We start from the raw sequence: 115343 nt of genomic DNA, 5'->3' as shown, positions 1-115343 counted from the left end.
CGCAGGCTGATGTAAACACAGCCACCCTGCAGGTAAATAAAGTAAAGCCGCTGGTTGAAAAAGATATTATCAGCCATTACGAGCTTGAATCGGCACAAAACACCTTACAAACCAAGCAGGCTGCATTGGCACAGGCCAAAGCAGCATTGGCGAATGCTAAAATTAATGTGGGCTATACCACAATTACCAGCCCGGTTGATGGGGTTATAGGCTCATTACCCTACAAGCTGGGCAGCCTGGTAAGCAGCACCACTACCGATCCGTTAACAACGGTTTACAATACGGCAACTGTTTATGCCTACTTTGCCATGAACGAAAAGCACCTGCTTGATTTTAGCCGCGACAGTACGGGCACCTCCATCAAATCGAAATTAAATAACATGCCCAAAGTTTCGCTGATCCTGTCTGACGGAACAACTTATGAGCACCCGGGCAAGGTAGAAACCGTGAATGGCCTCATTAACACCAATACAGGCTCTGCAAACTTCAGGGCAGCATTTGTTAACCCTAAAGGCTTGCTGCGGAGTGGCAGCAGCGCTACGGTTCGCGTTCCTGAATTAGTAAAGTCGGCTATTTTGGTTCCCCAAAGTATTACTTATGAATTGCAGGATAAGCGCTTTGTTTATTTGATAGATGCACAGAACAAGGTTAAGAACGCAGCCATAACAACCATGGAGAACACCCCGGGCCAGTTTTATATTGTTACCGGCGGTGTAAAAAGCGGCGATAAGGTTATTGCCGAAAGTGTAAATAATTTAAAGGACGGCACAGAGATAAAACCTGCCGAGGTTAATGCTGATGTTGTTTATAAGGATTTAAAATAAACCCGGCAATAAACTCGCAGGGGCGTAATGCTTACTCCCTCTGCTGTTACCAGATGGCCCTGAACACAATTATATCCATGAGACGCAAAGTATTGCGTCTCTACATAAAAATAATATGTTAAAAAAATTCATAGAGCGTCCTGTACTTTCAACGGTTATTTCGGTACTGCTGGTTATATTGGGTGTTATCGGGTTGATAAATCTTCCTATTTCACAATACCCTGATATTGCGCCGCCAACCGTATTCGTATCTGCTAATTACAGCGGCGCCAATGCCGATGTGGTGCTTAAAAGTGTTATTGTACCGCTTGAGGAGCAAATAAACGGTGTGGAGAACATGACCTACATGACCTCCAGCGCAGGTAACGATGGTTCGGCCCAGATAACTATTTTCTTTAAGGTAGGCACCAACCCTGATTTGGCTGCGGTAAACGTTCAAAACAGGGTATCAAGGGCAGTAAGTTTGTTGCCGCAAGTTGTTACCCAGGCAGGGGTTACCGTGGCAAAAAGCCAGAACAGCAACCTGCTGATATTTTCTTTGTACAGCGAAAACAAGGATTATGACGATACCTTTTTGCAGAACTATTGCCAGATAAACCTGGTGCCTGCCATACAGCGGGTTAACGGCGTTGGTAATACCCAGATCTTTACTTCAAAAGATTACTCTATGCGCATTTGGTTAAAGCCGGATGTGATGGCCAGCTACAGCCTTGTACCCGATGATATTACCAATGCGTTAAACGAACAGAACATTGAAGCTGCCCCCGGTAAGTTTGGCGAGAACAGTAACGAGTCTTTTCAATATGTAATAAAATATACGGGCCGTCTTAAAACCACTCAGCAATTTGGAGATATCATTATAAAGTCAGTTGGCAAGGGCCAGTTGTTGCATTTAAAAGATGTTGCACGCATTGAGCTTGGAGCCCTTGATTACTCTGCTGATTTAAAAACCAACGGCCTGCCATCAATAGGTGTTGGGATTACCCAGGCATCCGGCTCAAACGCCCGCGATGTGATCAACAATACGAAAAAGATCCTTGAAACTGCCGCTGAATCATTTCCAAAAGGAATTAAGCTTACTTACCTGGTTGATGCCAATGAATACCTGAATGCCTCTATCGAGAAAGTGATCAGCACCCTGATCGAAGCTTTTATACTGGTTTTTATTGTGGTGTTTGTTTTTCTGCAGGATTTTCGGTCAACGCTTATCCCGGCCATTGCGGTTCCGGTTGCAATTGTAGGTACCTTCTTCTTTTTAAACCTGTTTGGCTTTACCATAAACCTGTTAACCTTATTTGCCATGGTTTTGGCCATAGGTATTGTGGTTGATGACGCCATTGTGGTAGTGGAGGCTGTGCACGCCAAGCTCGATAAAGGTTATAAATCAGCCCGCAAAGCATCCGTTGATGCGATGAAGGAGATTTCAGGAGCTATTATTTCTATTACGCTGGTAATGTCGGCAGTGTTTTTACCGGTAACATTCATTTCGGGTTCAACCGGTGTATTTTACAAACAATTTGGTATTACACTGGCAGTGGCCATCCTGCTTTCGGCAGTAAACGCATTAACGCTTAGTCCGGCATTGTGTGCCATATTTCTAAAACCACATTCGGAGGAGCATAAAAAGAAACGGTTTTTCAACTGGTTTTATACCAGGTTTGACAAGGCTTTTTACACGGTAACCAAAAAATATGAAAAGTCGGTAACCTGGCTTGCGGCAAAAAAATGGATAGTGGTAGCTGCAATTGTGATATTTGGCGTATCGCTCACCATCCTAATAAAAACTACGCCATCCAGTTTTGTGCCAAGTGAAGACCAGGGTACTATATTTGTAAGCGTGAGCCTGCCCCCGGCATCAGGCATGCAGCGCACCAGCGCCATAACCAAACATATAGATAGTATTGCCCATACCTTCCCATCGGTAAGCAACACGCTGCAAATTATTGGGTTTAGCTTTACAGCCGGAAGCGGAAGCGCTTATAGTATGGATATCATCAAGCTGAAAAAATGGGATCAGCGCAAAAATGATGGCATCCAAAAAGTTATTCAGCAGCTTTATGGAAAAATTGGCAACATTCATGGAGCCAGCATCTTCATTTTTTCACCACCTACTATCCAGGGATTTGGATCGGGAAATGGTTTTTCGTTCGAGCTGCAGGATAAGGGAGGCCATACATCAGCCGAAATGTACAAAGTAAGCACCGACTTTTTAGAGGCGCTGAACAAACGCAAAGAAATTCAAAACGCAAATACGGCGTTTAACCCCAATTTTCCGCAATTCCAGGTTGATGTAAATGTTGCTAAATGTAAAGAAGCGGGGATTGAGGTAACCTCCGTTATCAATACCCTGCAAGGGTATTACGGTGGGTTGTATGCATCAAACTTCAACCAGTTTGGTAAACAATACCGGGTAATGGTACAGGCAGATTATGCATACCGCAACAACCCCGAAGGTTTGAATAAAATTTTTGTACGCAACAGCAGTGGTATCATGGCGCCTATAACTGAATTTATTACGCTTAGCAAAGTATTCGGTCCTGAATCTATCTCCCGCTTTAACTTATTTACATCAATATCTGTCCAGGGACAGCCAAATGCGGGGTATAGCTCTGGTGATGCTATTGCCGCTATAAAGGCTGTTGCTACCGAGAAGCTGCCAGCAGGTTATGGTTATGAATTTTCGGGGTTAACCCGCGAAGAGATCTCCAGCGGTACGCAATCCGTTTACATATTTTTGCTTTGCCTGGTATTTGTTTACTTTTTACTAAGCGCACAATATGAAAGCTACATTTTGCCATTTGCCGTACTACTTTCGTTGCCAATAGGCTTAACAGGCACTTACGTATTTGCAAGGATAGCAGGGATCGATAGCAATATTTATGTACAGATCTCGCTTATTATGCTCATCGGCCTGTTATCAAAAAATGCTATCCTGATAGTGGAATTTGCTCTCGAACGCAGACGTGCCGGAATGCCGCTTTTACAGGCTGCTATTGAAGGCGCCGAGGCCCGTTTAAGGCCGATATTAATGACCTCCTTTGCATTCATCTTTGGTATAATGCCATTGATGTTCTCAACAGGTGCAGGCGCCATAGGCAACCGTTCAATTGGTACGGGTGCTGTTGGCGGGATGTTTATTGGTACTTTACTGGGGGTATTCGCCATACCGGTGCTATTTATGATCTTCCAGCATTTGCAGGAAAAGATAAGTGGTCCGCGCCATTTACGAAACCTGGAAGAGGATGAGGACGATGATGCAGTTATACCGGCTAAATAATAATTAATAACTGTACTGCATCAAGAGGAGGCTGCTCAATGTTATTAAGTTAAGAGAATGTTGGCCATAAACCAGCCACATAGCAGCGTCCAATAGCCCCACCTAAATCCTCCCCGGTAGGGAGGACTTGAAAAAATAAACGCGGGCGAAGCTAAAGTCTCTCCGCTAACCAGCGGAGGAGATTTAGAGGGGGCTAAAAGGCTTTGGGAGAGAATCACGATTGTGTTATCCTTTAACTTGATGACACAGGCCATAGGTCACGATTCTATAAACAGGGTGCTCCTATGGAGCAAAACAAATAAATTAATCGTGTCAGCGACTCCATCGGAGCCTCCTGTTTATAGAAAGAATAAAAATAGTTTACGGACTCCAGCGGAGTCCCCTGAATGGAGACCAGTTAAGAGATTTAAACAATGAACAGAACCTATTTAAAATATACTTTTTTAACGTTCGCTTTGTTAAGCACGGCGCTGAGCTGTAAGATAACGAAAACTTACCAGCGGCCCGACCTTAATACTACGGACCTTTATCGGAACCAGCAAACCACTGATACCACAACCATTGCGTCTATGCCATGGGAAAGGATGTTTGCCGATACCGTTTTAAAAGCATTGATCCACGAAGGCCTTTATAATAATTTGAACTTAAAAGTAGCTGTTCAAAAGATCTACGAGGCACAGGCGGCATTAGTACAAAGCAAAGCTGCATTATTGCCAAACCTTAGCGCCAACGCAAATGCAACACGGTCAAAGCTATCGGCAGCAAGCCTGAATTATCCACCGGGTACTACCATTAGTACTTTGACCACCTCATACCAGCTGGGTCTAAGTACATCATGGGAAGCTGACGTTTGGGGTAAGCTAAGCAGCGCAAAAAGGGCTGCATTTAATACCCTTTTGCAAACCGACGCAGCTAAAAGAGCCGTGCAAACTCAGCTAATAGCCGATATTGCCAATAACTACTATACTTTACTTGCGCTTGATAAGGAACTTGAAATTACATCCCAAACCCTGCAAAACCGGATCAAGGATGTTGAAACTATGAAATCGCTTAAAGAGGGGGCAGTTGTAAACGGGGCCGCAGTTGTACAAAGCGAGGCCAACCGTTATGCTGCCGAAGTTGCCATCCCTGATATAAAAAGAAGCATCCGCGAAACGGAGAACGCTATTGATATACTGGTTGGCCGTTCTCCCGGTGCATTAAACAGGTCGAAGCTTGATGCACAGAAACAAATAGATAGCCTGCAAACGGGCATCCCATCCCAATTATTAAAAAATCGCCCGGATGTGCAGCAGGCGGAGTACGCTTTCCACAGTGCTTTTGAAAATACCAACCTGGCACGCACTTATTTTTATCCCTCGCTAACCATTACAGCCAGCGGCGGGTGGTCGAATTTGCAGTTGAAGGACTTTTTTGTAGGATCGGTATTTTACAACCTGGCGGCAGGTTTAACCCAGCCTATATTTAACCAGGGCATTAACAAAGCACGGTTAAAAACGGCACAAGCGCAGCAACTGGAAGCCTTATACAATTTTCAGCAAAGCCTGCTAGTGGCAGGACAGGAAGTTTCAAACGCTCTTTACTCTTATCAAACAGCTATAGAAAAAACCGATGCCCGTAGCAAACAGATAGCTGCCCTTATTAAAGCGGTTGATTATACCCAAGAACTGTTGCGCTACAGCTCGGCAACCAATTACACTGATGTCCTAACTTCCGAGCAAAACCTGTTAGCCGCCCAGCTTGACGGCGTTAATGACAGGTTACAGCAACTACAGGCTGTTGTTAATTTATACAGGGCCCTTGGCGGCGGGTGGAGGTAGTGTTAAGGCACATATGACAAGACACTGTTTTTTTAATTGCGATTACGCCTGTTTTACTTTATTACCCGTGCCTGTACACCTTCATTGGTGATCTTAACGGGTTTTATAAAACCATTGGCATCAAAATACATCTTATCAATGCAGGTTACACGGTGATTGCCATCAGTTTCGCCAAGCGGGCGGCGGTGATATACAATGTACCATTCATTAGTACCCGGCACATTTATAACCGAGTGGTGCCCGGCCCCCGTTGCAATATTTACATCCTGTTTTAATATGGTGGCTATCCGCTTAAACGGACCGACAGGCGTATTGCCGATGGCATAGGCCACGCGGTAATCGGGGCCGGTCCAGCCGCCTTCGCTCCACATTAAATAGTATTTGCCCTTGCGTTTAAACATAACCGGGCCTTCAACATAATCTTGGGGGGTAATTAGTTTAAAGGTCTCACCGTCTTTAAAAGGGATAAAGCCGGTAAAGTCCTGATTCAGCTTAGCTATGTTACATTGACCCCAGCCCCCGTAGATCATATAATATTGTCCGTCATCGTCTTTATAAACAAACTGATCAATAGGTTGTGCCTTATTGTAAATTTTACCGATGAGGGGTTTGCCTAAATAATCTTTAAATGGCCCTCCGGGATTATCAGCTACTGCAACGCCTATACCGCCAATTTCTTTTTGATCGTCATGAATGTCATTCGCACCGAAAAACAGGTAGTATTTGCCAGCCTTTTCGGTAACAGCCGGCGCCCATAAGGCTTTTTTAACCCATTTAACCGAGCTGCTGTCAATCACATGCCCGTGCTTTGTCCAGTGTACCAGGTCGGTTGATGAAAAGGCATCCATAAAAACCTGCTCGTTGTATTTGGCCGAGTAGGTAGGGTATACCCAATAAGTTTTATCAAAGATCTTTGCTTCAGGGTCGGCATACCAGCCTTTAAATATGGGGTTGCCGGAGGATTCTTTTTTTTGTGCTAACGCGATAGTACTCAGCGATACCAATGCAACTATAAAAATATTTTTAGCTACTCCCAGATACATGCTTTTCATCATGCTGTATAAAAAATGTTATTTACGTGGATTGCTTTTATTACCCCAGCGCCTTTGCTGTGGCCTTTTATTGGGCGAGTGCTCCTGCTTAACCATTTCGATGGATTTTAGCTCATCAGGCACATCAATCAGCCGGATAGGTTTTTCTATCAGTTGTTCAATGCTTTTCAGCTTGCGCTCATCGCGGTGGTTTACAAAGGTGATGGCTGTGCCGGTAGTTTCAGCACGGGCTGTACGGCCAATACGGTGGATGTAATCTTCCGGATCGCCGGGAACATCATAATTGATCACCAGGTCAATCCCCTCCACATCAATCCCGCGCGAAAGGGCGTCGGTACCGATTATAACGGGCAACTGTTTGTTTTTAAAGCTCAGCAAAATTTCTTCCCGTTCCTTTTGCTCCAGGTCCGAGTGAAAAGCGCTAACATTAACCCGGGCTTGTTTTAACTCTTTGGTTAATGATTTTACAATTTCCTTTCTTGAGCAAAAAATAATAACACTTGTGTACGATCCATTTTTTAGGATCAGTTGCAGCAGCGGTGTTTTTTGCTGATCGTGCACGCGGTAGATCTGTTGATCAATCCCTACTGCGGGTTGTGAAAGCGCAATATTGATCTGCTCGGGGTTGTTCAGGATCTTTTTTGCCAGCGCACGGATGCGACCCGGCATGGTAGCCGAAAACAACAGCGTTTGCCTGGTTTTAGGCAGGTAGCTGATGATCTTCATAATATCGTCCGAGAAACCCATGTCAAGCATGCGGTCGGCTTCATCAAGCACCAGGTGCGTTAAATGGTTAAGCTTTAATACGCCTGAGGTAAGGTGAGCGATCAGCCTGCCCGGAGTAGCAATAATAATGTTTACATTATTTTGAATCCCCCGGCGTTGCTGCTCGTACGCGCTGCCATCGCCACCGCCAAAAACGGCGATTGAGCTGATGCCCGTAAAATAAGCCAGCCCTTCTACCTGCTGATCAATCTGCTGGGCAAGCTCACGCGTTGGCGCTAAAATAAGCGTGCTGGTATGGTGCTTATTGGTCTTGCCAATATGGTCAAGCACGGGCAGCAGGTAAGCACCGGTTTTGCCGGTACCTGTTTGCGCACAGGCAATAATGTCTTGTCCGCCGGATATGATCGGGATGGCCATCTCCTGGATTGGGGTTGGCGTGGTGAACCCCATGCTCTCGATGCCTTCGAATAAATCGTTGTTAAAATTGAATTCCTTGAATGTCACTATACTTTGTAGGGTGATGAGGTATGCAAGGTAGCAAAAAATGTTGGGAGTAAGCAATCCATTAAAAATCAGCCCTCATCCATTGAATAAATTTCCTTAATAATGCAGCACTTCTTTCATTTGCCAAAAAGCTCATGAAAAGGATCTTATTTATCTTATTGTTACTAACCTATATCACAACCTATGCACAGGATGTTAAAACTATTACACTTAAGGATTCCGCACGGATCTTTGGCAAGGGTATCATCTCTACAGGTGATTTTGTTTTTAATGCTTCTTTTACACCTGATAGTAAAACTGTATATTTTAGCAAGGCTAGCATAAATTTCGGGTACATCGTCATTTTTAGCGCTACCCAGGCGGAGCATGGGTGGACTGCTCCCAAACCCGTAGGCTTTACCGGCACCTACCGCGATACCGACCCCTTTGTATCTGCTGATGGCAAGCGGCTGTATTTTGCATCAGACAGGCCATTTAAAGGCGCGCCTTTTAAAGATTACGCGTATCATTATTATTATGTGGAACTGGATGGTGACAAGGTAGTTTCAGATCCCATTCCGTTCATTTTGCCGGTACCGCCTGAGATTAAGCCCACTTACCTGTCGCTTGCTGATAATGGGAATGCTTATTTCTTTTCATCAGATGGCATTGCTGATGCGGATATTTATGTTTGTAAGCTTAAGGATGGGCAATACCTGCCGCCCGAAAAGCTGCCGTTCAACGATAAAAAGTATATTGATTTTGACCCGGTTATTGCCGGCGATGAAAGCTTTATCATCTTTTGCAGCCCCAACCGCAATGGAGGAGTAGGTTCAGGTGATTTGTGGGTATCCTTCAAGAAAGATACCACCTGGACAGCCCCCATCAACATGGGGTCGAAAATAAATACCCAGGGCAATGACGGCGCACCGGGATTATCACGCGATAATAAAACCCTGTATTTTACATCCTTTAGAGAAATTACTGACAGGCCAGTATATAAAGATGGTAAAGTAACAGCCGATGCAATTAACAAATTGATGCACTCCACCAAAAACGGGATGAGGAGTATTTATGAGATTGACATTTCGGATTTAAAAGCTTTTTGATTTTTACCGCGGAGGGGGCGCAAAGTACACGGAGGTTTGAGTGAATTTCTCTGCGGCCTCTGTGCTTCCTCTGTTAACTCTGTGGTTAACTTTTTCGCCTGCAAACGAAGCGGGATCACACCGTCATTCGCAATCCCGGCACTATCCTTATCAGCTTTGTTAACCCATAAGACAGGATAAGTACTGCTATAGCTTTTATCGGGATCACCCAAAGCAGGCTCAGGTTTTTAAAATCAATGTGGAGGTATAATTTATCAAACAACAGGCGCACAAACAGTACATGCACAATATAAATACCGTAGCTTTCTTTACTTATTTGGGTTACCAAGCCTTTAAACCAAGTTTGTTGCGGCGTGAAAACATGATTTTTTACTAAAAGGAACAGCCCTGCCAATGCAAAGGGAATATCGGGGGTAAAATCACTTTCAATAAGGTCGTTAAAGCCTTTTTCGTGGGCGGTTTGCAGCAGTATAATGCCGGCTATGGATGTAATAAATGCAGCTGCACATGCTATATAAATAAAATTTAACTGCCGCTTTGTAAAACTTTGGCTGTTTAAATAATAGCCTAACACAAAATAGCCAGCGTAGCCCGTAAAGCTATATAGTTCAATGCCAATGCTTAACCCGGAGACGAGCCCGATAGCTCCGCAAATACAGTTAACAATAAACCATACAGCAATAAAGTATTGCACCTTGCTTTTTGTTGCACCACGGATAAATGCATTTAATATGGGATATATGAGGTAGATGCCTATCATCATATATAAAAACCAAAAATGAAAAACCAGCGGACCCTGGTAAAAGGTTTTCAGCGCTGTAATAAGGTTAAAGTTGCCATAGCCTTTATCGGTATAAAATTGAAACAGCTCATAAATAACGCTCCACACCAACAGCGGAATTACTAACCGGGGCAAACGCTTGCTGAATAATTCTTTAATAGATACATCCTTGTTTTGCTTCAACAATAAAGATCCGCTCAGCAGCACAAACATGGGCACGCAAAAACGGGTTAGCCCGTTATAAAAGGCTGCCGAAAGCCAGTCGGAATTTGATATTTTGCCATATTGACCGGCCGCATCGGCAGAGTTATGCAGGATTATTACCGCAAAAATTGCCAGCGCCCTAAGAAGGTCGAAATAAAAAAAACGGTTGTTTAATTTGCCCTCGGTTAAATCAGCCATTATAGGTCAATAAAATATACTTTGATCCAGGGCTGATGGAACGGATATATTTATGATTGGATATAACTCTTCAATTGCTCAATAGTTTCCTCGTGCGAGAGGATGGTTTCTGTAACCACATCGCTGATGGAAATAATGCCGCACATCGTGTTATCCCTGAAAATAGGCAGGTAACGGAGGTTGTTCTCGCTCATTACATGCATACAGGTTTCCACCGAATTCTCGGGGATCATCTTTGGAAACTCCGTGCTCATAATTTCCCTTACCTGTGTTTCGAGCGATGATTTTCCCTGCAGTATTACCTTGCGGGCATAATCACGTTCGGTAAGCAGGCCGGCGTAGGCTCCGTCTTCCGTAATAACCACCGATCCTATATTTTTCTCGGCCATTAGCTTCAATGCGTCTAAAACAGTGGTGCCGCCATCAATGGCAATCACGCTGCTACCCTTACGGGCTAGGATGTTGGATACTTTTTTCATAACAATCTGGTAATCAATTGGCGAATAGGGCTTATCAAATATAATAAATGATATTAACAATAAGCATTAAAGAAAAATGAAATTATTTACCTGAATTAGTATGGCTTTGAATATAAAACCATTCGTTAGCGTTAAGGTGCTATCTGATAGGCAATTGTAAAAATTGCATTACTTATATATTTTTTTGGAGATTAAGTGTATTTTCGCGACCCTTTAAACTAATATTACTATAGCCCGTGCAATATAAATAAAGCCGATGCAAAAAAAGATACTAAGATGTTCTAAATGTTCAGCCCCCTATCATTTTGAAAAAAAACGTAATTGGATAGGGCGCAATTTTTTGTTCTTTCTTCCCATTAAAAGATATTTCTGCGCCAAGTGTTTGAAAGACCGTTATCGCTTAATAACCCAGGAGGAGTTAAAGGCCTACCAAAGAGTGTGATTATTTTTAGTCCGGAAGCCGGGAAAGTCAGTAAAGACCGAAAGAAAAATAAATGCCTGTAAATAAGCTTTTTAAAACAATTGTTTCGTAGGAAGAGGTTGAACTCAATGACTGTTTTTACATAAACAGGCCTCGCCGCAAATCTTCAACCAATCCATAACTCCTTCTTCCAGACCTTTCCTTCTTTCGGACTTTCCGGACTTCCGGACTTTTCCGACTCCTCTGTAACAATATTCCCGCTGTTTTTTCATCAAACAGAAAATTATTATAATTTTACTACCCATTGTAATACCTATCATTGTATTCCGTTTCTTTGGATAATAAATGTATGTATTACAGCAATACACCTAACAAAAACCAAACTAAATTAACAACATGAAAAAAGTTCTGTTAAGTATCCTGGCATTTACTGCTGTAAATTGTTCACTTATGGCGCAAACCACAAAATTATTTGATGGTAAAACCACTACCGGCTGGCACAGCTATTTAAAAACCGGGCCGGGTGCATGGAAAGTGGTTGACGGCGCCTTACAGCTTGATCCGAAAGCAGAAGGCCAGGGCGACCTTGTTACTGATAAGGAATATGAAAACTATGAACTTTCAGTAACCTGGAAAATTGCCGAAGGTGGCAACAGCGGGATAATTTTCGGCATTCATGAAGATCCGTCATTTAATGAAACTTATTTAACAGGCATTGAAATGCAGGTACTGGATGATAAAAAAGCTTCGGATAATAAAAAAGCAACCCACCTTGCCGGTTCATTATACGATCTGAAAGCTCCTTCAAGCGCCGCCAAACCTGCCGGCGAGTGGAATGCAATAAAGATCCGTAAGGATAATGGCCAGCTTACCTTTTGGATGAATGGCACAAAAACAGTTGATGTAAAAATTGGCAGCCCTGAGTGGCAGGAATTAATAAATAATAGTAAGTTTAAAACCTGGAAAAGCTTTGCCACCTATCCTAAAGGCCACATAGCCCTGCAGGATCATGGCGCAGTAGTTAGCTTTAAAGACATTTCGATCAAAGAACTTTAAAAAAGTCATTAGTCAATGGTCATTAGTCATTAGTAGGAATACCGATGCACCAATGCCCAATGACTAATGCCCAATGACTAATTGACTAAACAAAATGAATAACGATATACAAATAAAAAAGTCGTCAACCGTATATGATGCAATAGTTGTAGGTTCGGGTGCCGGCGGTGGCATGGCAGGTTATGTATTGGCTAATGCCGGTTTAAAGGTTTTGATGCTGGAAGCTGGCCCGTTCTTTGACCCGGCTAAAGATTCAGCACAGCTTAAATGGCCGTATGAGTCGGCCCGCAGAGGGGCAGGGACTACCCGCTACTTTGGCGATTTTGACGCTGCTTACGGTGGCTGGGAAATTGAAGGCGAACCTTATACTACTAAAGATAAAACAGAATTTCACTGGTTCCGCTCGCGCATGCTGGGTGGCCGCACCAATCACTGGGGGCGCATCTCGTTACGCATGGGGCCTGATGATTTTAAAGGCCATCATATTGACGGACTAACCGACGACTGGCCAATAACCTACGACGAGGTAAAACCTTATTACGATAAGGTAGACCGCATGATTGGGGTTTACGGCACTGTTGAAGGTTTGCCAAATGAGCCTGACGGGATCTTTCTTCCGCCGCCAAAGCCAAGGCTTAACGAGCTGTTTATTAAAAAAGGCGCGGCAAAAGCCGGTGTAAAGGTAATTGCAGGGCGTGGTTCAGTACTTACCGAGGCTTTGCCGGGTAATAAAGACCGTGGCGCTTGCTTTTTTTGCGGGCAATGCGGACGCAGCTGTAAAATTTATGGCGATTTCTCGTCATCATCATGCCTGGTTATCCCGGCTATAAAAACAGGCAACTTAAAAGTTATTCCTAATGCGATGGTGCGTGAAGTACTGACTGATGATAATGGCCTTGCAACAGGGGTATCATACATCAGCAAGGAGGATATGCAGGAGTACCAGGTAAAGGCAGGTATCGTAATTTTAGGTGCCAGTGCGGGCGAATCTGCACGGTTGCTGCTTAACTCAAAATCAGCCCGGCATCCCGGCGGGCTTGCAAACAGCAGCGGCGTGGTAGGCCGTTACCTGCATGACTCAACCGGATCAAGCGCAGGTGGTTGGCTGCCTGAACTGATGGACCGTAAACGCTACAATGAAGATGGCGTAGGCAGTGTGCACATTTACGGCCCATGGGTTTATGACAATAAAAAATTGAATTTCCCGCGCGGATACCATATTGAATTTGGCGGTGGCTTACACATGCCGGGTTATGGCTTTAGCGGCGGTATCCAGAACATGAACGGCGCTGTGCCGGGCAAAGATGGTAAAATGAAGGAAGCCGGTGGCTTTGGCGCTGATTTAAAGAATGATTACCGTCGTTTTTACGGAACAGGCTTTGGAATGGCTGGTCGTGGAACCGCTATTGCACGCTATGATAACTATTGCGAAATTGACCCGAATGTGGTGGATAAGTTCGGGATCCCGGTATTGCGTTTCAACTATAAATGGAGCGATTACGAGATCCAGCAGGCCAAGCACATGCAGGATACTTTCCAGGAGATAATGCATAATATGGGCGGTGCCATTTATGGTCCGCCGGCAGGTAAAGAAAGCAATTATGGCTTGGAGGCCCCGGGGATGATCATCCACGAGGTGGGTACTGTGCGGATGGGCGATGATCCAAAAAAATCAGCCTTGAACAAATGGTGCCAGGCGCATGATTGTAAAAATCTTTTTGTGGTTGATGCCGGTCCGTTTGTACAGCAGGGCGATAAAAACGCCACCTGGACAATCCTTGCCCTGAGCATGCGTACTGCCGAATACATTTTATCTCAACGTAAAAAAACAAACGTTTAATCAGTTATAACAACATGAACAGACGCGACACACTAAAGGCTATAGGCTTCGGCACCCTTTCAACAGGGATGTTATTAGAAGCCTGTAAGCCAAACAGCAATAAATTAGCCGAAGAAAATACCGATAAAGCTGCCCCTGCCGCCGATGAGGCCGGCCGCCAGCCATTTGAGGTTGAACGCGATAAAAAGCTTAATGCCGACAAGTTTTTTAACGACCATGAGATGGCTACCATTACCGTGCTTGGCGATATTATTATCCCCAAAGATGCCCGCTCAGGCAGTGCATCAGACGCCAAGGTGCCTGCTTTTATAGAGTTTATTGTAAAAGATATGCCTGAGCATCAAACGCCTATGCGTGGTGGCCTGCGCTGGCTTGACCTGCAATGCTTAAACCGTTACGGCAAAACATTTGTTGATGCAAGCAGTACCCAGCAGATAGAGATGGTAACGGCAATTGCCTATCCAAAAAAAGCAAAACCCGAAATGGCACAGGGCGTATCCTTTTTTAACCGCATGCGCGATTTAACCGCATCTGGCTTCTTCACCACCAAAATGGGCATCGAAGACCTGGGCTATGTAGGCAACGCCCCCGGCAAATGGGACGGCGTACCCGCCGATGTGCTTAAGCAATATAATATCCAGGACCCCTGGGGTAACAAGTGGTAAACAACTAAGATTTTTAAGATTGATAGGATTTTAGGATTCGTATCGTTTTAGAATTATAATTCAATGTCCCGCATAGTTTGTACTTAAGTATAAATTGTGCGGGATTTGTTGTTTTTGAACCTTGATTTGCTTGATTAAAGGATTATCTGATTTTCACTGTTACGCGTGTAATGATTGTAATGGGGGATTCCAGGCGTTACAAAGAATAATCAACGCAATCCCAAAATCAAACTAATCAGCGGTAACTTTTCGTTACATTTACCAAAACACGATGTTGCCACGTTGGCATGTAAAACAGATTTTGTAACAACGGTATGTGGTTTGTTATCTAAATTTGTAAATTCACACTACTAAATCCTAAAAAAGACAAAACATGAAGAATTTATTAATAGTATTAGGGATCATTATTGTGATCTGTTTGGTTGGGTCATGCAGTTATAACGGCATGGTAACCAAAGACGAAGTTGTAAAGGCAAAATGGGGTAATGTACAATCGCAATACCAACGCCGCAGCGATCTGATCCCTAACCTGGTTGCTACCGTAAAGGGCGCTGCCAACTTTGAGAAAAGCACATTGGTTGATGTTACCGAGGCCCGCGCAAAGGCTACCTCCATACAGGTTGACGCTTCAAAGCTGAACCCTGAAACTATTCAGAAATACCAGGCCGCACAGGGACAGTTAAGCCAGGCTTTGGGCCGCTTGCTGGTTGCATCGGAAAACTACCCAACCTTAAAATCAAACGAAAACTTTATAGGGCTGCAAACCCAGCTGGAAGGTACAGAGAACCGGATAAACGTTGCCCGGCTTGATTTTAACAGCGCCGTACAGGATTACAACACGTCTATCCGTTCATTCCCGGCTGTTATAACTGCCAAACTATTCGGCTTTAACGAAAAGGGAAGCTTTACCGCAGAAGCCGGAGCAGATAAGGCGCCTAAAGTAGCTTTTTAATGATTTTGTGATTACACCGATCAGGGAAATGATTACACCGATTGCGTAAATCAGTGTAATCATCCTAAAACCAGTGTAATCATATTACTATATCGGTGTAATCATTCTCAAAAAATCAGTGTAATCATAAACAGTATGGCAGTATTTACCGAAGAGGAGCAGCAACGCATCCGCACCGCAATTGAAAATGCCGAGAAGCATACTTCGGGGCAGATCCGCGTTTGTATTGAGAAAACCTGCAGTGAAGATGTGCTTGACCGTGCTGCCAAATACTTTCACCAGCTTGACATGCATAAAACCAAGCTGCGTAACGGCGTGCTTATTTATGTGGCCACTGTAGACCGTAAGTTTGCCATTATTGGCGATGCCGGTATAAATAAAGTGGTGCCCGCTAACTTTTGGGACGATACCAAAGAAAAGATGCTGGAAAATTTTAAGTATGGCAACCTGGTTGACGGCATTGTTACCGGGCTTGAAATATCCGGCGGGCATCTGCAAAAATTCTTTCCGCACCTGGCCGACAGCAATAATGAACTATCAGACGATGTAGCCTTTATGGATGGCGAATAAACATAAACCCATGTTAAAAAAACTCATTTTATTTATTAACCTGCTGCTGATGGGCTTTATAGCCTTTGGACAGGAGCTGCCGGCAAAATCAACCACGTTGGTTACCGACTATACCCAAACGCTTACTGATGAGCAAAGGGGCCTTCTGGAAGCCAAGCTGGCACAGTTTAATGATTCTACATCAACCCAGATTGCCATTGTTATTATTAAATCAGTTGGTGCTTATGATATTAATGAGTTTGGTCAGAAACTTGGCCGGGCATGGGGCATTGGCGAAAAGGGCAAAAATAACGGCATCCTGGTGCTGGTGGCTATAGGCGACCGTAAGGTAGCCATATCAACAGGTTATGGCGCTGAAGGCGCTGTACCGGATATTACTACACACCAAATAATTGAAAACGATATTACCCCGCGCTTTAAGCAAGGCGATTATTATGGCGGACTTGATGACGGTACCTCCAAGCTGATGCAATACATGAAGGGCGAGTATAAGGCAAGTAAAAAGCCTAAACAAACCAGTGATGATGGCAGCCCCATTGGGTTTATTGTAATTATTGTGGTGGTGATCCTCATTATCGTATTCAGCAGGCGCGGTGGTGGTGGCGGGCACATTATTGGTGGCCGTGGCGGTGCAAGTCCGTTCTGGTGGTTCCTTGGCGGCGCTATGCTTGGCCGGGGCAGCGGCGGATGGGGTGGTTTCTCTGATGGTGGCGGGGGCTTTGGCGGCGGTTCATCGGGCGGCGACAGCGGTGGTGGTTTCGGCGGATTTGGCGGCGGCGATTTTGGCGGCGGCGGATCAAGCGGGAGTTGGTGAAGAAGGGTTCATAGTTGATGGTTCATGGATCATAGTAGCTGCGGTTGCGGAAGGGTTCATGGTTGATGGCTCATAGATCAAGGTAGCTGCACTTTTCCTTCGGCTATCAACCATGAACTAATCACGATACCCTTTCCGGCCATGAACTATGAACCAATTGCTATGAACTAAAGGGGCTATTTCTTACATTCGCCCCGTTCTACAATGAACAATGAACAATGAACCATCAACTTACCTGGAAAAAACTTTCATCCCACTATATCCATAAAGGCCCCTGGGCCACACTGCGATCAGACCGTTGTGAAATGCCCGACGGCCGTATTGTTGAAGATTATTACGTTTTAGAATATCCTAACTGGGTAAATGCCGTTGCCCTTACTGACGACAATAAGATCTTAATGGTACACCAGTACCGCCATGCCGCCGGCATTGTTTCGCTCGAAATCCCTGGAGGGGTAATTGAAGAGGGAGAATCTGACGTAACCGCCTTGCGCCGTGAATTGCTGGAAGAAACCGGTTACCAGTTTGATGATTTTGAGCTGCTGTGCACCGTATATGCCAATCCATCAACCGCCAACAACCAAACATCGTGCTACCTTGCCCGCGGCGGCAAAAAAGTGCAGGACCAGCAATTTGACGAACATGAAGACCTTATTGTTGAAACCTTTACCATTGATGAAGTTAAGCAGCTGCTGGCCGATAATAAAATAGCCCAGGCACTGCATTGCACCGGGCTGTTTTATGCGCTGGCTAAGCTGAAAGGTTAAAGATAAAGGATGAAAGGTTAGAACGGTCAAACTTATTTTTAGGCTAACTTTTTGCTATTAATATAGTTAATTGTATATTAGTATTGATATGAAAAACGTACTCGACATACCTCGTACAGCGATGGAAGTATTCAATATGCTCCCTGAGGGAACTTTGTGCGAAGTAATTGATAATGTATTATATATGTCGCCCTCACCTACAACCGATCATCAAAGGATATTACTTAATATAACTTTTGAAATTAAATCATTAATTAACAAAAAACCAATAGGCGAAGTTTTTGTAGCCCCATGTGATGTTTATCTTGATAGTGAGCAGAGTGTAGTTGAACCGGATATTATTTTCATCAGCGCCGAAAAGTCTTCTATGATCCAAAGAAAAGGCATCTATGGCGCGCCTAATCTGCTTATTGAGATTTTATCAACAAATATCCAGCACGATAAAAAAAGAAAGCTGGAACTATATGAACGCAATGGCGTTGCGGAGTATATTATTATTGATCCGGATACAAAAGAAACCTGGCATTATTTGTTAAGCGACGGAGTTTATAAGCAACAGACTCGTCAACAAACGGGCAGCGTTTATATTCACCAGCTATCATTAACTATAAATTTCTGAAGAAAGAATTACGAAGTTTTAAAAACTTCCTCTCTTACGGTGTGAAGCTGAAAGACCAAAGCTTAAAAAGCCCCTGCTTTCACATCTCTCTTACTGTATGAAACAAAAAGACCAAAGCTTAAAAAGCTTTCTGCTTTGGTCTTTTTGCTTTCACCTCTGTTACGGTGTTTTCACAACCGTTAGCTTACGGATACAATTATTACCCTGGTCGGCAACGTAAATATTTCCTGATGCGTCAACGGTTATTGCCTGCGGGTTATTGAACAAGGCCGCTGTACCTGCCCCATTTACAAATCCGGGCGTATTTAAGCTTCCTGCTAAAATATACAGCACGTTGGTGGTGGTACATTCCATTATGCGGCCACCTTCATCAGCAATGTAAATATTGCCCTGCGCATCAAGCGCTATGCCTGCCGGGTAATTGATCAGGTCGGTTTGTGTTGGCCCACCGGCTATGGTTGTTACCACGCCTGCCGAAGTGATTTTTCGGATGGCAGAATTTCCCTGGTCGGCCACATAAACGTTGCCTGTAGCGTCTACAGCCACGCCATTCGGGTTATCAAATGCGGCTGCTGTTCCTGTAGCGTTTATATACCCTCCCGTTTTAAAGCCGGCAAGGGTGGTTACCACGCCTGCCGAAGTAATTTTGCGGATAGCGTTATTGCCATGGTCGGCCACATAGATATTTCCTGATGCATCAATAGCAATGCCTGCAGGGTTGTTAAACTCGCTTGATGTACCCGTGCCGTTTACAAATCCGGCAGTGCCGTTACCTGCAAAAGTGCTCACTATACCTCCCGCGGTGATCTTGCGGATAACATTGTTTCCCAAATCAGCTATATAAACATTTCCCTGTCCGTCAACCGCTATCCCGTTAGGGCCATAAAATTCAGCGCTTAAGGCACTGCCTTCATTATAACCAATTGTTCCGTTGCCTGCAAGGGTACTTGCCAAACCTGCGGCGGTAACTGTGCGGATGCGGTTATTGTAGGAATCAGACAAATAAATTTTCCCGGATGCATCAACCGTAATGCCCTGCGGGTTATTGAACTGGGCGCTTAAACCGGAGGCATCAGCATAGCCGGCTGTTCCGTTGCCTGCCAGCGTGCTTACTGCGGTTACTATGCCGCTAAGGCCTGTGCTTGTGGTAAACTGCACAACGCTGCCATATGCCGTGCCGTTGCTGTTACTGGCGTAAGCCCTTAGATAATAAGTAGTGCCGGCCGTTAAACCCGACAGGTTACTCGTAAATATAATGGGGAGTGAGCCGCTGGTGCTAAGCGTTTCGGTCGTTTTGCTGTCGGTTATGGTAGGTGTTTTATTGGTTGCGCTGTAGCACACACCGTTTGCCGTTAGCGAACTGCCGCCTTCGTCGGTAATTGTTCCGCCGCTTTGTGCCGTTGTTGATGTTAGGTTGATGATCAACCCTGCGGTGGTAATAGTTGGTGCAGCTCCGGCAGTAGTAGTGGTGGTATCGCTCTTTTTACAGCTATTAGCTAAAAATACAAGGGATAAAAATAGTGCAGGCAAAAAGATTTTGCGGAAATAGGGGGTTTTCATGCAAATAAATAGATAAGGATGTAAAGTTTAATTCATGCAGCTTGCGCTAATTGTTTTATTAATCAACTGCAATTATATCATTCATATTATAAATGGGGGAAAATTTAACAAATATTAACACGGAGATCTGTCCTAAATCGTACTGCACGATTTACTTCTTCCATGGAGAAACAAGCATGCTATCGATTTTTGGATATACAGCTCATTTTTTATAAAACCACCCTGCGTTCTTATTGTTGTACACATAGTCCCTAAAATATTAATATCATGAAATTATTATCCTTGTTTTTTGGCCTGCTGTTTTCCTTGTCCGCATTCGCACAAAAACAAACACCGCTGCCCCATGGGACGGTCTACGGCACAAAGCCCGATACCGGCGCTATGCTGGATGCTGCAAAGCTGGAAGCTTTTATGGGTAAAAAAACGCGGATCAGCACAACGGTTAAGGGGCGGGTATTAAATGTTACCAAACAAAAGGGCGGCTGGTTTACCATTGATGCAGGTAATGGAAAAGTTATAGCAGCCCATTTTAAAATTTATAACATTACCATCCCTGCCGCATTAAAAGGTAAATGTATAGTTGCCGAAGGCATAGCTGAAAAACAATTTATTGCCGATGACTTGCAGCACTTTGCAGGCGATACCACTTCCGGGAAAAAGCAGCACGCTGTTAAAACGAATCCTAAACGAAGACTTACTTTTGAGGTAAAAGGGCTGATGGTGGAATAAGGAGAGGGAAAGGTGAAAGCTGAAAGGCGAAAGGTGAAGGGTGAATGGGGTAAAAGGTTTTTAAGAAATAGCTAAATCAATAGGAGGGTTAACCGGCATGTCACAGAGATTTATTACTCTATGACATGCTTATTAAAATACTCTGCACTTGTCGTTAGTTGAACTTCGAGTCCCGGGTTAATACGGAAGGTTCAAGGTACAAATCATGTACAAAAAGTGCTTTTACCTTTTCGTTAACTTCAGTACGGTTTACGGTTGATGCGGTGCGGCGGCAGTTACGGTAATGTTCCCGGGCAATTTTTTCGGCAAGGTCGCCCAAGGTTTTTACGGGCATTTCTTTACCAAACTTGCCGGCCAGGATTAAGCCCGCGGCAGCTATTATAAGGCCGACGCCACTTATTGCCGGGTAAAAGAACAACCCGATGATTGATACACCCAGGATCAGTGAAAATGCGAATACCACAGACCCTTTTGGTTTTAACAGGTTCATTTTAAAGCCCATTTCCTTTTCAATTTCGGCAATAACCTGTAAACGGGTATCCCTCGGGAAAATGTCAGACAAGCGGGTTTGCGGCTTTATCAGCTCCTTATCGGCAGTAATTGTGGCGTTAATAGCATTCCTGAGCTTGTAAAACGCCTGCTGTGTGGTGCAGCCATCCCCGTTTTTATGCTTCACTTTTTCAACTATGGTATCGCAAAGGCTGCCAAATGTTTTAACCTCCCTGAGGTCTTCATTTACAAGCCTGATATCAAATGAATTCTGGATCTTCCTCAGCACATCATCCATATCTTCCGGATCAACAGTGTTTAAATTGAAGACCGGGTTGTTATTTTTAGAGTTAACTTTCAAAACTAATTCACTAAATGAAACCATAGCTTACCGGCGCCAAAACAACACCGGTAAACTTTAATCGAATAGCTTAATAAGCTGCTATCTGCTTAAGTACATTGATTTTTCTTTATACAGATGCCTGAAGTAGGGGTCCTGCAGGTTTGGTATAAAACGGATAGCCTCGCCGGTTGACTTCATTTCGGGGCCAAGCTCCTTATTTACTTCCGGGAATTTATCAAAGGAGAACACAGGTTCTTTTATGGCATAACCCCATAATTTGCGTTCTATCGTAAAGTCTTTTAATTTATTTACACCCAGCATCACTTTGGCGGCAATGTTTATGTAAGGCACATCGTATGCTTTTGCAATAAACGGTACCGTACGTGATGCACGCGGGTTAGCCTCTATCACATAGACCTTATCGTTTTTAACGGCAAACTGGATGTTAAGCAGACCTATCACATTAAGGGCGTTTGCTATTTTAATGGTGTATTCTTCTATCTGGGCTATTACATTGTCTGACAGGTCGAACGGTGGCAGCACGGCAAATGAATCGCCTGAGTGGATGCCTGCGGGTTCTATGTGCTCCATAATACCTACAATGTGCACATCATCACCATCGCTTATCGAGTCAGACTCTGCTTCGGCGGCACGGTCAAGGAAATGATCGATCAGCACACGGTTGCCGGGTAAATTCTTTAATAAACCAACCACCGCTTTTTCAAGGTCTTCATCATTAATAACAATGCTCATACCCTGCCCGCCTAATACATAGCTTGGGCGAACCAGTACCGGGTAACCTACCTCATGTGCGACTTCAATGGCTTCTTCAGCGCTTTCGGCAACACCATATTTAGGGTATGGAATATCAAGCTCTTTTAAAAGATCGCTGAAACGACCGCGGTCTTCGGCAATATCCATATTATTAAATGATGTGCCTATTATCCGGATGCCATGCTCATGCATTTTTTCAGCCATCTTTAAGGCTGTTTGTCCGCCAAGCTGAACAATTACCCCGTAAGGTTTTTCAAGCTCGATGATCTCGCGCACATGCTCCCAGTAAACCGGCTCAAAATATAGCTTGTCGGCCATGTTAAAGTCGGTTGATACTGTTTCAGGGTTACAGTTGATCATGATCGCTTCGAAGCCTGATTCTTTTGCGGCAAGCAAGCCATGCACGCAGCTGTAATCAAACTCAATACCCTGGCCTATGCGGTTAGGGCCCGAGCCTAATACAATTATCTTTTTCTTGTCTGATGCGATGGATTCGTTCTCGCCCTCGTAGGTTGAGTAGTAGTAAGGTGTTTTTGCGGGGAACTCAGCCGCGCAGGTATCCACCATTTTGTAAACCCGGTGCATCCCCAATGCTTTGCGGCGCTGGTAAACATCTTCCTCGGTTACGTTGCCCAATATATAAGCTATCTGGGTATCCGAAAATCCTTTTTGTTTCAGGGTGAAAAGAAACTCTTCAGGGATGTTATTTAATGAATATCTCCGAAGCTCGTTCTCTAAATTCACCACATCGGCAATCTGGTTTAAAAACCAGCGGTCAATTTTAGTAGCTTTTCTTACTGATTCAATCGGCACACCCAGGCTTAGCGCATCATAAATATGGAACAACCTATCCCAGCTTGGGTGCTCCAGGCTGTGCATAATTTCTTCCAGGTTGCGGCTCTGGCGGCCATCGGCACCAAGACCGGCGCGGCCGATCTCCAAACTCTGACAAGCCTTCTGTAAAGCCTCAATAAAGCTGCGGCCTATGCCCATTACCTCACCAACAGATTTCATCTGCAGGCCAAGCTCGCGGTTAGCGCCTTTAAATTTATCAAAGTTCCAGCGGGGGATCTTTACGATCACGTAATCAAGCGTTGGCTCAAAATAAGCCGAGGTTGTTTTGGTGATCTGGTTTTCTATTTCATCAAGGTTGTAACCTATGGCCAGCTTTGCAGCTATTTTAGCGATAGGGTAACCTGTAGCTTTTGATGCCAGGGCTGATGAACGTGATACCCGCGGATTAATTTCTATGGCGATGATTGCCTCGTCGGCGGGGTTTACCGAGAACTGTACGTTACAGCCGCCGGCAAAGTTACCAATGGCGCGCATCATGCGGATGGCCTGGTTACGCATATCCTGATAGCATCGGTCGCTCAGGGTCATTGCCGGGGCAACGGTGATTGAGTCGCCGGTATGGATGCCCATCGGATCGAAGTTCTCAATAGAACAGATGATGATCACATTATCATTGCTATCACGCAGCAATTCCAGCTCATATTCCTTCCAGCCCAACACGGCCTGCTCCACCAAAACCTCATGCGTTGGCGATGCCTGTAAACCACGACTTAGCGCCGCATCAAAATCTTCTTTTTTATGTACAAAGCCGGCGCCTTTACCACCCAGTGTATAGCTTGGGCGAATAACCAGCGGGAAACCAATTTCCTGCGCAGCTTCTTTACCTTCTAAAAACGAGTTGGCAATTTTCGAGGTCGCAACACCTACGCCAATATCAACCATCAACTGGCGGAAAGCCTCGCGGTTTTCGGTTTTTTCAATTGCGGCTAAATCAACGCCTACAATCTTTACCCCGTATTTTTCCCAGATGCCGCGTTCGGCAACCTCAATACAAAGGTTAAGCGCAGTTTGGCCGCCCATTGTTGGCAGCACGGCGTCAATCTGTTGTTCTTTAAGGATCTTTTCAATGCTGTCGCTGGTTAGGGGCAACAGGTAAACATGGTCGGCTATAACCTTGTCTGTCATTATGGTAGCAGGGTTGCTGTTAATGATAGATACGGTTATCCCTTCTTCTTTTAAGGAGAGGGCGGCTTGCGAACCGGCATAATCAAACTCGCAGGCCTGGCCTATAATAATAGGGCCTGAACCAATAATTAAAACGGATTTTATGGAGGTGTCTTTGGGCATGTTCTTTTTTTATTCAAGAAAACCGCCTGGTGCGAAATGCCAACTTAAAACTTCCGAAATTGTGTATCCTGCATTCCGCAATTCGGGTAATCTTCTTGTCGGGGTGCAAAGATACGTTTTGTAAGAACATGTTGTTATATTTTTTTGAATTAGTTGGTTTAGTTGATTGGGTTGAATGAGTTGAGTAGGTTTTGGGAGGGGGATTTGGGTGGTTTTTCCGTTGGTGATGGAAGCGAGGGCGCGCTTTCTGCTCATACGGCTGCAGGCATTAGGCTCAGGCCGGTATCCGTTTCTATCGCTAACGTAATTTTTTGGTAACCATAAACTATTAAGCTTTTGCGTACCCTAAGCATTTTGCTGCATAGTATGTGTGCTACCTAAACGCGGGCCACAAGGTAGGAGCCTTGCGGCAGCGGAAAACCGCTTGCGGTAACGGGGTTTATACGCCTGTGAGGCTTGTGCCGATCCCATCGTGGCATTAAGCGCGGAGGCTAATATCCACTGCCATCACTAATGTTAATCTTTTCGCTATAGGCTGTCGTAAAACCATAGTTATAACAAGCAATCAATTACTTAAATCTCGAGATTGTGCAATATTTAGAACCTCACTTAGTGAAACCTGGACGCCATTTACTTCAAAATGCAAAGGCTTAAAAATATTAGACGATAAAATTTTTAAGCTTCCGACTGCAAATTGGATTAATGAGGGATCATTTAAATCATTCTTCCAGGCGATATCACATGCTGTTCCCGTAGATGATAATTCGTTAAGCAATCTTGCAGCGTCGGGATTAGTGATATAGAAATAATTTTTATTCTTGGTTTTTCTATACTTTTCTAAGCCCAAAGGGGTAGTATACTGGTAGCCCCGAATTGAACCAATCTTTCCCGGAATCTCAATCAAGTGGCGTTCTGTTAAATTAAATATTATATATTTTGAATGATTTAATTGCCAGGTGACACCTTTTTGCTCTAGTTCAACATTCGTGCAGATTTCCCAATCTTTGATTTTACATAACTCCGCGGTTTGTGATATAGAATCATACAAAAGAATTGACTTAGATAAATACAGCCTTGAATTAGTATTTCTTACAAAAGGGATATGGTAAATATTTTTATCATTAATAAATGATCGCCTCTGTTCAATGTTTGTTTTGGGAATCGTTCCTATAGTAATCCATTCGTTCCATTTGCTTTGATTTTCTTCATATTCCGACCTATCCATTTCGATAAAATTTTCAAAATGTTCTTCGGGTAGTTTAGTTATCAGTTCATTTAACAAATTATTTACCAGTCCGGTTTTACTTGGCAAAAACGGCATGGCGCCAATATTTACTTCTTTTATGCTATGAAAATAATTATTTGTTAAAAAGGCCTCTTCTGAAAGCGGGTAAGGATATAAAATGATTCCGCCTAAGTTTTTGATGGCTTTCCTATACGGCGTTTCAGTAAGTTTACTATGTAAAATAGCGTCCCTGTACCGGTGTAACTGACCTATCGCATCTTGAGGTACGCTGTAGTTTTGATCTCCTCCTTCCGTCCTTTCATCAAAGCGATATTTTGCATCAAACAGGTACCAAAAAGAATTTTTGTATCCGTCTTTTTTAAATTCTATAGAATAATCTGGTCTTTGATTAAATGTAAAAACGTGTCTGCCTGCTTTGCCGAACTCTTTGTTAAAGTAAATAGATGTGACTGTTTTACTGTGTGGGTTTCTGAACTTCACTTTAGACTCGTCACCTTTTTTTAACTCTATAACAAATTTGTTAGCTTTTATTTGAATGAGGTTTTGGTATTCCATTTCTGAACCTGTTTGTTCTTTTAAAAGCTGAACCAATTTTAGAAAGCACCAATATTCATATAGTGTAGAAATATTTTTTTGCTCTATTTTAAAAATTTCGTTTTCGGCTATTTCCAAGCCTCGTAGCAATAATAAATAGACGTGCATTAAATCTCTATATCCCGCGCCATGAGTTAAAGAAGTTGAAAAATATGACCGTTTTTCGAATTCGGAGACTTCACTAAAAGGACTTTCATGAAGAAAAGATTGAAGCCTACTCTGATAGTAATTCATCCGCGTTATTAACGGGCTGTAATCTGATTTTTCTGAAGATTCCCCTATATGTTTTTTATATCGTCTTATCTGTTCAATAATATTCTTTACCGCCCATTTAATAAACCGATTTTCGTACGTGTCATAAGTCACATATTTTTTTGCAGATAAAGCTCGTGAATATGCGTTCTCAGAACTGATTTTAAATCCAACTCCTTTATCATTAGAGTGTTTTGCGTTCTTTCGAAACCACTCGACATTCTTTTTTGAAGCTTGCTTTATTTTTTCAATGGGCAACACAACTTCCCGTGTTCTTATTTCATGTTTTGGCTGCCGTTTTATTACGTAGATGTTTTGAACAATTTGTTCAAATAAGGCATCAAGTATATTCCACCATTCGTTTTTTGTGGCGACTCCAGTCACTCTCGCTCTGCTTCTCTTAAAAGTATCTTTCAAAGAATCGAAAGCCAAATTTTGGATAATCAGGGCGATTTCGGACATCATTGCCTTGTAGTCCGATTTATAATCCATCTTCTGCGGAAACACTTCGGCTTCCAGTCCGAAAATCAAGCGGTTTGCGGCATCCTTTATTTCAATCCTTGTATCGCCGACTTGATCATTAAAGGCAAATGTTCCTATTAACAAATGAAGGTTTTCTTTTTTTATGGATGTCTTTTCTCTCCGGCTATTTATAATTAATTCGAAAGGGGCTATAAAATTATGGCCTTCTTCGATAATATAGGTGTATTGAATTTTTTGCCATTCAAAAAAGCATAAAGAGTCTAAAGGTACTTGTGAATGAAGTCCCTCAATTTTATAAGATTTAAATTTTGGCAGCGAATCATTATATACCTGCTTATTGGGTTTATCTAATTGTAAATCCAATAGACCGCGACCATCGGCTGAAAAACTATATGTCAGGATATCGCTCAAAGCCAAAATGATGTAAAGCGGTCTTCATCAAAACGTTTTAACATGAATAAAATCTTTTTAATTGATCTTCTGTATTTTAAATCGCCATCATCAAAAGTCTTTTCAATTTCTAAATAACTAAAGGTCTCACTTTTAAACGCTTTACCTTCTAATAGGTTCAAAAGATCAATAAGTACTCTTTGAATTCTTTCCGAACTGCCATGAATTCTTGGTAATATTTTTTGAACGAGTTGAAAATCTAAAGCGGCGTTATCATTAATCAAGTTGTATTTTTTATTCAAAATCAAATAAAATGCTATTTCGTCCCGAACGCGATAAGCAAACTGCATATCTGCAGTTTGTAGTATTTTATTTACTTTTTTCAAAATATTAATTTCATCATCAATAGACTTTCTATCATCACCTGATAAATCTATTGACATCAAATACTCTGCTTCCAAGAAGGAATTAGTAACGTCGGATAGATTATTCACAACAGAAGATGACGGTATAATCCAGTCTAAATCGATATCGTTCATTTCAATAGAGTTAGCCCTATCCAACACTTTTCTTGAAAATGCATGAGTGGTTTCATCCATATTTACAGTTCCAATTAAATATAGGTTTTTAGGCCACCCCAATTTTTTAAAACCCTCGCTGTTCTTGCCGTTTTGGAAAACTTCTTCAGATAGTATAGAATCGGTTACAATATTAGAACCCTTTTTATCCGTCCATTCTCGAGTCTCAATAATGCTTAAAAAATCACTAAAATAATGTTCGACACGAGCCAAGTTCATTTCATCTAAGATGAAGAAGTGCGGTTCGTTAGGTTTTAAATTGGCTTTCTCTATTGCAATAGTCAAGTTCTTCGGAACAAATTTACCATCTAAAGAAGTGTAACCTAAAAGATCGCTGCCATCAGTCCAGTCTGGCCTTACCGGCACTTGAATTATATTAGCTTTCATCCCGATTGCTTGTGCAAACATTCGAGGAAGTTGTGTTTTTCCAGTTCCAGAAATACCAGCGAGAATAATAAACGGTTTGGTTTTCAAAGCCAAAAAGAAATTAGCGATTTCTTCGTAATGATATTTAAAGCCCCTGTTGTTTAAATATTCGTGTATATGATCAACAATTTCTTTTGGCGAAAAAGCAACTACCCTTGAAATGGGCTCTTTCATTAAAGACTTACTTCCTGTTTTCTTTTCTAAAAGAAGATTTTTAGCGGCATTTAACAACTCAAATGCCGGACCATTTGTGAACAATTTAATAAGGTCATCTATTTTACTGATCCGTTTGGCTGCATCTCCAACGCCATCTTCATAAAGGATATATGCCATTAATTGGGCGGAAAAAGTTCCAGTATCAGTATAGCTCCAACCGTCAATAATTTTTATTTTTTTTAGAATTTTAAATCTATAAAATACTTCAAACTGACTTTCGGTTTGTGCTTTCGCAAAAACATGATAGTCGCCGTCTATAACTAAATTTCTACCATCTTTGAAGGTTGGCACAACATCGGTTTTGTCGATCTCGGTATATAAAACCTCCTTGTCTAGTCGGTTTATCCAAAAAACGACGTCGCCGGGCAGGTAGTTGATAAATCGTTTATTATCCCAATAAAAATATTGCTCATCATCGGTAATAAGTGACTTATAATTTGAAGTCGCACTTACCCCATGAACGTCATACAGTTTAATTTTTTTCATCCCTCCGGTATTAGGTTTTCGGGCAATTTTAACCCCATTTTTTTTATAACTTAAATGTAGGGGTATTTAGGCCACCAGCAAATGAATCTCTATCTAAAGTTGTTCCATTTACAAATAAATTGCATAAGAAACTATTAGCTTTGACGGTACAAATCATCTTCGAATATAACATCATAGTATTGGGAGTCTGCTCCTTTCGGAACCCTCTCACTTTTTATTTTTTGGATTGCCTTGAGCAAATGTTGCTTGTTTATATTGTCAGGAATCCGCATGGTTTAAAAAGTGTTATATTTTTTAGCTGAACCCTTCGCTTTTTCAATCGGATATTTTTCCGCGTTTTTGGCTATTTTATTTTTTACTATCTCGTTAATATCAAGATTGTATTTTTCAGCAATTAATAGGGCATAACCTAACACATCGGCAAGTTCGTCTTTAATTTTTTCTACGTTTGCGTCGTCAGCATTTTTCCAGAGAAATAATTCATTCAACTCAGCAGCTTCTATAGATAACGCTAAGGCTAAATCTTTACCATTATGAAACTGCGCCCAGTCGCGCTCATCCCGGAAATTTTTTAGTTGCTCTTGTATTTTCTTCCAATCATCCATAAAACGTGGCTTTGCTAACAAAATGGACAGGTTTAACGAAAGGTGAAATTACTATTAATGGCGGGATTTTCAAATGTATTCTGCCCCTGCTACCACAAGCGTTTTTCCGCAGCCGCCCCGATTTATCAGGTGGCCCGCGTTTAAGTAGCCCCACTGCTATGGCGTGTTGCACTCTCGGGGGGGATATGGAATTTTGCAGCCCTAATACTTATCTGCGCGTTGCTTATCAGCGGGCCACCCTGATAAATCGGGGCGGCAGCGGGCGAGACCCGGCGGAGACAGAAATGACACAAAATCAACTTGTTTCTTATATGATTAATTAATCCAAATCATAATTTGTACAACCTACTGTAACAATCTTATTCTTCCAAACCCAAATTTGCAATCCTAGTGATTCAAAATCATAAACATCCTGTCTTTGTCCTTTATTATAAGCTGTCATTACATAAAGTTTTTCTTTTCTATCCGGTTCTATGCCTGACAATTTTATAAATTCATTTATTGGGAACCCGATCAAATTTTCACCCTTCCAAAAACACCCAACGTTACAAGTAATGGATGAAATTTTATTACTACTGTTTACAAAGACAATAATAGGTGGATCTATAAATTCATAATTATCTTCCATGTAAATATCATTTACATCCTTTTTAAAATAAGTGTGTTCATACTTTAAGTACTTCTTAATGCTTTCTCCAAATTTTAACTGTCCCACTGATACATTGGGTATCAAATCTATGTTACTCATCTTTTTCTTATTTTAGTGTATTCCCGTCCTTTCGCCCCCGCAGATCCCTGAAGAGGGCCCTGCGCCGCTTGCCTGGTATGCACAAGATCACACTCCATTCATGTATCGCTGCAAACCATCGCAGGGTCCTCTGCGAGAGACTCTGAGGAAACGCGAAGCAAATCGGCTATACGCAACCTCGCATATAATGAAAATTATATCTTTGGTGCTATCATTTACAATGCACGCTAATATGTCGAAGGAACAACAATTCTGGGATTGGTTTATAAAGAATGAAGGAAAATATTTTTTTCTCGGCCAGGTGAATGATGTTAACGAAAAAGAAAGGCTTTTAGATGATTTCCTGGAGCATTTACACAGCTATTGCGACAAACTGTTTTTTGAAATAGGCGGCCATCCGGATGAAAAACAAGATCTGATTATTACAGCCGAAGGTGATGTTGCTTTTTTTGATAAAGTTGAAGCTTTAGTAAACGAGGCTCCACAGATGGAACATTGGAACGTAATTGCCTTTAAACCCGTTATGACAGGTTTCGTTACCGAATATAACGGCATTAAGCTTAATCCGGAAGAAATGTATTTTATCCCACTCAGCAATAAAGCGTCAACGCAACTTGGGGTAAGAATATATGCAGAGGGATATGACCCCAACCTCAAAAAGGATTTTTTAACCGCTGCTTATTTAGCATTGGATTGCTTATTAGGAGAGCACTCGTGTGCGTTGGATATCGGCTATGTGGAGGTGGAAAGCCTACCTTCAATTCCCGAAAGAGATGAGTTAATAGCGTTTACCAAGCTGCGCCGGTATGTGGAGTGGCACAAAAACAAATACGGGACATAGTCGTATACATGCAAAATGAATATGAAATCATTTATATAGCCATTACCCAACGAAACACGATTATTTAATCCAAAAAGAAATCCAACAACGCTTTTTGCACTTGTGCGGTTTGTTCCTGTACAACCCAGTGACCCGAGCCTTTAATAATCACTTCCTTTACGTTTATCGCCACCAGGCGCGAGTGAGCCGCGAGGTATGAGCCAGCAGAGTGGTCAGCCCCCAATGAAAGCAAGGGCATCCGGAGTTTGGTTTTCATTAATTCCAGGTTGTCCTTTGCATCGTGGTTAAATTCGCCAAACCAGTGGAAAGCCCCGGTAGTAGCGCCGGGTACCGAATAGGCCCTGATGAATTCATTTTCCTCGGTTTTGGTAAAGGGATTTTTCACATAGCCAACTACAGGCCAAAATCCCTTCAAAAAAAGGCCGGCCTTCCCCGCCACAATTTCCCCGGAGTTAGGCATCGCGAAAAAGCCAAACCACCAGGCCTGCGCACGCACCTGGCTCCATACCGGCTCTACGCCCGGCAATAGGGCGTCCATCAGCGCGATCTTTTTTACATCACTCTGAAATTGTGCTGCATAAGCATAGGCAACCATTAAACCGATATCATGCCCGGCAAGGTTAATATGCTTGTAACCCAATTGCTTCATCAGGTCATGCAGGTCAACCGCCATGTTTTTTTTGTCGTATCCGCCCGTGGGTTTACCGGATTCGCCAACGCCCCTCATATCAGGTGCAATCACGGTAAAATGCTTTGAAAGCTCGGGCAATAGCCGGTTCCACATATACCAATTTTGTCCGAAGCCATGAACCAGTAATAGGGGCTCACCCTTCCCGCCAATAACATAGTGGATCCTAACCCCGTTAACCTGCGCGTATTGATGTTTAAATCCGGGTGAGGGCGAGGCTGGTTTAATATTTTCTATGCCCAGAGCAGATTTCGCAGATAGAATGAGCGTAAACAGAAGCATCAGGCCTGCCGATTTAATTATCGTTTTTTTCATGTCAAGGCTATTTTAAACGGTTAAGGATATGGAACATTTATTAAATATACTGATTATTAACAGTTTAGCGCACCTAATAAAAATCCGCAAGCATTTTCCTGCTGCCGCATTGTTCAGTTAAAGCAGGCAAAAGCATCAATTTCAATTAACTCAAAAACTGAAACACGCTGATTATGAGCAAATTACAAGCATCAAAAAACGCAATGGCCTTATAATCAACATGTTTCACAGTCTTCCGGGTGTTCCGTGTACAAAAATGGAACGCTTTGCCGGGTCTGCGGTCATAAATTGCATCTATATCGGTTAATTAAAGCATGAAAACCATCAAATTTCAATCAACCCAAAAGTGGAATATGCTGATTATGAATAGATTACAAAGACTAAAAAGCGTAACGCTCTTATAATCAACATGTTTCACAGCGTTCCGCTTGTTCCGTGTGGAAAAATGGAACGCTTGTCCCCGCAAGCTCTCCTGATCAAAGGCTTTTCAGCGCAGCAAAATCCCCGTTAAAAATATCCACATCCAAACCGCCGCCGCTTACGCCGGGGATGGCCAGGTTTTCTGAATATTGCCATATGGCGTATTTAGTCCAGCCCTGGGGCAGGCCGGGAGGCTGCTGCTGGTAAGCCGGGATCCACAGCGGGTTATTGCCAAACTGGGTGATCCCGCTAAAGTATTCGCTCCAAAAACCTTTCGCGGTATAAATCACAGGTGTGCGCCCGGTTTGTGCTGTTACTATACTCAGCCAGTCGGTTATTATTTGCACACAAGTATTCTTATTGTTGGTAATGTAAGCGTTAAGCTGGTTGGTTTCTGCGTCATCGCTGCCAACCTGCCACTCCACATCCAGCGCCGGCGGCAGTGCTCCCGGATCTGAAAAAGAAGGCCAGCAGGCTAAAAAATTATCCGCCTGGTCCTGCGCCGAATCCTGGAATGTGAGAAAATGATAGCCCCCGTATAAAAGTCCTTTTTGTTTGATGGAGGGGAGGTTGGTGCTAAACATAGGGTCTTTATAAGTGGCTCCCTGGCTGTATTTGCTGTAAACAAATTGGATGTGGGGCGATAAGCTGCTCCACCCGATAGTTCCGTTATTATGTGAAATATCCATCCCCTGCGGGGCCAGGTTATCCAGCGCACCCCATGTTGTAGGGCCGGCTACGCCATCGGCAGTGAAGCCCTGGGCGGTTTGAAATTGTTCTACAGCGGCTTGTGTCCCCGGGCCAAAGCTTCCGTCAACAGTGCAGTTATAACCTAATAGTGAAAGCGCGCGTTGCAGCATGGTTACTTCGCCGCCGCTTGATCCGTTTGAAAGTGTGTTCATGGTGAGGGTTTTAGGTTGATGAGAATTGGAATAAATGTAAAGCAATAAATTAATTGTTGCAAATTTTTTATTGGGTTACATATTAGGACTCCAAAAGATTGATTGAGTTGCAATATTGCCTTTCCTACTCCTTAAGGCCCTTGTTGGTGTTGTCACCACCAAGGGCGTGGAATTCTGATATGGCAAACGTATAGTCCAAACCATAAGCGCTTTCCGCTTGTTGGTGACAACACCAACAAGGGCGTGAAGAAATATCCTGAACATTATCAAAGATGGAATTTTAATGATCTTATGAAATTTTAATTGCTAATTTGTTGAAAATGCCAAATTTTAACTCAATATTACATTAAATTTACATACTGCTTCGCCATAACCTAAATAAACCAGGGAGAGATATAATTATGAGAAGGAACGTTTTATTTATTTCACTTATTTTGCCGTTGGTTTTCGGAAGCTGTGCTATGATGCAATCTATTGTAAAATCAACTTTCCCTTATACAACTACTGTTACCATCCCTCAATCGTCAAAAACGGGCGAGGAGCTTTCAGTAACGGGTATGGCCACCAGCTTTGATCAGGATTTTAAGAAGGGTGGAAATAATGGCTCCAAAATAAGCGAGGTGCGGATGATCTCGGCAAAACTGGAATCAAAAGACCCCTCCGATTTTAACCTGGGTAATTTATCATTAGTAAAAGTTTACATGGCAAAGGCGGATGGCAGCGAAGAGGTTTTGGTAGCCTCGCGCACAGATATTACCGCCGGGGTTGGCAACGGCCTGGTTTTGGATATTGATAATTCTACCTTTTTAGATCAGCGGATGCGTGAGTCGCAGGTAAGGATAAAAATGGTTTACAAGCTGCGCAACCACATTAGCACCGACGCCAGCCTGCACCTGGTATTGGGGGTTGGCGCTTATCCGTCGAATTAGTCCTTTAAAGAAAAATTCACCGGAACACTGTACACTACTCTTACCGGCCGGGTAAACATTGTCCCGGGTATCCAGTGCGGTGATTTTTTAACAACCCTCAGCGCTTCTTTATCCAGGCCTTTGCTCAACGACTCGTCTACCTTAACTTCCGTTACACTGCCATCCTTTTCAACTACAAAAGATAGAACCACCTCTCCCTGTATATTATTGCTGCGTTCATAGTCCGGGTATTGTATGTTATTGCCAAGGTATGCCACAAAACCCGCAATCCCGCCTTTAAACAGGGGCTCGGTACCTCTTGATTTGGTATAACTTGCAGTTGCTCCATCAGCAAACGTAGCCGTACCAGAAATAAGCTCGCCATTTTTATAGTTTTCTGTAAATGATGTTTGTGGCTTAGTGGAGCTACCCTTCCAAACGCCATCTCTTTTACCATCACTTACATTACCTTCTTCCTCAATATATTTAAAGTTACTGTCGTAGAGTTTGCAATGGCCTTTACCGTTTTCAACCAGCGGGGTACCTAAGGAGTCGTAATTAGCTGTTATAATGTAATTCCTGAAATAACTGTCAAGTTTGCCATCGGCAATATATTCTGTCACCAAATATGGTTTCCCGCTCGGGTAAAATTCATATTCAGGCCCAACTTTTACGCCGTCTTTATAATTGGTAATACTTTTTTTTGCCCCGTTTGCATAATAACCCAGGCATTGTCCTTCGAACGTTGGCGGATCGATAGATTTTGATTTTCCAACCAGCTTACGCTTGCCGCTAAGATAAAACTCAAATACGTTGTACATGACAGATGCGGAATCCGGCTCCCGTACAACCCGTATATAATCGGCGCTATCGCGCACGGCTACATATTTGCCGTTGTTTTTTAAAAAATAAACATTTTGTCGCTGGGCAAAGCAAAGAGTGGTAAAAAGAAGAGCAATTAAAGTTGATAAAAATTTCATTTAGCAAACCGGCTTTTGAGCTGCTCTAATTTACTTTAATAATTTATTATCGCTATCCGGGAAAATCAATATCGGTTCATATTTACGCGCCTCATCAACTTCCATATAGGCGTATGACATAATGATCACAATATCGCCCACTTGGGCCAGCCGGGCTGTTGCACCGTTTAAGCAAATAGTGCCTGTGCCACGTTCACCGCGGATAACGTAGGTTTCAAAACGGGCGCCGTTGTTATTATTTACAATCTGCACCTTTTCATTAGCTATAATATTAGCCGCATCCATCAAATCTTCATCAATAGTAATACTGCCTACATAGTTCAATTCGGCCTGTGTTACCTTTGCACGGTGAAGCTTGGATTTTAATACTTCAATTATCATGGGGCAAAGGTAGAGAAAAATATTAGTTCATAGTTGATGGTTCATAGTTCATGGCGGTGGGTTGACAAAGAGAAACAGTTCATGGCATTTTTAGCCTTATGCTAAATGATAAGATGTTATACAAGTCAATTCGTAAACTACCGCTACTTCCTTCTTGCCATGAACCATGAACTATGATCCATGAACGACATCAGCTATGAACTAAAAAATATTTGGATATTAAAACTTAAATCACTTATCTTCGTTTTATACAAAAAGCAAGACTATGTAGGCGTGGCCGATATAGTCTTGTTTGTTTTTTAAAAGAACGTCATTGCGTCCTTCTTAAAACAGAAGGGCGGTTTTTTTTGGCGACCATAGAACTTAATATTATTAAAAATTTAATTTGTGCGTTATGGCAGAGGTAGCATATTATACCAAAGAAGGTTTAGAAAATTTAAAGAACGAGTTACATCAGTTAAAAACTACGGGCCGAACCAACATCAGTAAAGCAATTGCAGAGGCCCGCGACAAAGGTGATCTGTCTGAAAATGCGGAATACGATGCTGCCAAAGAGGCGCAGGGATTGCATGAGGCAAAAATTTCAAAAATGGGCGAAATGCTTGCAAATGCCCGCCTGCTTGATGAGTCGAAATTGGATGCTTCAAAAGTACTGGCATTATCTATTGTTAAAATAAAGAATGTAAAGAACGGTGCTGTTATGAGCTATCAGCTGGTATCAGAAAATGAGGCCGACCTTAAATCGGGTAAAATTTCGGTAGCGTCGCCTATTGCCAAGGGCTTATTAGGCAAAAAGGTTGGCGAAACTATTGAAATAACCGTACCGGCCGGTAATATGGAATTTGAAATAATGGAGATTTCGAGGTAATTTCGGAAGTCGGAGTTTCGATATCGGATTTAAAAAATACAAGCAAACGCGGTGGCTGTGTCCTCACAGCCACCCTGCTAAAGAAAAAAGATGTCTGCGATAACTCAGGCAACGAGGGTAAAGGACTAACCTAATCAACTCAATCCAACTTAATTAACCCAATCAACTCAACATGACCATCTTTTCAAAAATAATATCAGGCGAGATCCCAGCTTATAAAGTAGCCGAAACTATTGATTTTTTGGCATTCCTGGATATTAACCCGCTTGCCGAAGGGCATGTGCTGGTGATCCCTAAGCAGGAAGTTGATTACCTCTTCGACATGGAGGATGACCTTTATGCCGGTTTGCAGATCTTTGCAAAAATTGTTGCCGGCGGTATTAAAAAAGCCATTCCCTGTATCAAGGTTGGGGTAGCAGTTATCGGCCTCGAAGTGCCGCATGCGCATATTCACCTGATCCCGATGAACAGGGTTGACGACATGAATTTCTCCCGTCCAAAACTCTCCTTTACCCCTGAGCAACTGGAAGCTACAATGGATAAGATAAGAGAAGCATTGAAGCAGGACTGAGTGCATACGTAATTGCAATGATGTGAGGGGAAATTACTTAGTCTCCTTAGCCCCGATAATAACCCACTGGTTAACCGTATTACCCGACCCTTCAATACAAACTTTGTAAAATGCTGATGATGACTTTAACAGATACCAGGGCATTTGCGTAAAAGCTTGGCGTAGCGTTGACTCACCCGACGACGCTGCGCTGGTCGACCTCTCTTCGTCTGCGACGGAAAGAGGTGGGGGGGGGAAGAAAAAATGAAAAGATTTTTTAGCCCTCTTTACCGCTCGCGGAAGAGAGGGCAGGTCGAGCGAAGCAATGACCGGGTGAGTAGCTCTGCGCGCGATATTAACGCCAATGCACAGCGCAGCGTTTACTCACTCTACGACGCTTCGCTGCTCGACCTCTTCTCCTGCGGCGGAAAGAGGTGGGGAAAGATTAAATTTTATTAATAATATCTGTAGTTCCCTACAAGCGGCTAAAATACACCGATGAACACCGCTAATCAATCTATAAAATCGTATTATTCACATTATTAGCGCTTTATAAGCATTTATAGAGCGTAATTCACCTTTGGTCTACTTGTAAAAGGTGCTGGTCTATTAAGTTTTTTTGGTGTTTAAAGTTGTTGTTCCTTTGAATTGTAAAACGATAACAAAAACATTCATATACATTAAAAAAATTAAGATCATGAAGAATTCAATCAAATTAACAGCACTATTTCTATTGGCAACAACAGGTTTGTTTGCGGCGGTTCCTGCTAAAGTTGTAAAGGTAACTGCACCTTCAGCAACCATTTCTACACTGCCATCAAATAAAGGAATTGCTGTAAAAGCCGCCGATGCAAAATCAATCGTAATGATTTACGACCAGGATAAAAATGTACTGCGTAAAGATGTATTGGCAAGCAACCATTCAAAAGGCTATATTTTAACCACCCTTGAAAACGGCGATTACACCATGGAAGTTACTTCAAACAAACAAATTGTTAAAAAGAGCATCCACGTTTATGACGAAGGTAAAACCAAAACATTTATTGTTCAGGAATAATTGATTAAACCCCTTATACTATAAAGCATCGCTTCTTTTTTGAGGCGATGCTTTTTTTACGTGTTTGCTATTCTTCAGGGCCTGCGAGGCAATTGATCCGTTTTTTGTTTTCCTACACGTCCCCCATTTGTGGGTCGCTAAAGCTTGATTTACCGGTTTCAACCCTGCCTGCATATCTTTTTTCAAAGGTTTGGGTGCCGTTTACTTTAACGCTGAAATCATACCAGCCATGGCTGTTGATGAGGTTAAGCGCCACTGACGATTTACCTGCAGGTTTAAGCGTTACTACATGGTTGTTGGTTTTGTAAGCATGATCGGTTATCTGAACGGTTTGCTGATGACTGTCGGCGTTGAGCAGGCTCAATTCAATATTACCGGTAAGCTTTTTGGCATCTATATGATCAAGCTGGTAATCGCATACAATATCCAATTCAGGGTCATTTGCGTTACCTTTAAATTCGCGGAAAAACCCGTTCGGTCCGTAAACCCGCAGGTGGTAATGGCTGTTTTCAAAATCACTTAAAGGCCATTCATCGGCAAGGGTGTCGCCAGCCCTAGTGGTGTAGGCCCAGGTCCGCAAATTCTCTTCAATATACTTGCCGGGTGCATAAACGTTAAATGGCGAACCCGATGCAGCGCTGCCAAAAACTTTGTTGCTTGCCGTAAACTTCACGCTAAATGATTTCTTATCAGCGCTTAATTTACCATCGGCATACAACTGATAGGGCAGGGCGCATGATGGTTTGATGCCTTTTTCCTGCTTCGGCATGTACGGCGATTTGTAAGGCGCTTTATTGATAAGCGCTATTTCATCGGCAGTTAACAGTTTATAATCATCCGGCAGTTTTTTAAACTGTGCTTTATGAATGCCTTCTACAAATGCATCTTTCGGCAAAAACTCCGGTTTAGGAATAACCTCACCGTTGTACGGGCGGAATACAGAGGTCAGATCACCACAAATGGTACGACGCCATTCACTGATGTTTGGCTCAATTATTTTTTTGCCGGTTTTTTTGCTCAGGAATGTTTCTAAAAACTGCAGGGTTGAGGTATGGTCAAACACCTCGGAGTTAACCCAGCCGCCTTTGCTCCATGGCGAGGCTATTACCAGCGGCACACGGAAGCCTAAGCCAATAGCGTTTTCCTTATCATATTTTTCAGGGAAATCTTTCCGGGCAAGCTCTTGCTCAAGCGTTATAAATTCAACGCGGGTATCAATCCCCTCAGATACCTTCCCGGTACCCGCTTTATGCGAATGTGGCGCGGTAAATGGCGGCACATGGTCAAAATAACCATCGTTTTCATCATAAGCTAATATGAAGATGGTTTTTTTCCATACTTCGGGGTTTTGAGTTAGGATATCCATCACCTCTGATACATACCAAGCCCCAAACCAGGCTGCACTTGGGTGATCGGAAAAATTCTCCGGAGCAGTTACCCATGATACGGTTGGCAGCTTGCCTGTTTTTACATCTTCCCTAAACTGGTGCAACACGTCGCCCTTTGGTACTTTCAGCTCACGCTGGGTACCGTCGTCATTGTATTTTAAGTCGACAAGCGTACGATAATCCGGGTCGTTTTTATTATTGCTGAAGGCTTTGTTATGCAGGCTTTTTTCTTTGTCTGACAGCTTATCAAACATGCCCAGCTTGTAAACTTCACGTTCTTTATTAACTGAATCAAGGTAGCCTTTCATCTCCCTTAATTGTTTTTTAAGATGGCTGATGTGTGCATCGCCGGCAGGAAGTGTATCAATTTTCTTTTGCAGGTCATTTATCATGGCGGGCAGTTCTTTCGCCCTTTTTTCCATGGCGATGATGTGCGGCTCGTGCAAGTGAATATTGTACTGCGCAAAAAACTCAAGCGGATTATCCTGGAAGTTTGATAACCACGGATCTTCCTCGCCTTCAAAACCGGTATCTATTGCAACTTCGTTCTGGTAGCAGTTCCATGAGATGCCGTTCTCTTCCAAACGCTCGGGAAAGGTAGCCCATTTAAGCGTACCATAATCCATGTCCTCGTTCCAAACGTGAGCCCGAGAATCCTCATTTTGCTCCTCGCGGATGGTGCCGCTCCAAAAGTAAAGCCTGTTAGGATTAGTGCCCGTTAATGCCGAGCAAAAGTTCTGATCGCAAACGGTAAAGGCATCAGCCAAAGCATAGTAAAAAGGGATATCCTGGCGGGTGTGGTAACCCAGGGTAAGCGGCATATCTGCATACTCTTTATTGCCGTTGCGCTTATTATCAAGCCACTTATCAAATTTGCCGTCGTTACGGGCATTTACCTGGTTGCGCCATGAATGCGGAAGCGAGCTCATCCAGGTTGATTTGGTGTTTTTTATATCTAAATGAAAAGGCGCATAAGTTTCCCCCTTTTTGTTTGATTGCAGCCATACTTTATTTTTATTTGGCAGATCAATAGCGCGCGGATCATTGTATCCCCTTACACCCTTAAGCGTTCCGTACACGTGATCAAACGAACGGTTTTCCTGCATCAGGATAACAATATGTTCTGCATCCATATAAGTGCTGCCCGGCGCCGGGTTAATGGCCATAGCCATTTGAATTGAAGCCGGTATTAAACCTGATAAGCCAGCCGCGCCAGTTAACATTGCAGCCTTTTTTATAAAATCTCTCCTGGTATCCATGTTGTTTTAGTTCATGGTTCATAGTTGATGGTTCATAGTAGCTGCAAAAAGCCACTCGTCATAACTACAAACAATTTATTAGTGTAATTTCAAATGTAATATTTTCTGTTAGTTCATGGGCATAGTTAATAGATCATGGCGACTGCAGACTATTCGCCATTTACAGTTAACTTTTCTTCCGGCTATGAACTATGAACCATCAACTATGAACCCCTCTTCCCAACAATCTCCTCGCATAAGCCAAACGATAAGGTCATCCCATTGCCACCCATCCCGTTTATTATGGTTACACCTGGTTCAATATCAACTATCAGCTCGGTTGCACCATTGGTCATTTTGGGGTAGATGCCGTGCCATGATTGTAGTAATTTCCAGTTCTTAAAGGTGGCAAAAGTTTGTAAGTATGAGGTTATCATTTCATTAATAAATCCCTTGTCGAAGGGATCGTGGACCAGGCCATATTCGTGCGAATCGCCAATGGTTAGCTCACCATTGTCGTTTTGCGATACCATAACGTGAATGCCCCATTTAAGGTATTCGGCATATTGTTCTTCATAACGTTTACGCAGAGCGGGTAAGGAAGCTGCGGCCTGGAAACCGGGGTAATGGATCATGGACAGGCCACCACATAATGACGGGCCAATGCGCCATTCGTTAGGCTGGGTAACCAGGCGCATCATTTGCAGCTTGCATTTGGTTATCTGTGTATCTAAAAACAAATCGGGATACAGGGTTTCAAAATCGGCCCCGCTGCAAATAAAGATCTCATCGGCTTCCCAGGAAAGGTTGCCGGAAGTAACTTTTGGATGATCAATGCTGCTGATTGCGGTATTCCAGTAAAACTCCACATCATACTTTTCAGTAAGGTATTTGGCTACCTGCCTGATGCCAACTCTTGATTCCACTATCATTTCTTCGCCGCTCCATAAGGCGCCTTTAAGGCCTTTGGGATTTACTGCCGGTGATTTTTGTAAGGTTTGCTTGGGCGATAATAAGCTGCAATCGCGAAAATGCTGGTTAGCTTCAACATATTCAGCTATTACCTGTAATTCATCATCATGATAAGCCAGGTGCAGGGACCCAACCTCATCATGCCAGATGCTGGCTTCGGTACAGATCTCTTTCCAGATCCTGCGCGACAGCATTGCCCGTTCAAACAGCGGCCCTGTTGCCTGCCCAATGGGCCAGATCATCCCAAAATTGCGGATAGATGCGCCTACTGCATGTTCATTGCGCTCAAATATGGTTACCTTATAACCCCGCAGGGCAAGCGCCCTCGCGGTAGCCAGCCCTACAATACCTGCCCCTATAATTATGGCAGAGCCCCCCATCCCCCTAAAGGAGGAGTTTGAAGATGTTTGCTTCATACAGCTTGTATGTTTAGTTCACTTTGTGATTCTTCGCTTTTATTGCTCTTGCGGGCGCTTTGTGAAAAATAAATAAGGGATAGTATAGCACATATACCGCCTACGATGCCCACAATTAAAACGCCCTCTTTAAAAAAGGCGGCCCAGCTGATAGATGGTCGGCCTAATTCCTTAACCATCAGTATAGTTACGCTACCCAAATATCCCATAGAATCTGAAACATAAATAAGGAAACCCACATTACTGCGGTAATTGAAGGTGGCTATCATCCGTTCAAAGAAAATAGCATTATAAGGAACATAGCCCATGTAAAGGCCCAGCCCGGCTACCGTCATCCATTCCATTGGGCCAATAATTTTTAGCTCATAAAGTATGGTGCCCGCAGCTATAAGTACACAGCCGCCTATTATCATCAAATGAATCACTCTGAAAGCTTTCAGGTTCTTTCTAACCAATATCAGCAGGCTCATGGCCACCAATACAATAACAGAGATAATGGTATCTATTTTAGTATAAATAGTGTTGTCTTTATTACCAAGACTGGCCCAGATCTCTACTTCAAAATTATCGCGGATATCACGCATTATGGTAAGCAGTACATAAATTATCAGCGTAAGGATAATGCCTGGTAAAAACCGTTTTAAAAACTGCTGGCGTTCTGCTGCATTCATGGGCGCACGTTTTGTACGCAGGCTGATATCTTCTTCAGATGGCGGGGGCATCAGCTCAAGGCAAAAAACAAAAAATATCAGCGGAACCACAAACAATGCCCCTGTAATAAACGGCATGGTATATTCGCTTATATGAAAAGTGCCGCGTATGGTACGTGCGATGGTTTTTACAAAACCGGAGGCAAAAATAAGGCTGATAGATAAAACAGCTGCCATAAACTCCGTTGATCTCCGGCCCTCCAGGTAACTAAAAACCAGTCCCCAGATCATCCCAAGGGGAAATCCGTTAAGAAAAAGGCAAATAATATTATAAGGTGCCGGGATAATGGCGAAGAGAAGTAAAGCACCCCAGGCGGCGCCTATTAAAACGAAAATGCTTTTTGCGCGTTGCCCCGGCTTTAACTCGGCAATAAATTTAATACCGTAAAATTTACTTAAAGTATACCCAATAACCTGTGCTATAACAAGCCATACCTTGTAATCAATATGAAAATATTGTTCGCCTGTAAAAGTACCTGCGGCAAAACCTTTGCGAAAGGCATACATAGAAGTATAGGTACCAAAAGCCGAAACTGCTGCTAATAAAGAGATCAGAGAATATGGCCATTTGGCAACCTTAGCACGCAGGCGATCCATTGCAATCATAGCTATTTGCTTATGATAGTTAATACCTCGGCTATATCATCAATAATGTGCGTAGGATTGTATGCCTCGAGTTCCTGGCGGGAAAAGGTGCCGGTAGTAACGCCAATAATATACTTACAGCCTGCATTCTGGCCTTCGCGTACATCAACTTCGGTATCGCCAACCTTAGCAACTTCCCTTGCCCTGTCAATTTTACCATCAATCATCATCTTTTGGATCATGTAAGGGTGGGGGCGACCAAGTTCTACCTCGTCTGAGCCAACTACATGGTCAATCAGTTCTTTTTCAACCCATTGCAAACGGTTAACAATGGTGTCGGCAATATCGCGCGAAAAACCTGTATTTATACCCACCTGCACACCCTTTGCACGTAATGCGGCAAAAGTTTCCTCAACGTTTGGTAAAGGCTCAATGCCGGGGGCTGTTTTATAATGAGCTATCATTTGCTGTACAAATTCCTTATGGATTCCGGTTACCAGCTCGGTAGTTATTTTGGCATCGTTATGCTCATGCAGGCGAAGGATCTGCTTGATGGCAAGGTTTTTTTCATAACCCATTAAAGGGTTGATAAGGTCGATGGGAACTTCATACCCGGATTTTAGTAAAGCAGCCTGGAATGCTTTACTTACGTCATGATCATCTTTAACCGTTGTGCCGGCTATATCAAATACTACTAATTTTATGGACATAATTGCTCAATAATTGTTGAGCAATACTAAACATAGTTCATTAAAACTAAACTAAATTAGTGTTAAGGTTTGATTAAGAGATTAGAGACCAGGGGTTAGGGATTAGTTTTGGGGAGAGTCCGAAAGAAGCTCCTTATATTTGCAATGGCAAGCTTTTTCTCCAATCTCTGGTCTCTAGACTCTGATCACTCACTTCCCCTTCTCTTCAAAAAAATAAATCACCAGCATGCTGGCGGGTGTTGTGCCAAGGTTTTTGGGGGTGTGGGGGATGCGTCCGTCAAACAGCATAGAATCGCCTTGTTTCAGGGTTATCTTTTTCTCGTTAATTTGGTATTCTATCTCGCCTGCTAATATATATTTATATTCAAAAGCATCGGTTTCAACCAGGGGCCGGCTAGCATCAGGCTCAAGCTCAAGAATAACAATATCAATGGTGCTGGGATTGATAGATTTTGTAAAGATGCGCTGGTAATGAAAACCTGTGGCATGCTCTTTTTCAAAATGCTCGTAGTCATTCTTTCTTTTTACCAGGATGGGAAGCTCATTACTTTTTGAGCGGATGTCTTTAAAAAACTCGTTAAGGTCAATCTCAAGGGCCTTGATGATCTCTATCAATACCATTAATGAGGGAATAGTGCGGCTGTTCTCAATCTGGGAGATTAGTCCTTTGCTTACATTTGCCCTAATGGCAAGTTCCTGCACCGTTATGTTTTTTTCGCGCCTCCGGTCTTTTATACGATTGCTGATCTGGATCAGGATGTCTTCTTCCATTAATGTTAAAAAGTTTGCAGCGCAAAGTAACTAATAAAGCAAATGCCGGGAAATAATGTTTTTGTTAAGAAAAGTTAAACTAGGGTTTTTAGGATTAAAAGATTGTAAGATAATTTTTGTCTGAATCAGAATTTTTAAATTACCAGGATAAGATTTAATAACTCCATCAAATTTACATTCTGTGAATTCTGATTCAGACAATAATCAACGCTTAACACAACCATAACATTCATTTATTTAATTTGCACTTAAAATTACCCAGATGAGATCCGCAGCAAATAATCACAAGGCCATAGTGAACGAAGTTTTTTCATTGTATGAAAAATTTGGGGATGAGGATTACATAGGCGAACCGGTTTCTCAGCTGGAACACATGTCGCAGGCAGCGGCGCTTGCTCAAGAGGAAGGTTATGATGATGAAGTGATCCTTGCTGCATTTTTTCATGACATTGGCCATTTATGTGCCGAAGAAGGTGAAGCTGAAAGTATGGATGGTATGGGTAATGTGGATCATGAAAAACTGGGTGCCGATTATTTGTTGGAGCGCGGTTTTTCTGAACGGGTGGCCAATTTGGTACAGGGCCATGTACTGGCTAAAAGATATCTTACTTATAAGTATCCTGAATATTATAATAAACTCTCGGAAGCGAGCAAGACAACGCTGGAATTCCAGGGTGGCAGAATGAGCAAAGAAGAAGCGGATGAATTTGAGCTGAATCCCGATGCCGATTTAATAATCAGGCTCCGCTATTGGGACGATATGGCAAAGGAAATGAATGTTCCGGTTGACAACGTAGTTCATTTGAAGGAGCTTGCCTTAGCGCACCTGGATGGTTAGTTATTAGAGACCAGTGGTTAGAGGTTAGAGATCAGTTTCCGGAAGGGTTCTCAATGAGGGCCGGCCTGGAAAATGAGCAGGCATAGTTACATACTTAGCAGGCGGCGCAGGGTCCTTTTTCAAAGAGACCCTGCGGGAACGGAAAATAAATAAACCGAGTTAAACTTTATAAATCTTTTCTACAATGCTCCTGTAAAACAAATCCATATTGCGGCCTGGAAAATGACCAGGCATAGTTGCATACTTAGCACGCGGCGCAGGGGTCCTTTTTTAAAGAGCCCCTGCGAGAACGGAAAGCCTCTGTTGAGTCTGGTACCATACGAACTCTTTCTTTCGGACTTACGGACTTTCCCGACTTTCGGACCCCAAAGAACTAATCTCTAAACCAAATATTTAATATTTGTCAATATTAAATATTTGTAAGCTATAAGTAACGTCCTTGTTACACAATTCCACCCATTTAACATTTTCTACATCTATTGTTAAGCATTGCTTAATACTAATTTAGTTTACTAATAATAAACAAAGTTTAGTATTGCTGCATGAAAACTTCATTCCCATCACTATTAAAACTTAACAGATGAAACAGATTTACATGCAATTTAAGACCATAATAACGGTCTTGTTATTCTGTCTTGCCCCGGTACTTTTATTCGGGCAATCAAAAATCGGTGGTACTGTAACCGATGACAAAAAACAGCCTTTGCCGGGTGTGAGCGTTGCGCTTAAAGGCACCACAAAAGGTACAGTAACAGACATTAACGGCAGTTTCCTGTTCACCGCTGAAAAAGGCCAGGTGCTTGTGTTTAAATTCCTGGGCTTTGTAACACAGGAAATAACCATAGGCGACCAGACCAATTACAACGTGACGATGGCTGATGATTCCAGAATATTAAATGAAGTTGTAGTAACAGCTTTAGGTATTAAAAGAGAAACCAAAAGATTAGGTTACTCAGTTCAGGAACTTAATGGAGCAGAAGTTACCAAAGCGCGTGAGCCTAACGCCATTAATGGTTTAACAGGTAAAATTTCCGGTTTAAACGTAGGTATCAACCAGGAGCTCTTAGCTGCCCCAACTGTATTACTCCGGGGATCACCTTTAAACTTTTATGTTGTTGATGGTATTCCAATCAATACCGATACGCAAAATATAAGCCCGGACGATATAGAAACCTATACCATACTAAAAGGCCCTACTGCTGCTGCAATTTATGGTAGCCGTGGCATTAACGGTGCTATTTTAATTACCACAAAAAGAGCCAAAAAAGACAGCAAGGGCTTTACAATTGAATTTAATTCGAGCACGCAATTAACTGCAGGTTTTCTTACCATCCCAAAGGTTCAAACCAATTACGGTGGTGGTGACTATGACAAGTATGCATTTGGCGATGGCGCCGGTGGTGGTGTTAACGATGGTGATTATGACGTTTGGGGCCCGCGGTTAAACTCCGGATTGTTACTTCCTCAATATAACAGCCCTTATGACCCAACCCAAACTTATACTACCACCTTCAAAGACGGGTCGAAATTTACTGGCCATTATAAGCCAATCCCGTGGATAACAAGAGGCGCAAACAACTTGCAAAACTTTTTGCAAACAGGTGTTTTAACCAGCAATAACGTCGCTTTTTCTGCGACAACCGATAAGTCGAATGTTCGGATGTCGATTACTGATGGCCATCAAACAGGTATCACACCAAATACAAAATTAAATACTGTTAACTTTAACATTCTTGCCAGCTATAACTTCAGCAAAAAGTTTAAAGTTGAAGGTAACCTGAATTATAACCGTCAGTTTACCGACAATATTCCCGATGTTGTTTACGGCCCGAACAGTATTATCTATAACATTGATATCTGGACCGGCGCCGATTGGGGGCTAAACGATGTGCGGAACTACTGGCAGCCCGGAAAAGAAGGCATTCAATCCTACTTCGTGGAATACAAGCGTTACCATAACCCGTTTTTCCAAAGCTACGAGTGGCTGAGAGGTCATTATAAAAACGATGTGTATGGCTGGGCAGCTTTTACTTATAGCCCAAACAAAGATTTTGATATAACCATCCGTTCAAACGTTAGTACTTACAATGTTTTAAGGACTGAAAAAGAACCATTTTCTGCGCACCCTTACGGAGATGAGCATAACCATGGGAACTACCGGGAAGACCGCAGAGACCTGTTTGATAATAACACAGACCTGTTGTTAAAATATAACTTTAATAACATTGCAAAAAGTGGATTTAGCATCTATGCATTAGCAGGTTCTACCTTGCGCAACTTGAAATACACTTCATTGTACACTTCAACCGACCAGTTATTGATCCATGACGTTTATACTTTCCAAAACTCAATAAACCCGTTAAAGGTCTATAATTTTGACTCGAATATGATTACGCTGAGCGAGTATGCCTCTGCCGACATTACGTTCAAAAAATATTTTACTATTACTGCTACAGCCCGTAACGAAAAATCGTCGGCGTTGCAAAACCAGTCATATTTTTATCCATCTGTAAGCGCAAGCACACCGATATCTGATTACGTTAAACTTCCTGAAGCTGTATCTTTCTTAAAAGTAAGGGCAAGTTATGCTAACGTAAAAGAAGGCGGTACTTCTGCATATATCGGCCAGGCAGGTAACGCTGCCGGTTACGGAACTGACTACCAGACTAACTATGGTGGCCCTGCTTATGTTTCATCCCCTCCTGCATATAACTTAGGCAAGTCGAGCAATAACGTCACCATTGCTACCGCCCCTACTTATGCAATTGACCCAAGTTTGAAACCATCTACCCGTTCAAACTACGAAGCTGGTTTTGATATACGCTTCCTGAGAGATCGTATTGGTTTATCAAGTACTTATTTCATCTATAAAGACGGTCCGAAAATATTTACGGCCTCAAGTTCTGAAACTAACGGTAGTGCACAAAGCTTTGTAACCAACGGGTTTGCTACAAAAAGAACAGGTTTCGAGTTTTCTGTAAGCGGTAATCCAGTCCTTTCTACTGATTTTAGGTGGGATGTGTTAGTGAACGTAGGAACTTATAAAGAAGTATACGATCAATTTCCAAGCCAGTTAAATGGTACATATGCCCAATTCTTCCATATCGGCGACCGTGTAGATAAATTATATGGTGCGCAAGAAGCAAAATCTCCTGATGGCAGGGTTATTCATGATTCATCAGGTTTGCCAATGTATTTACCTGTTGCCCAATACTTAGGGAATGCCGACCCTGATTTTAGCTGGGGTATTAACAACAAATTTAAATATAAGCAATTTAGCCTTTCCTTCCAGTTTGACGGTGCAGTAGGTGGTAAAATTCAGGACCGTGTATATCGTAAACTGGTTGAAGGTGGCCGTGGCGCAAATACCGATGAAGGTGTAATAGGCGCTGCCCGTTTGTACGAGTCGCAGCATTGGGGTGATCCCGGATTTAGAGGTGCGGTTTATGCCGATGGTACACCAATTTTAGGTCATGATGGTGTTACGCTTTCTGCAGGCAGCACGGCTATTAAATATGATCCTACTACCGGTGTTATAACAAACTTAGGTCAGTTGCAATTTTCTCCGAATACTACCCCTGTTAAATATGTTCAGGATTATGTAAGCAGCTTTTATAACGACCCTGAACATACAGTAATCAGCAGGACTTATGCTAAATTAAGAGAAGTTGTGATCGGCTATTCACTGCCAAAATCTATGGTGCAAAAATTACACCTCGCAAAAATAGATTTTTCCTTAGTTGGACGTAACCTGCTTTATTTCTTCCACTCAGGATATAAAGATATTGATGTTGATCAGTATCCCGGCCGCGATCAACTAGGTAACGCTCACCTTGAATATAACCTGCAAAGCCCTACAACCAGGAGTGTTGGCTTTAACATAAACGTTGTTTATTAAGCGGTTTAAATATTTTTTAACGACTAAAAAAACATTAAAATGAAAACATTAAAATTAACCATAGCTTCCTTAGCATTCCTGGTAGCAGTATCGGGTTGTAAAAAGGAATTCGATGCGGATGTTGTGAACAAAAACCTGCCAATAACGGGTATTTCACCAAGCTTATTATTACCGAATATAGAACAGGATATGTTTGTAGCCCCGTTTGGCGACGAAGAAAAAGCGAGCCAGTTCACAGCAATTAACTATACCTATTACGGTAGCAACCAATATTGGACAGGCAGCGCGGGTTTTAATTACACTACATTGAATAATGTTGTTGCGATGGAAACTGAAGCGGGCAAACTAAGTGCTACCCTTTCAAAACCATACCAGGCCTTGGCTAAATTTTTCAGGGCCTATTATTTTGTAAGCATGAGCCTTAAGGTTGGCGATGTGCCGATGACCGAGGCATTGCAAGGTTTAAAAAACCCAACGCCTGCATATGATAAGCAGAAACAAATATTCATAAACGCTTTGGCATTGCTTGAATCAGCAAACACTGATTTTGGGGATATGAATTCAGTTAATGCATTAACCAGCGGTACTTACTCGATTCCTGCTACTTACGACATCTACTTCGCAGGCGACTTAACAAAATGGCAAAAAGCAGTTAACGCATTCAGGTTAAGGGTACTAATTGCTTTAAGCAAAAAGGTTAGCACCGATGCTGATTTGAATGTTGCTTCGCAGTTTTCCGCAATATTGTCAAATCCTTCTAAATATCCTCTGATGTCATCGATGGGTGACAACTTGCAGCATGTTTACGACGGCGTGTTCTCTATCTATCCAAATAGCCCCAGGAACTATGGTAATGATGCAACACGCGATAACATGGCTGCAACTTACCTGAACACCCTGGCTTCGCTGAACGATTTGCGTGCGCTGGAAGTTGCTGAACCTGCCCGCGGTTTGGGTTTTGCCGATACTTCTTATAGCTCATTTGTTGGTGGTGCGTCAGGCCAGGCATTGAGTGCTATGGCTCAATTAATACAGCAGCAAAAAATTTCATTGATAGGCCGCCATCGTTATTATGAAACCCTAACCGGCGAAAATACGTTCATCATAAGTTATCCTGAAATGTGCTTCAATATTGCTGAAGGTTTAAACCGTGGCTGGGCAGCAGGCGATGCTGAAGCATGGTATAAAAACGGTATCAATGCCGATCTAGGTTTCTATGGTGTTAAAGACGGCGCCAATTCCATTACTTTCCAGAAAAGTTATTTTGGAATTTTATATGATGATATTACCTATACAGTGCACTTTAGTTATAATGGATATTATAATCAGTCGGTCGTTAAATATGCCGGAAATAATGCTGCTGGTTTAAACCAAATATTAATACAAAAATATCTTGCTTTTGCCCGTAACTCAGGTTTGGAGGCGTACTATCAGTGGCGCCGTACCGGTGTGCCAGCGTTTGATATTGGCCCTGGTAACACCGTAAATGGTAAGATACCTTTAAGATACCAGTACCCTGTAAATGAAAGATCTGCAAATTCGAAAAATTATAATGCAGCAGTAACAAGCCAATACGGTGGTTCTGACGATATTTACCAATCAATGTGGTTGATAAAATAATTGCACTTTTACAGGAAGCCATCCGCCAAAACCGGGTGGCTTCTTTGTTTACAAACTTTTTATATACTTCTATGAAAAAATTAAGCCTGCTTATAATCGCAATTGGTATGTTTCTGCAGCTAAACGCACAAAACACCAAAACTCAAAATATAGTAATTGTTACACTTGACGCCTTCCGCTGGCAGGAACTTTACAGGGGGGCTGACTCTACTCTCATCAACTCAAAGTTTAACAGCGATAAAGAAGGGATAACCTACATCACACTAAAATAAATCATGAAATTAATAACCATAGTTTTAGCCCTGTTATTCCTGGTAATTAAAGCTGATTGCCAATCCAACCCTGTACCAAAAGCAAGGCATAAATATATTGTTGTTGCTCACCGGGGCGATCATACTGTTTATCCTGAAAACACGCTGGAAGGCTATACCGCAACCATTAAAGACGGCGCCGACTATATTGAAATAGACCTTCGAACCACCAGCGATGGAAAGCTCATCAGCCTTCATGATGCCAGCATAAACCGGATGACGGATAACAAAGGGTTGATCAAAGACCTTACCCTGCAGCAGGTAAAGGAGCTTAAAATAAGGGTTAAAAGCAAGCCAGATACGGCTACTTACCGTATTCCCACTTTTGAGCATATCCTGGAGCTATGCAAGGATAAAATTTATATCTATATAGATTTTAAGGACGCTGATGCAACGGCAACCCTTAACTTATTAAAACAATACCATATGGAAAAACAGGTGCTGGTTTATATCAATAAGGCTTCGCAGATTACCGACTGGCGTAAAACCGACCCAACCATGCCGTTGATGCTGAGCACACCCGATAGTGTTAAGGATGCCGGAGCCATGAAAAAGTTTATTGATGCATATCACCCGGATGTGCTCGACGGAAATTATAATACCTACACAAGCGATATGCTTGCGTTTGCGGCCTCGGTTAATCTACCTGTTTGGCCCGATGCCCAAGGTCCGATGGAAGGGCCAGCGGTTTGGGATAAGGCAATTGCCATAGGCTTAAAGGGTTTGCAAACAGATAACCCACCCGCTTTAATAAAATACCTGGAAGGGAAGGGGCTGAGGTAAATTGCTTTATTAGCAGAGAGTAACACCTGTTTCAAATTCATGGATTAGCTTAAACCCGCAAGGGACCTGCTGGGTATAAATCCGTTATTAAGCGCCAATATTTACAGCAATAAATATTGGCGCTTAATAGTTTAAAAATTTTACGATATTTAGGTTACACTTAACTATTCAGCCATGAAAAATATATTGTACCTCATTACCGGGTTAGTAATTTGTTTTATTGCATTTACGTCGATATCAAAAATCAGGAAGCCGGTTCAGGACAGCTTAACCAGCCGGCTTATTGGCGAATGGCGGAATGTGTATGTAAAAATCATCATCCATAACAAAAACAAACCTGCTGCAACCATGGAAGCCGATAGTACCAATTGGGAAGCCAGGCTTGGCATTAAACCAATCCGCACGCATTTTATGGAGGATGGCACTTATTATTCGGAATACAGGAACAAGAAGGACAGCCTGGTTAGGCGGCCATCGGGAACATGGAACATAAAAGGAGATTCCCTTACGATGACACAGTTAAAACCCGACAAAAACATATTAAAAGTGCAGGTAAAGATCAGCAATGACCATGCTACCTTTAATGGCCTGATTGATTTTGACGGCGAGGGAGTCCTGAACGATGAATACTTCGGGATCCAGAAGAAATTTAAATAGGTTTTGGACTTTTAAGTTAAATCCTGTTCTACCGGGATCTCGAAAAAGAAAGTGGAACCTTTGCCCTTTCCGCTCTCTATCCACAGCCTCCCTTTATGCCTGCTGATGATCTCTTTGCTGATGAATAAGCCAATTCCAAGGCCTGAGATATGATTAGCCATGTCTTCAACGCGGTAAAACCTCGTAAAGATCCGTTCCTGCTGCTCCTTACTTATCCCAAGCCCAAAATCCTGCACTGCAACAACCGCTTTATTTTCAGCCATTGATACGGAGATGTTAACAAGGTCAGCCCCCGGTGAGTATTTGACAGCGTTCGACAACAGGTTGATGATCACCTGTTCAATTCTTTGCTTATCCGCCGTAACCATTATTTTATCAAGCTCCGAAGTTAATACCAGCCTGTGTGTTTTGGTTGAATACTGCATTATCTCGGTAGCTTCGTGCAACAGTTGCAACAGGTCGAACCCGGTGAAAGAAAAGGGGAGCTGCCCGGTTTCAATTTTTGATACATCCAGCAGGTCTGAAATCAGGTCCGATAGTTTATTTATCTGCGCCAGGGCTTTTTCAATAAAACTTTTATTTACATCGTCAACGGCCAGGCGCCGGTTTATGATCTGCAAATAGCCGCTCAGGCTGGTTACCGGGGTTTTTAACTCATGGCTGGCAAGGCCTATAAACTCATCCTTTTTATCATTAAGCTTTTTAATCTCTTCGTATAGCTTTGCGTTTTCTAACGCAATAGCTGCCTGGGTTGCCACGCTTTCAATAATAACCTCATGATGGCTGGTAAACTTCCCGGCTTCGGGGTGCCCATAAAATAAGCCGCCTATTACCGGCCCTGCTTTTGAAATTACGGGCACAGCCAGGTAGCTTACCACCGGTAAATGCCCTTTGGGCATCCCAAAATACGGGCTGTTTTTGCCGTAACGCGGGTCCTTTGTTATATCATCAACCCTTACTGTACCCTCACCATTAAAAGTAGGGCTAAAAACAGCGGTATTGCGGGGCATCCCAAATTTTTCAAAAGCTTCCCTGGGTGCTCCCGATAAGGTATACAGCATGTACGATTCACCGTGTTCATCAAACTTATTATAGAAGAAAGCTCCGAAAGCAGCACCGGTAACCTGTGTGGTAACATCGGTAACCTGTTGTAAAATGTCATGTACAGCCAATCGCTCCGAAATCATTTTGCCAACAATATTCAGTGTTTCAAGGTTGTTAGCATAGCGCTGCAGATTTTCTTCGGCAATTTTTTGCCTGGTTATATCACGCGCAATTTTTGAGGCCCCTATAACCTGCCCTTTTGTGTTCAGGATAGGTGATATGGTTAGCGAAAGCGGGATCTCCGTCCCGGCCTTGGTTAACCGGTATGTTTCATAATGTTCCACCTTTTTGCCCTGCCTTATTTTCTCAATTATTTCTTCTTCTTCCTTCCTGCGGTTATTTGGAATTATAAGCGTAATATGTTTTCCTATAACCTCCTGCTCACTGTAGCCAAACATCCGCTCTGCCGAGTTATTCCAGGTGGTTATTATCCCGTTAAGCGTTTTACTTACTATCGCATCTTCTGACGATTCGATGATGGTGGCAAGCATGGCTTGTTTGCCCTCGCTGTTTCTTTGTTCGGTTACGTCTATCAGCGTATTTACTGCGCCAATCAATTCGCCCGCATCATTAAAGGTTGGTACCGGGTATGGCAGCACGTTAAGCCTGGCTCCGTCGGGCCGTTGTATAATTATCTCTTCACCTTCAACGGCAACGCCTTCTTTTAAGGTGCGCGCCATAGGGCAGCTATCCAGGTTCAGCGGTTCGCCATTAAGCTGAAATATTTTCCATGACCCACACCAGAGGTCCTTGCCAATTTCGGGTGTACGGCCCCATAGCTTTACGGCAACCTGGTTAAATGAAGTAATAAAACCTTGTTTATCGCACGTATAAATTGCAATTGGTAAACTATCAAAAAGCTGCCCTGCAAGCTGATTAGATGCAGCTGGCGATTCTTTTTTTTTCAATTGACCGGATTCTTGTGCTATCATACTATTTGCTGTAATCTGTTAACCAAAAACAGTCCTATATGTTTTATAAAAACAAGCCAAACGCAACACAAAACAGCCTTTCCCGAAAATCAGGAAAGGCCGGGGTGTTTTTAATTTCCCTTATAAGTTACATGCCAGAAAATCAAATTTACTATGTTATAGTTATTTCTTTTACGGCTTCAATAAATTGATCTATCTCATCAACAGTGTTGTAATAATGCGGGGAAGCACGGATGGCCCACTTTACATTTTTCTCGTCAAAATCAATAACAGCAAAGTTCCTGTAGCTGGGCACCACGTTTATTTTTCGTTTAAGCAGCTCCCCTGCTAAATAGACCGGGTCTGATCCGGCAACATTAAATGTAACCAGTCCGCCCAATTCCAGTCCGCGGTCTAACACCCTTACTTTATCAATCAAAGCTAATTTTTGACGCATATAGGCCGATAATGTTTTAACGCGCTGCCAAATCCTGTCTTCACCTACCTTCAGGCAATATTCAATAGCATAGCGGTTTCCCAATACAAGCGCGTATGCAAACTCCCAGTCCTCAAACCGTTTAGCATCATCTGCTTGCTTGTAAATATCTTTCTCTATCCATTGGGCGCCACGCATGTCAATAAACAGGGGCTCCAATCCATCGGCCAGCACCTTGTCTGACACATACAAGAATCCCGATCCCCGCGGCCCTCTCAAAAACTTTCTGCTGGTTACACTTAAAAAATCGCATTTCAGCTCTTCCAGGTCAAGCTTCATTTGCCCGATCGACTGGCAGGCATCAAGCAGGTAAAGGGTATCGTAATTTGATGCTATTTCCCCAATCTGTTTAACAGGTTGAACCAGGCCGGAGTTGGTTGGGATATGCGTAACCGAGAGCAAACGTGGCTTAAGCGTTTTAAGCTTATGGTCAAGATCATTAAGGTCAATCCCCCCTTCCGGTGCATTTTTAACCCTTTCTATCCTAACTCCAAACCTTTTTTGGCAGGAGAGGAACTGGATCTGGTTCGAAATAAAATCATCATTAGAGGTAAGGATCACATCGCCTTTATTAAACGGAATGGACGACAGTGCACGTGTATATGAATCTGTAGCGCTCGCAGTAAAAGCAATGTTAACAGGCTTGCAGTTGATCAATTTTGCCGCCTGGGTATAAAACCCGTTTATCGATTCGGCTTTAAGAGCCGACGCCTCATAACCACCAATGGCAGCCTCTAGTTTAATGTGATCAATTATTGATTGGGTTACCGGGTCGGGCATCAGGCCGGCCCCGGCGTTGTTGAGGTGGATTACATTTGAACAGCCTTCGGTTTCTTGTCTGAACGAGAGAATTTCTTCGTCAGTAAAAGGCTGGTTAGCCCCGGATAGGTTTTCGTTACCTGTTTTCATAAAAATGGTTTAAATAATTACGTCAATTTTAAGCTCTGCAATACATTCAATCTCTACCAGGGCGTTGTAGGGCAGCCCTTTTACCGCTATGGTAGATCGTGCCGGGCGATGATCTCCCAGCATTTTGGCATAAACCGCATTCATTTTCGGAAAATGTTCCATGTCGGTAATAAACACATTTACCTTTACCAGATCTGAGAGTGATAAACCTGCGGCAATTAAAACCAGTTCAAGATTTTTAAGCGCTCTTTGTGTTTGACCTTCTATATCCGGCGATTCGATCTTCATTGTAACCGGGTCAACCGGTGTTTGGCCTGAACAATATAATAAGTTACCGGTTTGAATGGCCTGCGAGTAAGGGCCTATTGCTTTAGGCGCTTCTGCTGAAAAAAATGATTTCATTTTTGTTTTTAGATTGAATTTCTTTATGTCCAAAATTACCTGTACTATCGTGTTGAAATCCCGCAAATACATCCGCTAAGTGGGTTTTAAAGGTGTTTTTGACCCTATAAACGCGTTAAATCTGCATGAAAACAGATCAGTTTGATAAACATATCCTTCGCCTGGTACAACAGAACAACAGGCTTACCGCCGAGGAACTAGCCGATATGGTCGGTCTCAGCCCATCTGCCGTTCAACGACGCTTGAAAAGATTAAGGGAGGAGAAGATAATTGAAGCGGATGTTTCCATCGTTTCGCCAAAGGCCGGCGGAATTGAAGTAACCTGTATTGTTGATGTGATCCTGGAACGGGGCAGCTCGCAGATGATCGAAAAATTCAAATTGGCAATGCAGCAGCTAAGCGAAGTAATGCAATGCTATTATGTTACAGGAACTTATGATTTTATAATGATAGTAAATACGCTATCTATGCAGCAATACGAGGAATTCACAAAAAAATGGCTGATGGATAACCCCAATGTAAAACACTTTTATACCCACGTAGTAATGGATAAGGTAAAAGTTGGGTACAGTATTGCTATTTAATTTACAGGCAAAAATAAAATTTACAAAAAAGCCCTTCCGGAAAATCCAGAAAGGCTTTTTAATATATCAATCCATTCACCCTTTAAGGGGTTAGGGAACTTAAACTCTTTTTGACTTGATACGGGCTGCTTTACCTGTAAGCGCACGTAAGTAATAAAGTTTAGCACGACGTACTTTACCGTGGCTGTTTACTTCAATTTTATCAATGTTTGGTGAGTTGATAGGGAATATACGCTCAACGCCAATGCCGTTTGATACTTTACGAACGGTAAAGGTTTCGGTATTGCCGGTACTGTTGCGCTGAATAACAACGCCCTGGTAAACCTGGATACGTTCTTTATTTCCTTCTCTGATTTTATAATGTACACTTACTGTATCACCAGCCTTAAAGGTTGGAAGTTGTCTTACTACTACTGATTGTTCTTCAACAAATTTTACTAAATCCATGATTTTTAGCTCTTAAAGCGATTTTTAGCCCGTAAAAATCGGATTGCAAGTATAGGGATATTTTTTTGAATATAAAAGAGGATATTAAAAATTTCCACATTTTGTATTTTGTTAACAAAATTAGGGTTGGATCGGGTAAAGTCGAAAGTCAGTAAAGTCCGAAAGAAAAAGCAAGGATGGATTACAAAAACTCAATCAACCTAATCCAACTCAATCAACCTTCTTCCCCGCCTCCGTAAAATAGGCAATAATGGTATAAACCAACCCGATCAGCAACAGGTTGAACACAAAATTTGTAAGGGTATCGCTTACTGAATGTGAACGGCTGTCAATATCAATAAATGTATATATTGCAAATGCTGCTGCTATAACCAATATTACCCAGCCAATTACCGATGCCGGCCAATAAATAATTCCTTTACGTGTAAACCAGTTTAATTTCATAGCATTAATTTTTAATGGATATTGATTCAGTCATTACAAAACTTATAAAAGCAAATAATATGGCCAGGCTTATTAATATAAGCACGATGTTCCAAAGTTTAATTCTCAGGCTGATGTTGAACTCGCGCACCTTGCTTCGTACGGGATCAATCTTTTGATGGCTTATATGTGTTATGCCCAGTATATTAATGATGACGCAGATTAAGGGCAGGAGAAAAAACAATACCGGCGCCAAAAAGCCCATGCCCCGGGTTTTCTCAAGGCCCATTATAAGCGCAAACATGGAACCAAACCACCCGGCCCTGATGTGAAACCCATAATACATAAGCACACACAATAAAAAATAGCAGGGCACAACAATAAGCCATACCCCAAACGCAGCCGAGCGCTCTGCATTCATAATGGCCATTTTTACCATTTTGGGATGTTCGCGCGGATCAATTTCCGGTAACTGTAAGTTTTCCATTTTCTTTAAAAATTCGTCTTTATCTTTCATGTTAATTACCCTTATAATGCAAAGCCTGTATTTGGTTGCAGTGTTAAAGCATATTTCTTAATTTTTCCAGGCCGCGTGATAGCAGGGATTTTACAGTCCCCTCATTTTTATCCAATATGTCGCTTATTTCGCGGTTTGTTTTTTGTTCAAAATAGCGCAGCGCTATTACTTCCTGGTATTTAATATCCAGCTTAAGCAGGTTTGTGCGGATCAGGTTATAATCGTTAAAAGCCTGCAATTCCTTTTCTATCGCTTCGCGCTCATCATCGTCTTGCTGGTGTAGCAATTTTTCCATTTGAGGGTTTTCCAGCAATTGCTGTAACGATTGCGGCTTATACCTGCTGCTGCGGTAATATTGGTTAAGCTCGTTAGTGGCAATCCGAAACAGCCAGGACGAAAGGCTGATGCCCCGCCATTGAAATGTGTTTATTTTTAGAAAAGCTTTTAGAAAAGTTTCGGCAGCAATATCCTTCGACAGGTCATATTCAGCCGTACGACGCATAATATACCCAAAAACCGGTTTATACCACAGATCAAACACCTGCCCAAAAGCGGCAGGGTCGTTGCGGCATTGCTGTATCAGTTCTTTTTCCTGTTCGGGGTTCATGGTTGCAACGCTATAATGCAGGTATGGCGTTTTGGTTGCAATCTAATTTAGGGATTTTATGTTGAAGAGGGAATCCCGCTGTAGGGGCGCATCGCATACGCCCTATACCTGTAGAAATTGTATAGGGCGTATGCGATACGCCCCTACGGTTAAATTAACCTATTCATCCAGCAGATCCGGCCTTCTCACCCTCGTCCGCTCCACGGCCTGCTCAAAGCGCCATTTTTCTATTTCGGGGGTATTGCCGCTCAAAAGGATGTCAGGCACCTGGTGGCCGTTCCAGTCGGCCGGTCGGGTATAAACAGGCGCATCAAGCAGGCCATCCTGGAAAGAATCAGAAAGGGCGGATGTTTCATCAGATAAAACACCTGGAATCAACCTTACTACCGCATCAACCAAAACAGCTGCCGGCAACTCACCGCCTGATAAAACATAATCACCTATGGAAATTTCACGGGTAACAAAAATATCGCGGATCCGCTGGTCAATGCCTTTATAATGCCCGCAAAGTATAATAATATTTTTTTTGATGGATAGCTGGTTGGCTATTGCCTGGTTCAGCGTCTCGCCATCGGGCGACATAAAAATCACCTCATCATAATCACGTTCGGCCTTTAGCTTTTCAATGCAGGCTGCAAATGGCGGTATGGTCATCACCATGCCGCTGCCACCGCCATAAGGATAATCATCAACGCTTTTTTGCTTGCTGGTTGAATAGTCGCGCAGGTTATGCACAACAATCTCAGCGATCCCTTTTTTTTGTGCACGCTGTAATATAGAATGTGCAAAAGGACTCTCGAGCAGGTTGGGCAAAACGGAAATGATATCAAAACGCATAGGGCAAAGATAGGGGAATAGAATTAAGAGAGGAAATAGAGTCAAGATTCAAGAAGGCAAGATTCAAGAAGTCAAGAGGTGTTAGAATAAAATGGAACTAAGATTCAGGATGGGATTGGGAATTAAGAGACACATAGTTAAAATAAGTTTTATCTTGATTCTTGACTTCTTGATTCTTGCATCTTTTACAAAGGCCTGCAAATTTCCCAATGATGCCCGTAAGGGTCAATAATATGTCCAAGCCGATAGCCATAATCCTGGTCGGCAACTGGATAAACTTCCGTAGCACCGGCAGCTATGGCGCTTGCTGCAAAAGCATCGGGATTGGCTACGATCAGCCCCATCCGGATAGGAACATTGCCGGATCTGCCAGTGATCAGATCATCTGACGATTTGTCGGCAACGAAAAAGCGGGCGCCGTTAATAGATAGCTCCGCCACAATTGCACCGTCAGGGGCTTCAACCCGCATCAGTTCGGCTGCATTAAAGGCCTTTTTGTAAAACTCAACTGCTGCCACTCCATTACTAACCGATAAGGTTGGCCTTATAGCGGTTTCAAAATCATCTGCCGGGTTATTTGCCATAGTTTTGCTTTGTTAATATATCCGGGTTAATTATCTTTTCAATCATCCAGTGATGACCAAAAGGGTCAACAACATTGCCCTGCCTGTAACCGTAATCATAATCCTGCACCGGCGATGTGACCCGGGCGCCAGCCGCCGCCGCTTGTGCCACCACAGCGTGCACATCTTCAACCATCAATCCAATGGTTACCGTTGTGCCGTTATGCATAGCAGGACTAAAAGCATTGGAATGCTGTGTTTGTTCATGCAGGTGAAACAGTGCACCGTCAATTGTAAGGCCGGCCACATGTATAGACCCATCATCATTATTAAGGCACCATAATTCAATGGCATTAAAAGCTTTGGTATAAAAGCTGATGTCAGTTACCCCATTTGGAATAACCAGCTGAGGTGTAAAGGTTGTTTTGGTTTTCATCTGTTTTTTCTCTTGATTCCTGACTCCTGATTTCTTGATTCTCCCTTCAATCCCCCTCTTCCAGCATAAAAACCTCCTCAAGCGCTTTACCAAACACTCTTGAAATTTTTAATGCCAGCACCGTTGAAGGTACATATTTATTACTTTCAATAGAATTAATGGTTTGGCGGGATACGCCAACCTGTCCGGCCAGGTCTCCCTGGCTTATATTTTTAATGGCGCGCTCTACACGAATATTATTTTTCATAATTATACCTCCCGGCTTAATGATTGGTTAAGCCTGAAAATAACCCACCGGAAACGAACGATAAAAAATATAAGCGGAACCCATAAATTCAATTCTAAAATATGCCCGGTATCATTAATAAAAACCAGGCTAATGATCAGGATGAGGTAATTGATATAGATAGACCAGCGCAGGGAATCAAGACGAATTTGCCAGATCTGTTCATCCTCGATTTTTTCTTTGGCAAAAGCAACTAAAAATAACCCAAGGGTCATTAGCAATGCGGTGCACATAAAAAACAGGTGTTCGCCGGTAAACAGACTCAAATTACGGGACTGATCATCAAGGATATTGAACATTCCATTCATTCTGCCTATAATAGATATCGGAACATGTGCAATTGCCAATCCCCAGCCCAGGTAATGGCACCAATAGGGAAATAGAAAACGAGATTTCATGTTTGTAAAGCTTGGTTTACCAAATGTAAAATAAACTTTACAGAATGTCAAATAAAATTAACTATAATGCAGGCGGGACAAAATGCTTTTTTACCAATGCTTCAACTTTATGACGAATATGGGTTGAAATGGGTTTCCCCCAAATAACCTTATATCTTCCGTCGGCCCTGGTAATAATAGAGAAGTAGTTATTTAACTCCCCATTTATTTCACTTGGGTTGTTTAATTGTATTTGCTTAATTTCCTGATCGAAATTTTCCATGAGTTCTTTTTTAATTTAATGTGTATGTGCCCAAACCTTAATCCAAATAAATATCCAGCAAGCCATCCGGCAAATCAACCCTTACAATTTCTTTAACCACATCAATGCCTTTAATTACTTCTTCATTTAGCGGGAAAAGCACTTCACAGTTTTTGTAGGTAAGGGTTGCAAGGATCTGCTGAGGGTACTCCTGCACATTGGTGATCTTACCGAGCTCGCCCTCGTAGTCGTCAATGGCGGTAAAGCCAACCAGGTCGAACAGCGTAAATTCGGCTTCCGCCTTTTTTGGCTTTAATTTATTGGGCAGGTAAAGGTCCTTCTTTGCAAGATGCGCTGCTTTTTCAATGGTGTCCACATCCTCCAAAATTAAATACGCCGCATTTTTCTGTAGGTATTTTATCGAGCTTACAAAATATGGCACTAGCTTACCGGCTATTTCAATAAACAGCGAATTGAACTTTATGGCCTCAATGCCGTCAAAATCGGTATAAATATGCAGCTCGCCCTTCAATCCCTTGGTTTTTATCGTGCTGCCTATTCTGAAACAATCTTCGGTTGTCATGGTACAATGTTTGGTTTCTTCGCTTATAGCGACAAGGTTAAAATAACAATGGCGAAAATCCTGTTAGGATCTTCGCCATTATATTATTTAGAAGACTTTCCTGACTCTTATAGTCTTGCTTCTTGTGTCTGTTACAGGAATTATTCAGCAGCTGGAGTTTCGTCAGCAGCAGCCTCAGGAGTTTCAGATACTTCTTCTTCAACCGCAGGAGCTTCAACTTCTTCAACCGCAGGTGTGTTTTTAGCAACAATTGCAGCAGCTTTTGCTTCCTTCTTTTTAGCCTCGGCAGCCAAAGCAGCTTTACGTGCTTCGTCTTTCGCAGATACTAAGTTGGTTTTTTTACCGGTGATCTTTCCGTCTTTGGTATCAAGCCATTCCTGGAATTTTGTTTCAACCTGTTCTTCGGTTAAAGCACCTTTTTTAAGACCGCCCTGTAAGTGTTTTTTGTATAAAACGCCTTTGTACGACAGGATTGCACGACAAGTATCTGTTGGCTGTGCACCACTGTTAACCCAATCAAGGGTTTTATCGAAGTTAATGTCGATAGTTGCAGGGTTAGTGTTTGGGTTGTATGAGCCTAAACGCTCAATAAAACGTCCGTCACGCGGCGCGCGCGCATCGGCTACTACGATATAATAAAAAGGTTTTCCTTTTTTACCGTGTCTTTGCAATCTGATTTTAGTTGCCATTTTTTTATTTTATGTATTCAACATTGTCCCCGGAGTTCTTTCTGCGGGGATGCAAAGGTAGGTATTTTATTTATTAATTGGAAATGATTTTTTAAGGCCGAAAGTCGGGAAAGGCCGGAAGGCCGAAAGATTAGTGGCTTACGGCACCGTGTATTAACTTAAAATGCCCAAAATTCGGTTAGGGGGCAATAATATTTAAACCAGATCATTCAATAGTAAGCCTTCTAATAATTTACCGTTTCGCAATCTATCTTTTGATTTTTATATTGATCCAACCTTGCTTTCGGCCTTCCGGCCTTTCCCGACTTTCGGACTTTTCTCAAAATTTTCTTTAAAAAATCAACGGATATGAGTACTATCGCAAAATAAATGAGTGCAAAGTTTATGGCCTGCTATGCAGGAAACGCATTTTATTAAAAACAATCGTTAATTTTACAGTTATGACCCAAGCACTTAATTTAACATATGCCGGATCTGCCTCTTAACGGACTTGGGTTCTTTTTTGATGACAACCCTAACCCTATGTGGGTTTATGAAATATCGTCATTGCTGATACTAAAGGTAAATAAAGCGGCTACTGAGAGCTACGGTTACGCCGAAGCTGAATTTTTGACGCTTACGCTCCGCGATTTACGTGACCCTTCCGAACTCAATGCGCTTGATAGTTACCTGGCTGAAAACACGCTTGATTTAAAGGGAATAGTTCATGCGGGTATTTGGAAGCATAAAAGCAAAAGCGGCAACCTTATTTATGCCGAAATTTCAAGTCACGATATAACCTTTAAAGCTGCTGCCTGCCGGATTGTGGTTGCCACCGATGTAAGCGAGAAAATCCGGTACCAGGAAGAGGCGAAACTTAAGGAGCAAGAGCTTGAGTGGACCAAAAGCAGCCTTGAAGCACTGATCAACAATACGGAAGATCAGATCTGGTCGGTTGATAAAGAAACCCGCTATGTTTATATGAACCAGGCCTACCGCAACAAAATTGCGCACTTAACCGGCATTGAGCCCAAAGAGGGCGATTATTCGTACCTGCATGCCGGCTACGATGAACAGATCATTAAAACCTGGAACAGCTATTACAGCCGTGCGCTTTCCGGAGAAATATACACGGTAGTAAATGAAAGTATTGATCCTGATACAAAAGAGCTGCTCTCGTTCGAAATAAACTTTAACCCCATTTATAATGAAAAAGGCGAAATTACCGGGATTGGTTGTTTTGCCCGTAATATTACCCAAAGGCTTAAATCCGAAAAAGCTATTATTGATCAAAATGAACGCCTGCGCCATATTGCATCATTAACATCGCACGAGCTGCGCCGCCCTGTAGCAAGCATGCTGGGATTAATTGCCATTATGGACAGAAGGAATTTCTTTAATCCCGATAATAAAGAAATTATTGAACACCTGCTAACCGTTGGCAATGAAATTGACGAGGTGATCCGTTTAATAGTTGATAAAACCTTTATGGATCATTTACCAGGTAAATACCAGGCACCGTGATGATTTAGCTATGGAGAACTTAGCAAAGCTATCTTAAATAATAAAAGGTCTGTGTTACTCCGTATAGACTGCCAAATACCAAAATACTATGTTATTGTGGTGTTTGAAATCCCAAATCATTATACTTATTAAGGATTTAAAAATAAATTTGACACCCGACACGTTTCGCGTTACATTTGTATAATGATTTTAAGCATTCGGCATAAAGGATTAAGACTTTATTTTGAAAAAGGAGATGCTTCTAAGCTTCAACCTCAGCATATTAGTAAAATAAGGTTGATCTTAACCCGTTTACAATCAGCCAAAGCTATTAGTGATATGAATATACCAGGATATGGCTTACATCAATTAAGTGGCGAACTTAAAGGTTTTTGGGCTGTTAAAATTGATAAGAACTATCGGATCATATTTCAATTCATTGCCGAAGATGTTCACGAAGTAGATTATTTAGATTATCATTAAAGGAGGATTAGAAAAATGCAGATGATGTTTGACCCCGCCCACCCTGGTGAATTGATCCGCGAAACGCTGGATGGTTTAAAAGAAGAAACCGGGCAGAAATTAACCGTTGAGCAGGTAGCAGCCGGATTAGGCACAACCCGCAAAACACTGTCGGCAATTATTAATGGAAAACAAGGCATAAGCCCCGAAATGGCTTTGCGTTTAAGTAAGGCATTTAATACAACACCAGAGTTTTGGCTTCACGCCCAGGAAAACTACGACCTTGCGCAAGCACGTAAAAAGGTTGACATTCAAAAGGTTACTGTTTTCTGGCAGCCAAAGGTGGCATAATTTGTCATCTTATTCGCAAAGCGTTGGTGTTCTACGCTATATCGCCAGTATCTCCACTATCTTTAAAAAGTCGGGGTTAATCTCTGCAATATGTTTGGTTGCATGCTCAAACGGGGTATAAGCAATATCGTTATGGATCAATCCTATCATTTCGTTACGGTGACCGGCCATTAAAGCTTCTACTGCTGCAACACCAACACGGCTTGCCAGCACCCGGTCCATACATGAAGGCCTGCCGCCACGCTGAATGTGACCCAATACCGAAACGCGGGTGTCATAATTAGGAAATTTTTCTTTTATCTGCCTGCCCACTTCAAAAGCATCACCCGCTTCGCCGTTTTCGGCAAGCATAATTATTTTTGATGATTTGTCTTTACGGCCTTTTTCAAGCTTATCAAATACTGCGTTAATATCGGTTGGGCTTTCGGGGATCAAAATAGTTTCGGCGCCTGCAGCAATACCTGTACGCAAGGCTATCAAACCCGAGTCGCGGCCCATTACCTCAACAATAAACAGTCTGTCGTGCGATTCTGCCGTATCCCTTATCTTATCAACCGCATCAACTACGGTATTAATTGCCGTATCATATCCAATGGTAAAATCAGTGCCGCAAAGGTCATTATCAATAGTTCCGGGCAAGCCAATAACAGGGATGTCAAACTCTTCGCTAAAAGCCTTTGCGCCTCTAAAGGTTCCGTCGCCGCCTATGGCAACCAGGGCATCAACGTTATGCTTTTTCAATTGCTCATAAGCTTCCTTACGGCCTTCGGGGGTCCTGAATTGCTCACTGCGCGCTGTTTTTAATATGGTACCGCCACGTTGGATAATGTTTGAAACGGATTTCCGGTCCATTGGGAACAAATCTCCCTTTATCATCCCTTCGTAGCCACGGCGAATGCCCGTTACTTCAATACCATAATAAATGGCTGACCGCACTACCGCCCTTATGGCAGCATTCATTCCCGGCGAATCGCCGCCCGATGTAAAAAGTCCTATGTTTTTTATTTGCGTCATTTTATGATTGGCGCTGCTTCGCACTGAAAAAAGTATCTGAATTAATGCTTTTATCAAGATATAACGATAAAAAACCGCTACTCTTTTAAAAGTTCCGCGAATTTACACTATTTTTTCGGGAGAGCCGAGTGTTTTTGTAAAAGAGAGCAGAAAAGAGGCAAGAGATAAGAGGCAGGAATCAAGATAGAAATTATGTGACTGATTGGATTTTATCACATTTCTTCTATCCTGATTCCTGTCCCTGATTCTTTTATTTACTGTTTTTATAGGCTGCTATTCCGTTGTCTAAATATTTTATAAAATCAGCCGTACTGCTTGAGCCTTGCGGCGTTACAAGCGCTTCGCCTTTTTCATTTATCAAAACATAATAAGGCTGTGCGTTTGAATTGTATTTTGTGATCTCCAGGTCGAGCCATTTGCCGCCTAAGGTGCTTATGGTTTTACCGTTATAGGCTGATTTTGTTTGCTCGGCCACCGGAAGCCCAGTTTTATCATCAATAACCAATTGCAGTACCACAAAATCGTCCTGCAATCGTTTTAAAACTTCCGGATTAGGCAATACTGTTGATTCCATTTTACGGCAGTTTACGCAATTCCAGCCCGTAAAATCTATCATAATAGGTCTGTGCAATTGCTTTGCAACCTCAACAGCCTGGTCATAATCATACCAGTCATCTATCCCTTTAACCTTTGGCAGGCGTTTAAAAAGATCTTCGTATTTTTTTGTTTTTATAGATGAACTATTAACGGCAGAAGGGGCGGCAGCGCCAACACCCTGTGATAAATCAAAATCCTGGGTACTTAGCGGCGGCAAAAATGCGCTGATTGATTTTAACGGCGCGCCCCATAGGCCAGGGATCATGTAAACCACAAATGCCAATATAATAAGCGTTATAAAGGTTCGTGGTACTGACATGTAAGGCAGATCGCTATCATGCGAGAATTTGATCTTACCGATAAGGTACAATACCATTAAAATGCCGATGCCAATCCATAACGATAAAAATATTTCCCTGTCGAACCAGTTCCAGTGATAGGCCAGGTCAACATTTGATAAAAACTTTAATGCAAAACCTATTTCAATAAAGCCCAGTATCACTTTAACGCTGTTAAGCCATCCGCCTGATTTTGGCAGGCTTTTTAACGCAGAAGGGAACATGGCAAACAAAGTGAACGGCAATGCTATAGCCAGCGAAAAGCCAAGCATAACAACTGCGGGGGCAAGCCTTTCGCCTTTGGTAACTGCATCTACCAGCACCAAACCAATAGCAGGCCCCGTGCAGGAAAAAGAAACTACAACCAGCGTTGCCGCCATAAAAAAGATCCCAACCAGCCCGCCTTTGTCTGAATTTTCGTCGAGCTTATTTGCGAAAGAGCTGGGCAGGGTAATTTCAAATGCTCCAAGAAACGAGACCCCGAAAACAATCAGCAATAAAAAAAAGAAAAAGTTAAATATGCCGTTAGTAGCCAATCCGTTTAAAGCCGCCGGCCCAAAGGCAATGGTAATAATTAAGCCAAAAACTACATAAATAAATATAATTGACAGGCCATATAGAAGCGATTGGAATATGGCATTAGCCCTTGTGCCGCCCCTTTTGGTAAAAAAGCTAACGGTAAGCGGCAGCATTGGATAAACGCAAGGCAACAGGAAGGCCGCAAAGCCGCCCAAAAAACCGGCAAGAAAGATCTGCCACAATGTTCTGGGTGTTTCTTTACTACTTTTGGTTGGGGTTTTTGAAACAGGCTGCGCATTTGCAACTTGTTGTTGTTTCTTTTTGGCCGCCGCCAGGCTATCCGCCGCTGTAGGAATGTCAGTAAACTGAACGTCGCCGGTGGATACAGCTGTGTCGGCTTTTTTATTTTGAAGGGCCTTAACCGGGTTTAAGCCTGCAATAAAAAAAGCAACAACTGTAAACAGTAAAAACAACCCGGTTTTTGCAGAACGGCTTTTGAATGATTTCATTTCTGTTGCCGTAAATTATTTACCTAATGGAATAGAGAAATCAATATCTTCAGGAGGAAGGCATTTTTGATCGTTACAGGTCATGTATTCCAACTGGCCCTTAACGGCTGTTGCATTGGCAGATTTCAGCTTAATTTTTTGCTGAAACACTACTGATTTTTCAAAATAGGTAACGTCCATTTTAAACGTGGACTCATATTTTTTGATTGGAGTTGGTTGTATGGGCTTGCCAACTAAACTATATTCTTTTGAGGGAGCAAAAGTGAACGACGTTTTGATAGGGCCGCCATCTTTCACATCTAATCCATAAATATGCCATTTATCATCAATAGTAGCCTTTAAAAACATCACTGCTTCGGTAGCGCTTATTTTTTTGGCCGCGTATGACCATTTTACATGCGATTCGATCTGGGCTTTCGCACCCAGGCTTAAAACCAGGGCAACTGCTGCCAATAGTACTTTCTTCATTTTATAGTTTTGTTTATTAGTTCCTTATTTTGTTCATTAGCTCAATTGTTCATTAGTTCATTGATGTATGGCGGTTAACGCCGTGCACCATTCAGGTCTCTTATACAGGCCCAATGAACCAGTGAACTATTGAACAAATGTAATTTCCTTCAGGCTAAACTCTAATTCTTCGTTCTTATTATTTTTAACAACCAGCATTCCATTATCTTTTACGTTGTTAATAATACCGTCAAACATGCCTTCTTTTGATCTGAAACTTTTCTTTTCGTTTAACCAGTATAGTCGTTTTAAATAAGTATTCCTTACAAAAGAAATTTTACCGGCTTTTAAATTCAGATAATATGCCTCAATATGCCTGCAAATTTCGGATAATAAACCATTTAAATCATAATCCTGATGTAAGATTTGCTTTAATGATATAGCATTTGGCAGGTGGTTAGGGAACGTTTCCTGGTTTATATTTAGGCCAATGCCAACAATGGCGTTTTTTATTTGTCCGCCCTGTATCATATTTTCAATTAGCATCCCGCCCAGTTTTTGGTCGGCGTAATAAATGTCGTTAGGCCATTTTATCTTTAATTTATCGCCGAGCAGGGGCGCCAAAGCATCAAAAACACCCAGACTCACAGCGCGAACAAGGTCAAACTGATCAGTAACGGGTAAAAAGGTTGGTTTTAATAAAATACTGAATGTTAAATTTTTACCGGGTTCGGCATGCCAGCCGTTTTGTTGCTGCCCTCTGCCTGCATACTGGTTTTCTGCCATAATGACTGTTCCTTCAATCAATGGCTTGGAATTTGACGCTAAATCTTTAAGAAAGTTATTTGTTGAATCAACTTGTTTAATTGTTATAAAATTTTGTCCAACAAATAACCCCGAAAATATGTTATTTTGCAAAGTATAATATTTTTAGATACGAAATCGTTCAAAACTAATTCTTTTTGATGGTAAAAAACAAAGCGTTAAGTGAATCTGCTTATATTTCTGAGTTAGCCATACACGGCATCCAGGAAAAAAAAGGAAATGATATTATCAGGTTAGACCTTCGTAATATATTTAGTTCGGTGGCTGATTATTTTGTGATATGCCATGCCGATTCAACCACCCAGGTAAAAGCCATAGCAAATAGCATTGAAGATGAGATTTATAAAGCCACTCAGCAGGACCCTTACAGAAAAGAAGGGCTGGAGTATGGCGAATGGATACTGCTGGATTATATAGATGTTGTAGTACACGTTTTCAGGACCGATAAACGTGAATTTTATGGAATGGAAGATCTTTGGGGCGATGCTGAAATTAAAATGTATAAAAGCGCCTAAGCATCCGCAACAATTGCGTTTAAATACGCGTCATCATCATACCGTAAATTATTAAATTAAAAGATTGTAAGTTTGAGCTTGTAAAGAAATGAAAGATAATAAATTGGAAAATCCAAAACCGATCCGGAAAATACCGAATAAAAAAATCACTCCCAAACCACCAAAACCAAACATTATGTGGTTTTATGCCATTATTGTTGTGGTATTGCTGGTTGTAGCTACGTTATTAAATACTACTACTTCAAATCCCATAACTTTTCAAAAGTTTGGTGAAATGCTTAAGCAGCACGACGTAGAAAAAGTTGTGGCCTACCGTAGCGGCGATTTGTTTGTAGCCGAAGTTTACATTAAAAAAGAAAGCTTAAACAAGCAGGAATATGCTGATGCCAAAAAAGATACGCGCCCGTTAAGCATGGGTAGTGCCGAGGGGCCTCAGTACACATTTTCTGATGCTACCTATGAAGGGATAAAGCAATCAATAAACAATGCCGAAAAGGATTTTGGCTTTACTGAAGATCAGAAAATTGCCGTGAGCATTGAACCTGGCCATGAAAGCCTTTTATCAAACTGGTTTGTACAATGTATAATAATGGCCGTGTTGCTGGTAGCGGTATGGTTATTTATTATGCGCCGCATGAGCGGTGGCGCAGGTGGCGGCCCGGGCGGGCAGATCTTTAACATTGGCAAATCAAAGGCTACCCTGTTTGATAAAGAAGCCCAGGTTTCGGTAACATTTAATGATGTTGCCGGTTTGGAAGAGGCCAAGCAGGAAGTAATGGAAATTGTGGATTTCCTTAAAAATCCTAAAAAATACACCAATCTTGGGGGTAAAATACCAAAAGGCGCCTTGTTGATAGGTGCGCCGGGTACGGGTAAAACCTTGCTGGCCAAAGCCGTTGCCGGCGAAGCGCAGGTGCCCTTCTTCTCCCTGTCAGGATCAGACTTTGTTGAAATGTTTGTTGGTGTGGGTGCATCACGTGTACGTGACCTGTTCCGCCAGGCAAAAGACAAAGCCCCATGTATCATATTTATTGATGAGATTGATGCCATTGGCCGTGCCCGTGGTAAAAACAATATTGTTGGCGGTAATGATGAGCGCGAAAACACCCTGAACCAGTTGCTGGTTGAAATGGATGGTTTCGGTACCGATTCAGGGATCATTATCCTTGCTGCAACCAACCGCCCGGATGTACTGGATTCGGCATTATTACGTCCAGGTCGTTTTGACCGACAGGTATCTATCGATAAACCTGATTTGATCGGCCGCGAACAGATCTTTAAAGTCCACTTAAAACCGGTTAAACTGGCCGAAGGTGTTGATGCTAAAAAACTATCGGCACAAACTCCTGGTTTTGCAGGCGCCGAAATTGCCAACGTATGTAACGAAGCCGCTTTGATAGCTGCCCGTAAAAATAAAGAGGCAGTTGACATGCAGGATTTCCAGGATGCTATTGACCGTGTTATTGGTGGTTTGGAGAAAAAGAACAAGATCATATCTCCGGAAGAAAAACGCATTGTTGCCTACCACGAAGCCGGGCATGCAATTGCCGGTTGGTTTTTGGAACATGCCGACCCGCTGGTTAAGGTTTCAATTGTTCCGCGTGGTGTTGCCGCTTTGGGCTATGCCCAATACCTGCCAAAAGAACAGTTTTTATACACTACCGAACAATTAATTGACGGGATGTGTATGACGCTGGGTGGTCGTGTTGCTGAAGATATTACCTTCGGAAAGATCTCTACCGGTGCACAAAATGACCTTGAACGGATTACCAAGCTTGCTTATGCCATGGTTACCATTTATGGTATGAATGATAAGGTGGGCAATGTATCATTTAACGATACCCAGGGCGAGTACCAGTTTAATAAGCCATACTCTGAAAAAACTTCTGAGTTGATTGACGTGGAAGTACGCAACCAGATTGCCGAGGTTTATGAAATGACCAAAAAGCTGTTGCTTGATAAAAGAGAAGGCCTGATCAAATTGGCTGATAAGCTTTTAGAAAAAGAGATCCTTTTCCAATCAGACCTGGAAGAGATCCTGGGCAAGCGTCCTTTTGATAACCGTACTACTTATGATGAATTTGTAAACGGCCCGGAAGCTGACCAAACACCTGCTGCTAAAGCTTTAATACCCGAAGGCGTTGCAGACCATTCAGGTACTTTTGAAAGAAATCCTGAAGAAAAAGAAGCAAATTCTAAAGAATAAGCGCAAAGCAGAAAGCTTAAAGTCCAAAGCAGAAAAGAAAAATATCTTTTAGCTTTGGACTTTTTGTTTTAAGCTTGTAATAATTAATTTTAAATTCTACATCTAAAGACAAAAGCAAATCGGCTTCCTGCTTTAGTCTTTTCGCTTTCTGCTTAAAAATGAGGGACATAACAACACCGAAAGAAAAACTGCTAAAAAAGATCCGTAAGGCGCTTTTGGAGAAAAGGGATAACCCTTATCCAAATCTGGAGGATTTGCCGCATTACCCGCCGTCTGACGAGCTAAACGAGGTGTTGTTTGCCGAGCAGTTTACTTCTATATCGGGCCAGTTTGTTTTTTGTGAGGACGAGGTCAATTTTATTGAAAATTTACTCGAACTTGCCGAAGAGCGCAAATGGCACAAAATCTATTGCTGGGAGCCTGCACTGCAGGAAGTATTAACCCGCTTTGAATATCCCTTTTACGAAACCGATAAAGATTTTGAGCACGCAGATGTCGGTTTTACACTTTGCGAAGCATTAATTGCGCGCAATGGGAGCATTTTACTTTCAAACGCCAATATGGCCGGTCGCCGGTTAAGTATTTATCCGCCGGTGCACATTGTATTAGCCTACACATCGCAATTGGTGCTTGATCTTAAGGATGGCTTTAAGTTGATAAAAGAAAAATACGGCAACAACCTACCGTCAATGATCAGCAACGTTACAGGCCCCAGCCGCACAGCCGACATTGAAAAAACGCTGGTTTTAGGCGCACACGGGCCTAAGGAATTGTTTGTGTTTTTGCTAGATGGATAGGGAAGAGAGATTAAGGATTGCAAGAAACAGGAGTCAAGATGCCCGCGTACTTTACATATTGATCGTTCATTGTTTTGATCTTGATTCTTGATTCTTGATTCTTGATTTCTTGACTCTTGTATCTTAATCGCGCAATTTCAAATCTTCCAGCTTACTTTCTTCCAGTACCAGCCGTTCGGAGGTTTTTCCTTTTCCGTATTGCCATTTTATAAGCCTTATACAGCCATCTGCTACTTCAATACCAGTTATATCACCGTCGTCAAAGCAACAGCAGCCGCTGTTAAAATAAGTATCTAAGTAGCCTTTAAAATCAGGTGGTCTAAAGGGTTTAAGATGCAGCTTATCAATTTTATTTTGCAGCGCGGCAACTTCAGCAGTGTTATTATTGTGTTTTGCAATGCCTAACTTTTCAAACAATGCTTCGAGCTGGGTTAATGATCTGAAAACCGGCTGATGCGTATGCCCCGTTATTAAAATTATGTTCTCCCTTTTTGAGCTCCATTCGTACATCATGCGGTTATGATCACTTTTTAACTCGTTGTTATTAGCCGGTGTATTAGGGTTTATTCTTAAATATGCCTGGAATGGCCCCCAAATATCTGATACGAACCACTTGCTGAACCAGTTACCGTCGCTTTGCAGATCGCCCTGGTGGCCGTGGGTCATATAAATTTCGAAAGGCTTACCTTTAACAGTGGTTTTAAGTATTGCACCTTCATAAATCTCAACCTTTTGCCCGTAGATACTTTGAAGGCCAACCGCCGCAAGCGGATCATTATCCCAATAAAGATCATGGTTGCCATAGATCTTGATAAAAGCCTTGCGGGCTATAAATAGCTTCTCGGCCTCAAAGGTTGCCTTGTTATGCCGTTTTACAGTAATAAAAAGGTTTTCCCAAAGCTCCTCACTGTCGCCCAGGTTTATATAAAAAAAGTGGTTTTTATTGTAATATTCTAACGCCGCCAGGTAATTTTTAGCGGCTTTGGCAAAAACATCGGCTCCGTCGCGGGCACCCTTATGCTGGTCAGACAGGATGATGAATTTATCTGCGGCAGCATTAAAAGGCAGCATCAAACCCTTCCTGGCCTTATTTGCTTTAATTTGATTGTAAAGATCGCTTAATGCTTTATCAACCCTTTTTTTATCCGGCTTTGATGAAATCCGGTTTGCAAGTGCTACTACCGGCTTTGTGAAAATACCTTGTAAAAATTTACGCATCAGCAGGTTAACGTTGATAACCGGGTTTTGTTTAATTACCTATTCCCGTATTTAGGGCAAAACCCTATATAAGTAATTTATTCTGAATTTTCACCCCGTTAAATAACGGTATTTTATGCGTTAAAATACGGTAAAAATACCGTTATTTAACGGGGGCAAATTTGTAAGGGCAAACCTTATCTTCATGCCTCATTAACTAACCTTTAATCAATTTATTATGTCATCAGTAATCGACAAAACCTTAGCAAAAAGTTTAATTAACAACTACCAGACTCAAAATTCAGGCACCGGCGGACCGGCGTTGGTAACACCTGACGGGCAATTTCTAAATGGTTTTTTTATTAGCCGCAGAAGTTTAGATGCAATGCTTAGCGACCCTAATAATGCTGGGGTGAGTGTGCATTTTGCAAAACACCCTGATCATATAGGATCAACCGCCAATATTTTTACACTGATACTTACCGGGGCTGAGGCAAATCCTGACTATCCGGAAGTAAACGGAGCTGCGCCTTATGTAGGCCGATACGAAACCTGGGACCAGATAATGCCTTGTCCGCCATTTTGTACAGACCTTCTATAATAGATTGATATGAATGGTGACTACATATATGCCGTATATTTAACACTGTTATTATTAGTAACCATTGCTGGCTTAATACGTTATAAAAAGCTTTCAAAGGCCTTCAAAATTTTAACGGTGTTAATTCTATGTACTTTAATAAGCGAAAGCATAAAAAAAGTATATGGTAAAATTTATCACAATAATATGCCGGTGGCTCACATTTGGGCAGTAATTGAATATGCATTCTTTTCTTTAACCTACTTTTATTTGTTAACAAACAAGCTGGTAAAAAAAGCAATTATTGTTTCAATAATTGCTATGCTTATCCTGGAAATTGTAAACGTATTGTTTTTTGAGAAGATAACGCAGTTTCCTTCACTAATCCTTGAGGCTTCACATATTGTTTATGTTGTTTATTCACTGCTATTGTTTCGTCAAATGCTTTTGTTTCCCGCTGAGCAAAGTTTATTTAAGCAAAGCCTGTTTTGGTTTAATATAAATGTGTTATTTTACGCAACAACCATGTTTCTTGATTTTGCATTATTGAGTTATTTTATACAAAACAAACTTGATGTTATACCACTTGCTTACTTTGCTTTAGCAGTTAATTTTATATTTTATATTGTAATTGGCATTTCAATATTGATGGATAATAAAAAAGAAAACATAACGGAATTTATTAATGGGTAATGTTGCTCCAAATGCCAGCGAACTATATGTTGTAATTTTTTCAACAACCGTATTTTTTGTATTCCTCACGGGTTTTATTATTTATTTTATATTGTTATACCAAAAACGGCAGGGGCAAAATAAAACAGAGCGCGATGTTATGCAGGCAAACTTTAGGCAGGAGTTTCTTAAAGCCCGCTTAGAGATGCAGGAACAAACATTTGCTCACGTAAGCCGCGAGCTGCATGATAATGTTAACCAGGTACTATCATTTGTAAAGCTTAACCTGGCAATGATAAGCAATGTGGATAGCACACAGCAGGTAAAGATAAACGAAAACCGGGATTTGATCGCGCAGGTAATTACCGACCTGCGCGATCTTTCCAAAAGCCTTAGCTTTGAACATATTTCAAAGCTTGGCCTGGTAAAAACTATTGAAAACGAAGTAAATAAACTTAACAAAAGCGGGATTATTAATGCAAGCCTTTTAGTACAAGGGGATATATATCCATTGGGAGAACAAAGCGAATTAGTGCTTTTCCGTATTTTTCAGGAAGCATTAAATAATGCCATTAAACATTCAGGTGCAAGCCTTTTAAAAATTAGCTTGCAATATGTTCCCGAAATGTTTAATTTAACAGTCGAAGACGATGGAGCTGGTTTTTTAACTGATTCATTGGACCATAATACAGGTTCTGGTTTAACAAATATTGAAAACAGAGCAACAGTTATTGGAGCTGTAGCAACTATTAAGAGTTCGCCGGGAAATGGCTGTAGTGTTAAAATTACCTTAAACCTTTTACAACAAAGAATATACAATTAATGGAAGCCATCCAGATCGCGTTAGTTGATGATCATCGCCTTTTCAGAAGCGGGATTGCATCATTAATTAATAATTTTAAAGGATTCAACATACTTTTTGAGGCAAGCAACGGGGAGGAAATGGTGCGCAAAATTTCTTCAAAACTAAAGCCCGATATTGTATTGCTTGATATTCATATGCCAGTGATGGACGGTACATCAACAGCATTATGGCTGAAAGAAAATTATCCCGAAATCCGGATTATAGTTTTATCAATGCTTGAAGACCCGGAAAAGGTGCTCACCATGCTTAAGTTTGGTGCAAAAGGATATATGCTTAAAGATTCGGAACCGCATGAGTTTGAACAAGCCCTGCAAAAGGTATCTGTTGGCGAAGTTTATTATCCCGAATTTGTTACCCGCCTGTTAATTAATTCGTTCAATGAGCAGCTTGATCAGATTACCTTACAAATGCGCGAGCTTGAGTTTATAAAGCTGGCCGCATCTGAGCTTACGTATAAAGAAATTGCTACACAAATGTGTATCAGCATTCGTACTGTTGATGGGTATCGCGATCAGTTATTTGAAAAGTTAGGGGTTAAAAGCCGGATCGGCCTTGTGTTATACGCCATAAAAAACAAGCTGATAGAGTTGTAATTTGCTAAAATTATTAGCAAATTTGTCTTCATGGGACATGAGGATAATGAGGAGTTTTTTAAAGGGCGCGGCGCACAGGTAAATACGCATAATAAGTTTTTAAAGAACAAGTACGTATTAGAGCATATTGAGGGGCTTGACGAGCCATTGCTTGAAAATACCGCTACCCAGCTTTTTGAAGAAACCCCTAAAAAGATTGTAAGCGAATCAAACAGTCCTGACCTTAGCCATATGTATTCTATAAACCCCTACCAGGGTTGTGAACACGGCTGCATTTACTGTTATGCCCGCAACACCCATGAATATTATGGCTTTAGCGCCGGCCTTGATTTTGAACGCAAAATAATTGTAAAGCGAAACGCCCCCGAACTTTTAGAACAATACTTTAATAAAAAAAACTACAAACCCGTATGCATTCTGCTTTCGGGCAATACGGATTGTTACCAGCCTGTTGAGCGCAGGTTAAAAATAACACGGTCGCTTTTACAGCTTTTTCTTAAATATAAAAACCCGGTTAGCATCATCACCAAAAACAACGTGATATTGCGCGACCTGGATATCCTTACAGAGTTAGCGGCAATGTCATTAGTACACGTTAATGTATCAATAACATCACTAAATGAACAGCTGCGGCAAAAGCTGGAGCCGCGCACAGTAACAGCTACTGGACGGCTGGCCGTAATTCAAAAATTAACAGAAAAGGGCATCCCTTGCAGGGTAATGGCTGCACCCATCATCCCCGGACTTAACAGCAACGAGGTGCCCGCAATTATAAAAGCGGCTGCCGACAGGGGCGCACTATCTGCCGGCTTTACCATTGTTCGTCTGAATGGTAGTATAGGAGAGATTTTTACCGACTGGATAAACAAGGCCTTCCCGGATAGGGCCGAAAAGGTTTTGAATATGATAAAGTCATGCCATGACGGCAAGCTGAATGACAGTGATTTTGGCCGCCGGATGAGCGGCGAGGGAAAAATAGCAGAATCTATTCACCAAATGTTTAAAATGGCCTGTAACCGCTTTATGGCCGACAGAGAGATGCCTGAATTTGATTATAGTTTATTTGTGCCGAAGAATGGAAAGCAGACGAGTATGTTTTAGTGAGTGGTTAGATTGGGTTGATTAGGTGAGTGGTTAGCATAGGGTATATCGCTTTTATAGGTTTCGTACCTATGGCACGCTATATATTATTAATTGTTTTTTCTACCAATATTGGGCACCTATGGTGCCATTTTGGATGATTTATTGGGGGGGGGGTGAGCGGAAAAGCTGTTAGAAAACGCTAGGTTACTTATGCAAAGCCTATCCTATCAGGGTTAAATACTCGTAAAAAAGGATTCGGGGGAAATCTGTTCTGTAGGCAGGAACTCCGGAAAATGTTCGACCACCAGTCTAAAGACGACCCCATCGGGGTCAAATATTGGTAGAAAAAAGAATCCGAGAGATGTCCGTGCCGTAGGTACGAAACCTCTACGATAGATCCGGGTGACCGGATCCGCGCTTATCTAACCATCTGTTGACTAACATTCCAATCCCTACCCCAACGGTATAACAAAGCAAATCGCCCCAAACAAATGTTTCGCCTAATATTAATCCGCCAATTACCGTGTGCCTGATGCTATTGATCCATGTAGCCTGGTAAAGCTGGCTGAACTCTATCGAATAGCAAAACAACAGGCTTGCAATGCTAACCCATTTTATACTTTGGTTGATTAACATGAACCTTACTATAAAGTAAACCATCAATCCCCATAAAATATCACCAATAAATAGAGGGCTGCCGTTTATATGACGGGATAGCAGGCCCAGAATAATGATGGTGAGGATGAGTGTGAAATAAGCTAGGTGTGACTTTCGCATTGTGATGTTTTCCAAAGATACGATTCCTAACGATTGTCATTGCGAGCGCAGCGTGGCAATCGTATGCTATACAGAGCGAATAGAAGGCGTAGAGTTTGCACTCGCGGTTGTGTACTGCGTGCGGTTGCTTCGTACCTCGCAATGACAACAGAACACAAAAAAGGCACCCAATAATGAGTGCCTTTTATAATCTTATCTCCACTCCCCTTCAGGGAGCTGGGGGCTTAAACAGTTTCTGCTTCTAAAGCCATTTGCTCGTCAACCAAAATACGGCCGCAATGTTCGCAAACGATGATCTTTTTACGCTGACGGATATCTGACTGGCGCTGAGGCGGGATCTGGTTAAAGCATCCTGAACATGAATCGCGCTGAATGGTTACAACTGCAAGGCCATTTTTTGCATTCTGGCGCAGGCGGCTATAAGCTATCAGTAAACGCTCATCAATGTTAACTGTTGCTTTATCAGCAAGTACAGTTAACTCGTTTTCCTCTTTCTGCGTTTCAGCAGTAATAGTACCTAATTCGGCTTTTTTAGCGTCAAGGTCACTTTTACGTGCTTCAAGGTCGGCAAGGGCTTTTTCATAGATAGCGGTTTTTGAAGCTATTTCAAAACCATACTCCCTGATTTTTTTCTCACTTACCTGTATATCTAATCCCTGTATTTCAACTTCTTTTGAAATAGCCTCAAACTCGCGGTTATTTTTAACCTCGTTAAGCTGGGTTTCGTATTTTTTGATATTAGCCTGCGCATCCTTTATCAGGTTTTTGCGGGTAACTATATCATCTTCCAAATCATCCAGCTCGGCTTTAATTTTTTGTATACGGGTTTCAAGACCTGCAACATCATCTTCAAGGTCGGCAACCTCCATAGGTAATTCACCTCTAACCTGGCGAATTTTATCAATTTTGGTGTGGATAGTTTGTAGTTCGTATAAAGCTTTAAGCTTTTGTTCTACGGTTTGTTCCATTAAATAAAATATTTGACGGGGTTTGTATTTACTTCTGTTAAACGGACGGCAAAGTTAGTAAATTTTTTTGTAATAATTTCATACAATAATTGCTGCGTAAATTGCTCACTTTCAAAATGTCCGATGTCGGCAATCAGGATCTTTCCGTCGGCATCAAAAAACTCGTGATATTTATAATCAGCAGTTATAAAAATATCGGCCCCGGCGGCTATGGCCTGCTTTAATAAAAAGCCGCCGGCACCACCGCAAACCGCCACCTTTTTAACGTGCTTCCCGGTATGCGCAGTATGCCTTATTACATGGCAGTGCATTTTTTCTTTTATATGATATAAAAATGACTCTTCATCAAGCGATGTTTCCAATTCCCCTATCATTCCCGAACCTACCTGCTGATTTTGGTTGGTAAGATTATAAAGATCATAAGCAACCTCTTCATAAGGATGGGCCAAAACCAGGGCCATCAAAATCTTACTTTCCAGTATGGCGGGATAAATGGTTTCAATGCGCACCTCATTTTCCAGGTGGCGTTTGCCGGGCTCGCCCACATAAGGGTTGGTATTGTCGTTTCCTTTAAACGTACCGATACCATCGGTATTAAAGCTGGTTTCGCTGTAATTGCCAATGTTGCCCGCACCGGCACTAAACAGGGCATTGCGGACCTCGTCTGCATGGCTCTGCGGTACATAAGTAACCAGCTTTTTTAGTAAATTATGTTTAGGCGCCAGGATGCGGCAATTTTTTAGGCCAAGTGTTTCGCAGATCTTTGCATTAACACCTGCCATTATGTTATCCAGGTTGGTGTGAATGGCGTAGATAGCAATGTTGTTGCGAATGGCTTTTTCAACCACTCGCTCCACATAGGTTTTGCCGTTGAATTTTTTTAACCCGCGAAAAACGATAGGATGATGCGAAACTATTACCTGGCAATTGGTAGCAATAGCTTCATCAACCACGGCTTCGGTACAATCAAGCGAGATGAGCGCCTGGTAGATCTCCTGCTCCGGTTGGCCAACTATCAGTCCGGCATTATCATAATCTTCCTGGTAAGCCAGGGGGGCAAGGCTTTCGAGATAGGTGGTGAGTTGGGATAATTTCATAATTGACACGAATTTCACGAATTGATTCGAATTTCACGAATTCAATTTTTGAATATAAATTACATGCATTAATTTGACCCAACCCATTCGTACACGTTAATATCCCTTCTTAAAATTGAAATTCCATAAAAAAAGATTAAAACGGCAGGTAATATTTTCTTTGGCAATTTTGCCAATGCTTACGCCCGTTTTAATCTTTTATAAAGGGATTAACTTTTTTAGCTTCTCATTTTTGCCATTTGATAGCTTTCATAGGCCATTTGCCTGTTAAAGTCGTTCGCAAGGGTTTTATTATTGATAAGGTCAACTATGGTCCCAATCAAACAAAAACCACCGGTAAACAGGTATAAAAGGCCCATGCCCACCTGCCCTATAACAAACCTTTGAACGCCGGCAACAACTACAAAGCCCAACAGCGTAAATAATAACAGGTCCTGCGGATTTTTTCTTTTGCTGGAATAAACCATATAAAAATATTTTTTCTGCTCTTCATCAAGGTCTGCAGTTCCCTGTTGTAAGAAACCCATTTCCTCTGGTGTTATCCCGGGAAACGCCATGTGAGGATTTTGATACATGTCCATTGTCTTAATTTTTTAAAGTGATTTTTTATTGTGATATAAAACTAAGATAGAATTAAATTTTTGGCAATGCAAAGTTGGCTGATTATTTAAAGTTGTCGGCAAAACAGGTGATTAGGGCGGTGAAGACTCCTCTAAACAACATAGCCCTCATGTCATTAAGTTAAGGGATATCACAAACGTGATTCTCCCCAAAAGCCTTTTAGCCCCCTCTAAATCTCCCCCGGTAGGGGAGACTTTGGCTTCGCCTGCGTTTATTTTTTTCAAGTCCTCCCAGCCGGGGAGGATTTAGGTAGGGCTATTGTACATTGCTATGTGGTTAGTTTATAGCCAATGTTCCTTTAACTTAATGACATGTTGCATCCACTGGTAAAGAATAAATCTGTATGTTATTATTCTGCCGGGGATGTTTTTCCGGGAAAGGCAGGTAACAGCCTCATCCTCCCTAAAACATAAATACGATATAAAATAACTATCAAAGCCGGGATACCCAGCCAGTGCGCATGCAGGGAGCTTTTAATATCGCCATGAAATAAAAATGAGATAGAATGCCCCAGTCCGCAACCGGGGCACCAGGTTATGCCCAGCATTTTTAGCGGACATAAGGAAAAATGCGATTGATTATCCGAGTTGGTTAATGCCAACGATACCAGGCCGGCTATCCAAAAAGCAAGCTCAAAGTATTTGGCAAATATTGTTTTAATCAACCTTATTGGGTTTGGTGGTTAACAATACCGAGATGCCTAATGAAAACAGGATCCCCAATAATAACGCGCCGAAAATGCGGCTCGAAAAATCCATAAGGTTACTTTCTTTGGCAAACTCATCTATAAAAATTATTGACGCAGCAACCGTTATTATGCCGCCGACAATTAAAATCTTAAAGCATTGCATCAGGGCCTCTAAAAAGCCCATATGCCCGCCGCATTCATGGGCACGGTAACTGCGCACGCCGAAGTATAACACTATGAGGGGGATAAATACCGATACATATTCAATAGGCGCAAGGGTGCTGCTTTGCGGCGAATAGCCAAGCGCATGCATAACAAACATCCATGTGCCGCTTAAAACACCAATAAAAAGGCCGGAAATAATTGCATTCTTCATAGTTTATGGTTTTGGTTGGTTTGTTGGAGAGGTCAGTGGCCGGAGATCAGAGGTTAGTTACCTAATCTCCGGTCTCTGACATCTAATCTCTGATTCATACATAAATTTACTAATTAAAGTAATTATACTGCAATATTGTTTGCGATAATTTTTCATGTTTTACCAGGGTCAAATTAAAAAGCCTTTTTTGCATATATTTGCGGCAGTTTGAACATCCGTGATATTTTAGAAAGATACAAAGCTGATGAACGGGTAACAGCATTGGCACAAGCGCTTAACGCTTCAAAAAACCCAAGAGCTCAGCTGCGAGGTTTAGTCGGATCAAGTGATGCGGCCATTGCGGTAGCTTTGTATTTTTTGCAGCATAAGCACATGGTTTTTGTGCTGCCCGACCGTGAAGAAGCCGGGTATTTCCAGGCCGACCTGGAGAGCCTTACCGGCAAGGAGGTTTTACTTTTCCCCTCATCATACCGAAAACCATTTGAATTTACTCAGCCCGACAGCAGCAATGTTTTGGCCCGTGCCGAAGTGCTGAACGAGCTTAGCCATTCCTCGGAGTTTGGGCAACTTATAGTTACCTATCCCGAAGCGCTTGCGGAAAAGGTGATCGACCGTGCATCCCTGGAGAAAAACACGCTCGAAATTTCAGTTAATAATAAGCTTGGGATTGATTTTATCAACGAGTTTTTAGTGGAGTATGATTTTGACCGGGTTGATTTTGTGTATGAGCCGGGTCAGTTCTCTATCCGCGGCGGCATAGTTGATATCTTCTCCTTCTCGCACGAGCTGCCTTACCGGGTTGAGTTTTTTGGCGACCTGATAGAATCGATCCGTACCTTTGAAATAGAAAGCCAGCTTTCGGTTGAGCAGGTAAAAAGCATTACCATTGTGCCCAATGTACAATCAAAGTTCTTAACCGAGAGCAACATTTCGTTGCTTGAATATGTTGAGCCCGATACACAGATCTGGATAAAGGACGTACAGTTTACGCTGGATATTATTCAAAGCGGCTATAAAAAAGCAACCGCACTTTGGAAGGCATTATCTGCTGATGAAAAAAACCAGAACCCTGATTGGATAGACCCCAAATTTAGTTTTACCGATGAAAAGCTAATAGCCGATCAGCTTCATGATTTTCCGCTGGTTGAGTTTGGGAAGCAGTTTTTTTATCAGACTGATTTGAAATTCAATTTTGAGATGCGCCCCCAGCCATCGTTCAATAAAGATTTTAGCCTGCTGATCCATAATTTTAAAGCTAACGAGGCGGAGAAGATAGAGAATTTTATCCTTACTGATTCTGCCCGGCAGGTTGAGCGCCTTTACGCCATCCTGGATGACCTTGATAAAACCGTAAAGTTTACGCCGATCAGCATCTCCATCCGCGAAGGGTTTGTTGATAAGGAACAGCATTTAGCCTGTTATACCGATCACCAGATCTTTGACCGTTATTATAAATACAAGCTAAAAAAGGGTTACCAGCGCTCGCAGGCTATCACATTAAAGGAGCTTCGCGAGTTGAAAGCCGGTGATTATGTAACCCATATTGATCATGGCATTGGCAAGTACGCCGGGCTTGAAAAGGTTGAGGTGAATGGCAAAATGCAGGAGATGATCCGCCTGGTATATGCTGATAACGATTTGCTGTATGTAAACATCAACTCGCTGAACCGCATCAGTAAATACAGCGGCAAAGAGGGTGCAGTTCCGCGGATGAACAAGCTTGGTACCGATACCTGGGAAAAGCTGAAGAAAACAACAAAAAAAAAAGTTAAAGATATCGCCCGCGATCTGATCAAGCTTTATGCCATCAGGAAAACGCAGGTGGGTAATGCATTTAGTCCGGACAGCTACTTGCAAACCGAGCTGGAAGCCTCTTTTATTTACGAAGACACCCCCGACCAGGAAAAAGCAACCAGCGATCTGAAAAAAGATATGGAATCGCCGCATCCGATGGACCGCCTTATTTGCGGCGATGTAGGGTTCGGCAAAACAGAGGTTGCCATCCGTGCAGCGTTTAAAGCTGTAGCCGATAGCAAGCAGGTTGCCATATTAGTACCAACCACCATTTTAGCGGCCCAGCACTATAAAACATTCTCCGACCGGCTGAAAGGCTTCCCTGCCAATATTGATTATGTGAATCGCTTTAAAAGCAGCAAGCAGATCAAAGAAACATTGGAGAAGCTTAAAGAGGGCAAGGTTGATATCATTATCGGCACCCATCGCCTGGTGAGCAAAGACGTGAAGTTTAAGGACCTTGGGCTGATGATCATTGACGAGGAGCAAAAATTCGGCGTATCAACCAAAGAAAAGCTGAAACAGATGCGCGCCAATGTGGATACGCTTACGTTAACAGCAACGCCAATTCCGCGTACCCTGCATTTTTCGCTGATGGGCGCAAGGGACCTTTCCATTATCTCAACCCCGCCGCCAAACAGGCAACCGGTAGTTACCGAGTTGCATGTTTTTAATGACACGCTGATAAAAGAAGCCGTTGAGCACGAAATTGACCGCGGCGGACAGATCTTCTTTATCCATAACCGTGTTGCCGACCTGCCGCAGCTTGGCGGGATGATCCATAAGCTGGTGCCAAAGGCGAGGATAGGCATAGCACACGGTCAGCTGGAGGGTGATGCCCTGGAAGACGTGATGCTTAAGTTTGTAAATCATGAGTATGATGTACTGGTGGCTACAACCATTATTGAGGCCGGTTTGGATATCCCTAATGCCAATACCATCATTATCAATTACGCCCATATGTTCGGATTGAGCGATCTTCACCAGATGCGTGGCCGCGTTGGGCGGAGCAACAAAAAGGCATATTGCTATTTACTGAGCCCCCCGCTTTCAACGCTTACCAGCGAGGCACGCAAGCGGCTGAGTGCCATTGAAGAGTTCAGCGACCTGGGCAGCGGTTTTAACGTTGCCATGCGCGATCTGGACATCCGCGGCAGCGGGAACCTGCTTGGTGCCGAGCAAAGCGGGTTTATTGCCGAGATAGGTTTCGAGATGTATCATAAGATATTGGATGAGGCTATCCAGGAGTTGAAAGAAGACGAATTTAAAGGCGTGTTCCCTGATGATAAGCCAAGGCCTTTTATCTCCTTCACCCAGATTGATACCGACCAGGAGATCCTGATCCCGGATGAATATGTGACAAGCATAGCTGAACGCTATAACTTATATACAGAGCTTTCCAAACTGGAAAACGAAGTAACACTACAAGCCTTCCAGCAGCAGCTGCATGACCGCTTTGGCCCGATCCCGCCACAGGTAAACGATCTGCTGAACACCATGCGCCTGCAGTGGCTGGGCAAATCAATAGGTTTTGAAAAGATTTCGCTTAAAAAGAATGTGCTGCGTGGTTATTTCCTAACCAACCAGCAATCACCCTATTTTGAAACAGAAGCATTCAGGAATGTGTTAAATTTTGTGCAGGCCAACCCGCGGCGTACTAACTTAAAAGAGGTTAAAAACACCCTGCGGTTAAGCATTGAAGGGGTGCATAGTATTGACCAGGCCGTTGTTTTGTTGAGTGATATTGGGGAAGTTGTGGGGGTGTAGAAAAATAAAAAAACTTGTCATTGCGAGGTACGAAGCAATCGCGAACTATGCAAGTCTACTGTGCAAAGTTCAATATCTTTCTGTTCGCTCTGCATAGTATGCGGTTGCCACGCTGCGCTCGCAATGACATGACGGGTGTGGCTATACTTACTGCTCTCCTCCAAACACACTTTTCACCGCATCCAAATACCCGTATCCATACACATTATCCGGTTCAAGGTAGCTGGTTTCGGTCCATTCATTCCAGCTGTTTATGGTTATTAGCGGGGCTTGATGAGGATGGGCATCAACGTAATCTTTTGCCATTTGCAATGCTTTTGCAAAATTTGCCGGGGTGTTGTTTTTAACTACCGCGCTTTGCCCAGTACGCGGACTGTTGTCCCACCCAATGCTTACGTGGGGGTAATATTTTAAGGTAAATGCAGTATCAATGCGCGCCCATTCCTTTTTTGCGCGGTCGATAATGTTCAGGTAATCATCGTTCACATTGGTAAAGTGCACAAACTGGTAATGCGTTGCGCTGGTAAAGCCCAGCTTTTTCACAAATGCATTTTCGGGGTTTTTAGTTTTGCTGCCATCAAACCCGCTATAGTTAACGTTTATGGACCACATGGTCAATTGCAGTTCCAGTCCCGGGAAACCCGCCTTTATAGTTTCCTCTTTAAACCACTTCAGGGCCGCGACTGTTTGTTCTATTCCGCCAAGGCCTGTTATCAACTGGGGCACATCGTAAATCATAAACACCGGCTTTCCGTCTATCTTGTAATATTGCGGCAACTTAAAATACATTTCAATATTTCGTTTACAAATTTTTTCAAACTCGTCCCGGCTCACTTTTCCTGTCCATATTACGTTGTCATCATTAATCTTATTAAGCCGGGTGTCCCAGGTGTTCACCACATCGTGATTGGCCCACATTAAATAAAATTTCATTTTATTAACGTTATCGGCCTTTAAAAAGCCGCTGTCTAACGTCGTCTCCATAAATGGCCGGCCATCATACCAATACCAGTCGAAAATAAAAACATTAACGCCATGCTTTGTCGCCTCGTTAATTTCCATCGACATTACGGCAGGGTCGGCTTCATTTACCGTTCCCCACAAAGGTTTACGGTTCCAGTAATGCCCCGGGTATCGTTGCTGCATATTGGTAACGGTTTCCCATTCCCCTATTCCCAACGGCCAAAAAGGACGGATCCGGGGCTCATTGCTGATATATGCAGGGTATAGAAATGCGGCTACATCATATTTCTTTTTAACTGCCTGGTTCGCGTTTTGGGCGTTTGCATTGCCCGCTATTAAAAAACACCAAACGATTGCTAAACACCATAAAAAAGTTGACACTTTGTTTCTCATAATTGGTAGATCTGCTTAGGTTTGCCAGACAATAACAAATTTATATTTTAAATTAAGTACCACCATCATGTACTGTCTAATGCTTCAACCCTAATAATTATGCCTGATAAAAGAGTTGTTTTTGATTTTGATATCGCCTTTACCAACGGCGGCGGCATCCAGGGCCAGGATTTCCGGCTGGATATTGATGGGGATACTATTAATGATAAGGAATTAGCCGATTACATTGTGCAGGACATGCAATTGCTGATGGTAGGCGAAGTAAAGATCCTGAACAAATATTATATTGAAGAAAAGCATAAACGTAAACCTGTTGATGCGTCATCAGATGAGCAGCTGATTGACCTGAGCCATACTGTTTTTGATGGCCTGGTAACCTACAAGGGTTTGCCCGCCCCAATAATCTGCGATTACCTAAGCCGTGAAAGATCAAAAGAGTTTTATGAAGAAGGTACCGAGTTCCAGATAGGTAAGATTGAAATGGTTACCAATACTGGTACCTATCTCGATTGCCCGTTCCACAGGTTTGAGCATGGTAAAGATCTTTCGCAGATAGCCCTGGAACAATGTGCAGAACTGGATGCCATCACCATTAACGCAAAAGATGCTACAGCAATAGGCAAAGATTATTTTGTTGGAAAAGAGATCAGGAATAAAGCGGTACTTGTTTATACAGGCTGGGCAAAACATTGGAACACCGCTGATTACTTTGAGGGCCACCCTTATCTTACAGAGGAAGCGGCTGTTTATTTAAAGGACTGCCAGGTTAAACTGGTAGGAATTGACAGCCATAATATTGATAATACCACGGGTAAAACAAGGCCGGTACATACTACGCTACTGGGTGCGGAAATATTGATAGTTGAGCACCTTTGCAATCTTGAGCTTCTGCCCGATAGTGGCTACCTTTTCAACGCTGTGCCGCCAAAAATTGAAGGTGCCGGCACGTTTCCGGTACGGGCTTATGCAAGTTTGAAAAACAAGTGAACATTATACCCGCAGCGCCCTTATCCTTGCCCTGCGGGTACCGGTCATTTTATATTTATACTCATCTCAGGCTGAAAAAGTAATGTTTCGGAAGTTATCCCGGTAATCACGTTATTTGAATTGGTTAGTTGGGTATTAATGTTCATGGTTTTTCCCATTTCGGCCATGTTATTAAGCGGGATCAAAATAATATACTGCTTAACATCTCCTCCGTCAATCACATTAAACACCACAAATTTTCCTGGTTCGTTTTTTAGTTTATAATCCGCTATTACTTTTTCAATAATTTTTGCGCCCTGGATTATATCGCTGACATCAACGGTAAGCATCCTTACCATTTTCGCGGTGAGCGATTGTTTATAATCAGTATCCGAAAATGGCATTAGTGACCCTTTGTATGCTCTTAAATAGTCGGCAAAAGGCTCAGTATGTAACTGGTTATCCGCCTCGTCTCCTGCCGGGTTTACCTCATTGTCAAAATCGGCCCATAAATGTCCAACCGTAATATCAATAAACTGGCCGGTACGCCAGCCTGAAATAATGTACCAGCCATACCAGTTCCAGGTATCTTTATTGGCTTTATGCCACAAAAGGTGATGTTTATAGCCGCCTTCAAAGCTTGCCGCCTGTCCCGGTTTTGGGTTCCAGACAGAAAAATGTGCAACTCCATGATCCTGTGCCTGCACAATGCTGCTGCATAGCAAAAAAATAATTGTTATCCATTTCATATGTTTCCTTTTTAAGGCAAAACTAATTGATGCCATAAAAAGGAAATTGTAAAAAAATGAACTATTTACAACGCTGAAAATATATTGCTTATATGATGGCCATTTTCAAAGTACTTGCGCGGTGACGTATCTGTAAATTGATGGAACGATTTGATCAGGTGCGACTGATCATAGTAACCGGATTCATATGTTAATTCTGTAAAGCTTAATTCGGGATAGTTTATTTTATTGGAGATAAATTGATTGATCTTTAAAATATTGCACAGGCATTTTGGCGTTATACCCACATATTTCCTGAACAGGTCGCCACAATATTTGGCAGAGAGCCCTCCGCCTTCCCTTATCGTATTAATGCCCGGCATGCCATTGGTTTTTAAAATAGAATTCATTACCCGGTTTACATATTGATAACCCTGGCTGTTAAGTGTTTGAAAAGAGATCATCTCCAGCAAATAGCACTCCATGTTTTCGAACGTTTGTTCGGGCTGATCTGTAATACAGCTCCAGATTCCCTCCGGATCCATTATATCGCTCAAAGGCAAGATTCTGGAATTAATGGCATGAAGCGGAATTTTAAAAAAAGGATATAAGGTGTGCGGGTAAAAGCGGATGCCATACAAACGTGCGCCGGCAAACATTTTAATTTCGTGTTTCTTTAATGTTTGTCCGGCAATAAAAGCACTAGGCTCGGTTATCCACTCGTCATTACAGGGCGATTTCCACTTGCTATTGTTATTCAGGTAAAAAATAACCTCATTGTGCCCGTCGGGGATAATTTCTTCCTGGTAAACATTATCATCAAAGCCCACCTCCATATACCAAAATGATTTGATAAGATGCGTTAGTGTTTTGGGGATATATGTTTGTATGGATATCATATGCTTATGTTTCCGGCTTTATGCTTTTGCGGGGGCACCCATGGGGCTGTATTTTTAGTTTATTTACTATTCGCTTTCATATAGTCTAACGTTAAATTGCATAAAGCTTTTACACCAAGGGTAAACCCGCTTTCGTCAATAAAAAAGTCGGGTGTGTGGTGTGCCGGTGCTTTTACCGGGTCGCCGCCTTTCGGCATCCCGCCTAAGTGGATAAAAATTCCGGGAGCTTTTTGCTCGTAGAAACTAAAATCTTCGGCACCCGTTTCAGCGTTGCGTAGCGAAACATTTTCTGTTCCCGCGGTTGCCTGCAAAGTGGGCAGCATTTGAGCAACCAGTTCGGGATTGTTATAAGTTATCGGGTAATGATGTTCAAAAGGGATGGTGACTTCCGCAGTAGCGCCTGCGGCTTCGGCTGTTTTAGTAACTATGGTTCTAACCCTTTCAATGATCATTTTTTCATCATCATCGTTCAGGGTGCGAATAGTACCTAACATAGTTACTGTTTCGGGAATAATATTTGACCGGTTGCCGCCATTAATAGCGCCAATAGTTACTACTGCGCCATTGCGTGTAACCTGCAGGTTGCGACTTACAATAGTTTGTAGGGCGTTGATGATCTGTGCCGATGTTACGATAGGGTCAACGCTCGACCATGGATAAGCCCCATGCGCCTGTTTACCGGTTACAACAATCTTCATTGGGTTTACTGCAGCCATATCTCCGCCGGGGCGATAAGTTATTGTACCGGCAGGCTGATAGGATTGAATGTGTAAACCAAATACGGCATCAACATGCGGATTTTCCATTACCCCTTCCTTCACCATTTCTTCGGCGCCGCCTTTTTCACCTGCCGGCAATCCTTCTTCGGCTGGCTGAAAAATAAATTTGACCGTTCCGTGCAGGTCTTTTTTCATCGACGTTAAAACCTCTGCTGTAGCCATCAGGATAGCCATGTGCGAATCATGACCGCAGGCATGCATTACGCCAACTTCCTGCCCGTTGTACATGGTTTTTACTTTTGATGCGAAAGGTACAGGGGTACGTTCCGTAACAGGCAGCGCATCCATATCGGCACGAAGGGCCACAACAGGCCCGGGTTTGCCACCACGCAATATGGCTACAACACCCGTTGTTGCTACGCCTGTTTTTACTTCAAGCCCAAGCGACTGTAAATATTTAGCGATTATACCTGAAGTGCGAACTTCATGGTTGCCTAACTCGGGGTGTTCATGGAAATCGCGGCGCCAGGCAATGATCTGGTCTTGAAGGGCATCGGCTTTTTTGCTGACATCCTCTTTAACTGATTTGGTTTGTGCGAATGCGGATATGGAAGAAACGAGAAGGAGAAACAAGTATAATTTTTTCATATCAGGGATTTTCACCTAATATAAAAAAAGGATGGCATATTTTAAAGCCATCCTTTTTCTGAACCATGATTTGCTTGATTAGAGGATTTAGGGATACTATTCACTGCAAGAGATCAAGAAATCTTCAAATCAAGCAAATCATGGTTCAAAACTATAAAACTGTCTTAATCTTCAGCTCATTCATCTGCGTCTCGGCAATGGTTGATGGCGTGTCAATCATTACATCGCGGCCGGAGTTGTTTTTAGGGAACGCGATCACATCACGGATAGAATCCAGCCCGGCAAAGATTGAACATAGCCTGTCGAAACCGAACGCAATACCACCGTGTGGAGGTGCACCGTATTCAAAGGCATCCATCAGGAAGCCAAATTGTTTTTGTGCTTCTTCTGGCGAAAAGCCTAAATGCTTAAACATTAAGGACTGTAAAGCACGATCATGGATCCTGATCGATCCGCCGCCAATTTCGGTGCCGTTAATTACAAGGTCATATGCGTTTGCCCTAACATCGCCCGGCGCGGTATCCAGCATGGCAATATCCTCTGGTTTTGGCGAAGTGAACGGGTGGTGCATGGCATGGTAACGGCCGCTTTCTTCGTCCCATTCTAATAACGGGAAGTCAAGCACCCATAATGCGGCAAAAGTATTTTTATCGCGTAAGCCTAAACGGGAGCCCATTTCCAGGCGCAGCTCGTTTAGTTGCTTGCGTACTTTGTCTGTTTGTCCGGCTAATACCAATATTAAATCACCAGGCTCGGCATTGAAAGCAGCGGCCCAGTTGGTTAGTTCGTCTTCATTATAAAATTTATCAACTGATGATTTTAAAGTGCCATCAGTGTTATAACGGCAATAGATCATGCCGGTAACGCCAATTTGCGGCCGTTTTAACCATTCGGTCAATTCATCAATTTGCTTGCGGGTATAATCTGCGCAGCCTTTTGCGTTGATCCCAACAACCAGCTCGGCATTATCAAAAATGCTGAACCCTTTGCCTTTAACCACATCATTCAATTCCACAAACTCCATCCCGAAACGGATATCCGGTTTATCAGAACCATATAAACGCATCGCATCAGCATACTGCATCCTTGGGATAGCAGGCAGGTTAATACCTTTCACTGTTTTAAATAAATGATGGGTAAGCCCTTCAAATATGTTTAAGATATCTTCCTGGGTAATAAAAGCCATCTCGCAGTCGATCTGCGTAAATTCCGGCTGACGGTCGGCCCGTAAATCCTCATCCCTGAAACATTTTACGATCTGGAAATAACGGTCGAAACCACTTACCATCAGTAATTGCTTAAATGTTTGGGGCGATTGCGGCAAAGCGTAAAACTCACCCGGGTTCATGCGGCTTGGCACCACAAAGTCACGTGCACCTTCCGGGGTCGACTTGATCAACACCGGGGTTTCCACTTCTATAAAATCACGGCCATCCAGGTATTTACGAACCTCCTGTGCCATTTTGTGGCGCAGCATCAGGTTGTTACGGATAGGGTTACGGCGCAAGTCAAGATAGCGGTATTTTGCACGAAGCTCTTCGCCGCCATCAGTTTCATCCTCAATCATAAACGGAGGAATTTTTGCCGCATTCAGGATCTCTATATCGGTTACTCCAATTTCAATATCGCCGGTTGCCATTTTAGCATTCTTGCTGGTACGCTCCAGCACCTTGCCGGTAACCCTGATCACAAACTCACGACCAAGGCTCCTGCTTAATTCACGCAAAGAATCATCACTATCGGTATTAAAAACCAATTGGGTTAATCCATAACGGTCGCGAACGTCAATAAATGTTGTTCCGCCAAGGTCGCGTGATTTTTGGACCCAACCGCATAAAGTTACCGTTTCACCTAAATGACTGATATTTAATTCGCCGCAAGTATGTGTTCTTAACATGATTGTGTTTTAAAAAGTCTGCAAAAGTAGGGTTTTAGTCCGAAAGTCGGAAAGTCCGGAAGTCCGAAAGTGAGAAAAGAAGAAGATAAAGGCAATTCTTCGGGACTTAAATGATAAATTTCTTCTTCTTTCATGTGTATAAGGTTTAATCAAATTTAGCATTTTTTTGAACCATGACCACTCGATTATTGGATTTTAGGATTGAAACAGCAGAAAGGCATCATGAAAATCCTTTAATCCCCTAAATCATGGTTCAAATAACAATTCCGAAATCGAACATCCGAATTCCGAAATCATTCTTACATTTGCCTCATAATTCTCAAGGGGTGCCTTGCTTTGGTCGCAAAATATGCTACAGCGTATTTTACCAAACTGAAAGACAGGCTGAGATCAAACCCGTTGTGTTAAGTACAAAGTCTTAAGTCAAAAGTCTTAAATCTGTAAAAGCAGACCAATGACCAATGACACAATGACCAATGACTTCCCACATACACCTGATCCGGGTAATGCCGGCGTAGGGAGAGGTAACAAGTTAAGTGTACTGCGTAGTCGCCCTGATACGGAGATGGTTTAACTAATTTTATTTATTAATCATTTTGAAAAATTTATTTGCGGTATTTATTGCCCTGCTGTTGCCTGTTATGGCGGCGGCCCAGCTTTCCGTTACCGGGAAGATCACAGACAAGCAAACCGGCGAAGCACTGCCCGGAGCTACCATTACGTTATCCAACTCAGCGGTCAACGCAGTTTCAGATGTTAACGGTAAGTACCACCTCGATAACCTGAAAAGCGGTGCGTATACTTTAAAAGTATCGTTTATTGGCTATCAAAACACTTCAAAAAACATCACATTAAATACCGATGCGGTAAACAACTTTGCATTAAGCCGGAGCACATTATTTACCGAAGAAGTTACGGTAAGCGCTACCCGGGCAACTGAAAAATCGCCTACGGCTTTCACCAATCTGAATAAAAAGGATATCGAAAAAAACAATTCGGGTCGCGGGTTTGAGTATTTGCTGGAGCAAACACCATCAACAGTGGTTACCTCAAATGCAGGGGCAGGTGTTGGCTATACCAGTATCCGCATCCGTGGATCGGATGCTACACGAACCAACGTAACACTTAACGGGATCCCGCTGAATGATGCGGAGGATCAGGGTGTTTATTTTGTGGATCTGCCTGACCTGGCTTCATCTGTTGATAACATCCAGGTGCAGCGTGGTGTGGGTACATCAACCAATGGCGCAGGAGCCTTTGGCGCCAGCATCAACATTCAAACTACTACCCGGCGCGATACCGCGTATGCCGAGCTGAATAATTCGGCAGGATCATACGGAACACTAAAAAACACCGTAAGCTTCGGAACCGGTTTGCTTGGCGATCATTTCAGCTTTGACGGTCGTTTATCACGGATGGTTTCTGATGGCTATATCGACCGTGCATCATCCGATCTTAAATCCTTCTTTTTAAGTGGTGCTTATTATGGAAAAAAAAGCGTGCTGCGGCTGAACGTATTTTCGGGCTACGAGAAAACCTACCAGGCCTGGGATGGTGTGCCAGAAGACAGCGTTAAATTTGGCAACCGCAGGTATAATGAGCTTGGCTACATCAACTCAACAAACAGCTTTTACAAAAACCAAACCGACAACTATACCCAAAACTATTACCAGCTACTTTATAATCAACAGCTTACTGATAAGCTTTCATTTAGCGGCGCATTGCACCTTACCAGGGGGTATGGTTATTATGAGGAATATAAAAACAATGAGCCGGTTTCGGCATATGGTTTAAAGCCCGTAATTATAGGTACCGATACTTTGGCAAATACTGATTTGGTGAGGCGGCTTTGGCTGAGCAATTACTTTTACGGAGCAACCTATAATTTAACTTACAAACCCAACAACGATCTGAATATGATCCTTGGCGGCGCATATAACGAATATAGAGGCGACCACTATAATAATATTGAGTGGACGCAGCAAAGCACCACCATTCCGCCCGATTATGAATATTCGCGCAATCACGCTAAAAAAACCGACTTCAATATTTTTAGCCGGGCCGAATATCGTTTGGGCAAGGTGCTGTTTTATGGCGATGTGCAATACCGCCATATTTCTTATTCGTTTTTAGGGTTTGATCAAGACCTTAAAAATGTGCAGCAACAGGTAGAGCTTGACTTTTTCAATCCAAAAGCAGGCATTACCTACCAGATCAATTCAAATAGTAATGTATATGGGTCTGTAGCTGTTGGTAACCATGAGCCTAACCGTAACGATTTTACAAATTCGTCGCCGCAGAGCCGCCCGAAGGCTGAGCACTTAACAGATTTTGAGGCGGGCTACCGGATCAATGAATCAGCTTTTAGCGGCAGCATCAACGGTTTTTACATGCTTTACAAAAACCAGCTGGTGTTAACCGGCTCGCTTGACGATGTTGGCGGAGCTATCCGCACCAATATAAAAGACAGCTATCGCGCCGGGGTTGAAGCCAGCGTACGGGTAAAAATAGCGCAACAATTAAGCTGGTTTGTAAACGCTACGGTAAGTACCAATAAGGTAAAAAACTTTACCCAATACCTGCAGAACTATGATACCGGTACGCTGGATGCAACGCAGTACAAGAAATCAGATATAGCATACTCGCCAAACCTTACCGGGTCAAGTACCATCAGCTACCATCCTATAAAAAATGGCGAAATAGCTTTTATCAGCAAATATGTAAGCAGGCAATACCTTGATAATACATCAACCCAAAGCCGCTCAATTGATGGTTATTTTGTAAATGATGTGCGCCTGAATTATAATTTCAGCATAAAAGGGCTTAAGAATATAGGTGTGGGTTTATTGGTAAACAACGTGTTCAGCAAAAAATACCAGTCGGATGGGGCAACCTACCCGGATATTGAAAGCGGGAAGGTAGCGAACTATAATTACTTCTATCCGCAGGCGCCGGTTAACTTTTTGGCATCGCTGAATTTGAAGTTTTAGAAAAGGATCCTTCTTTCCCTCCTTCCGCGCAGCGAAGGGAGGGAGGTCGAGCGAAGCAATGACCGGGTGGGTAAATCTGCGGGCGGCATCTACGCCAATGCATTAGCGCCAATGCATGACGTATAGACTCACCCCGACAACGCTACGCTGGTCGGCCCTCTCTTCGCTGCGCGGAAAGAGGGCTAAAAAAGGATCTTTTAACTAAATGAGATCCCCATTTTATGATAAAATAGCACAATATGAATTTACATCATTGGATCCAACTTTTTATCGATCAAATTAACCAAACTACAATCTGGGAATGGCTGGCGGTGCTGTTTGGCGTAATCGAGGTATTACTGGCTAAAGTAAATAACATCTGGCTTTACCCAACCGGGATAGCCGGTACATTTATCGGCATTTATATTTTGCTGATTGCCGGGCTGTATGCGGAGTCGGCGCTGAATGTTTATTATTTGGTGATGAGCATTTACGGCTGGTACCACTGGATAAAAAAACGGAACGGACCACCTGTAAAAATAACCTGGTCAACCCGCAGGGAATGGATAATTACACTGCTGATTGTATTTGCCGGATGGCCTATCCTTTATGTGATCCTCAAAAATTTTACCACATCAAACGTCCCAATATGGGATGCCTGGGTAGCTTCAACAGCCTGGGCCGGAATGTGGCTGCTGGCAAAGCGCAAGCTGGAAAACTGGATCTTGCTGAATGTATCCAACCTGTTTGCCATCCCGTTGCTGTGCTATAAAAACCTGATCATGTTTTCGGCGCTTACCCTGTTTTTATTTGTAGTGGCCTTTTTCGGTTTTTTTGAATGGCTCGCCATCTGGAAAAAAGAAAAGGCTGCTGAAAACACATTACTAACTTAAATAACATGGAAAACACAAACCAGCATCCTTCAGTTTTTATTGATACTGAGGATGTAAACATTATAAGAAATACCGCAGCTGAGGCTGAAAAGCTAGGCATGCTTCACCCGGAACAATTAAAGGTTATTTATAAAAACCATTGGTTTAAGCTACTGGTGCCCCGGGTTTATACCGGGCAGCAGGTAACCTTGCTCAGCCTGTTGCAACTGCAGGAAGCCGTAAGCTGGGCCGATGGCAGCACCGGCTGGGTTGTTACCCTGTGTAACGGTGCTGGCTGGTTCGGTGGTTTTATTGCTCCTGAAATTGCTCATGAGATCTTCATTGACCCTAAGGTTTGCCTGGCTGGCAGCGGCGCAGTATGTGGTACTGCCGAAATAACCGCCAACGGATATCTTGTAAACGGCACCTGGAAATATGCCAGCGGTGTGCATCATACTACGCATATAACGGCCAATTGCAGTATCCAAAAAAATGGCGAACCTGTTTTAAAAGATGGTGGAGAGCCACTGGTATTGCCTTTTATATTTGATAAAAAGGATGTAAATATTTTACCCGCGTGGAAATATATTGGCATGATAGCTACAGGCAGCGATTCTTTTGAAGTTAAAGGACTGGAAGTATCCTCAAACCGGCAATTCAAAATAGACCCGGCAGCTGCAATTATCCCTGATCCATTATACCTGTATCCTTTTTTGCAACTGGCAGAGGCTACTATTGCCGTTAATCTATCAGGCATAGCTATTCATTTTATGGATCTGTGCGAAGACCTCTTTCATGAAAAAGTAAAACAGCCAAGACTTACGGACGCACAAAGAACGTTTTTAGTAAACAAGCTAATGAAGCTAAAAAACGAACTTGACCTGGTAAGAAAATATTTTTATGACGCGGTTGGGAACTCATGGGATGCCATTCAAAATAACAACAAGATCCCTGACGAGACGCTAAACCAGGTAAGTATCACCAGCCGCAAACTTGCACATTTAAGCAGGCAAAGTGTTGACACGCTTTATCCGTTATGCGGCTTAACTGCGGCAAGCACTGAAACTGAAATTAACAGGGCATGGCGCGATCTGCATACGGCAAGTCAGCATGCTTTGTTAGCCATTGAACACTGATTCAGGCTGATTATTTTGATGAAGCTGATTGATTTGGAGTTAACTACTTGCCTGTATTGCTGAATCAATAATATCAGCTTCATCGAAATAATCAGCAAACATCAGTGATTCATAACAGAAATATCACATAGAATTTTAATTGCATTGTTGATATTTGCGCTACTTAACAATTTTTTAAGATGAGAATTAAACATCTGCCCTTATTATTACTGGCTTTTGCTACTGTTTCGGTATCGGCACAAACAAGAAAGAAAAAAACATCACCTATTCCTGTTCCTGTAGTTGTTCCTGCTGCTTCTCCCGAACTGCCCCGCCCAAAATTGGTGGTTGGCATAGTGGTAGACCAAATGCGCTGGGATTATTTGTACCGCTATTATAATCGTTACTCAAACAACGGCTTTAAGCGTTTATTAAATGAAGGCTTTACCTGCGAAAATACGCAGATTGATTATATCCCAACTTTTACCGGCCCCGGCCATACCTGTATTTATACAGGCTCGGTACCAGCTATCCATGGTATTGCGGGTAATGATTTTATTATCCAGGCTACCGGCAGGTCAATGTATTGCGCCGAAGATACCACTGTACAAACGGTTGGCAGCACTTCAACTGCCGGAAAAATGTCGCCGCGCAACATGCTAACAACTACGGTTACTGATGAGCTGCGGCTGGCTACCAATTTCCGTTCAAAAGTTATCGGCATTGCTTTAAAAGACCGCGGGGGGATTCTTCCTGCAGGCCATACCGCCAATGCTGCTTATTGGTTTGATGATAAAAGCGGCCACTGGATCACCAGTACTTATTACATGCAGGAACTGCCACAATGGGTAAAAGATTTTAATGATCAAAAGCTGCCTGAAACCTATCTAAAACAGGACTGGACCTCCCTTTACCCTATAGATACTTACCTGCAAAGCACCGCCGACAGCAATAAATACGAAGGCAAATTTAAAGGTATGAATGCGCCCACACTGCCGGTTAAAACGTCGGCCATGTATAAAAATAACTTAGGGCTGATCCGCTCTACGCCTTATGGCAATACACTAACACTCGACCTAGCCGTTGCCGCCATTAACGGTGAACAACTGGGCCAGCATTCAGTAACCGATTTTTTGGCTGTCAGCTTTTCATCAACCGATTACGTTGGCCACCAGTTTGGTGTAAATGCTGTTGAAATTGAAGATACCTACCTGAGGCTGGATCGTGATTTTGCAACATTTTTCACTTACCTTGATGCAAAAGTTGGCAAAGGAAACTACACCGTTTTTTTAACCGCCGATCATGGTGCAGCACACAACACCCAATTTTTGCAGGACCACGGAATTCCTGCTGATGTTTGGGATGATGGAGTGGTTTTGAAAAACTTAAATCAATATTTACAGGATAGGTACAAAGCCGATCATTTAGTATTAGGACTTACTAATTACCAGGTTAGTTTTAATTATAAAGATGTGCGATACCTGCACCTGGATGAGGACGTGCTAAAACAGGATTGTATAACTTTCCTTGAAAAAGATCCGGCGGTTGCATTTGCTGTGGATATGAAAAAAGCGCAAACAGCCAATATTCCTGAAGCATTGCGCATCCGCATTATAAATGGGTATAGCGCTGAGCATAGCGGCGTAATACAGATCATCCTGAAGCCGGCATACTTTACCGGCCATGGCTCTGGCGATAGCGGACCTACCGGCACCACACACGGCACCTGGAACCCGTATGACAATCATATCCCGCTGGTATTTATGGGCTGGGGCGTTAAGCACGGCAGCCTTACCCGCGAAACACACATGACAGACATTGCAGCCACCATTGCCGCTTTATTGCATATACAGGCGCCAAACGGCAGCATAGGGCACCCGATAAGTGAGGTGCTTAAAGGAAGTCAGTAAAGTCGGGAAGTCCGAAAGACGAAAAAAGTTAAAGGACCTAGTTTTTATAAAGCAAACAAAATCATCTTCCGGACTTTCGGTCTTTACTGACTTTCGGACTAATAACATGAAGAAATACATTTCCAAATTTCATTACCTAACGCAGGATCTGCGTACACGAAGCCACCTGAAGCAGGCTACGATTGCCTGCGAGGCCGGGGCTAACTGGATCCAGTATCGCTGTTTAACCAAGCCAGATGAGGAATTGATTGAGGAGATAAATGAAATTGCGGCGCTTTGCGATGATTGGGGTACTACGCTCATCCTTACCAATCATTACCACCTGCTTGATAAAGTTGATGCGCAGGGCGTACATATTGAGGATTTTGATGCTGATTTTAAAGCGATCCGTAAAAGTATCGGAGATGATAAAACATTAGGTGCGTCGGCAACAAATATCAGTCGCTTACTTGCGGTTCAAAATACCGGTGTTGTTGATTATTGCGGATACGGGCCTTTTGCGCTTACCAATACCAAAGCAAATAATTATCCACTGCTTGGTTTTGAAGGCTACCGGCAGCTGGAAAAGCATCCTGAAATAACCATCCCGGTTATAGCGGTCGGTGGCATCCATATTGAAGACGTTGATCTACTTATAAAAACCGGGGTTTACGGCATAGCTGTATCGGCGGCAGTTAACCTGGCAGTTGATGCCGGCAGGGCATTGAAAGCGTTTTATCAAAAGATCTATTGATTTGAGAAGCAAGATGCAAGAAGTCAAGAGTCAGGATTTAAGATGTCGTGTTAAAAATGATATCTTTAAACCAAATTTGTTTCTGTTCTTTCTTGAATCTTGACTTCTTGTATCTTGTTTCTAATTCCCCCTCCATGTCATCACACCACGTAGTTCGCGAAAAACAGGAACCCGCATTGCTGGTGCTTGGGCTTGATAGTTTTACAGATGAATTGCTGGGCCAGTTGCTGGAATGGAGCCCAACCGTTATTACCTCCCCGCAAACTGCCGAAAAACTGAATACTTACGGGATAAAAATAGATTGGATAATTACCAATAATACTGATGAGGTTTTACAATCGGATGTAAAGCTGATGCCAGCTAATGATGATGATTTAATAAGCGCCGCTTTAAAACAACTTACCCTCAACGGCTTCCCCGCGGTAAACATTGTAACCGATGAATTAAACCTAACAGATTATGAACCCTATGCCACCAAAATAAACCTGGTTATTTTTAATGCTGGTAAAAAAATATATCCCGTAAATCCCGGGTTCAGCAAGTGGAAACCGGCAGGAGAAACCATTGAACTATTAACACAGGCAAAAGAACTCCGGGCAGAAGGACTGGAAAAAATCGGCGATAATTTGTATAAAACAATAAAAGATGGCCTGTTTAGCCTGCATTTTGATACGCCTTTTTTATTTATCTCCGAGGAGTTATAAATTTTTAATCAATTTTTACCACTGCCCGTTATTCCGGTGTATCGTTTTCCCTGTAAATTCCGTATGTTTACAGTAATAAGCCAATGTTAACTTACCTGGTTAAAAGCTATTTGTAATATTATTGCTTTATTTAAAACCCGGCTCGTTTTTTGATTATAATTACAAAATAGTTTATTGCGCATTAAACCGTTTATCAAAATTTTAGTCTATCTATGATAAACCGACTAAAACCCGATTTACTTAATTCGCAAATAATAATATTTCATCATGAAAACTGCATATAAAAATTTATTAAACACTGCTTTAGGCACACTTGTATGTGCGTTTTTAGCAACTTCGGTAAGTGCACAGCACAGGCCATCTACAAGTGGTGGCGGCGGTGGTGGTGGTGGCGGCAATAGCAGCCCAGCCCCTTCAAGACCTGCTGCCAGCAGCAGCCCGGCTCCATCTGTTAGTCAGCCACGCTCAAGCGGCAGTGTTGGTGTTTCAAGGCCATCGATAGCTCCCGGGCAATCAGGTGGGCAGCAAGGCGGAGCGCGCCCTGCTTTTTCTCAGCGCAGCAATAGCGGTTACTCGCCACGGGTAGGGGTGTCTCAGCGCAACAATTATGGCTTTAATCCACGCCCTGCTACCAGTGCAAGAGGAAACTATGGTTACGCTCCGCGTACTTATGATGTTAACCACAGGCCGGCTACCGGTAGCTACCGGAGCTCTCCGCAAATTGGATATGGCCGTGGCGGTTACTGGGGAAATCATAATTATTATCATTATAACCGCGGGTACTATAATTCGTATTATTCACCACGCCTTGGGTTTTCAATTGGCATACTGCCTTATGGCTACTATCCTTTTTACTATGGCGATTTCCAATATTACTACAGCGACGGGTTGTTCTATCAATATGATAACAGTCAATATACCGTTGTTGAACCACCGGTTGGCGCCGAAGTAAAAGAGCTGCCTGAAAAAGCACAGTCAATTGTGATAAACGGTCAGCAGTATTATGAATTGAACGGTGTATACTACCAGGCGGTTACTAAAGATGATGGCTCGGTTGTTTACCAGGTTGCAGGTAAGGATGGCGAGCTGAACACCAATTCAAATGTACAGGACGACCAGTACCAGGGCCCTCAAATGGGTGACATAGTTGGTCAGCTACCAGCTGATTGCAGGAAGATAAAGGTTAACGGCGAAAAACTGTATGTTTCTCCTGATGGTGTTTACTACCAGGAACTAACAGATGCCAATGGCAACAAAACCTATAAAATTGTAGGCCTGCCATCGGAAGAACAACAGCCGGAATAAAACTAAAATAGCTTTATAATTTATTTAAAAGGTGATCTGTTATTGCGGATCACCTTTTTTATTGGGCTTAATTAATTGATATAATAGTATTACCCTGCAAGCCGCCGGATTACTTAAATTAGCCTTTTTACAGCTTAACTTTAAACTATGATGAAACGCCTTCCCTGCCTGTTCCTTATTATCCTTTCAAATACCTTTTTGTCTTTTGCATCCCATAAAAACGACGGACTAAAGTTTTTTAAGGCTGATGACCGTAAGATCCGTTATGTTGGCAGGGTTGACTTTTCAGACAGGTTAAAACCCCGCATCTGGGCGCCCGGTGTTTATATAAAAGCAAAATTCAAGGGCCCGTATTGCGAAATTATTTTGAACGACGAAAATGCCGGCGGTCATAATCTTAACTACCTGGAGATAGTGATTGATGGCGATAAACCTTACCGCGTTCAAACAACCGGTAAAGAAAATGTAATAAAAGTACCGGGTGGGTTATCAGATACAGAGCATACTATCCTCATCTGCAAGGATACCGAATCAAACATCGGCTATATTGATTTTATTGGCCTGAGGTGTGAACAACTTTTGCCCTTACCCACCCCACCCAAACGTAAAATTGAATATTTTGGCGATTCTATTACCAGCGGCACGGGGATGGACCAATCGGTAATTGCATGTGATAAAGGGCAATGGTACGACCAGCATAATGCTTATATGAGCTATGGCGCACGCACCTCGCGCAATTTAAATGCCGACTGGCAACTTAGCGCCCTTGCAGGTGTTGGCCTGCTGCACAGCTGCTGCAATATGAAAGTGGTGCTCCCGCAGATCTACGATAAAGTTTTCCTGGCAGCCGATTCCGTTAGCTGGGGCTTTAAAAATTACCAGCCGGATGTGGTTACCATTTGCATAGGGCAAAATGACGGTCCGCAGGATTCAACCCTGTTTTGCAGTACCTATGTAAAGCTCATCACATCCATGCGGCAGCATTATCCCAAAGCCGATATTATTTGTTTAACCAGCCCTATGGCTGATAATACACTATTGCCGGTATTAAAACGATACTTAATTGGTATTACGGCTTATATGAATGCCAACGGCGATAAAAAGATACATAAATACTTTTTCTCCAAACAATACCACAACGGTTGCGGTGGGCATCCGGATTTGGATGAGCACAAGCTGATAGCTGATGAACTAACGGCTTATATAAAGGAGGTAAAAGGCTGGTAGGTTGGTGTGCTGCCTTCGCCCGCACGTCATGCCGAATTTATTTCGGCACCCCACAAGATAGGTCACCTTTATGTTGGTCACTTAGCATATAGGGTGCTGAAACAAGTTCAGCATGACATCTTTTGAAATACTCTTCTTAATCCTTTTTAATAAAATTCCCGTTCTCATCAAAAATAAGGTCTTTACCCTTTATTTCGGCCTCGTACATGGTTTTGCCTGCGGCATTGGTTACTTTACCGGCCTCTTTTATTTTTGCACCTTTGTAGTGCGCACTAACATAAGGGGCGACATTTTTAGGCAAATCAGTTATGGGAATGGCTTTAACAATTTCAATAAATGTACCTGTTGGCGTAAACTGAACAGAGTTGTCTTCGCCGGACTTTCCACCCCAATTGGCCTCGTAATTGCCTTTTTCTTTCTCCCAGCTAACTTTTGTAGCTTCGGGATACTTTTTAGCCAATGCCTCTTTCACTACAGCAGGTACGGCTGATGCTTTTAGATCCTGTGCTTTGAGGTTGCCGCTTGCCAATGCAATAAGTGCTCCTCCTATTAATAATCTGCTTTTCATGATTTTTTGTTTTAATCAAGTATAAAAACTCATTCTGTAGAAAGCTTGATAATATCCTGTAGAAAATCTGGTTAATTGAAGTTGTAGTGGTTATAAGGGTAATCGATTATTAAATATTGTCACAAAACAGGTAATTCAACTCAATCAACCTAATCTAACTCAATCCAACTTAATCAACTTATTACAACGCTTACAACCTTTACAACTAATTATAAGTATCTTTATAGAAATCACCGCACTCATGATCTTGTTCTCAAGAAGAAACTTACATTATTCCGATTATAAATGGACTGTCTACGTACAGAACGATCCCCGCGTTAATGGCAAGCCTGATGACACGCTTTTTAATAAGGAAGAGGGTAATGAAGTTGTTTACCTGATAAATAAGCTAATGATATTTTGGGATTACCGCTTTGCCAACACCGGCAACAAAATGGAAAAACTCATCCATGATAAATTACCTGAAGATATTACCAAACAGGAGCAGGTACAGCACTGGCTAAAAGAAAATTTGAAGTTTTAGCATATTTGTTTATTGGTTCATTAGTGTTATTAGTTAATTGGTAAATGCGGGTTATCTTTCTGCATTTGCACAAATCCCGAGAAACTTTACTATACTTGATCAACCAACCTGCTTAAACCCGGATGAATAATAATTTGTATAGCACGCTTCATTCTGAAGGCCTGATAAGCGATGAATCGCTCGGGAAGATCAGGCTAAAGGAAGAAAAACCATTACTTTTTTCTGTTCACTGGGAAATAAAAACCCTGCTTTATGTAGGTGTGCTGCTGCTTACCGGTGGCTTAGGCCTGCTGATCTACGAAAACATTGACACAATAGGGCATGAGTTTGTTTTGATGCTGATAGCGGCCATCTGTATAGGCTGCTTTTATTATTGCTTTAAAAATAAATTGCCTTTTAGTAAAGAAAGGGTGCTATCGCCCAATTCATTTTTCGATTATATTTTGCTTTTGGCCAGCACAAGCTTGTTAATTTTTGTGGGCTACCTGCAATTTGAGTACAAAGTATTTGGCACAAACTATGGCATGGCCACCTTAATACCCATGCTTGCATTGTTTTTTATTGCCTACTACTTTGATCACCTGGGCATCCTGAGCATGGCTATTGCCAACCTTGCCCTTTGGATGGGCGTATCCGTTACCCCCAAACAGTTATTGCTCAACAGTGATTTTAACAGCGAAACCATTATTTATACTTACCTGCTTTTAGGGATCCTGTTAATTGCAGGCGGTTATGCCACACAGCGCTTTAATTATAAAAAGCATTTTAAGTTCAGCTACCTTCATTATGGGATCCATGTTGCTTATATTGCCTTGTTAGCCGGGTACTTTCATTATTATGATTCTGCAACAGCTGCTGCCTGGATGCTGGGCATCTTAATCTTATCTTTTTTAATGTATCAGGATGCCTTTAAAAACAAATCGTTTTACTTTTTATTGCTGGTGATATTGTATAGCTATATCGCTTTAAGCAGTTTGGTAATGCGGTTTTTGCTCTCCATTAATGATGGCGCTATGATTGAGCTTATTGCATTTTACTTCATTGGGTCGGGCATTGGCTTTATACTTTTGCTGATCAACCTTAATAAAAAACTTAAAGCATCATGATAGCTTATAATAAAACCTGGCTGACTAACCTGCGCTTGCAGGATGAGGTTAAAAAAGAGGTGCAACAAAGCAACATCAGCAATGCGGAGTTTAATGGTATCGCACAAAAATACCCGGTTGACTTTTACACCCCTAATTTGTTTGTGCGCATTGGCTTATTTATACTTACCTGCGTTATTATGGCATTTGGCGATGGCTTGTTAACACTAATGGCAGCAAGTAGCCGGGGGCTGATCGAAAGCGCCTTCTGGTTGTTTTTCCTGGGTGCTTTAGCTTATGCTGGATTAGAGGTCATGATTAATGCCAGCCATCATTACCGGTCGGGTGTTGATGATGCGCTTTTGTTTATATCCGGATGTTTATTTGCCACCGGCTTTACTATGATGTTATCAAACAATAATTATGGCACACATTACCCCCCATTATCAGGCCTGATCTTTTTACTGACGCTTTGGTTAAGTATTCGCTTTGCCGATATGCTTGCGGCTACCATATGCTGTGTTGCGTTTTTAGCTTTTATATTTTTTGCCTGGATAAAAATAGTGCCAGCCGGTTTATCAACAGCGCCTTTTATTATGATGCTGGTTTCGGGCGGGATCTACTGGATAGCGTGTGTTTATAATAGCCGCAAAGAATTCATTAATTATAACAACTGCCTTATTGTGGCTAAAGTTGTAAGCCTTACGGCGTTATATGCATCCGGTAATTATTATGTTATCCAAACGCTAAGCAGCGAAATGATGGGCAAAACCGGCCCGGTTCCTTTTGGGGCGATCTTTTGGACCTGGACCATATTAATGCCCTTTGCTTACATAGGCCTTGGTATAAAACGTAAAGATGTGATCCTCCTGCGGGTTGGCTTGTTGCTGATAACTGCTGCCGCGTTAACCTTTCGCACCTACTATCATGTACTACCTGTTGATGTTGCCCTTACCATTGCCGGAACTGTAATACTTGCTGTGGTTTATGCAGTAGTGAGATACCTAAAAACACCCAAACATGGCTTCACCTACACGGAATCTGATGAGGAGAACCTGATGGATCACCTTAAAGTTGAATCGCTGATAGTTGCCGAAACATTTTCACATGCACCGGCAGTCCCAACAGATGAAGGCGTAAAATTTGGCGGCGGTGATTTTGGCGGTGGAGGATCTAGCGGGGGGTTTTAGGTATTGGGCATTGTGTCATTGGGCATTAGTGATGGAGTTGTTTATTTAGTGGATAGTAAGGATATTTACACAATGCAGGGACGCGTTAAACGTTCCGGCTACTCTTCTTCTGTATTTTCTTCGCCCTCATCATCATCAAACTCATCAAAAAACCGGTCTTCATCAAACATCAGCTCTTCCAGTTTTTCCTGTTCCGGGGTGCTGGTATCAAAGCGGATTGCCCAGTTATCCGGGATATCATAGGTTTTATCGAAGCCCCGTACCCATTCATTAAAAACCAGCCTGAACTCATCAATTTTGTCACGCATCAGGTCTACATAGTCTTCCTCATTTATCTCCACCATTGATGCGAATGACACGGCATTAAACATATCCTGCGTTGCCAGTTTTATCAATACGGCGTTTTGCATCCGTAATGTATATAATCCGCCGCCTTCGGCGCCTGCTATTTTGGCCTGGATCAATGCTGCATTGCTAAACATTTGCGCTGCCAAATGTTCCTTCATCTCATCTTCCTTAAGCGCATCGGCAATTACTTCCGCAAGGTCAAATAATTCCTGCGCCTTTTGGTACACAGGCAGCTTTTCGTATTTATCTAATCGGCGAGACATGTGGATAGTGGTTTTAATGTGAAGGTAAGGGTAATTTTTGTAGTCTGAAAATCGGAGAGGCTTGTAAATACTGAAATGGGCTTCAGTTTTGGGCTTTTGCAATTGACGGCAAAGTCGTTTTTAATGTTAATCAGCCCTTCTCACAAACATACGGTGTGTCCACATCTTTGTGGGGACACACCTATTAAATATAAATCACACAGAAAATCAACAATGGCTCGGTATTAACTACCAAACACAATCAACGCCTTCTCAATCCGCTTAATGGTTTCATCCTTGCCCAGCAGCACGGCAATATCAAACACATGCGGACCAAATTTGCCGCCAACCAGCATAATACGGAATGGCAGCATCAACTCGCCCGCTTTAATAGCTTTTTCTTCGGCCAGGGCCTTAAATGCCGCTTCCAGCTCAACAGGTTCAAATGCTTCGGTAGTATTTATTGTATTGATAAAAGCATTGAAAAATTCTGTTTTGGCATCCGTCCATTTTGGTTTAACGGAGTTAACGTCGTATTCCTTTGGCTGCTCAAAAAAGTAGGCAGACTGCTGGTAAAAATCAGCGAGCAATACGCAACGGTCTTTTACCTTATCAATAACCTGTAACAGGTAATCATCATTAGTAATAACAACACCCTTATCCGCTAAAACGGCCTTTACTTTCGGCTTTAAACTTTCCGCTTCCGACTTCTTAATCCACTCGGCATTGAACCATTTGGCTTTTTCAAAATCGAACTTTGCACCTGCTTTGCTAACGCGATCTAATGAGAATTTTTCAACCAGCTCATCCAGCGAAAAGATCTCCTGATCGGTGCCATCGTTCCAGCCTAAAGTAGCCAGCAGGTTTAAAAATGCCTCGGGTAAAAAGCCCAACTCGCGGAAACCGGGGGTAAGCTCGCCTGTTTTGGCATCAAACCAGTTCATGGCATAAACCGGGAAACCCAGGCGTGCGCCATCGCGTTTGCTTAGCTTGCCATGGCCATCGGGTTTTAATATCAGGGGTAGGTGCGCCCATTTCGGCATATCAGCTTTCCAGCCCAAATATTCCCATAACAATAAGTGCACGGGTGCAGATGGCAGCCATTCCTCGCCACGAAAGGCGTGTGTAATTTTCATCAGGTAATCATCAACCACTACAGCTAAATGATAGGTAGGCATTCCATCGGCCTTTAATAAAACCTTGTCATCAACCTGGTTGGTTTCAAAACTTACATGGCCGCGGATCATATCGTTAAAGCTCACCCTGTCATCGGCAGGCATTTTTATGCGGATAACATGCGGGGTATGGGCATCAAGCAACTGGTCAACCTCATGCTCTTTTAATGATAATGAGTTACGCAAGCTATTGCGATAAGCTTGCCCATATTGAAAGTTAGGGATCTCTTTACGGTTTTGTTCCAGCTCTTCTGTGGTATCAAAGGCATAATAAGCGTGCCCTTCTCTTACCAGCTTTTCGGCGTATTCTCTATAAAGCGATTTGCGCTCGCTTTGACGGTAGGGAGCAAACGGGCCACCGGCTACCGGGCTTTCATCGGGAGTTAATCCGCACCATTCCAGGCAATCTAAAATATATTGTTCTGCGCCTTCCACATAGCGGCTTTGGTCGGTATCTTCTATCCTTAAAACAAAATCGCCACCATTTTTTTTGGCGAAAAGATAATTAAACAACACTGTACGTACACCCCCCAGGTGTAAACCACCTGTAGGACTTGGTGCAAACCTTACTCTAACTTTTTTATCAGACATAGTTTGGCAAAGATAGGTTTATAGTCCGAAAGACGGAAAGTCCGGAAGTCGGAAAGATAGAAAGTGGTTTTGGGTTGACAGAGGGGGGTGAGTCCGGAAGTCGGAAAGTCCGGAAGTCCGAAAGATAGAAGATGGTTTTGGGTTGATAGAGGGGGGGAGTCCGAAAGACGGAAAAGTCAGTAAAGTCCGAAAGATAGAAGGAGGTTTTGGGTTGATAGAGAGGCCAGAGATTAGGGATTAGCCAGGAATGATTTTCCATCAATCGGGATTAATGCAATTCCAAATTAATCCCTAACTTGCTCCAAATCTAAACGCTTATGGGATCAGCCGCTATACAGGGGCCGCTTTGGGGAAAACAGCCAAAAGACTGGGCCACTATACAGGAGCAAACCGGCAATGCGGGTTATGCTTATGCACTAAATTCATTAAACCTTAACCCGGCAGATAAGCTGCTTGATGTTGGCTGCGGATCGGGCCTTTTCAGCGGCATTGCAAGCGCCACAGGGGCCTATGTAACTGGCATAGATGCCAGCGAAGCCCTGATTGAGCAGGCCTGGCTACGTAACACCACGGCCCATTTCAGCACCGGTGAAATGGAAGAGCTCCCCTTTGCCGATAATACCTTTGATGTGGTTTGCGGCTTTAACTCCTTTCAATATGCAGCCAGTACCGGCAATGCATTTGCCGAAGCCCGCCGCGTGCTAAAGCCCGGTGGTAAAATAGTTGTGATGATTTGGGGAAATAAAGAAGACTGCGAAGCGGCAAGCAACCTGGCGGCTATAGGCAGCCTGCTGCCACCGCCACCGCCCGGCGCTCCCGGGCCATTTGCCCTTACCGAGAACCATCTACTCGAAAAAATATTGGGCGAAGGCGGGTTTAAAATAATTAACCAGAAAGATATTGATACGGTTTGGGACTACCCGGATACCGACATCGCTTTGAAAGGCCTGTGTTCGTCCGGTCCAGCTGCCCGTGCTATAGAGAACAGCGGACAGCAAAAGGTGCAGGATGTGGTTTTGCAATCAATGCAGCCCTATATTCAAAGTAACGGGCACGTGGTTTATAAAAACAAATTCAGGGTAGTTATTGCGGAGAAGTAAGATGCCTGTAACGATTTATTTAAAAGGGAACAGCCTGAGCTGATCGGTGGGTTTTTCTTCTTTCTGCTTCACGGGAACCTCTCCAAAATTTGAGAGGGAGATGCCCAGCAGCCTGATCCGCTTATCCTCCGGCTCAGTTGCGGCAAGCAGCTTTTTTGCTGTTAAGCATATGGTTTCGAGGTCGTTTAAACCTGCGGGGAACGATTGGTTGCGGGTGATCTGTTTAAAATCGTGGTATTTTATTTTGAGGGTGATGGTGCGGCCTTTTAACTGGTAATGCTGCAAGCGGTTGCATACGGTGACGGCAATTTTGTCAAGCTCGGCTTCCATTTCTTCAATGGTGGTAAGGTCGTAAGCAAAGGTATCTTCAGCGGCTAATGATTTTGTTTCGCGATGGGGTTGTACCTCGCGGTTATCAATGCCGCGCACTATGTTAAAATAAAACCTGCCAACTTTGCCAAAGTGTTTGGAAAGCTCTGCCTCGGTAAGTTTTTTAAGATCATCGCCGGTGTGCAGGCCCATGTTCTTCATTTTTTGTGCGGTAACCTTGCCTACGCCAAAAAACTTTTCGACAGGCAGTTTTTCCATAAAGCTTTCAATTGCCGATGGGCCTATAAACTTCAAACCATCGGGCTTATTAATATCCGACGCTATTTTGGCCACAAATTTATTGATAGATACCCCGGCAGACGCCGTTAGCTGCAACTCATCTTTTATGGCCTGTTTTATTTGCTGCGCTATCTCAATGGCCGAACCGATGTTCAGCTTATCGCTGGTTACATCAAGGTAAGCTTCATCCAGCGAAAGGGGTTCGATCAGATCGGTATAGCGGCTGAAGATCTCGCGGATCTGTTGCGAAACCTCTTTATAGGCGGCAAACCGGGGCCTTACAAACAACGCATGCGGACAAAGCTGCAACGCTTGTTTTGATGACATGGCCGAGCGGATCCCGAACTTACGGGCCTCGTAACTGGCCGTAGCAACCACACCGCCCCTGCCTTCGGGCGGGCCGCCTACAACAAGGGGCTTGCCACGGTATTCAGGATTGTCGCGCTGCTCAACAGATGCGTAAAATGCGTCCATATCAATATGGATGATCTTACGGTGATTTTGAGCAGAGGCGTTTTCCATTTGTGTTACAAGCTTTACAAATATAATGGCAAGGAAGGGATAATTTTTAATGAATGGTAGTGAGTTTACTCCCCCGACGACGCTTCGCTGGTCGACCTCTCTTCGTCTGCGACGGAAAGAGGTGGGGGAAAGAAAAAACAAAAAGATTCTTTAGCCCTCTTTACGCGCAGCGAAGAGAGGGCAGGTCCAGCGAAGCGATGACCGGGTGAGTAAAATCTGCTCGCGATATTAACGCCAATGCATTCACGCTGACCTGCGTTAGCGATAGTAGCGGATACCGGCCCTTCGCGCCTAAGGCCTGCAGGCGTATGAGCGGATAGCGCGGGCCCCGGTTCTATCACCGGGGTAACGCCATTGTTGAAAAAGTTGGCAGTTTGGAGCGGGCAGTTGGCTGTAAAGTATTGTCTGTCCCCGCGTTTGTAACAATTGTAATAGGGCGTATGCGATATGCCGCCACAGTTGTTGGATCAAAAAAATCTATCTACATTAGATTCTCCAATTATAAACCATTTACTATCCTAACTATGACAACGATCAAAAAACGATTTGCTAAAGGCTTATTTGTAAGCTTTTCCCTGTTATTTTTATTGGCATTTACCAATGCAAACGCGCAGAATAACGACGGCTGGCGACAGCTTTTTAACGGTAAAGACCTTAACGGCTGGAAACAGGTGGGCAAGGGCAGCAGGTATGTTAAGGATGGCTTAACCGGCAGCCATGGCGGCATGGGTTTACTGTACTGGACCAAAGAAAAATTCAGCAATTGCACTATCCGGGTTGTTTATAAAATGCAAAAGTTTAACAGCAATTCGGGCGTGTTTATTCGCATTCCGCTGGAACCGCGCGAGGAATGGATGCCTGTGTTTTATGGCTACGAGGTACAGATAGATAATCACCCGGAAACCTCAAAGGAGGATGATTACCATGTAACCGGCACTTTATACTCGCTGACCAAACCATTGGCTAAGCCCGGCAAGCCCGGTCCGGAATGGAACACGATGGATATTACGCTTGATGGCCCGCGCACCATTGTTACGGTGAACGGCCAAAAGGTTACCGACTATACCGAAGGCCAGCCAACCCCAAAACGTAAATTTGATTTTGAGCCATATAGGGGCTTAAGGCCAAATGAAGGATATATAGGGTTGCAAAACCATGGGAATGATGATATAGTTTTCTTTAAGGAAGTTTCTGTTAAACCGTTAAAAAAATAAACAGCCATGGAAGAAAATAAAAAAAACGCTGCCAAAAGCGGCATAACCCGTGGCGACTTTATTAAAAAAGCGGCCATTGCTACCGCCGGGTTTTATATTGTGCCCCGCTATGTGTTGGGCGGCAGGGGCTATACCGCGCCAAGCGATAAGCTGTACATTGCGGCCGTTGGCTGCGGCGGCGAGGCCGAGAATGATATTCACCATTTTGCTACTGCGCCAAAGAAGAATGCCGAAATGGCTTTTTTGTGCGATGTGGACGACCGCATGGCAGCACCACGCCGCAAGGAATTCCCCAAAGCAAAGTTTTACCACGACTGGCGCGAAATGTTTGAGAAAGAAAGCAAAAACTTTGACGCCGTTACGGTTGCCATCCCCGATCATAACCATGCGCTGGTGGGGTTGAGCGCCATGCGGCTGAAGAAACATTTATACCTGCAAAAGCCGCTTACCCATGATATTTACGAGGCCCGGATATTAACCGAAGCCAGCAAAAAATACCAGGTGGTTACCCAAATGGGCGACCAGGGCGCCAGCTGCGACGGCATGCGCACCCTGCGCGAATGGTTTGAAGCCGGCCTGATTGGCGATATTGAGAAAGTATATTGCTGGACCGACCGCCCTGTTTGGCCGCAAGGGATCTCGTGGCCTAAGACGAGTCCGCCGGTGCCTAAGGAGCTGAAGTGGGACCTGTGGCTGGGCACGGCCAGGGAAACTAATTATATTGATAACCTGGTGCCTTTTAACTGGCGTGGCTGGTGGGAGTTTGGCACCGGCGCACTGGGCGATATGGGCTGCCATATAATGGGGCCGCCGTTCAAATTGCTGGGGCTGGGTTACCCCACCGAGGTATCGGGCAGTGCAAGCACGGTGTACCAGGGGATTTTTAAGGAAGGCATTTACCCTGAAAGTGGCCCTGTATCAAGCTCTATTAAGTTTAACTTTACCCAAAAGAACGGCAAACCGCTTGACCTTTACTGGATGGATGGCGGTATAACTCCCGAACGCCTTGCTGAATTGGACCCGGATGTAA

At 42.7% G+C, this 115343-nt stretch carries 107 protein-coding genes (2 of these 107 cut by a window edge); 52 read left to right on the top strand and 55 right to left on the bottom strand.

Annotated features, from left to right (window positions below):
- From BUE31_RS26705 to BUE31_RS26695, 3 genes are all read left to right on the top strand, one after another.
- Positions 1 to 824, top strand: the 3' portion of a protein-coding gene (locus BUE31_RS26705) for an efflux RND transporter periplasmic adaptor subunit (RefSeq protein ID WP_083620374.1). 382 nt of this gene lie to the left of the window's left edge; the window shows 824 of its 1206 coding nt (coding positions 383–1206); the start codon falls outside the window, past its left edge; its stop codon occupies positions 822 to 824.
- Between the two features lie 115 nt (positions 825 to 939).
- A complete protein-coding gene (locus tag BUE31_RS26700; protein WP_073406925.1) occupies positions 940 to 4101 on the top strand; it encodes an efflux RND transporter permease subunit in 3162 nt (1053 codons plus the stop codon).
- Between the two features lie 413 nt (positions 4102 to 4514).
- Entirely contained in the window at positions 4515 to 5921 is a 1407-nt protein-coding gene (locus BUE31_RS26695; protein WP_073406924.1) for an efflux transporter outer membrane subunit, read from the top strand.
- Between the two features lie 53 nt (positions 5922 to 5974).
- On the opposite strand, the gene BUE31_RS26690 is transcribed toward BUE31_RS26695, so the two are convergent.
- Together BUE31_RS26690 and BUE31_RS26685 are read right to left on the bottom strand one after the other, a co-directional pair.
- Positions 5975 to 6976, bottom strand: a complete 1002-nt coding sequence (locus BUE31_RS26690; protein WP_073406923.1) for a glycoside hydrolase family 43 protein — start codon at positions 6974 to 6976, stop codon at positions 5975 to 5977.
- Positions 6977 to 6991: 15 nt separating this feature from the next.
- Positions 6992 to 8203, bottom strand: coding sequence for a DEAD/DEAH box helicase (locus BUE31_RS26685; RefSeq protein ID WP_200801992.1), 1212 nt, complete (start codon positions 8201 to 8203; stop codon positions 6992 to 6994).
- A 134-nt stretch (positions 8204 to 8337) separates the two neighbouring features.
- Here BUE31_RS26685 and BUE31_RS26680 point away from each other — a divergent pair, with 134 nt between their 5' ends.
- Entirely contained in the window at positions 8338 to 9291 is a 954-nt protein-coding gene (locus tag BUE31_RS26680; RefSeq protein WP_073406922.1) for a PD40 domain-containing protein, read from the top strand.
- Positions 9292 to 9406: 115 nt separating this feature from the next.
- Here BUE31_RS26680 and BUE31_RS26675 read toward each other — a convergent pair whose 3' ends face one another.
- Together BUE31_RS26675 and BUE31_RS26670 are read right to left on the bottom strand one after the other, a co-directional pair.
- Positions 9407 to 10474, bottom strand: a complete 1068-nt coding sequence (locus tag BUE31_RS26675) for an acyltransferase (protein WP_073406921.1) — start codon at positions 10472 to 10474, stop codon at positions 9407 to 9409.
- Positions 10475 to 10524: 50 nt separating this feature from the next.
- On the bottom strand, positions 10525 to 10953 hold the full coding sequence (locus BUE31_RS26670; protein WP_073407054.1) for a CBS domain-containing protein: 429 nt from the start codon (positions 10951 to 10953) through the stop codon (positions 10525 to 10527).
- 817 nt (positions 10954 to 11770) lie between these two features.
- Between BUE31_RS26670 and BUE31_RS26660 the strand changes: the two genes are divergently transcribed.
- From BUE31_RS26660 to BUE31_RS26625, 8 genes are all read left to right on the top strand, one after another.
- On the top strand, positions 11771 to 12430 hold the full coding sequence (locus tag BUE31_RS26660) for a 3-keto-disaccharide hydrolase (protein WP_073406919.1): 660 nt from the start codon (positions 11771 to 11773) through the stop codon (positions 12428 to 12430).
- A 94-nt stretch (positions 12431 to 12524) separates the two neighbouring features.
- The gene (locus tag BUE31_RS26655) at positions 12525 to 14270 is read left to right on the top strand and encodes a GMC family oxidoreductase (RefSeq protein ID WP_073406918.1); all 1746 of its coding nucleotides are present in this window, start codon (positions 12525 to 12527) and stop codon (positions 14268 to 14270) included.
- A 14-nt stretch (positions 14271 to 14284) separates the two neighbouring features.
- Positions 14285 to 14935: a gluconate 2-dehydrogenase subunit 3 family protein gene (locus BUE31_RS26650; RefSeq protein ID WP_073406917.1), complete on the top strand. Its 651-nt coding sequence runs from the start codon at positions 14285 to 14287 to the stop codon at positions 14933 to 14935.
- A gap of 373 nt (positions 14936 to 15308) precedes the next feature.
- On the top strand, positions 15309 to 15887 hold the full coding sequence (locus tag BUE31_RS26645) for a LemA family protein (RefSeq protein ID WP_073406916.1): 579 nt from the start codon (positions 15309 to 15311) through the stop codon (positions 15885 to 15887).
- A gap of 135 nt (positions 15888 to 16022) precedes the next feature.
- Entirely contained in the window at positions 16023 to 16457 is a 435-nt protein-coding gene (locus tag BUE31_RS26640) for a TPM domain-containing protein (RefSeq protein WP_073406915.1), read from the top strand.
- A 10-nt stretch (positions 16458 to 16467) separates the two neighbouring features.
- Positions 16468 to 17271, top strand: coding sequence for a TPM domain-containing protein (locus BUE31_RS26635; protein WP_083620415.1), 804 nt, complete (start codon positions 16468 to 16470; stop codon positions 17269 to 17271).
- A 218-nt stretch (positions 17272 to 17489) separates the two neighbouring features.
- Positions 17490 to 18038 (top strand): NUDIX hydrolase, encoded by a 549-nt coding sequence (locus tag BUE31_RS26630; protein WP_073406913.1) that lies wholly within the window; start codon positions 17490 to 17492, stop codon positions 18036 to 18038.
- 88 nt (positions 18039 to 18126) lie between these two features.
- Positions 18127 to 18657, top strand: coding sequence for a Uma2 family endonuclease (locus BUE31_RS26625; protein WP_083620372.1), 531 nt, complete (start codon positions 18127 to 18129; stop codon positions 18655 to 18657).
- Between the two features lie 159 nt (positions 18658 to 18816).
- Here BUE31_RS26625 and BUE31_RS26620 read toward each other — a convergent pair whose 3' ends face one another.
- Positions 18817 to 20217 (bottom strand): NHL repeat-containing protein, encoded by a 1401-nt coding sequence (locus BUE31_RS26620; RefSeq protein WP_073406911.1) that lies wholly within the window; start codon positions 20215 to 20217, stop codon positions 18817 to 18819.
- Positions 20218 to 20484: 267 nt separating this feature from the next.
- Between BUE31_RS26620 and BUE31_RS26615 the strand changes: the two genes are divergently transcribed.
- The gene (locus BUE31_RS26615; protein WP_073406910.1) at positions 20485 to 20946 is read left to right on the top strand and encodes a DUF4920 domain-containing protein; all 462 of its coding nucleotides are present in this window, start codon (positions 20485 to 20487) and stop codon (positions 20944 to 20946) included.
- A gap of 154 nt (positions 20947 to 21100) precedes the next feature.
- Here BUE31_RS26615 and BUE31_RS26610 read toward each other — a convergent pair whose 3' ends face one another.
- From BUE31_RS26610 to BUE31_RS26580, 6 genes are all read right to left on the bottom strand, one after another.
- A complete protein-coding gene (locus BUE31_RS26610; protein WP_143167273.1) occupies positions 21101 to 21796 on the bottom strand; it encodes a hypothetical protein in 696 nt (231 codons plus the stop codon).
- Between the two features lie 81 nt (positions 21797 to 21877).
- Entirely contained in the window at positions 21878 to 24694 is a 2817-nt protein-coding gene (gene carB, locus BUE31_RS26605) for a carbamoyl-phosphate synthase large subunit (RefSeq protein ID WP_073406908.1), read from the bottom strand.
- Positions 24695 to 25259: 565 nt separating this feature from the next.
- A complete protein-coding gene (locus tag BUE31_RS26600; protein ID WP_073406907.1) occupies positions 25260 to 27680 on the bottom strand; it encodes a DUF2357 domain-containing protein in 2421 nt (806 codons plus the stop codon).
- Positions 27677 to 29365, bottom strand: coding sequence for an McrB family protein (locus BUE31_RS26595; protein ID WP_073406906.1), 1689 nt, complete (start codon positions 29363 to 29365; stop codon positions 27677 to 27679). The genes BUE31_RS26600 and BUE31_RS26595 overlap by 4 nt, the downstream gene beginning before the upstream one ends.
- A 275-nt stretch (positions 29366 to 29640) precedes the next feature.
- On the bottom strand, positions 29641 to 29970 hold the full coding sequence (locus BUE31_RS26590) for a nucleotide pyrophosphohydrolase (protein WP_073406905.1): 330 nt from the start codon (positions 29968 to 29970) through the stop codon (positions 29641 to 29643).
- Between the two features lie 319 nt (positions 29971 to 30289).
- Positions 30290 to 30718, bottom strand: a complete 429-nt coding sequence (locus BUE31_RS26580) for a hypothetical protein (RefSeq protein WP_073406903.1) — start codon at positions 30716 to 30718, stop codon at positions 30290 to 30292.
- 187 nt (positions 30719 to 30905) lie between these two features.
- Between BUE31_RS26580 and BUE31_RS26575 the strand changes: the two genes are divergently transcribed.
- Positions 30906 to 31559: a hypothetical protein gene (locus BUE31_RS26575; protein WP_143167272.1), complete on the top strand. Its 654-nt coding sequence runs from the start codon at positions 30906 to 30908 to the stop codon at positions 31557 to 31559.
- A gap of 64 nt (positions 31560 to 31623) precedes the next feature.
- Here BUE31_RS26575 and BUE31_RS26570 read toward each other — a convergent pair whose 3' ends face one another.
- Positions 31624 to 32562, bottom strand: a complete 939-nt coding sequence (locus tag BUE31_RS26570; protein ID WP_083620364.1) for an alpha/beta fold hydrolase — start codon at positions 32560 to 32562, stop codon at positions 31624 to 31626.
- A 476-nt stretch (positions 32563 to 33038) separates the two neighbouring features.
- Positions 33039 to 33884, bottom strand: coding sequence for a GH25 family lysozyme (locus tag BUE31_RS26565; protein ID WP_073406901.1), 846 nt, complete (start codon positions 33882 to 33884; stop codon positions 33039 to 33041).
- A 401-nt stretch (positions 33885 to 34285) separates the two neighbouring features.
- Here BUE31_RS26565 and BUE31_RS26560 point away from each other — a divergent pair, with 401 nt between their 5' ends.
- Positions 34286 to 34813 (top strand): hypothetical protein, encoded by a 528-nt coding sequence (locus tag BUE31_RS26560; protein WP_143167271.1) that lies wholly within the window; start codon positions 34286 to 34288, stop codon positions 34811 to 34813.
- On the opposite strand, the gene BUE31_RS26555 is transcribed toward BUE31_RS26560, so the two are convergent.
- Together BUE31_RS26555 and panD are read right to left on the bottom strand one after the other, a co-directional pair.
- Positions 34810 to 35772, bottom strand: coding sequence for an energy transducer TonB (locus tag BUE31_RS26555; protein ID WP_073406899.1), 963 nt, complete (start codon positions 35770 to 35772; stop codon positions 34810 to 34812). The genes BUE31_RS26560 and BUE31_RS26555 overlap by 4 nt on opposite strands.
- Positions 35773 to 35802: 30 nt before the next feature.
- Positions 35803 to 36153, bottom strand: coding sequence for an aspartate 1-decarboxylase (gene panD, locus BUE31_RS26550; RefSeq protein ID WP_073406898.1), 351 nt, complete (start codon positions 36151 to 36153; stop codon positions 35803 to 35805).
- Positions 36154 to 36547: 394 nt separating this feature from the next.
- Between panD and greA the strand changes: the two genes are divergently transcribed.
- The 3 genes from greA (at position 36548) to BUE31_RS26535 (ending at position 38628) form a co-directional block, all read left to right on the top strand.
- Positions 36548 to 37021, top strand: coding sequence for a transcription elongation factor GreA (gene greA, locus BUE31_RS26545; protein ID WP_073406897.1), 474 nt, complete (start codon positions 36548 to 36550; stop codon positions 37019 to 37021).
- 172 nt (positions 37022 to 37193) lie between these two features.
- Positions 37194 to 37592, top strand: coding sequence for an HIT family protein (locus tag BUE31_RS26540; protein ID WP_073406896.1), 399 nt, complete (start codon positions 37194 to 37196; stop codon positions 37590 to 37592).
- 676 nt (positions 37593 to 38268) lie between these two features.
- Positions 38269 to 38628: a hypothetical protein gene (locus BUE31_RS26535; protein WP_073406895.1), complete on the top strand. Its 360-nt coding sequence runs from the start codon at positions 38269 to 38271 to the stop codon at positions 38626 to 38628.
- 112 nt (positions 38629 to 38740) lie between these two features.
- Here BUE31_RS26535 and BUE31_RS26530 read toward each other — a convergent pair whose 3' ends face one another.
- The 5 genes from BUE31_RS26530 to BUE31_RS26510 all read right to left on the bottom strand — a co-directional run bounded on the left by BUE31_RS26530 (position 38741) and on the right by BUE31_RS26510 (position 45418).
- Complete coding sequence (locus BUE31_RS26530) at positions 38741 to 41275, bottom strand: phosphocholine-specific phospholipase C (RefSeq protein WP_073406894.1); 2535 nt, start codon at positions 41273 to 41275, stop codon at positions 38741 to 38743.
- A gap of 203 nt (positions 41276 to 41478) precedes the next feature.
- Positions 41479 to 42642 (bottom strand): TIGR03364 family FAD-dependent oxidoreductase, encoded by a 1164-nt coding sequence (locus BUE31_RS26525; protein WP_234997913.1) that lies wholly within the window; start codon positions 42640 to 42642, stop codon positions 41479 to 41481.
- Entirely contained in the window at positions 42639 to 43958 is a 1320-nt protein-coding gene (locus BUE31_RS26520) for a DUF5690 family protein (RefSeq protein ID WP_073406892.1), read from the bottom strand. Before BUE31_RS26520 ends, BUE31_RS26525 begins: the two co-directional genes overlap by 4 nt.
- A 2-nt stretch (positions 43959 to 43960) precedes the next feature.
- The gene (locus BUE31_RS26515) at positions 43961 to 44647 is read right to left on the bottom strand and encodes an HAD hydrolase-like protein (RefSeq protein ID WP_073406891.1); all 687 of its coding nucleotides are present in this window, start codon (positions 44645 to 44647) and stop codon (positions 43961 to 43963) included.
- A 189-nt stretch (positions 44648 to 44836) separates the two neighbouring features.
- The gene (locus BUE31_RS26510) at positions 44837 to 45418 is read right to left on the bottom strand and encodes a helix-turn-helix domain-containing protein (RefSeq protein WP_073406890.1); all 582 of its coding nucleotides are present in this window, start codon (positions 45416 to 45418) and stop codon (positions 44837 to 44839) included.
- 262 nt (positions 45419 to 45680) lie between these two features.
- Here BUE31_RS26510 and BUE31_RS26505 point away from each other — a divergent pair, with 262 nt between their 5' ends.
- The 6 genes from BUE31_RS26505 to BUE31_RS26480 all read left to right on the top strand — a co-directional run bounded on the left by BUE31_RS26505 (position 45681) and on the right by BUE31_RS26480 (position 53525).
- Positions 45681 to 46256, top strand: coding sequence for a phosphonate degradation HD-domain oxygenase (locus BUE31_RS26505; protein WP_073406889.1), 576 nt, complete (start codon positions 45681 to 45683; stop codon positions 46254 to 46256).
- A gap of 580 nt (positions 46257 to 46836) precedes the next feature.
- Entirely contained in the window at positions 46837 to 50154 is a 3318-nt protein-coding gene (locus tag BUE31_RS26500; protein WP_073406888.1) for a SusC/RagA family TonB-linked outer membrane protein, read from the top strand.
- A gap of 39 nt (positions 50155 to 50193) precedes the next feature.
- Complete coding sequence (locus BUE31_RS26495) at positions 50194 to 51774, top strand: SusD/RagB family nutrient-binding outer membrane lipoprotein (RefSeq protein WP_073406887.1); 1581 nt, start codon at positions 50194 to 50196, stop codon at positions 51772 to 51774.
- 71 nt (positions 51775 to 51845) lie between these two features.
- Positions 51846 to 52046, top strand: coding sequence for a hypothetical protein (locus tag BUE31_RS26490; RefSeq protein WP_143167270.1), 201 nt, complete (start codon positions 51846 to 51848; stop codon positions 52044 to 52046).
- A gap of 3 nt (positions 52047 to 52049) precedes the next feature.
- Entirely contained in the window at positions 52050 to 52868 is an 819-nt protein-coding gene (locus BUE31_RS26485) for a glycerophosphodiester phosphodiesterase family protein (RefSeq protein WP_073406885.1), read from the top strand.
- A gap of 174 nt (positions 52869 to 53042) precedes the next feature.
- The gene (locus BUE31_RS26480; protein WP_073406884.1) at positions 53043 to 53525 is read left to right on the top strand and encodes a hypothetical protein; all 483 of its coding nucleotides are present in this window, start codon (positions 53043 to 53045) and stop codon (positions 53523 to 53525) included.
- An 11-nt stretch (positions 53526 to 53536) separates the two neighbouring features.
- Here BUE31_RS26480 and BUE31_RS26475 read toward each other — a convergent pair whose 3' ends face one another.
- The 3 genes from BUE31_RS26475 to BUE31_RS26465 form a co-directional block, all read right to left on the bottom strand.
- On the bottom strand, positions 53537 to 55561 hold the full coding sequence (locus BUE31_RS26475; RefSeq protein WP_083620361.1) for a PAS domain S-box protein: 2025 nt from the start codon (positions 55559 to 55561) through the stop codon (positions 53537 to 53539).
- A gap of 151 nt (positions 55562 to 55712) precedes the next feature.
- A complete protein-coding gene (locus BUE31_RS26470; protein WP_073406883.1) occupies positions 55713 to 56945 on the bottom strand; it encodes an aminotransferase class V-fold PLP-dependent enzyme in 1233 nt (410 codons plus the stop codon).
- Positions 56946 to 56954: 9 nt separating this feature from the next.
- Positions 56955 to 57347, bottom strand: coding sequence for a RidA family protein (locus BUE31_RS26465; RefSeq protein ID WP_073407051.1), 393 nt, complete (start codon positions 57345 to 57347; stop codon positions 56955 to 56957).
- Between the two features lie 125 nt (positions 57348 to 57472).
- On the opposite strand from BUE31_RS26465, the gene BUE31_RS26460 reads away from it, so the two are divergent.
- Positions 57473 to 57931, top strand: a complete 459-nt coding sequence (locus BUE31_RS26460) for an Lrp/AsnC family transcriptional regulator (RefSeq protein ID WP_073406882.1) — start codon at positions 57473 to 57475, stop codon at positions 57929 to 57931.
- A gap of 99 nt (positions 57932 to 58030) precedes the next feature.
- Here BUE31_RS26460 and rplS read toward each other — a convergent pair whose 3' ends face one another.
- The 12 genes from rplS to BUE31_RS26400 form a co-directional block, all read right to left on the bottom strand.
- Positions 58031 to 58378, bottom strand: coding sequence for a 50S ribosomal protein L19 (gene rplS, locus BUE31_RS26455; RefSeq protein ID WP_073406881.1), 348 nt, complete (start codon positions 58376 to 58378; stop codon positions 58031 to 58033).
- Positions 58379 to 58588: 210 nt separating this feature from the next.
- Positions 58589 to 58822: a hypothetical protein gene (locus BUE31_RS26450; protein ID WP_073406880.1), complete on the bottom strand. Its 234-nt coding sequence runs from the start codon at positions 58820 to 58822 to the stop codon at positions 58589 to 58591.
- A gap of 4 nt (positions 58823 to 58826) precedes the next feature.
- Positions 58827 to 59318, bottom strand: coding sequence for a hypothetical protein (locus BUE31_RS26445; protein WP_073406879.1), 492 nt, complete (start codon positions 59316 to 59318; stop codon positions 58827 to 58829).
- 43 nt (positions 59319 to 59361) lie between these two features.
- Positions 59362 to 59925, bottom strand: coding sequence for an RNA polymerase sigma factor (locus BUE31_RS26440; RefSeq protein ID WP_073406878.1), 564 nt, complete (start codon positions 59923 to 59925; stop codon positions 59362 to 59364).
- 159 nt (positions 59926 to 60084) lie between these two features.
- On the bottom strand, positions 60085 to 60762 hold the full coding sequence (gene trmD, locus BUE31_RS26435) for a tRNA (guanosine(37)-N1)-methyltransferase TrmD (RefSeq protein ID WP_073406877.1): 678 nt from the start codon (positions 60760 to 60762) through the stop codon (positions 60085 to 60087).
- 185 nt (positions 60763 to 60947) lie between these two features.
- On the bottom strand, positions 60948 to 61346 hold the full coding sequence (locus tag BUE31_RS26430) for a VOC family protein (protein WP_073406876.1): 399 nt from the start codon (positions 61344 to 61346) through the stop codon (positions 60948 to 60950).
- A complete protein-coding gene (locus tag BUE31_RS26425) occupies positions 61336 to 61761 on the bottom strand; it encodes a VOC family protein (RefSeq protein ID WP_073406875.1) in 426 nt (141 codons plus the stop codon). Before BUE31_RS26425 ends, BUE31_RS26430 begins: the two co-directional genes overlap by 11 nt.
- 46 nt (positions 61762 to 61807) lie before the next feature.
- Complete coding sequence (locus BUE31_RS26420) at positions 61808 to 62008, bottom strand: helix-turn-helix transcriptional regulator (RefSeq protein ID WP_073406874.1); 201 nt, start codon at positions 62006 to 62008, stop codon at positions 61808 to 61810.
- A 2-nt stretch (positions 62009 to 62010) separates the two neighbouring features.
- On the bottom strand, positions 62011 to 62445 hold the full coding sequence (locus BUE31_RS26415) for a hypothetical protein (protein ID WP_143167269.1): 435 nt from the start codon (positions 62443 to 62445) through the stop codon (positions 62011 to 62013).
- Between the two features lie 61 nt (positions 62446 to 62506).
- On the bottom strand, positions 62507 to 62707 hold the full coding sequence (locus tag BUE31_RS26410; RefSeq protein ID WP_073406872.1) for a hypothetical protein: 201 nt from the start codon (positions 62705 to 62707) through the stop codon (positions 62507 to 62509).
- Between the two features lie 37 nt (positions 62708 to 62744).
- Positions 62745 to 63269 carry a ribosome maturation factor RimM gene (gene rimM / locus BUE31_RS26405; RefSeq protein WP_073406871.1) on the bottom strand — a complete coding sequence of 175 codons (525 nt, stop codon included), beginning with the start codon at positions 63267 to 63269 and terminating at the stop codon, positions 62745 to 62747.
- A gap of 140 nt (positions 63270 to 63409) precedes the next feature.
- Positions 63410 to 63958: a 30S ribosomal protein S16 gene (locus tag BUE31_RS26400; RefSeq protein ID WP_073406870.1), complete on the bottom strand. Its 549-nt coding sequence runs from the start codon at positions 63956 to 63958 to the stop codon at positions 63410 to 63412.
- A 465-nt stretch (positions 63959 to 64423) separates the two neighbouring features.
- Between BUE31_RS26400 and BUE31_RS26395 the strand changes: the two genes are divergently transcribed.
- The 3 genes from BUE31_RS26395 (at position 64424) to BUE31_RS26385 (ending at position 66253) form a co-directional block, all read left to right on the top strand.
- The gene (locus tag BUE31_RS26395) at positions 64424 to 65461 is read left to right on the top strand and encodes a PAS domain-containing protein (protein WP_073406869.1); all 1038 of its coding nucleotides are present in this window, start codon (positions 64424 to 64426) and stop codon (positions 65459 to 65461) included.
- Between the two features lie 183 nt (positions 65462 to 65644).
- Positions 65645 to 65923: a type II toxin-antitoxin system RelE/ParE family toxin gene (locus BUE31_RS26390; RefSeq protein ID WP_073406868.1), complete on the top strand. Its 279-nt coding sequence runs from the start codon at positions 65645 to 65647 to the stop codon at positions 65921 to 65923.
- Between the two features lie 21 nt (positions 65924 to 65944).
- Entirely contained in the window at positions 65945 to 66253 is a 309-nt protein-coding gene (locus BUE31_RS26385) for a HigA family addiction module antitoxin (RefSeq protein WP_200801991.1), read from the top strand.
- A gap of 36 nt (positions 66254 to 66289) precedes the next feature.
- Here the strand turns inward: BUE31_RS26385 and pfkA are convergent, their stop codons facing one another.
- The 4 genes from pfkA to BUE31_RS26365 form a co-directional block, all read right to left on the bottom strand.
- Positions 66290 to 67267 (bottom strand): 6-phosphofructokinase, encoded by a 978-nt coding sequence (pfkA, locus tag BUE31_RS26380; RefSeq protein WP_073407050.1) that lies wholly within the window; start codon positions 67265 to 67267, stop codon positions 66290 to 66292.
- A gap of 250 nt (positions 67268 to 67517) precedes the next feature.
- Positions 67518 to 69230: a protein-disulfide reductase DsbD family protein gene (locus tag BUE31_RS26375; RefSeq protein WP_083620359.1), complete on the bottom strand. Its 1713-nt coding sequence runs from the start codon at positions 69228 to 69230 to the stop codon at positions 67518 to 67520.
- 15 nt (positions 69231 to 69245) lie between these two features.
- Positions 69246 to 69698, bottom strand: coding sequence for a protein-disulfide reductase DsbD domain-containing protein (locus BUE31_RS26370; RefSeq protein ID WP_073406866.1), 453 nt, complete (start codon positions 69696 to 69698; stop codon positions 69246 to 69248).
- A gap of 126 nt (positions 69699 to 69824) precedes the next feature.
- Positions 69825 to 70595, bottom strand: coding sequence for a biotin--[acetyl-CoA-carboxylase] ligase (locus BUE31_RS26365; protein WP_073406865.1), 771 nt, complete (start codon positions 70593 to 70595; stop codon positions 69825 to 69827).
- A 47-nt stretch (positions 70596 to 70642) separates the two neighbouring features.
- On the opposite strand from BUE31_RS26365, the gene rsfS reads away from it, so the two are divergent.
- The 3 genes from rsfS (at position 70643) to BUE31_RS26350 (ending at position 74020) form a co-directional block, all read left to right on the top strand.
- Positions 70643 to 71017 (top strand): ribosome silencing factor, encoded by a 375-nt coding sequence (gene rsfS, locus BUE31_RS26360; RefSeq protein ID WP_073406864.1) that lies wholly within the window; start codon positions 70643 to 70645, stop codon positions 71015 to 71017.
- Between the two features lie 88 nt (positions 71018 to 71105).
- The gene (gene ftsH / locus BUE31_RS26355; RefSeq protein ID WP_073406863.1) at positions 71106 to 73223 is read left to right on the top strand and encodes an ATP-dependent zinc metalloprotease FtsH; all 2118 of its coding nucleotides are present in this window, start codon (positions 71106 to 71108) and stop codon (positions 73221 to 73223) included.
- Between the two features lie 158 nt (positions 73224 to 73381).
- Positions 73382 to 74020, top strand: coding sequence for a LutC/YkgG family protein (locus BUE31_RS26350; RefSeq protein WP_073406862.1), 639 nt, complete (start codon positions 73382 to 73384; stop codon positions 74018 to 74020).
- Between the two features lie 123 nt (positions 74021 to 74143).
- Here the strand turns inward: BUE31_RS26350 and BUE31_RS26345 are convergent, their stop codons facing one another.
- Positions 74144 to 75238 (bottom strand): metallophosphoesterase, encoded by a 1095-nt coding sequence (locus BUE31_RS26345; RefSeq protein WP_073406861.1) that lies wholly within the window; start codon positions 75236 to 75238, stop codon positions 74144 to 74146.
- Positions 75239 to 75455: 217 nt separating this feature from the next.
- Between BUE31_RS26345 and BUE31_RS26340 the strand changes: the two genes are divergently transcribed.
- From BUE31_RS26340 to BUE31_RS26320, 5 genes are read left to right on the top strand one after another with little or no spacing between them, the layout of a single operon-like run.
- Positions 75456 to 75818: a hypothetical protein gene (locus tag BUE31_RS26340; RefSeq protein WP_073406860.1), complete on the top strand. Its 363-nt coding sequence runs from the start codon at positions 75456 to 75458 to the stop codon at positions 75816 to 75818.
- A gap of 9 nt (positions 75819 to 75827) precedes the next feature.
- Positions 75828 to 76490: a hypothetical protein gene (locus BUE31_RS26335; RefSeq protein WP_073406859.1), complete on the top strand. Its 663-nt coding sequence runs from the start codon at positions 75828 to 75830 to the stop codon at positions 76488 to 76490.
- Positions 76483 to 77292 (top strand): sensor histidine kinase, encoded by an 810-nt coding sequence (locus tag BUE31_RS26330; protein WP_073406858.1) that lies wholly within the window; start codon positions 76483 to 76485, stop codon positions 77290 to 77292. Before BUE31_RS26335 ends, BUE31_RS26330 begins: the two co-directional genes overlap by 8 nt.
- Positions 77292 to 77927, top strand: coding sequence for a response regulator transcription factor (locus tag BUE31_RS26325; protein ID WP_073406857.1), 636 nt, complete (start codon positions 77292 to 77294; stop codon positions 77925 to 77927). Before BUE31_RS26330 ends, BUE31_RS26325 begins: the two co-directional genes overlap by 1 nt.
- Positions 77928 to 77957: 30 nt before the next feature.
- Complete coding sequence (locus tag BUE31_RS26320) at positions 77958 to 79028, top strand: PA0069 family radical SAM protein (protein ID WP_200801990.1); 1071 nt, start codon at positions 77958 to 77960, stop codon at positions 79026 to 79028.
- A 369-nt stretch (positions 79029 to 79397) separates the two neighbouring features.
- Here BUE31_RS26320 and BUE31_RS26315 read toward each other — a convergent pair whose 3' ends face one another.
- The 6 genes from BUE31_RS26315 to BUE31_RS26290 all read right to left on the bottom strand — a co-directional run bounded on the left by BUE31_RS26315 (position 79398) and on the right by BUE31_RS26290 (position 83537).
- A complete protein-coding gene (locus BUE31_RS26315; protein WP_073406855.1) occupies positions 79398 to 79787 on the bottom strand; it encodes a ribosomal maturation YjgA family protein in 390 nt (129 codons plus the stop codon).
- Positions 79788 to 80011: 224 nt separating this feature from the next.
- Positions 80012 to 80755, bottom strand: coding sequence for a zinc ribbon domain-containing protein (locus tag BUE31_RS26310; RefSeq protein WP_073406854.1), 744 nt, complete (start codon positions 80753 to 80755; stop codon positions 80012 to 80014).
- On the bottom strand, positions 80755 to 81852 hold the full coding sequence (locus BUE31_RS26305; RefSeq protein WP_073406853.1) for a Nif3-like dinuclear metal center hexameric protein: 1098 nt from the start codon (positions 81850 to 81852) through the stop codon (positions 80755 to 80757). The genes BUE31_RS26310 and BUE31_RS26305 overlap by 1 nt, the downstream gene beginning before the upstream one ends.
- Positions 81853 to 82070: 218 nt before the next feature.
- Positions 82071 to 82433, bottom strand: a complete 363-nt coding sequence (locus BUE31_RS26300; protein WP_073406852.1) for a TM2 domain-containing protein — start codon at positions 82431 to 82433, stop codon at positions 82071 to 82073.
- 389 nt (positions 82434 to 82822) lie between these two features.
- Positions 82823 to 83137 (bottom strand): DUF2752 domain-containing protein, encoded by a 315-nt coding sequence (locus tag BUE31_RS26295; protein ID WP_234997912.1) that lies wholly within the window; start codon positions 83135 to 83137, stop codon positions 82823 to 82825.
- Positions 83130 to 83537, bottom strand: coding sequence for a DUF4199 domain-containing protein (locus tag BUE31_RS26290; RefSeq protein ID WP_073406851.1), 408 nt, complete (start codon positions 83535 to 83537; stop codon positions 83130 to 83132). The genes BUE31_RS26295 and BUE31_RS26290 overlap by 8 nt, the downstream gene beginning before the upstream one ends.
- A gap of 207 nt (positions 83538 to 83744) precedes the next feature.
- On the opposite strand from BUE31_RS26290, the gene mfd reads away from it, so the two are divergent.
- On the top strand, positions 83745 to 87098 hold the full coding sequence (gene mfd / locus BUE31_RS26285; RefSeq protein WP_073406850.1) for a transcription-repair coupling factor: 3354 nt from the start codon (positions 83745 to 83747) through the stop codon (positions 87096 to 87098).
- Between the two features lie 147 nt (positions 87099 to 87245).
- Here the strand turns inward: mfd and BUE31_RS26280 are convergent, their stop codons facing one another.
- The gene (locus BUE31_RS26280; RefSeq protein WP_073406849.1) at positions 87246 to 88454 is read right to left on the bottom strand and encodes a glycosyltransferase WbsX family protein; all 1209 of its coding nucleotides are present in this window, start codon (positions 88452 to 88454) and stop codon (positions 87246 to 87248) included.
- 99 nt (positions 88455 to 88553) lie between these two features.
- Between BUE31_RS26280 and BUE31_RS26275 the strand changes: the two genes are divergently transcribed.
- Positions 88554 to 89441 carry a cyclase family protein gene (locus BUE31_RS26275; RefSeq protein ID WP_073406848.1) on the top strand — a complete coding sequence of 296 codons (888 nt, stop codon included), beginning with the start codon at positions 88554 to 88556 and terminating at the stop codon, positions 89439 to 89441.
- A 44-nt stretch (positions 89442 to 89485) separates the two neighbouring features.
- Here BUE31_RS26275 and BUE31_RS26270 read toward each other — a convergent pair whose 3' ends face one another.
- From BUE31_RS26270 to aspS, 4 genes are all read right to left on the bottom strand, one after another.
- Complete coding sequence (locus BUE31_RS26270) at positions 89486 to 90169, bottom strand: hypothetical protein (protein ID WP_143167268.1); 684 nt, start codon at positions 90167 to 90169, stop codon at positions 89486 to 89488.
- 65 nt (positions 90170 to 90234) lie between these two features.
- The gene (locus BUE31_RS26265) at positions 90235 to 91047 is read right to left on the bottom strand and encodes an AraC family transcriptional regulator (protein ID WP_083620356.1); all 813 of its coding nucleotides are present in this window, start codon (positions 91045 to 91047) and stop codon (positions 90235 to 90237) included.
- 59 nt (positions 91048 to 91106) lie between these two features.
- Positions 91107 to 92414: an amidohydrolase gene (locus tag BUE31_RS26260; protein WP_073406845.1), complete on the bottom strand. Its 1308-nt coding sequence runs from the start codon at positions 92412 to 92414 to the stop codon at positions 91107 to 91109.
- Positions 92415 to 92565: 151 nt separating this feature from the next.
- Positions 92566 to 94311: an aspartate--tRNA ligase gene (gene aspS / locus BUE31_RS26255; RefSeq protein WP_073406844.1), complete on the bottom strand. Its 1746-nt coding sequence runs from the start codon at positions 94309 to 94311 to the stop codon at positions 92566 to 92568.
- 596 nt (positions 94312 to 94907) lie between these two features.
- On the opposite strand from aspS, the gene BUE31_RS26250 reads away from it, so the two are divergent.
- From BUE31_RS26250 to BUE31_RS26215, 8 genes are all read left to right on the top strand, one after another.
- Positions 94908 to 97301: a TonB-dependent receptor gene (locus BUE31_RS26250; protein ID WP_317042449.1), complete on the top strand. Its 2394-nt coding sequence runs from the start codon at positions 94908 to 94910 to the stop codon at positions 97299 to 97301.
- 239 nt (positions 97302 to 97540) lie between these two features.
- On the top strand, positions 97541 to 98173 hold the full coding sequence (gene pnuC / locus BUE31_RS26245) for a nicotinamide riboside transporter PnuC (protein WP_073406843.1): 633 nt from the start codon (positions 97541 to 97543) through the stop codon (positions 98171 to 98173).
- 5 nt (positions 98174 to 98178) lie between these two features.
- Positions 98179 to 99288, top strand: a complete 1110-nt coding sequence (locus BUE31_RS26240) for an acyl-CoA dehydrogenase family protein (protein WP_083620354.1) — start codon at positions 98179 to 98181, stop codon at positions 99286 to 99288.
- A gap of 179 nt (positions 99289 to 99467) precedes the next feature.
- Entirely contained in the window at positions 99468 to 101177 is a 1710-nt protein-coding gene (gene pafA, locus BUE31_RS26235; RefSeq protein ID WP_083620351.1) for an alkaline phosphatase PafA, read from the top strand.
- A 106-nt stretch (positions 101178 to 101283) separates the two neighbouring features.
- On the top strand, positions 101284 to 101910 hold the full coding sequence (locus BUE31_RS26230) for a thiamine phosphate synthase (RefSeq protein WP_073406842.1): 627 nt from the start codon (positions 101284 to 101286) through the stop codon (positions 101908 to 101910).
- Positions 101911 to 102044: 134 nt separating this feature from the next.
- Complete coding sequence (locus BUE31_RS26225; RefSeq protein WP_073406841.1) at positions 102045 to 102614, top strand: hypothetical protein; 570 nt, start codon at positions 102045 to 102047, stop codon at positions 102612 to 102614.
- A gap of 267 nt (positions 102615 to 102881) precedes the next feature.
- The gene (locus tag BUE31_RS26220) at positions 102882 to 103919 is read left to right on the top strand and encodes a DUF6515 family protein (protein ID WP_234997911.1); all 1038 of its coding nucleotides are present in this window, start codon (positions 102882 to 102884) and stop codon (positions 103917 to 103919) included.
- 147 nt (positions 103920 to 104066) lie between these two features.
- A complete protein-coding gene (locus tag BUE31_RS26215; RefSeq protein WP_073406840.1) occupies positions 104067 to 105146 on the top strand; it encodes an SGNH/GDSL hydrolase family protein in 1080 nt (359 codons plus the stop codon).
- Between the two features lie 136 nt (positions 105147 to 105282).
- Here BUE31_RS26215 and BUE31_RS26210 read toward each other — a convergent pair whose 3' ends face one another.
- Positions 105283 to 105714 (bottom strand): PepSY-like domain-containing protein, encoded by a 432-nt coding sequence (locus BUE31_RS26210; RefSeq protein WP_073406839.1) that lies wholly within the window; start codon positions 105712 to 105714, stop codon positions 105283 to 105285.
- Between the two features lie 241 nt (positions 105715 to 105955).
- On the opposite strand from BUE31_RS26210, the gene BUE31_RS26205 reads away from it, so the two are divergent.
- The 3 genes from BUE31_RS26205 (at position 105956) to BUE31_RS26195 (ending at position 108512) form a co-directional block, all read left to right on the top strand.
- Entirely contained in the window at positions 105956 to 106237 is a 282-nt protein-coding gene (locus tag BUE31_RS26205; protein WP_073406838.1) for a hypothetical protein, read from the top strand.
- 122 nt (positions 106238 to 106359) lie between these two features.
- Positions 106360 to 107343 carry a DUF2157 domain-containing protein gene (locus BUE31_RS26200; RefSeq protein WP_073406837.1) on the top strand — a complete coding sequence of 328 codons (984 nt, stop codon included), beginning with the start codon at positions 106360 to 106362 and terminating at the stop codon, positions 107341 to 107343.
- Positions 107340 to 108512 carry a hypothetical protein gene (locus tag BUE31_RS26195; protein ID WP_073406836.1) on the top strand — a complete coding sequence of 391 codons (1173 nt, stop codon included), beginning with the start codon at positions 107340 to 107342 and terminating at the stop codon, positions 108510 to 108512. Before BUE31_RS26200 ends, BUE31_RS26195 begins: the two co-directional genes overlap by 4 nt.
- A 98-nt stretch (positions 108513 to 108610) precedes the next feature.
- Here BUE31_RS26195 and BUE31_RS26190 read toward each other — a convergent pair whose 3' ends face one another.
- Complete coding sequence (locus tag BUE31_RS26190; protein ID WP_073406835.1) at positions 108611 to 109123, bottom strand: hypothetical protein; 513 nt, start codon at positions 109121 to 109123, stop codon at positions 108611 to 108613.
- A gap of 224 nt (positions 109124 to 109347) precedes the next feature.
- Positions 109348 to 110868, bottom strand: coding sequence for a glutamate--tRNA ligase (gltX, locus tag BUE31_RS26185; protein WP_073406834.1), 1521 nt, complete (start codon positions 110866 to 110868; stop codon positions 109348 to 109350).
- Positions 110869 to 111185: 317 nt separating this feature from the next.
- On the opposite strand from gltX, the gene BUE31_RS26180 reads away from it, so the two are divergent.
- A complete protein-coding gene (locus BUE31_RS26180; protein ID WP_073406833.1) occupies positions 111186 to 111968 on the top strand; it encodes a class I SAM-dependent methyltransferase in 783 nt (260 codons plus the stop codon).
- Positions 111969 to 111983: 15 nt separating this feature from the next.
- Here the strand turns inward: BUE31_RS26180 and dinB are convergent, their stop codons facing one another.
- Positions 111984 to 113099 carry a DNA polymerase IV gene (gene dinB / locus BUE31_RS26175; RefSeq protein ID WP_073406832.1) on the bottom strand — a complete coding sequence of 372 codons (1116 nt, stop codon included), beginning with the start codon at positions 113097 to 113099 and terminating at the stop codon, positions 111984 to 111986.
- 524 nt (positions 113100 to 113623) lie between these two features.
- On the opposite strand from dinB, the gene BUE31_RS26170 reads away from it, so the two are divergent.
- Both BUE31_RS26170 and BUE31_RS26165 read left to right on the top strand, forming a co-directional pair.
- Entirely contained in the window at positions 113624 to 114313 is a 690-nt protein-coding gene (locus BUE31_RS26170) for a 3-keto-disaccharide hydrolase (protein ID WP_073406831.1), read from the top strand.
- A gap of 6 nt (positions 114314 to 114319) precedes the next feature.
- Positions 114320 to 115343 carry the 5' portion of a Gfo/Idh/MocA family protein gene (locus BUE31_RS26165; protein WP_073406830.1) on the top strand. It continues 500 nt past the right edge of the window, so only the first 1024 of its 1524 coding nucleotides appear in the window; the start codon lies at positions 114320 to 114322; its stop codon lies off the right edge, out of view.

It is taken from the genome of Mucilaginibacter sp. OK098 (assembly GCF_900142915.1).
GTDB lineage: Bacteria > Bacteroidota > Bacteroidia > Sphingobacteriales > Sphingobacteriaceae > Mucilaginibacter.
Note: the sequence above shows the minus strand (reverse complement) of the source record. Positions and strands in the feature narration are given on the sequence as shown.

Bases quoted from the DNA above. Each gene is read 5' to 3' on its own strand.
- BUE31_RS26700 (WP_073406925.1), top strand. From the start codon at position 940: ATGTTAAAAAAATTCATAGAGCGTCCTGTACTTTCAACGGTTATTTCG.
- BUE31_RS26695 (WP_073406924.1), top strand. From the start codon at position 4,515: ATGAACAGAACCTATTTAAAATATACTTTTTTAACGTTCGCTTTGTTA.
- BUE31_RS26690 (WP_073406923.1), bottom strand. From the start codon at position 6,976: ATGATGAAAAGCATGTATCTGGGAGTAGCTAAAAATATTTTTATAGTT.
- BUE31_RS26680 (WP_073406922.1), top strand. From the start codon at position 8,338: ATGAAAAGGATCTTATTTATCTTATTGTTACTAACCTATATCACAACC.
- BUE31_RS26675 (WP_073406921.1), bottom strand. From the start codon at position 10,474: ATGGCTGATTTAACCGAGGGCAAATTAAACAACCGTTTTTTTTATTTC.
- BUE31_RS26670 (WP_073407054.1), bottom strand. From the start codon at position 10,953: ATGAAAAAAGTATCCAACATCCTAGCCCGTAAGGGTAGCAGCGTGATT.
- BUE31_RS26660 (WP_073406919.1), top strand. From the start codon at position 11,771: ATGAAAAAAGTTCTGTTAAGTATCCTGGCATTTACTGCTGTAAATTGT.
- BUE31_RS26655 (WP_073406918.1), top strand. From the start codon at position 12,525: ATGAATAACGATATACAAATAAAAAAGTCGTCAACCGTATATGATGCA.
- BUE31_RS26650 (WP_073406917.1), top strand. From the start codon at position 14,285: ATGAACAGACGCGACACACTAAAGGCTATAGGCTTCGGCACCCTTTCA.
- BUE31_RS26645 (WP_073406916.1), top strand. From the start codon at position 15,309: ATGAAGAATTTATTAATAGTATTAGGGATCATTATTGTGATCTGTTTG.
- BUE31_RS26640 (WP_073406915.1), top strand. From the start codon at position 16,023: ATGGCAGTATTTACCGAAGAGGAGCAGCAACGCATCCGCACCGCAATT.
- BUE31_RS26635 (WP_083620415.1), top strand. From the start codon at position 16,468: ATGTTAAAAAAACTCATTTTATTTATTAACCTGCTGCTGATGGGCTTT.
- BUE31_RS26630 (WP_073406913.1), top strand. From the start codon at position 17,490: ATGAACCATCAACTTACCTGGAAAAAACTTTCATCCCACTATATCCAT.
- BUE31_RS26625 (WP_083620372.1), top strand. From the start codon at position 18,127: ATGAAAAACGTACTCGACATACCTCGTACAGCGATGGAAGTATTCAAT.
- BUE31_RS26620 (WP_073406911.1), bottom strand. From the start codon at position 20,217: ATGAAAACCCCCTATTTCCGCAAAATCTTTTTGCCTGCACTATTTTTA.
- BUE31_RS26615 (WP_073406910.1), top strand. From the start codon at position 20,485: ATGAAATTATTATCCTTGTTTTTTGGCCTGCTGTTTTCCTTGTCCGCA.
- carB (WP_073406908.1), bottom strand. From the start codon at position 24,694: ATGCCCAAAGACACCTCCATAAAATCCGTTTTAATTATTGGTTCAGGC.
- BUE31_RS26595 (WP_073406906.1), bottom strand. From the start codon at position 29,365: ATGAAAAAAATTAAACTGTATGACGTTCATGGGGTAAGTGCGACTTCA.
- BUE31_RS26590 (WP_073406905.1), bottom strand. From the start codon at position 29,970: ATGGATGATTGGAAGAAAATACAAGAGCAACTAAAAAATTTCCGGGAT.
- BUE31_RS26580 (WP_073406903.1), bottom strand. From the start codon at position 30,718: ATGAGTAACATAGATTTGATACCCAATGTATCAGTGGGACAGTTAAAA.
- BUE31_RS26575 (WP_143167272.1), top strand. From the start codon at position 30,906: ATGAAAATTATATCTTTGGTGCTATCATTTACAATGCACGCTAATATG.
- BUE31_RS26570 (WP_083620364.1), bottom strand. From the start codon at position 32,562: ATGAAAAAAACGATAATTAAATCGGCAGGCCTGATGCTTCTGTTTACG.
- BUE31_RS26565 (WP_073406901.1), bottom strand. From the start codon at position 33,884: ATGAACACACTTTCAAACGGATCAAGCGGCGGCGAAGTAACCATGCTG.
- BUE31_RS26560 (WP_143167271.1), top strand. From the start codon at position 34,286: ATGAGAAGGAACGTTTTATTTATTTCACTTATTTTGCCGTTGGTTTTC.
- BUE31_RS26555 (WP_073406899.1), bottom strand. From the start codon at position 35,772: ATGAAATTTTTATCAACTTTAATTGCTCTTCTTTTTACCACTCTTTGC.
- panD (WP_073406898.1), bottom strand. From the start codon at position 36,153: ATGATAATTGAAGTATTAAAATCCAAGCTTCACCGTGCAAAGGTAACA.
- greA (WP_073406897.1), top strand. From the start codon at position 36,548: ATGGCAGAGGTAGCATATTATACCAAAGAAGGTTTAGAAAATTTAAAG.
- BUE31_RS26540 (WP_073406896.1), top strand. From the start codon at position 37,194: ATGACCATCTTTTCAAAAATAATATCAGGCGAGATCCCAGCTTATAAA.
- BUE31_RS26535 (WP_073406895.1), top strand. From the start codon at position 38,269: ATGAAGAATTCAATCAAATTAACAGCACTATTTCTATTGGCAACAACA.
- BUE31_RS26530 (WP_073406894.1), bottom strand. From the start codon at position 41,275: ATGGATACCAGGAGAGATTTTATAAAAAAGGCTGCAATGTTAACTGGC.
- BUE31_RS26525 (WP_234997913.1), bottom strand. From the start codon at position 42,642: ATGAAGCAAACATCTTCAAACTCCTCCTTTAGGGGGATGGGGGGCTCT.
- BUE31_RS26520 (WP_073406892.1), bottom strand. From the start codon at position 43,958: ATGATTGCAATGGATCGCCTGCGTGCTAAGGTTGCCAAATGGCCATAT.
- BUE31_RS26515 (WP_073406891.1), bottom strand. From the start codon at position 44,647: ATGTCCATAAAATTAGTAGTATTTGATATAGCCGGCACAACGGTTAAA.
- BUE31_RS26510 (WP_073406890.1), bottom strand. From the start codon at position 45,418: ATGGAAGAAGACATCCTGATCCAGATCAGCAATCGTATAAAAGACCGG.
- BUE31_RS26505 (WP_073406889.1), top strand. From the start codon at position 45,681: ATGAGATCCGCAGCAAATAATCACAAGGCCATAGTGAACGAAGTTTTT.
- BUE31_RS26500 (WP_073406888.1), top strand. From the start codon at position 46,837: ATGAAACAGATTTACATGCAATTTAAGACCATAATAACGGTCTTGTTA.
- BUE31_RS26495 (WP_073406887.1), top strand. From the start codon at position 50,194: ATGAAAACATTAAAATTAACCATAGCTTCCTTAGCATTCCTGGTAGCA.
- BUE31_RS26490 (WP_143167270.1), top strand. From the start codon at position 51,846: ATGAAAAAATTAAGCCTGCTTATAATCGCAATTGGTATGTTTCTGCAG.
- BUE31_RS26485 (WP_073406885.1), top strand. From the start codon at position 52,050: ATGAAATTAATAACCATAGTTTTAGCCCTGTTATTCCTGGTAATTAAA.
- BUE31_RS26480 (WP_073406884.1), top strand. From the start codon at position 53,043: ATGAAAAATATATTGTACCTCATTACCGGGTTAGTAATTTGTTTTATT.
- BUE31_RS26475 (WP_083620361.1), bottom strand. From the start codon at position 55,561: ATGATAGCACAAGAATCCGGTCAATTGAAAAAAAAAGAATCGCCAGCT.
- BUE31_RS26470 (WP_073406883.1), bottom strand. From the start codon at position 56,945: ATGAAAACAGGTAACGAAAACCTATCCGGGGCTAACCAGCCTTTTACT.
- BUE31_RS26465 (WP_073407051.1), bottom strand. From the start codon at position 57,347: ATGAAATCATTTTTTTCAGCAGAAGCGCCTAAAGCAATAGGCCCTTAC.
- BUE31_RS26460 (WP_073406882.1), top strand. From the start codon at position 57,473: ATGAAAACAGATCAGTTTGATAAACATATCCTTCGCCTGGTACAACAG.
- rplS (WP_073406881.1), bottom strand. From the start codon at position 58,378: ATGGATTTAGTAAAATTTGTTGAAGAACAATCAGTAGTAGTAAGACAA.
- BUE31_RS26450 (WP_073406880.1), bottom strand. From the start codon at position 58,822: ATGAAATTAAACTGGTTTACACGTAAAGGAATTATTTATTGGCCGGCA.
- BUE31_RS26445 (WP_073406879.1), bottom strand. From the start codon at position 59,318: ATGAAAGATAAAGACGAATTTTTAAAGAAAATGGAAAACTTACAGTTA.
- BUE31_RS26440 (WP_073406878.1), bottom strand. From the start codon at position 59,925: ATGAACCCCGAACAGGAAAAAGAACTGATACAGCAATGCCGCAACGAC.
- trmD (WP_073406877.1), bottom strand. From the start codon at position 60,762: ATGCGTTTTGATATCATTTCCGTTTTGCCCAACCTGCTCGAGAGTCCT.
- BUE31_RS26430 (WP_073406876.1), bottom strand. From the start codon at position 61,346: ATGGCAAATAACCCGGCAGATGATTTTGAAACCGCTATAAGGCCAACC.
- BUE31_RS26425 (WP_073406875.1), bottom strand. From the start codon at position 61,761: ATGAAAACCAAAACAACCTTTACACCTCAGCTGGTTATTCCAAATGGG.
- BUE31_RS26420 (WP_073406874.1), bottom strand. From the start codon at position 62,008: ATGAAAAATAATATTCGTGTAGAGCGCGCCATTAAAAATATAAGCCAG.
- BUE31_RS26415 (WP_143167269.1), bottom strand. From the start codon at position 62,445: ATGAAATCTCGTTTTCTATTTCCCTATTGGTGCCATTACCTGGGCTGG.
- BUE31_RS26410 (WP_073406872.1), bottom strand. From the start codon at position 62,707: ATGGAAAATTTCGATCAGGAAATTAAGCAAATACAATTAAACAACCCA.
- rimM (WP_073406871.1), bottom strand. From the start codon at position 63,269: ATGACAACCGAAGATTGTTTCAGAATAGGCAGCACGATAAAAACCAAG.
- BUE31_RS26400 (WP_073406870.1), bottom strand. From the start codon at position 63,958: ATGGCAACTAAAATCAGATTGCAAAGACACGGTAAAAAAGGAAAACCT.
- BUE31_RS26395 (WP_073406869.1), top strand. From the start codon at position 64,424: ATGCCGGATCTGCCTCTTAACGGACTTGGGTTCTTTTTTGATGACAAC.
- BUE31_RS26390 (WP_073406868.1), top strand. From the start codon at position 65,645: ATGATTTTAAGCATTCGGCATAAAGGATTAAGACTTTATTTTGAAAAA.
- BUE31_RS26385 (WP_200801991.1), top strand. From the start codon at position 65,945: ATGATGTTTGACCCCGCCCACCCTGGTGAATTGATCCGCGAAACGCTG.
- pfkA (WP_073407050.1), bottom strand. From the start codon at position 67,267: ATGACGCAAATAAAAAACATAGGACTTTTTACATCGGGCGGCGATTCG.
- BUE31_RS26375 (WP_083620359.1), bottom strand. From the start codon at position 69,230: ATGAAATCATTCAAAAGCCGTTCTGCAAAAACCGGGTTGTTTTTACTG.
- BUE31_RS26370 (WP_073406866.1), bottom strand. From the start codon at position 69,698: ATGAAGAAAGTACTATTGGCAGCAGTTGCCCTGGTTTTAAGCCTGGGT.
- rsfS (WP_073406864.1), top strand. From the start codon at position 70,643: ATGGTAAAAAACAAAGCGTTAAGTGAATCTGCTTATATTTCTGAGTTA.
- ftsH (WP_073406863.1), top strand. From the start codon at position 71,106: ATGAAAGATAATAAATTGGAAAATCCAAAACCGATCCGGAAAATACCG.
- BUE31_RS26350 (WP_073406862.1), top strand. From the start codon at position 73,382: ATGAGGGACATAACAACACCGAAAGAAAAACTGCTAAAAAAGATCCGT.
- BUE31_RS26345 (WP_073406861.1), bottom strand. From the start codon at position 75,238: ATGCGTAAATTTTTACAAGGTATTTTCACAAAGCCGGTAGTAGCACTT.
- BUE31_RS26340 (WP_073406860.1), top strand. From the start codon at position 75,456: ATGTCATCAGTAATCGACAAAACCTTAGCAAAAAGTTTAATTAACAAC.
- BUE31_RS26335 (WP_073406859.1), top strand. From the start codon at position 75,828: ATGAATGGTGACTACATATATGCCGTATATTTAACACTGTTATTATTA.
- BUE31_RS26330 (WP_073406858.1), top strand. From the start codon at position 76,483: ATGGGTAATGTTGCTCCAAATGCCAGCGAACTATATGTTGTAATTTTT.
- BUE31_RS26325 (WP_073406857.1), top strand. From the start codon at position 77,292: ATGGAAGCCATCCAGATCGCGTTAGTTGATGATCATCGCCTTTTCAGA.
- BUE31_RS26320 (WP_200801990.1), top strand. From the start codon at position 77,958: ATGGGACATGAGGATAATGAGGAGTTTTTTAAAGGGCGCGGCGCACAG.
- BUE31_RS26315 (WP_073406855.1), bottom strand. From the start codon at position 79,787: ATGCGAAAGTCACACCTAGCTTATTTCACACTCATCCTCACCATCATT.
- BUE31_RS26310 (WP_073406854.1), bottom strand. From the start codon at position 80,755: ATGGAACAAACCGTAGAACAAAAGCTTAAAGCTTTATACGAACTACAA.
- BUE31_RS26305 (WP_073406853.1), bottom strand. From the start codon at position 81,852: ATGAAATTATCCCAACTCACCACCTATCTCGAAAGCCTTGCCCCCCTG.
- BUE31_RS26300 (WP_073406852.1), bottom strand. From the start codon at position 82,433: ATGGACATGTATCAAAATCCTCACATGGCGTTTCCCGGGATAACACCA.
- BUE31_RS26290 (WP_073406851.1), bottom strand. From the start codon at position 83,537: ATGAAGAATGCAATTATTTCCGGCCTTTTTATTGGTGTTTTAAGCGGC.
- BUE31_RS26280 (WP_073406849.1), bottom strand. From the start codon at position 88,454: ATGAGAAACAAAGTGTCAACTTTTTTATGGTGTTTAGCAATCGTTTGG.
- BUE31_RS26275 (WP_073406848.1), top strand. From the start codon at position 88,554: ATGCCTGATAAAAGAGTTGTTTTTGATTTTGATATCGCCTTTACCAAC.
- BUE31_RS26270 (WP_143167268.1), bottom strand. From the start codon at position 90,169: ATGAAATGGATAACAATTATTTTTTTGCTATGCAGCAGCATTGTGCAG.
- BUE31_RS26265 (WP_083620356.1), bottom strand. From the start codon at position 91,047: ATGATATCCATACAAACATATATCCCCAAAACACTAACGCATCTTATC.
- BUE31_RS26260 (WP_073406845.1), bottom strand. From the start codon at position 92,414: ATGAAAAAATTATACTTGTTTCTCCTTCTCGTTTCTTCCATATCCGCA.
- aspS (WP_073406844.1), bottom strand. From the start codon at position 94,311: ATGTTAAGAACACATACTTGCGGCGAATTAAATATCAGTCATTTAGGT.
- pnuC (WP_073406843.1), top strand. From the start codon at position 97,541: ATGAATTTACATCATTGGATCCAACTTTTTATCGATCAAATTAACCAA.
- BUE31_RS26240 (WP_083620354.1), top strand. From the start codon at position 98,179: ATGGAAAACACAAACCAGCATCCTTCAGTTTTTATTGATACTGAGGAT.
- pafA (WP_083620351.1), top strand. From the start codon at position 99,468: ATGAGAATTAAACATCTGCCCTTATTATTACTGGCTTTTGCTACTGTT.
- BUE31_RS26230 (WP_073406842.1), top strand. From the start codon at position 101,284: ATGAAGAAATACATTTCCAAATTTCATTACCTAACGCAGGATCTGCGT.
- BUE31_RS26225 (WP_073406841.1), top strand. From the start codon at position 102,045: ATGTCATCACACCACGTAGTTCGCGAAAAACAGGAACCCGCATTGCTG.
- BUE31_RS26220 (WP_234997911.1), top strand. From the start codon at position 102,882: ATGAAAACTGCATATAAAAATTTATTAAACACTGCTTTAGGCACACTT.
- BUE31_RS26215 (WP_073406840.1), top strand. From the start codon at position 104,067: ATGATGAAACGCCTTCCCTGCCTGTTCCTTATTATCCTTTCAAATACC.
- BUE31_RS26210 (WP_073406839.1), bottom strand. From the start codon at position 105,714: ATGAAAAGCAGATTATTAATAGGAGGAGCACTTATTGCATTGGCAAGC.
- BUE31_RS26205 (WP_073406838.1), top strand. From the start codon at position 105,956: ATGATCTTGTTCTCAAGAAGAAACTTACATTATTCCGATTATAAATGG.
- BUE31_RS26200 (WP_073406837.1), top strand. From the start codon at position 106,360: ATGAATAATAATTTGTATAGCACGCTTCATTCTGAAGGCCTGATAAGC.
- BUE31_RS26195 (WP_073406836.1), top strand. From the start codon at position 107,340: ATGATAGCTTATAATAAAACCTGGCTGACTAACCTGCGCTTGCAGGAT.
- BUE31_RS26190 (WP_073406835.1), bottom strand. From the start codon at position 109,123: ATGTCTCGCCGATTAGATAAATACGAAAAGCTGCCTGTGTACCAAAAG.
- gltX (WP_073406834.1), bottom strand. From the start codon at position 110,868: ATGTCTGATAAAAAAGTTAGAGTAAGGTTTGCACCAAGTCCTACAGGT.
- BUE31_RS26180 (WP_073406833.1), top strand. From the start codon at position 111,186: ATGGGATCAGCCGCTATACAGGGGCCGCTTTGGGGAAAACAGCCAAAA.
- dinB (WP_073406832.1), bottom strand. From the start codon at position 113,099: ATGGAAAACGCCTCTGCTCAAAATCACCGTAAGATCATCCATATTGAT.
- BUE31_RS26170 (WP_073406831.1), top strand. From the start codon at position 113,624: ATGACAACGATCAAAAAACGATTTGCTAAAGGCTTATTTGTAAGCTTT.